Annotated in this window: 110 protein-coding genes, 4 tRNA genes, 1 pseudogene and 2 riboswitches (2 of these 117 running past the window's edge); of the genes and pseudogenes, 46 read left to right on the top strand and 69 right to left on the bottom strand. The window is 69.6% G+C overall.

Features of this window, described 5'->3' with window-relative positions; translation table 11 throughout:
• The 3 genes from ACFVXC_RS23630 to ACFVXC_RS23640 form a co-directional block, all read right to left on the bottom strand.
• On the bottom strand, window positions 1–76 hold the 5' end (the start) of the coding sequence (locus tag ACFVXC_RS23630; protein ID WP_389908163.1) for a chitinase. It extends 977 nt beyond the left edge of the window; 76 of the gene's 1053 nt are visible here — the first part of the coding sequence; the start codon lies at window positions 74–76; its stop codon lies beyond the left edge, outside the window.
• A gap of 285 nt (window positions 77–361) precedes the next feature.
• Window positions 362–1750, bottom strand: coding sequence for a sensor histidine kinase (locus ACFVXC_RS23635; RefSeq protein WP_389908165.1), 1389 nt, complete (start codon window positions 1748–1750; stop codon window positions 362–364).
• Window positions 1747–2436, bottom strand: coding sequence for a response regulator transcription factor (locus ACFVXC_RS23640; RefSeq protein ID WP_389908167.1), 690 nt, complete (start codon window positions 2434–2436; stop codon window positions 1747–1749). Before ACFVXC_RS23640 ends, ACFVXC_RS23635 begins: the two co-directional genes overlap by 4 nt.
• A 77-nt stretch (window positions 2437–2513) precedes the next feature.
• Between ACFVXC_RS23640 and ACFVXC_RS23645 the strand changes: the two genes are divergently transcribed.
• Window positions 2514–3056, top strand: coding sequence for a hypothetical protein (locus ACFVXC_RS23645; protein WP_389908169.1), 543 nt, complete (start codon window positions 2514–2516; stop codon window positions 3054–3056).
• Between the two features lie 82 nt (window positions 3057–3138).
• On the opposite strand, the gene ACFVXC_RS23650 is transcribed toward ACFVXC_RS23645, so the two are convergent.
• Both ACFVXC_RS23650 and ACFVXC_RS23655 read right to left on the bottom strand, forming a co-directional pair.
• Window positions 3139–3999, bottom strand: a complete 861-nt coding sequence (locus tag ACFVXC_RS23650) for a spermidine synthase (RefSeq protein WP_389908171.1) — start codon at window positions 3997–3999, stop codon at window positions 3139–3141.
• A 65-nt stretch (window positions 4000–4064) separates the two neighbouring features.
• On the bottom strand, window positions 4065–4574 hold the full coding sequence (locus ACFVXC_RS23655; RefSeq protein ID WP_389908173.1) for a hypothetical protein: 510 nt from the start codon (window positions 4572–4574) through the stop codon (window positions 4065–4067).
• Window positions 4575–4845: 271 nt separating this feature from the next.
• Here ACFVXC_RS23655 and ACFVXC_RS23660 point away from each other — a divergent pair, with 271 nt between their 5' ends.
• The gene (locus ACFVXC_RS23660; protein ID WP_389908175.1) at window positions 4846–6297 is read left to right on the top strand and encodes a tetratricopeptide repeat protein; all 1452 of its coding nucleotides are present in this window, start codon (window positions 4846–4848) and stop codon (window positions 6295–6297) included.
• A gap of 74 nt (window positions 6298–6371) precedes the next feature.
• Here the strand turns inward: ACFVXC_RS23660 and ACFVXC_RS23665 are convergent, their stop codons facing one another.
• Entirely contained in the window at window positions 6372–6971 is a 600-nt protein-coding gene (locus ACFVXC_RS23665) for a histidine phosphatase family protein (RefSeq protein WP_389908177.1), read from the bottom strand.
• Window positions 6972–7251: 280 nt separating this feature from the next.
• Between ACFVXC_RS23665 and ACFVXC_RS23670 the strand changes: the two genes are divergently transcribed.
• From ACFVXC_RS23670 to ACFVXC_RS23700, 7 genes are all read left to right on the top strand, one after another.
• Window positions 7252–8259 carry a phosphatase PAP2 family protein gene (locus ACFVXC_RS23670; protein ID WP_389908674.1) on the top strand — a complete coding sequence of 336 codons (1008 nt, stop codon included), beginning with the start codon at window positions 7252–7254 and terminating at the stop codon, window positions 8257–8259.
• A complete protein-coding gene (locus ACFVXC_RS23675; protein ID WP_389908677.1) occupies window positions 8210–9364 on the top strand; it encodes a hypothetical protein in 1155 nt (384 codons plus the stop codon). The genes ACFVXC_RS23670 and ACFVXC_RS23675 overlap by 50 nt, the downstream gene beginning before the upstream one ends.
• Before the next feature lie 484 nt (window positions 9365–9848).
• Window positions 9849–11435, top strand: coding sequence for a hypothetical protein (locus ACFVXC_RS23680; protein ID WP_389908179.1), 1587 nt, complete (start codon window positions 9849–9851; stop codon window positions 11433–11435).
• Window positions 11432–12796 (top strand): AAA domain-containing protein, encoded by a 1365-nt coding sequence (locus ACFVXC_RS23685; RefSeq protein ID WP_389908181.1) that lies wholly within the window; start codon window positions 11432–11434, stop codon window positions 12794–12796. Before ACFVXC_RS23680 ends, ACFVXC_RS23685 begins: the two co-directional genes overlap by 4 nt.
• Before the next feature lie 111 nt (window positions 12797–12907).
• A complete protein-coding gene (locus tag ACFVXC_RS23690; RefSeq protein ID WP_389908183.1) occupies window positions 12908–13273 on the top strand; it encodes a hypothetical protein in 366 nt (121 codons plus the stop codon).
• A gap of 463 nt (window positions 13274–13736) precedes the next feature.
• Window positions 13737–14369: a bifunctional DNA primase/polymerase gene (locus ACFVXC_RS23695; protein WP_389908185.1), complete on the top strand. Its 633-nt coding sequence runs from the start codon at window positions 13737–13739 to the stop codon at window positions 14367–14369.
• Window positions 14360–14433: transfer RNA gene (locus ACFVXC_RS23700), tRNA-Lys, on the top strand. Before ACFVXC_RS23695 ends, ACFVXC_RS23700 begins: the two co-directional genes overlap by 10 nt.
• Window positions 14434–14507: 74 nt before the next feature.
• Here the strand turns inward: ACFVXC_RS23700 and ACFVXC_RS23705 are convergent.
• Entirely contained in the window at window positions 14508–15788 is a 1281-nt protein-coding gene (locus tag ACFVXC_RS23705; RefSeq protein ID WP_389908187.1) for a M6 family metalloprotease domain-containing protein, read from the bottom strand.
• Between the two features lie 327 nt (window positions 15789–16115).
• On the opposite strand from ACFVXC_RS23705, the gene ACFVXC_RS23710 reads away from it, so the two are divergent.
• Window positions 16116–17936, top strand: coding sequence for a putative bifunctional diguanylate cyclase/phosphodiesterase (locus ACFVXC_RS23710; protein WP_389908189.1), 1821 nt, complete (start codon window positions 16116–16118; stop codon window positions 17934–17936).
• 3 nt (window positions 17937–17939) lie between these two features.
• On the opposite strand, the gene ACFVXC_RS23715 is transcribed toward ACFVXC_RS23710, so the two are convergent.
• The 3 genes from ACFVXC_RS23715 to ACFVXC_RS23725 form a co-directional block, all read right to left on the bottom strand.
• Entirely contained in the window at window positions 17940–19037 is a 1098-nt protein-coding gene (locus tag ACFVXC_RS23715; protein WP_389908191.1) for an LLM class flavin-dependent oxidoreductase, read from the bottom strand.
• A 124-nt stretch (window positions 19038–19161) separates the two neighbouring features.
• Window positions 19162–19899 (bottom strand): aspartate/glutamate racemase family protein, encoded by a 738-nt coding sequence (locus ACFVXC_RS23720; protein WP_389908193.1) that lies wholly within the window; start codon window positions 19897–19899, stop codon window positions 19162–19164.
• Between the two features lie 12 nt (window positions 19900–19911).
• Entirely contained in the window at window positions 19912–20748 is an 837-nt protein-coding gene (locus ACFVXC_RS23725; protein WP_389908195.1) for a decarboxylase, read from the bottom strand.
• A gap of 318 nt (window positions 20749–21066) precedes the next feature.
• Here ACFVXC_RS23725 and ACFVXC_RS23730 point away from each other — a divergent pair, with 318 nt between their 5' ends.
• Together ACFVXC_RS23730 and ACFVXC_RS23735 are read left to right on the top strand one after the other, a co-directional pair.
• Window positions 21067–22023: a D-2-hydroxyacid dehydrogenase gene (locus tag ACFVXC_RS23730; RefSeq protein WP_389908197.1), complete on the top strand. Its 957-nt coding sequence runs from the start codon at window positions 21067–21069 to the stop codon at window positions 22021–22023.
• A 98-nt stretch (window positions 22024–22121) separates the two neighbouring features.
• A complete protein-coding gene (locus ACFVXC_RS23735) occupies window positions 22122–23525 on the top strand; it encodes an amidase (protein ID WP_389908199.1) in 1404 nt (467 codons plus the stop codon).
• 69 nt (window positions 23526–23594) lie between these two features.
• Here ACFVXC_RS23735 and ACFVXC_RS23740 read toward each other — a convergent pair whose 3' ends face one another.
• On the bottom strand, window positions 23595–24095 hold the full coding sequence (locus tag ACFVXC_RS23740) for a DUF3830 family protein (protein ID WP_389908201.1): 501 nt from the start codon (window positions 24093–24095) through the stop codon (window positions 23595–23597).
• A gap of 97 nt (window positions 24096–24192) precedes the next feature.
• Here ACFVXC_RS23740 and ehuB point away from each other — a divergent pair, with 97 nt between their 5' ends.
• The 6 genes from ehuB to ACFVXC_RS23770 all read left to right on the top strand — a co-directional run bounded on the left by ehuB (window position 24193) and on the right by ACFVXC_RS23770 (window position 28493).
• The gene (gene ehuB / locus ACFVXC_RS23745; protein WP_389908203.1) at window positions 24193–25116 is read left to right on the top strand and encodes an ectoine/hydroxyectoine ABC transporter substrate-binding protein EhuB; all 924 of its coding nucleotides are present in this window, start codon (window positions 24193–24195) and stop codon (window positions 25114–25116) included.
• The gene (ehuC, locus tag ACFVXC_RS23750; protein WP_389908205.1) at window positions 25116–25850 is read left to right on the top strand and encodes an ectoine/hydroxyectoine ABC transporter permease subunit EhuC; all 735 of its coding nucleotides are present in this window, start codon (window positions 25116–25118) and stop codon (window positions 25848–25850) included. The genes ehuB and ehuC overlap by 1 nt, the downstream gene beginning before the upstream one ends.
• On the top strand, window positions 25847–26494 hold the full coding sequence (gene ehuD, locus ACFVXC_RS23755) for an ectoine/hydroxyectoine ABC transporter permease subunit EhuD (RefSeq protein WP_389908207.1): 648 nt from the start codon (window positions 25847–25849) through the stop codon (window positions 26492–26494). The genes ehuC and ehuD overlap by 4 nt, the downstream gene beginning before the upstream one ends.
• A 34-nt stretch (window positions 26495–26528) precedes the next feature.
• Window positions 26529–27299: an ectoine/hydroxyectoine ABC transporter ATP-binding protein EhuA gene (gene ehuA / locus ACFVXC_RS23760; protein WP_389908680.1), complete on the top strand. Its 771-nt coding sequence runs from the start codon at window positions 26529–26531 to the stop codon at window positions 27297–27299.
• A gap of 278 nt (window positions 27300–27577) precedes the next feature.
• Window positions 27578–28336: an IclR family transcriptional regulator gene (locus ACFVXC_RS23765; RefSeq protein ID WP_389908209.1), complete on the top strand. Its 759-nt coding sequence runs from the start codon at window positions 27578–27580 to the stop codon at window positions 28334–28336.
• Between the two features lie 83 nt (window positions 28337–28419).
• A tRNA-Lys gene (locus ACFVXC_RS23770) sits at window positions 28420–28493 on the top strand.
• Window positions 28494–28710: 217 nt separating this feature from the next.
• On the opposite strand, the gene ACFVXC_RS23775 is transcribed toward ACFVXC_RS23770, so the two are convergent.
• From ACFVXC_RS23775 to ACFVXC_RS23810, 8 genes and pseudogenes are all read right to left on the bottom strand, one after another.
• Window positions 28711–29016 (bottom strand): hypothetical protein, encoded by a 306-nt coding sequence (locus ACFVXC_RS23775; RefSeq protein WP_389908211.1) that lies wholly within the window; start codon window positions 29014–29016, stop codon window positions 28711–28713.
• Between the two features lie 93 nt (window positions 29017–29109).
• Window positions 29110–29199, bottom strand: a pseudogene (locus ACFVXC_RS23780) (LuxR C-terminal-related transcriptional regulator); the annotation flags it as partial.
• A gap of 67 nt (window positions 29200–29266) precedes the next feature.
• Window positions 29267–29440 carry a hypothetical protein gene (locus tag ACFVXC_RS23785; RefSeq protein ID WP_389908715.1) on the bottom strand — a complete coding sequence of 58 codons (174 nt, stop codon included), beginning with the start codon at window positions 29438–29440 and terminating at the stop codon, window positions 29267–29269.
• Window positions 29441–29620: 180 nt separating this feature from the next.
• Window positions 29621–31279 carry an AMP-binding protein gene (locus tag ACFVXC_RS23790; protein ID WP_389908213.1) on the bottom strand — a complete coding sequence of 553 codons (1659 nt, stop codon included), beginning with the start codon at window positions 31277–31279 and terminating at the stop codon, window positions 29621–29623.
• Between the two features lie 83 nt (window positions 31280–31362).
• Window positions 31363–31965, bottom strand: a complete 603-nt coding sequence (locus tag ACFVXC_RS23795) for a lytic polysaccharide monooxygenase (RefSeq protein WP_389908215.1) — start codon at window positions 31963–31965, stop codon at window positions 31363–31365.
• A 130-nt stretch (window positions 31966–32095) separates the two neighbouring features.
• Entirely contained in the window at window positions 32096–32833 is a 738-nt protein-coding gene (locus tag ACFVXC_RS23800) for a nucleoside/nucleotide kinase family protein (protein ID WP_389908217.1), read from the bottom strand.
• Window positions 32820–34058, bottom strand: a complete 1239-nt coding sequence (locus ACFVXC_RS23805) for an SPFH domain-containing protein (protein ID WP_389908219.1) — start codon at window positions 34056–34058, stop codon at window positions 32820–32822. The genes ACFVXC_RS23800 and ACFVXC_RS23805 overlap by 14 nt, the downstream gene beginning before the upstream one ends.
• A gap of 436 nt (window positions 34059–34494) precedes the next feature.
• Window positions 34495–35874, bottom strand: coding sequence for a peptidoglycan-binding protein (locus ACFVXC_RS23810; RefSeq protein WP_389908682.1), 1380 nt, complete (start codon window positions 35872–35874; stop codon window positions 34495–34497).
• 270 nt (window positions 35875–36144) lie between these two features.
• Here ACFVXC_RS23810 and ACFVXC_RS23815 point away from each other — a divergent pair.
• The 4 genes from ACFVXC_RS23815 to ACFVXC_RS23830 all read left to right on the top strand — a co-directional run bounded on the left by ACFVXC_RS23815 (window position 36145) and on the right by ACFVXC_RS23830 (window position 41285).
• Window positions 36145–36218 (top strand) — tRNA-Lys (locus tag ACFVXC_RS23815).
• An 89-nt stretch (window positions 36219–36307) separates the two neighbouring features.
• Window positions 36308–37024: a FadR/GntR family transcriptional regulator gene (locus tag ACFVXC_RS23820; protein WP_389908221.1), complete on the top strand. Its 717-nt coding sequence runs from the start codon at window positions 36308–36310 to the stop codon at window positions 37022–37024.
• A gap of 323 nt (window positions 37025–37347) precedes the next feature.
• On the top strand, window positions 37348–39348 hold the full coding sequence (locus ACFVXC_RS23825; protein ID WP_389908223.1) for a glycosyltransferase family 2 protein: 2001 nt from the start codon (window positions 37348–37350) through the stop codon (window positions 39346–39348).
• A complete protein-coding gene (locus ACFVXC_RS23830; protein ID WP_389908225.1) occupies window positions 39345–41285 on the top strand; it encodes a galactose oxidase-like domain-containing protein in 1941 nt (646 codons plus the stop codon). Before ACFVXC_RS23825 ends, ACFVXC_RS23830 begins: the two co-directional genes overlap by 4 nt.
• A 142-nt stretch (window positions 41286–41427) precedes the next feature.
• On the opposite strand, the gene ACFVXC_RS23835 is transcribed toward ACFVXC_RS23830, so the two are convergent.
• On the bottom strand, window positions 41428–42453 hold the full coding sequence (locus ACFVXC_RS23835) for a glycoside hydrolase family 6 protein (protein ID WP_389908227.1): 1026 nt from the start codon (window positions 42451–42453) through the stop codon (window positions 41428–41430).
• Between the two features lie 164 nt (window positions 42454–42617).
• Between ACFVXC_RS23835 and ACFVXC_RS23840 the strand changes: the two genes are divergently transcribed.
• Window positions 42618–43358 (top strand): GAF and ANTAR domain-containing protein, encoded by a 741-nt coding sequence (locus tag ACFVXC_RS23840; RefSeq protein ID WP_389908229.1) that lies wholly within the window; start codon window positions 42618–42620, stop codon window positions 43356–43358.
• 485 nt (window positions 43359–43843) lie between these two features.
• Here ACFVXC_RS23840 and ACFVXC_RS23845 read toward each other — a convergent pair whose 3' ends face one another.
• The 11 genes from ACFVXC_RS23845 to ACFVXC_RS23895 all read right to left on the bottom strand — a co-directional run bounded on the left by ACFVXC_RS23845 (window position 43844) and on the right by ACFVXC_RS23895 (window position 53825).
• The gene (locus tag ACFVXC_RS23845; RefSeq protein ID WP_389908231.1) at window positions 43844–44509 is read right to left on the bottom strand and encodes a class F sortase; all 666 of its coding nucleotides are present in this window, start codon (window positions 44507–44509) and stop codon (window positions 43844–43846) included.
• Window positions 44510–44524: 15 nt separating this feature from the next.
• A complete protein-coding gene (locus ACFVXC_RS23850) occupies window positions 44525–45073 on the bottom strand; it encodes a hypothetical protein (RefSeq protein WP_389908232.1) in 549 nt (182 codons plus the stop codon).
• Window positions 45074–45144: 71 nt separating this feature from the next.
• Window positions 45145–45924, bottom strand: coding sequence for an HAD-IIA family hydrolase (locus ACFVXC_RS23855; protein WP_389908233.1), 780 nt, complete (start codon window positions 45922–45924; stop codon window positions 45145–45147).
• 186 nt (window positions 45925–46110) lie between these two features.
• Complete coding sequence (locus tag ACFVXC_RS23860) at window positions 46111–47196, bottom strand: 2-aminoethylphosphonate ABC transporter substrate-binding protein (protein WP_389908235.1); 1086 nt, start codon at window positions 47194–47196, stop codon at window positions 46111–46113.
• A gap of 53 nt (window positions 47197–47249) precedes the next feature.
• A complete protein-coding gene (locus ACFVXC_RS23865) occupies window positions 47250–48047 on the bottom strand; it encodes an ABC transporter permease (RefSeq protein ID WP_389908237.1) in 798 nt (265 codons plus the stop codon).
• A complete protein-coding gene (locus ACFVXC_RS23870; protein ID WP_389908239.1) occupies window positions 48034–48840 on the bottom strand; it encodes a 2-aminoethylphosphonate ABC transporter permease subunit in 807 nt (268 codons plus the stop codon). The genes ACFVXC_RS23865 and ACFVXC_RS23870 overlap by 14 nt, the downstream gene beginning before the upstream one ends.
• A 133-nt stretch (window positions 48841–48973) precedes the next feature.
• Entirely contained in the window at window positions 48974–50032 is a 1059-nt protein-coding gene (locus ACFVXC_RS23875; protein WP_389908241.1) for an ABC transporter ATP-binding protein, read from the bottom strand.
• Between the two features lie 14 nt (window positions 50033–50046).
• A complete protein-coding gene (locus ACFVXC_RS23880) occupies window positions 50047–50748 on the bottom strand; it encodes a phosphonatase-like hydrolase (RefSeq protein ID WP_389908243.1) in 702 nt (233 codons plus the stop codon).
• A 5-nt stretch (window positions 50749–50753) separates the two neighbouring features.
• A complete protein-coding gene (locus ACFVXC_RS23885; RefSeq protein WP_389908245.1) occupies window positions 50754–51878 on the bottom strand; it encodes a TIGR03364 family FAD-dependent oxidoreductase in 1125 nt (374 codons plus the stop codon).
• A 132-nt stretch (window positions 51879–52010) separates the two neighbouring features.
• A complete protein-coding gene (locus ACFVXC_RS23890) occupies window positions 52011–52844 on the bottom strand; it encodes a GntR family transcriptional regulator (RefSeq protein WP_389908247.1) in 834 nt (277 codons plus the stop codon).
• A gap of 60 nt (window positions 52845–52904) precedes the next feature.
• Window positions 52905–53825: an SDR family oxidoreductase gene (locus tag ACFVXC_RS23895; RefSeq protein WP_389908249.1), complete on the bottom strand. Its 921-nt coding sequence runs from the start codon at window positions 53823–53825 to the stop codon at window positions 52905–52907.
• 54 nt (window positions 53826–53879) lie between these two features.
• On the opposite strand from ACFVXC_RS23895, the gene ACFVXC_RS23900 reads away from it, so the two are divergent.
• Both ACFVXC_RS23900 and ACFVXC_RS23905 read left to right on the top strand, forming a co-directional pair.
• Window positions 53880–54014, top strand: a complete 135-nt coding sequence (locus ACFVXC_RS23900; protein WP_389908251.1) for a hypothetical protein — start codon at window positions 53880–53882, stop codon at window positions 54012–54014.
• Between the two features lie 33 nt (window positions 54015–54047).
• Window positions 54048–54653: a TetR family transcriptional regulator gene (locus ACFVXC_RS23905; protein ID WP_389908253.1), complete on the top strand. Its 606-nt coding sequence runs from the start codon at window positions 54048–54050 to the stop codon at window positions 54651–54653.
• A gap of 128 nt (window positions 54654–54781) precedes the next feature.
• Here the strand turns inward: ACFVXC_RS23905 and ACFVXC_RS23910 are convergent, their stop codons facing one another.
• On the bottom strand, window positions 54782–55741 hold the full coding sequence (locus ACFVXC_RS23910) for a cell wall protein (RefSeq protein WP_389908255.1): 960 nt from the start codon (window positions 55739–55741) through the stop codon (window positions 54782–54784).
• Between the two features lie 877 nt (window positions 55742–56618).
• Window positions 56619–57854: an ROK family protein gene (locus ACFVXC_RS23915; protein ID WP_389908257.1), complete on the bottom strand. Its 1236-nt coding sequence runs from the start codon at window positions 57852–57854 to the stop codon at window positions 56619–56621.
• Between the two features lie 56 nt (window positions 57855–57910).
• Here ACFVXC_RS23915 and ACFVXC_RS23920 point away from each other — a divergent pair, with 56 nt between their 5' ends.
• Window positions 57911–59017, top strand: coding sequence for a Gfo/Idh/MocA family oxidoreductase (locus ACFVXC_RS23920; RefSeq protein WP_389908259.1), 1107 nt, complete (start codon window positions 57911–57913; stop codon window positions 59015–59017).
• Window positions 59014–59490, top strand: coding sequence for a heme-degrading domain-containing protein (locus tag ACFVXC_RS23925; protein WP_389908261.1), 477 nt, complete (start codon window positions 59014–59016; stop codon window positions 59488–59490). The genes ACFVXC_RS23920 and ACFVXC_RS23925 overlap by 4 nt, the downstream gene beginning before the upstream one ends.
• Before the next feature lie 101 nt (window positions 59491–59591).
• Here the strand turns inward: ACFVXC_RS23925 and ACFVXC_RS23930 are convergent, their stop codons facing one another.
• The 4 genes from ACFVXC_RS23930 to ACFVXC_RS23945 form a co-directional block, all read right to left on the bottom strand.
• A complete protein-coding gene (locus ACFVXC_RS23930; RefSeq protein WP_389908263.1) occupies window positions 59592–60449 on the bottom strand; it encodes a fumarylacetoacetate hydrolase family protein in 858 nt (285 codons plus the stop codon).
• 276 nt (window positions 60450–60725) lie between these two features.
• Window positions 60726–61511: a YidC/Oxa1 family membrane protein insertase gene (locus ACFVXC_RS23935; RefSeq protein WP_389908685.1), complete on the bottom strand. Its 786-nt coding sequence runs from the start codon at window positions 61509–61511 to the stop codon at window positions 60726–60728.
• A gap of 156 nt (window positions 61512–61667) precedes the next feature.
• Window positions 61668–61988 carry a DUF6412 domain-containing protein gene (locus tag ACFVXC_RS23940; RefSeq protein ID WP_389908265.1) on the bottom strand — a complete coding sequence of 107 codons (321 nt, stop codon included), beginning with the start codon at window positions 61986–61988 and terminating at the stop codon, window positions 61668–61670.
• A gap of 178 nt (window positions 61989–62166) precedes the next feature.
• Entirely contained in the window at window positions 62167–62940 is a 774-nt protein-coding gene (locus ACFVXC_RS23945) for a class E sortase (RefSeq protein ID WP_389908267.1), read from the bottom strand.
• Window positions 62941–63234: 294 nt separating this feature from the next.
• Here ACFVXC_RS23945 and ACFVXC_RS23950 point away from each other — a divergent pair, with 294 nt between their 5' ends.
• Entirely contained in the window at window positions 63235–64257 is a 1023-nt protein-coding gene (locus ACFVXC_RS23950) for an SEC-C metal-binding domain-containing protein (protein WP_389908269.1), read from the top strand.
• Window positions 64258–64304: 47 nt separating this feature from the next.
• Here ACFVXC_RS23950 and ACFVXC_RS23955 read toward each other — a convergent pair whose 3' ends face one another.
• A complete protein-coding gene (locus ACFVXC_RS23955; RefSeq protein WP_389908271.1) occupies window positions 64305–65096 on the bottom strand; it encodes a hypothetical protein in 792 nt (263 codons plus the stop codon).
• 131 nt (window positions 65097–65227) lie between these two features.
• Between ACFVXC_RS23955 and ACFVXC_RS23960 the strand changes: the two genes are divergently transcribed.
• The 4 genes from ACFVXC_RS23960 to ACFVXC_RS23975 all read left to right on the top strand — a co-directional run bounded on the left by ACFVXC_RS23960 (window position 65228) and on the right by ACFVXC_RS23975 (window position 69477).
• On the top strand, window positions 65228–66229 hold the full coding sequence (locus ACFVXC_RS23960) for a NaeI family type II restriction endonuclease (protein WP_389908272.1): 1002 nt from the start codon (window positions 65228–65230) through the stop codon (window positions 66227–66229).
• Between the two features lie 21 nt (window positions 66230–66250).
• Window positions 66251–66724, top strand: coding sequence for a very short patch repair endonuclease (locus ACFVXC_RS23965; protein ID WP_389908273.1), 474 nt, complete (start codon window positions 66251–66253; stop codon window positions 66722–66724).
• A 94-nt stretch (window positions 66725–66818) separates the two neighbouring features.
• The gene (locus ACFVXC_RS23970) at window positions 66819–68975 is read left to right on the top strand and encodes a hypothetical protein (protein ID WP_389908274.1); all 2157 of its coding nucleotides are present in this window, start codon (window positions 66819–66821) and stop codon (window positions 68973–68975) included.
• A 13-nt stretch (window positions 68976–68988) separates the two neighbouring features.
• Window positions 68989–69477 carry a hypothetical protein gene (locus tag ACFVXC_RS23975; protein WP_389908275.1) on the top strand — a complete coding sequence of 163 codons (489 nt, stop codon included), beginning with the start codon at window positions 68989–68991 and terminating at the stop codon, window positions 69475–69477.
• Between the two features lie 71 nt (window positions 69478–69548).
• On the opposite strand, the gene ACFVXC_RS23980 is transcribed toward ACFVXC_RS23975, so the two are convergent.
• Complete coding sequence (locus ACFVXC_RS23980) at window positions 69549–70634, bottom strand: DNA cytosine methyltransferase (RefSeq protein WP_389908276.1); 1086 nt, start codon at window positions 70632–70634, stop codon at window positions 69549–69551.
• Between the two features lie 161 nt (window positions 70635–70795).
• Here ACFVXC_RS23980 and ACFVXC_RS23985 point away from each other — a divergent pair, with 161 nt between their 5' ends.
• Window positions 70796–71569 carry an HNH endonuclease gene (locus tag ACFVXC_RS23985; protein WP_389908278.1) on the top strand — a complete coding sequence of 258 codons (774 nt, stop codon included), beginning with the start codon at window positions 70796–70798 and terminating at the stop codon, window positions 71567–71569.
• Here the strand turns inward: ACFVXC_RS23985 and ACFVXC_RS23990 are convergent.
• Window positions 71542–72171 (bottom strand): ATP-binding protein, encoded by a 630-nt coding sequence (locus tag ACFVXC_RS23990; RefSeq protein WP_389908280.1) that lies wholly within the window; start codon window positions 72169–72171, stop codon window positions 71542–71544. The genes ACFVXC_RS23985 and ACFVXC_RS23990 overlap by 28 nt on opposite strands.
• 219 nt (window positions 72172–72390) lie before the next feature.
• On the opposite strand from ACFVXC_RS23990, the gene ACFVXC_RS23995 reads away from it, so the two are divergent.
• Entirely contained in the window at window positions 72391–73239 is an 849-nt protein-coding gene (locus ACFVXC_RS23995; RefSeq protein WP_389908282.1) for a helix-turn-helix domain-containing protein, read from the top strand.
• A complete protein-coding gene (locus ACFVXC_RS24000; RefSeq protein ID WP_389908284.1) occupies window positions 73236–73454 on the top strand; it encodes a DUF397 domain-containing protein in 219 nt (72 codons plus the stop codon). The genes ACFVXC_RS23995 and ACFVXC_RS24000 overlap by 4 nt, the downstream gene beginning before the upstream one ends.
• Before the next feature lie 871 nt (window positions 73455–74325).
• Here the strand turns inward: ACFVXC_RS24000 and ACFVXC_RS24005 are convergent.
• The 5 genes from ACFVXC_RS24005 to ACFVXC_RS24025 form a co-directional block, all read right to left on the bottom strand.
• Window positions 74326–74640, bottom strand: coding sequence for a hypothetical protein (locus ACFVXC_RS24005; protein ID WP_389908286.1), 315 nt, complete (start codon window positions 74638–74640; stop codon window positions 74326–74328).
• Between the two features lie 125 nt (window positions 74641–74765).
• Window positions 74766–76022 carry an FAD-dependent oxidoreductase gene (locus tag ACFVXC_RS24010; protein WP_389908288.1) on the bottom strand — a complete coding sequence of 419 codons (1257 nt, stop codon included), beginning with the start codon at window positions 76020–76022 and terminating at the stop codon, window positions 74766–74768.
• A gap of 349 nt (window positions 76023–76371) precedes the next feature.
• On the bottom strand, window positions 76372–76806 hold the full coding sequence (locus ACFVXC_RS24015) for a hypothetical protein (RefSeq protein ID WP_389908290.1): 435 nt from the start codon (window positions 76804–76806) through the stop codon (window positions 76372–76374).
• 145 nt (window positions 76807–76951) lie between these two features.
• The gene (locus ACFVXC_RS24020; protein ID WP_389908687.1) at window positions 76952–77986 is read right to left on the bottom strand and encodes a GlxA family transcriptional regulator; all 1035 of its coding nucleotides are present in this window, start codon (window positions 77984–77986) and stop codon (window positions 76952–76954) included.
• A 199-nt stretch (window positions 77987–78185) separates the two neighbouring features.
• On the bottom strand, window positions 78186–79397 hold the full coding sequence (locus tag ACFVXC_RS24025; protein ID WP_389908690.1) for a DUF445 domain-containing protein: 1212 nt from the start codon (window positions 79395–79397) through the stop codon (window positions 78186–78188).
• A 412-nt stretch (window positions 79398–79809) separates the two neighbouring features.
• On the opposite strand from ACFVXC_RS24025, the gene ACFVXC_RS24030 reads away from it, so the two are divergent.
• Window positions 79810–81132: an SGNH/GDSL hydrolase family protein gene (locus ACFVXC_RS24030; protein WP_389908292.1), complete on the top strand. Its 1323-nt coding sequence runs from the start codon at window positions 79810–79812 to the stop codon at window positions 81130–81132.
• Between the two features lie 109 nt (window positions 81133–81241).
• Here ACFVXC_RS24030 and ACFVXC_RS24035 read toward each other — a convergent pair whose 3' ends face one another.
• Genes ACFVXC_RS24035 through ACFVXC_RS24050 form a run of 4 tightly spaced genes read right to left on the bottom strand, consistent with a single transcriptional unit; the run spans window position 81242 to window position 84629 of the window.
• Window positions 81242–81967 (bottom strand): DUF1707 domain-containing protein, encoded by a 726-nt coding sequence (locus ACFVXC_RS24035; RefSeq protein ID WP_389908294.1) that lies wholly within the window; start codon window positions 81965–81967, stop codon window positions 81242–81244.
• Between the two features lie 9 nt (window positions 81968–81976).
• Window positions 81977–82942: an ATP-binding cassette domain-containing protein gene (locus ACFVXC_RS24040; RefSeq protein WP_389908296.1), complete on the bottom strand. Its 966-nt coding sequence runs from the start codon at window positions 82940–82942 to the stop codon at window positions 81977–81979.
• A gap of 6 nt (window positions 82943–82948) precedes the next feature.
• Window positions 82949–83776 (bottom strand): ABC transporter permease, encoded by an 828-nt coding sequence (locus tag ACFVXC_RS24045; protein WP_389908693.1) that lies wholly within the window; start codon window positions 83774–83776, stop codon window positions 82949–82951.
• Window positions 83777–83807: 31 nt separating this feature from the next.
• Window positions 83808–84629, bottom strand: coding sequence for an ABC transporter permease (locus ACFVXC_RS24050; protein ID WP_389908298.1), 822 nt, complete (start codon window positions 84627–84629; stop codon window positions 83808–83810).
• A gap of 242 nt (window positions 84630–84871) precedes the next feature.
• On the opposite strand from ACFVXC_RS24050, the gene ACFVXC_RS24055 reads away from it, so the two are divergent.
• Window positions 84872–87439 carry a transglycosylase domain-containing protein gene (locus tag ACFVXC_RS24055; protein WP_389908299.1) on the top strand — a complete coding sequence of 856 codons (2568 nt, stop codon included), beginning with the start codon at window positions 84872–84874 and terminating at the stop codon, window positions 87437–87439.
• A 51-nt stretch (window positions 87440–87490) separates the two neighbouring features.
• On the opposite strand, the gene ACFVXC_RS24060 is transcribed toward ACFVXC_RS24055, so the two are convergent.
• From ACFVXC_RS24060 to ACFVXC_RS24070, 3 genes are all read right to left on the bottom strand, one after another.
• Window positions 87491–87811: a multidrug efflux SMR transporter gene (locus tag ACFVXC_RS24060; protein ID WP_160505255.1), complete on the bottom strand. Its 321-nt coding sequence runs from the start codon at window positions 87809–87811 to the stop codon at window positions 87491–87493.
• Window positions 87812–87860: 49 nt separating this feature from the next.
• Window positions 87861–87930, bottom strand: a riboswitch (guanidine-III (ykkC-III) riboswitch).
• A 54-nt stretch (window positions 87931–87984) separates the two neighbouring features.
• Window positions 87985–88287, bottom strand: a complete 303-nt coding sequence (locus ACFVXC_RS24065; protein WP_389908696.1) for a GroES family chaperonin — start codon at window positions 88285–88287, stop codon at window positions 87985–87987.
• A 143-nt stretch (window positions 88288–88430) separates the two neighbouring features.
• Window positions 88431–88760: a DUF3618 domain-containing protein gene (locus tag ACFVXC_RS24070; RefSeq protein ID WP_389908301.1), complete on the bottom strand. Its 330-nt coding sequence runs from the start codon at window positions 88758–88760 to the stop codon at window positions 88431–88433.
• Between the two features lie 190 nt (window positions 88761–88950).
• On the opposite strand from ACFVXC_RS24070, the gene bcp reads away from it, so the two are divergent.
• The 4 genes from bcp to ACFVXC_RS24090 all read left to right on the top strand — a co-directional run bounded on the left by bcp (window position 88951) and on the right by ACFVXC_RS24090 (window position 92395).
• Window positions 88951–89418, top strand: a complete 468-nt coding sequence (bcp, locus tag ACFVXC_RS24075) for a thioredoxin-dependent thiol peroxidase (RefSeq protein WP_389908303.1) — start codon at window positions 88951–88953, stop codon at window positions 89416–89418.
• A 199-nt stretch (window positions 89419–89617) separates the two neighbouring features.
• Window positions 89618–91114, top strand: coding sequence for a glycine betaine/L-proline transporter ProP (gene proP, locus ACFVXC_RS24080; protein ID WP_389908306.1), 1497 nt, complete (start codon window positions 89618–89620; stop codon window positions 91112–91114).
• A 143-nt stretch (window positions 91115–91257) separates the two neighbouring features.
• Window positions 91258–92256 carry an HNH endonuclease gene (locus tag ACFVXC_RS24085; protein WP_389908309.1) on the top strand — a complete coding sequence of 333 codons (999 nt, stop codon included), beginning with the start codon at window positions 91258–91260 and terminating at the stop codon, window positions 92254–92256.
• Between the two features lie 54 nt (window positions 92257–92310).
• A tRNA-Leu gene (locus tag ACFVXC_RS24090) sits at window positions 92311–92395 on the top strand.
• A gap of 56 nt (window positions 92396–92451) precedes the next feature.
• Here the strand turns inward: ACFVXC_RS24090 and rdgB are convergent.
• The 4 genes from rdgB to ACFVXC_RS24110 all read right to left on the bottom strand — a co-directional run bounded on the left by rdgB (window position 92452) and on the right by ACFVXC_RS24110 (window position 94835).
• The gene (gene rdgB / locus ACFVXC_RS24095; protein WP_389908312.1) at window positions 92452–93057 is read right to left on the bottom strand and encodes an RdgB/HAM1 family non-canonical purine NTP pyrophosphatase; all 606 of its coding nucleotides are present in this window, start codon (window positions 93055–93057) and stop codon (window positions 92452–92454) included.
• Window positions 93058–93084: 27 nt separating this feature from the next.
• Window positions 93085–93480, bottom strand: a complete 396-nt coding sequence (locus tag ACFVXC_RS24100) for a hypothetical protein (RefSeq protein ID WP_389908315.1) — start codon at window positions 93478–93480, stop codon at window positions 93085–93087.
• A gap of 124 nt (window positions 93481–93604) precedes the next feature.
• Window positions 93605–94345 carry a ribonuclease PH gene (gene rph / locus ACFVXC_RS24105; protein WP_389908318.1) on the bottom strand — a complete coding sequence of 247 codons (741 nt, stop codon included), beginning with the start codon at window positions 94343–94345 and terminating at the stop codon, window positions 93605–93607.
• Window positions 94346–94532: 187 nt separating this feature from the next.
• The gene (locus tag ACFVXC_RS24110) at window positions 94533–94835 is read right to left on the bottom strand and encodes a glucose PTS transporter subunit EIIB (protein ID WP_389908321.1); all 303 of its coding nucleotides are present in this window, start codon (window positions 94833–94835) and stop codon (window positions 94533–94535) included.
• Between the two features lie 166 nt (window positions 94836–95001).
• On the opposite strand from ACFVXC_RS24110, the gene ACFVXC_RS24115 reads away from it, so the two are divergent.
• Both ACFVXC_RS24115 and ACFVXC_RS24120 read left to right on the top strand, forming a co-directional pair.
• Window positions 95002–96327: a PTS transporter subunit EIIC gene (locus ACFVXC_RS24115; protein ID WP_389908324.1), complete on the top strand. Its 1326-nt coding sequence runs from the start codon at window positions 95002–95004 to the stop codon at window positions 96325–96327.
• A 268-nt stretch (window positions 96328–96595) separates the two neighbouring features.
• Window positions 96596–97861, top strand: a complete 1266-nt coding sequence (locus ACFVXC_RS24120; RefSeq protein ID WP_389908327.1) for a PTS transporter subunit EIIC — start codon at window positions 96596–96598, stop codon at window positions 97859–97861.
• Between the two features lie 91 nt (window positions 97862–97952).
• Here the strand turns inward: ACFVXC_RS24120 and ACFVXC_RS24125 are convergent, their stop codons facing one another.
• Window positions 97953–98705: an MBL fold metallo-hydrolase gene (locus ACFVXC_RS24125; RefSeq protein ID WP_389908330.1), complete on the bottom strand. Its 753-nt coding sequence runs from the start codon at window positions 98703–98705 to the stop codon at window positions 97953–97955.
• 224 nt (window positions 98706–98929) lie between these two features.
• On the opposite strand from ACFVXC_RS24125, the gene ACFVXC_RS24130 reads away from it, so the two are divergent.
• Window positions 98930–99391 (top strand): type II toxin-antitoxin system PemK/MazF family toxin, encoded by a 462-nt coding sequence (locus tag ACFVXC_RS24130; protein WP_389908332.1) that lies wholly within the window; start codon window positions 98930–98932, stop codon window positions 99389–99391.
• Window positions 99392–99519: 128 nt separating this feature from the next.
• Here the strand turns inward: ACFVXC_RS24130 and ACFVXC_RS24135 are convergent, their stop codons facing one another.
• The 10 genes from ACFVXC_RS24135 to clpS form a co-directional block, all read right to left on the bottom strand.
• Entirely contained in the window at window positions 99520–100473 is a 954-nt protein-coding gene (locus ACFVXC_RS24135) for a PLP-dependent cysteine synthase family protein (RefSeq protein WP_389908335.1), read from the bottom strand.
• 6 nt (window positions 100474–100479) lie between these two features.
• Complete coding sequence (locus tag ACFVXC_RS24140; protein ID WP_389908338.1) at window positions 100480–100758, bottom strand: MoaD/ThiS family protein; 279 nt, start codon at window positions 100756–100758, stop codon at window positions 100480–100482.
• A 133-nt stretch (window positions 100759–100891) separates the two neighbouring features.
• Window positions 100892–100993, bottom strand: coding sequence for a putative leader peptide (locus tag ACFVXC_RS24145; protein ID WP_336605789.1), 102 nt, complete (start codon window positions 100991–100993; stop codon window positions 100892–100894).
• 69 nt (window positions 100994–101062) lie between these two features.
• Entirely contained in the window at window positions 101063–101878 is an 816-nt protein-coding gene (locus ACFVXC_RS24150; protein ID WP_389908341.1) for an ABC transporter ATP-binding protein, read from the bottom strand.
• Entirely contained in the window at window positions 101875–102930 is a 1056-nt protein-coding gene (locus ACFVXC_RS24155) for a FecCD family ABC transporter permease (RefSeq protein WP_389908344.1), read from the bottom strand. The genes ACFVXC_RS24150 and ACFVXC_RS24155 overlap by 4 nt, the downstream gene beginning before the upstream one ends.
• A 59-nt stretch (window positions 102931–102989) precedes the next feature.
• Window positions 102990–103952, bottom strand: coding sequence for an ABC transporter substrate-binding protein (locus tag ACFVXC_RS24160; protein WP_389908347.1), 963 nt, complete (start codon window positions 103950–103952; stop codon window positions 102990–102992).
• A 42-nt stretch (window positions 103953–103994) separates the two neighbouring features.
• A riboswitch (cobalamin riboswitch) is annotated at window positions 103995–104151 on the bottom strand.
• Window positions 104115–104537, bottom strand: a complete 423-nt coding sequence (locus ACFVXC_RS24165; protein ID WP_389908350.1) for a Mov34/MPN/PAD-1 family protein — start codon at window positions 104535–104537, stop codon at window positions 104115–104117. Its footprint overlaps the riboswitch before it by 37 nt.
• 85 nt (window positions 104538–104622) lie before the next feature.
• A complete protein-coding gene (locus tag ACFVXC_RS24170) occupies window positions 104623–106092 on the bottom strand; it encodes an amino acid permease (protein WP_389908352.1) in 1470 nt (489 codons plus the stop codon).
• Between the two features lie 352 nt (window positions 106093–106444).
• A complete protein-coding gene (locus ACFVXC_RS24175) occupies window positions 106445–107041 on the bottom strand; it encodes a DUF2017 domain-containing protein (RefSeq protein ID WP_389908355.1) in 597 nt (198 codons plus the stop codon).
• Between the two features lie 11 nt (window positions 107042–107052).
• Window positions 107053–107367 (bottom strand): ATP-dependent Clp protease adapter ClpS, encoded by a 315-nt coding sequence (clpS, locus tag ACFVXC_RS24180; RefSeq protein ID WP_389908358.1) that lies wholly within the window; start codon window positions 107365–107367, stop codon window positions 107053–107055.
• Window positions 107368–107447: 80 nt separating this feature from the next.
• Here clpS and ACFVXC_RS24185 point away from each other — a divergent pair, with 80 nt between their 5' ends.
• Both ACFVXC_RS24185 and ACFVXC_RS24190 read left to right on the top strand, forming a co-directional pair.
• Window positions 107448–108776 (top strand): nicotinate phosphoribosyltransferase, encoded by a 1329-nt coding sequence (locus ACFVXC_RS24185; RefSeq protein WP_389908361.1) that lies wholly within the window; start codon window positions 107448–107450, stop codon window positions 108774–108776.
• Between the two features lie 211 nt (window positions 108777–108987).
• Window positions 108988–109572 carry a nicotinamidase gene (locus tag ACFVXC_RS24190; protein WP_389908364.1) on the top strand — a complete coding sequence of 195 codons (585 nt, stop codon included), beginning with the start codon at window positions 108988–108990 and terminating at the stop codon, window positions 109570–109572.
• A gap of 306 nt (window positions 109573–109878) precedes the next feature.
• Here the strand turns inward: ACFVXC_RS24190 and ACFVXC_RS24195 are convergent, their stop codons facing one another.
• Together ACFVXC_RS24195 and ACFVXC_RS24200 are read right to left on the bottom strand one after the other, a co-directional pair.
• Entirely contained in the window at window positions 109879–110217 is a 339-nt protein-coding gene (locus tag ACFVXC_RS24195) for a hypothetical protein (RefSeq protein WP_389908367.1), read from the bottom strand.
• Between the two features lie 147 nt (window positions 110218–110364).
• Window positions 110365–111027, bottom strand: the final stretch of a protein-coding gene (locus ACFVXC_RS24200; RefSeq protein WP_389908370.1) for an immune inhibitor A domain-containing protein. 1752 nt of this gene lie beyond the right edge of the window; only the last 663 of its 2415 coding nucleotides appear in the window; the start codon falls outside the window, past its right edge; its stop codon occupies window positions 110365–110367.

Genomic DNA, 111027 nt, shown 5'->3' on the forward strand with positions numbered 1-111027 from the left:
CGACGAGGGCGACGGCGGCGAGGCCGCCTATGACCTTGGACTTGGTGCTCACCGTGCGCCGATGCGTGCTGCTCATCGCGTGCCTGCCTTAGCTGTGCGGGGGTGGGGGTGCGTCAGCACGTTAGCCTCGCGGGGGCGCGACATCGCGGACAATTGGGGCTCTGCACTGGATCTTAGGGTGCGCTTAAGGGAGCGATCGGGGCCGGTTAAAGGTCGTCTCCCGAACACGCTTCTCCCGCGCTCCGCGCGGGTCTTCCCCCCGCCCGGCACCCCGGGTCGCCCCTCCCCCATGCGGTTTGGCCGCCCGCATGTCCATGTTCCACGCGGGGAGATCGGGTGGACCAACCGCCCAAAAAGAGAGCTACCGCACGCCAGGGGCGCGCTTTCGGCGACGTACGGACCCCCCGTGCCCCCGCCCCCCGGCGACAGGCCGACGCCCGTCCAGCTGGATCCAGATCCGGACCTCCGTGCCGCCGAGCACGGACCGCCCGATGCGGACATCCCCACCGGATGACTCCGCGAGCTGACGCACGATGTCGAGCCCCAGGCCGGTGGACCCGTCGGCCCCCGACCCCGCGCCCCGCGCCAACGCCGCCTCGGGATCGGCGATCCCCGCCCCCGCGTCCGAGACGAGCACGATCACCGCGTCCTCCCCGCTGTGCACGTCCACCGCGAACGCCGACCCCTCCCGCGTGTGCCGGAAGACGTTGCCCAGCAACGCGTCAAGGGAGGCGACGAGTTCGGGGCGGGACACCGGTATCCACACCGGGCGTTCCACCCCCGCGACCCGCACCTCACGCCCCTCGTCCTCCGCGAGCGCCGACCAGAAGGCCATGCGCTCCTGGATCACCTCGGATGCGTCGCAGCCGGCGCCGGGGCCGACCGCGACGGTCTGCGGCTTGGCGTCGCGGGCGGTGCGGATGATCGTGTCGACCTCGCGTTCCAGCTTCGCCACCGCGATACGGGTCTGCTCGGCCGCGGGACCGTCCCCAAGGGAGGCCGCGTTCAGCCGCAGCACTGTCAGTGGGGTGCGCAGGCGGTGGGAGAGGTCGGCCGCCAGTTCCCGCTCGTTCGCCAGGAGTTGCACCACCTGGTCCGCCATCGAGTTGAACGCCACCGCGGCCAGGCGCAGTTCCGTCGGGCCTTCCTCCGCGACCCTCGAACCCAGCTTCCCCTCCCCCAGGGACCGCGCCGCCCCCACGAGCCGCTTGGCGGGCTGCACCATACGTACGCCGAGCCGGTCCGCCACCGCCACGGACCCGATGATCAGCGCGACGCCGACACCCGCGAGCACCAGCCACGCCGTGGTCACCCCGTTGCTGACCGCGCCCTCGGGCACGAAGATCTCGACCACGGCGATCTGGGTGGAGCTCAGCGCCATCGGCTGGAGGAGAGCGAAGCCTCCGTCGACCGTCGCCGTCCGCGCCCGGCCCTCCTTGCGCGTGGTCTCCACCGCCTGCGCGTCCGCCCGCCGGTCGCCGATCTCCAGGGCGGGCGCCTTGTCGACGGCGGGCACGTACACCGCCATCCGCCCCTCGCCGCCCGCCTCGGACGTGGCGACGGCCCGCGTCAGCTGATCGCGGTCGGTGGTGATGGAGAGCGTGGGGCCCATGCCGGCCGCGTGCCGCTCGGCGTTGGAGAAGGCCCGGTCCCGCGCCATCTCCTGGATGACCAGGCCGAGCGGTACCGCGAAGGCCACCACGACCATCGTCGTGACGGCCAGGCACACCTTGACGAGTGCCCATCTCACAGCGGTGGCTCCAGCTTGACGCCGACACCCCGCAGCGTGTGCAGATAGCGCGGCCTGGCGGCCGTCTCCCCCAACTTCCTTCGCAGCCACGACAGATGTACGTCGATGGTCTGGTCGTCCCCGTAGCTCTGCTGCCACACCTCGGCGAGCAGCTCCTTGCGGGGTACGACGACACCGGGACGCCCGGCGAGGAAGGCGAGCAGGTCGAACTCGCGCCTCGTCAGATCGAGCCGCGCCCCATCCAGCTCCACCTGGCGCCGCAGCGGGTCTATGGCGAGCCCGCCGACCCGTATCTCCCGGCTCGGCGGCGCCTCGTCCGCCGCGGCGCGCGAGCGGCGCAGGACGGCGGCCATCCGGGCCGACAGGTGCTCGACGGAGAACGGCTTGGTCAGGTAGTCGTCGGCGCCGTCGTTCAGGAGCCTGACGATCTCGGTCTCGTCGTCACGCGCGGTGGCGATGATGACGGGGACGTCGGTGATCCCGCGCAGCATCTTCAGCGCCTCGGAGCCGTCGAGATCGGGCAGACCGAGGTCCAGGATCACCACGTCGAAACGGAAATGGGCCACTTCGCGCAGCGCCTCAAGGGCCGTGCCGACGCTGCGCACGGTGTGCGATGCCTCGGTCAGATGCCGGATGAGAGCGGAGCGTACGAACTGGTCATCCTCGACGACGAGCACACTTGCCATGGGCGGCACCGTACGCCATACGAGCGACCACGGTCGCGTGGGACAGCGGCGACCCCTGTGGTGCAGTATGGCTCGCGATGCGCAGAGGACTCATACACGCGATGGCTTGGTCGCTGGCCACGGGAGCGGCGGTCACGCTCTCCTGGTGGGGCGTCCACACGGTCATGGCGGGCACCGCGTACGACCCGCCGCGCGCCGTCCCGCTGGCCGCCGACGGCGACCGGGCAGAGCCGCTCTCCTCCTCCACGCACCGCCCGGACCCGACGCCGACCCCCTCCCTGTCGAAGTCGGGGCCAGAGTCGAAGGACCCCTCGAAGACTCCCGAGAGCAAGCCTTCCAAGAGCAGGACAGGCGAGGCGGGCAAGCCGAGCGCCCCCTCCACGCACGCTTCCGCACCCGGCGACGTGAAGAGCTACTCCACCGCCGGCGGCCGGGTCGTCTTCGATCTCGGCAAGGTCTCCGCGACGCTGGTCTCGGCGACCCCGGCGGCGGGCTGGTCGGTGCAGGTGTGGAAGCAGGACACCTGGATCCGGGTGGAGTTCACGTCGGGGACCGAGAAAGTCTCGGTGTTCTGCACGTGGCACGACCATGCCCCGGCGGTAGAAATCAACGAGTACTGACCGGTTGGTTCAGCGGAAGACCCAGAGTTGAGAAAACTCGGCTGAAAACCCCGGCGAAAGCTTCCTCACATCCGAAGCGTCCTCAGCGGAACACCGACGGCGGCGGCGCGGGCGACGCCACCGCGCTCGCGTCCGTGACCGCCGCCGCTCCCCCGCTGAAGTCGACGAGCGCCCGGCCGTGCTCGACCCGCGCCGGATGCGAGTCCCCCGCACTGCGCCGGGTCAGCTCGGCGATCGGCAGTGGCCGGGCGGAGCCGACGAGCACCGCGTTGCCGAATCGCTTGCCGCGCAGTACGGCCGGGTCGGCGATCAGCGCGAGCTCGGGGAAGAGCGTGGCGGCGGTGGCGAGCTGGCCGCGCAGATGCGCGAGCGGAGGACCGTCGGCGAGGTTCGCGGCGTAGTACCCGCCGGGCTTCAGAACCCTGCGTACGTCCCCGAGGAACTCGGCGCTCGTGAGGTGCGCGGGCGTACGGGCGCCGCTGAAGACGTCGGCGATGACGAGATCCGCCCAGCCGTCCGCGATCTTCGCCAGTCCTTCGCGGGCGTCGGTGCCACGCACGCGCACCCGCGCCTGCGGGTCCAATGGGAGCTCGCGGCGGACGAGTTGGATGAGTGACGTGTCGCGCTCGATGATCTGCTGGGTGGAGCGTGGGCGGGTCGCGGCTATGTAGCGGGCGAGGGTGAAGGCGCCGCCTCCGAGGTGCAGGGCCTGGATCGGCTTGCCGGGCGGCGCGACCAGGTCGGCGACGTGCCCGAGCCTGCGCTGGTACTCGAAATCGAGGTACGCCGGGTCGTCGAGGTCGACGTGTGACTGCGGGGCGCCGTCCACGAGCAGTGTCCACGCGCGCGGCCTGTCCCGGTCGGGCATCAGCTCGGCGAGCCCGCCGTCCACCTTCTCGACGACGGCTTGTGCCTCTTCCCGGGATCGCCTGTTCCTTGCCATCCGACCATTATCGGCGCACGCGGACGGCGCGGCCCGATGACCTTGGAGCATCCCCCGTCACGGGCTCAGCGGCAGTTGTCGGCGGCCTCGATCGTGCGGGCCGCCATGCCGAGCGCCGCGCGCAGGACGGCCGGATCGGTGACCGGGTCGGTCTCGTCGGGGGGAAGGAGCCACCCTGTCCCGGCGACCGGGGGCGGCGGGCGGACGGGCTCCGGCTCGGTGCGCGGGCGGGTGCCGCGGCCGAAGGTCTGCGTACACGCGCTGCCCGGCAGGTCCCAGGCGTCGGCGGTGCCGGGCGGCACCAGGAAACCGAGGGTGTCGCACCCCCCGTCGTGCAGGACGGGGCCGACGGCGTCACCCGCGCCGCGGCGCAGGATGTCGACCGCTTCGAGGCCCTGGCGGGCCGGGACGGTGACGAGATCGCAGAAGTCCGTGGACTCGGGGGGCTCGGGGGACTCGAAGGACTCCGTGGGGCAGACGCCCTGCTGTGGTGGTGCGCTGTGGTCCTGGGTCGGCAGGTGTCGTGCCGTCGTCAGCGATGCCCGCGATTCGCCGTTCTCCACGCCGATCTCCATCAAGGGGACCCCTCCTCGCAAGGGCGGAAGCCACGTCGCTCCCTCTCCACATGGTTCAACGCGGGACGGCGTCAATAGCTACGGCGTAATACCGCCGCAAAGGATGGCAGTTCATGGCAGATGAAGGGTGAGATATCCGGTTTGTAGCCAAACTCCGCATGCCGTCCCTATCGGACCGGGTACGTTCTTGCTTCGCCGGAACAGGGGGAAGCATCGCCGGATCCGCAGGATTCGTCGCACTCCGGCACGATCCGCACGAGAGGGTCAGGCCATGGCGTCGTCACCGATGGCATCGTCAAATCCGTCCCCACGGGCGAACGTTCGCTTCCGGCGACTGCGCGGTCAGCGCTCGCCGAGCGAGTTCGCAGCCGTGATCCGCAGAGCAGCTCGCGACATCGGGGAGCGCGTCAGCTGCGACGCCCGTTACGTCGGACGCGTCGAGGCAGGGGAGATCCGCTGCCCCAACTACGCGTACGAACGGGTCTTTCTGCATATGTTCCCCGGCCGGACGCTCACGGATCTGGGGTTCGCGCCCCGGTCCACAGTGCGCGGGCGGGGGGCGCGCGCCGAGTCCGAAGCGCCCGTGTCACACACCACGCTCCATCCGTACGAGTCCTCTCCGTCCGGCCTTTCCGGCCTCGAAGCACGCGAGTGCGACCCGTACGAAATCAGGAGCAGCGAGGAGAACGACGTGCGGCGCCGCGCATTCATGAGCGGCACGGCCACCGTGGCCGCCGTCTCTTTGGGGCCCTTCGGGCTCGCCGCCCAGAGTCCGGCCGAGGCCACCACGGGCACGGGGCGCGGCGGCCGGGTGGGCGAGGCCGAGGTGAGCGCGGTCGAGGCCGCCGTGCGAAAGATCCGGCTGCTCGACGACCGGCACGGCGCTGACGGCCTCTACCGCCGCGCCTCCGCCCCGCTGCGGACCGCGTACGCCCTGCTCGACGCGGGCACCACCCGCCAGTCGACGGCGGACCGGCTGCACGCGGGCGCCGGTGAACTGGCGATCTCGGTGGGCTGGCTCGCGCACGACTCGGGCCGGTTCGACGACGCGCGCTCGCACTACGCGGAGGCTCTCGCGACGGCCCGGATGTCCGCCGATCCGGCTCTCGAAGCACACGCCTTCTGCAATACGGCTTTCCTGGCCCGCGACGCCGGGCGGCCCCGCGAGGCGGTGCGGGCATCCCAGGCCGCGGCGCGCGCCGCCCGCCACCTCGCGTCGCCGCGGCTGCTCTCGCTCCTCGCGATGCGCGAGGCGGGAGGCTGGGCGGGGCTCGGCGACCGGCTGGGCTGCGAGCAGTCATTGACCCGCGCGCACATCCTCTTCGACCGCGGCCCCTCGGACACCGACCCGGAGTGGATGACCTTCTACGGCCCCGCCGAGCTTGAGGGCCTCGAGGCGCAGTGCTGGTCGGCGCTCGGCGAGTGGGACCGGGCGTCCCTGCACGCACGGCGCGCGGTGAGCGTGGCATCGGCGCAGACCCCGCAGTTCACCCGGAACATCGCCCTCTACACCGCCGAGCTCGCCGACGACCTGGCCCGCGCGGGCCGCCCTGACGAGGCGGCGACGGCGGGGCTGCGGGTGCTCGGGCTCCTCGACGAGGTGCGGTCGTCGCGCATCCAGTCGATGCTCGCCACGACGGCCCGGGTGCTGCTTCCGCACCGGCGGGCCTCGGGGGTGTGCGGCTTCCTGGAGCGGCACGCTTCGTTGCCGAGGGTCGTATAGACAGGCAGTCAGTACTGCCACGTGGACAACGGACAGCGGACAGCGGTCAGCGGACAGCGGACAGCGGACAGCGGTCAGTGCTGCGACAGGTGCCCCGTGTCGTTCCACGACTCGACGGCCGGTTCGCCGTAGGCCCAGCCGAGGGTGGAGATCGACGTCGGGTTGAGGCGGACGCGGGCGGCGAAGTCGATGCCGAGGCCGAGCCAGCGTGCGCCGATGGACCGCAGGATGTGCCCGTGCGCGAAGACCAGCACATCGCGGTCCGCGCTTCGCGCCCAGTCCACCACCTCGTCCGCGCGGGCGGTGACCTGCTCCAGGGTCTCGCCCCCGGGGACGCCGTCGCGCCAGATGAACCAGCCGGGGCGTACGTCCTGGATCTCGGCCGGGGTCATTCCCTCGTAGGAGCCGTAGTCCCACTCCATGAGCGTGTCCCAGACGGTGGCGCGGTCCCCGAAGCCGGCGATCTCGCAGGTCTCCCGGGCGCGGGAGAGGGGGCTTGTGCGCACCTCGACGTCCGGGAGGCCGTCGAAGGGGGCGCGGTGCAGGCGATCACCCAGTAGTTTCGCGCCGTCGCGGCCCTCTTCCAGGAGCGGGATGTCCGTCCTGCCGGTGTGCTTCCCGGACAGGGACCACTCGGTCTGTCCGTGCCGGGCCAGCAGGATGCGCGGTGCCATGTCGAGCCTTTCCGAACCGACGGCCATCGGTGGAGACCATCAGCTGTCATAGAGCCATTTCCGCGGACAGACAGCTGTCCGTACCCTCCATCATCACTCACGCGCGATGTCGCGATCATCCGTGCCCACAACGCGATCATCCGTGCCCACAAGGAGCAACCCGCTCGACGATCTCAGCGTCTAAGACGACCGGGGACCGCCTCAGGGCGGTTTCGCGTACGCCGTAAAGTGAGGCGGCGGCGAACACCGCATGACCAAGAACGGATGGGGGAACGACCGGATGCCGCAGAGGGACACGCCGGGCACCGGGGGCACCGGCGGGCTACGGCTTCGTTGGTGGACGGAGCTGCCGCTGATTCTGGTGGTGTACGCCCTCTACTCGGCCGGACGGCTGCTGGCGCGCGGCGACGTGTCCACCGCCGTCGACCACGGCGTGGGCATCCTCCGCGTGGAGAAGTTCCTGCGCCTCAACGCCGAGAGCCCGCTGAACCGTCTCTTCACCGAGCATGCCTGGATAGGCGTCCCCGCCGACTTCTGGTACGCGTCGCTGCACTATGTGGTGACGCCCCTGATCCTCGTCTGGGTCTTCCGCAGCCACGCGGTCCAGTTCCGTGCCGCACGCGCGTGGCTGATGAGCTCCACCCTGATCGGCCTGGTCGGCTTCACGCTCCTGCCGACCTGCCCGCCCCGCCTGTTGAGCGCGGGCCACGGATTCGTGGACACCATGGCGCAGTACAGCGACTACGGCTGGTGGGGCGGCGAGGCGAGTGCGCCGCGCGGGCTCGGCGGCATGACCAACCAGTACGCGGCGATGCCGAGCCTGCACGTGGGGTGGGCGCTGTGGTGCGGTGTGATGCTGTGGCGCCACGGGCGTTCGCCGCTGGCCAAGGTCGCGGCGGTGGGCTATCCGCTGATCACCACCATCGTCGTGATGGGCACCGCGAACCACTACTTCCTCGACGCGGTCGCGGGCGCCGTGGTGATGGGCGTCGGCCTGCTCCTCGTACAGCCCGTGCTGCGGCTCGCGGACCGGGTGAAGGCGAGGGTGCGGCTGCCGCTGGCGGTCGCGCGGCCTTCGGCGGGGGTGGTGGCCGGGTCGAACGCGGCGTCCGTCACGGGCTCGCCGTCGGCCTCGTCCGTCCCAGAGTCCTCAATTGTCAGTGCCGAGTGCCAGACTTCGACAGGTGAGCGAATTCCCCGGCCGCGCGAGCGGCCCGCCGAGCCACGCGCCGAGTCGAGTGCCCGATCCGCCGACGCGGGGGACAGCGCTGCGACAGCGTCTCGCTGAGCTGCGCGGTCCTGACGTCCCCGCTCAGCCGCTCGACGCACGCGCCCTCGCGGCTCTCGCCGCCAATCCCGGGTGCAACAGGCGCGCGCTGCTCGACGGCGCGGGCGTGGACAAGGCGACCCTCGCGCAGTCGCTCGGCTCCCCCGCCTCCTTCGGGCAGTCGCAGTTCGCGTTCATGCGGGGCAACGCCTTCGAGGCGAAGGTCAAGGCGGACGGCGGTGCGGAGCTGCTGCGTCTGGCGCACGGCAGGCTCGGGGGCGGTCCTGAGCCGGTGCCCGGTGAGTCGGCAGTGCCGGATCTCACCGCGGTGGGCCCCGAGGGCCGCGCGGCCCGCACCTCGCTCGCGCTGCGCGAGGCGGTGTCGACGGAGGGCTGGACCCTCCTCGACCACCCCATGCTGGCGCTCGACGTCGCCGGAACACCCGCCTTCCTCGAACCGGACGCGGTGGTGATCCACCCCGACGGCACCTGGACGGTCGTCGAGATCAAGTCCTTCCCGATGATCGACGGCTCGGCGGACGCGGCGAAGGTGGGCGCGGCGGCGCGCCAGGCCGCGGTGTACGCACTGGCGCTCGAACGGGTGGCGGCCCACCTGGATCCCGCGCCCCAGGTCCGGCACCACGTGCTCCTGGTCTGCCCCAAGGACTTCTCGAACCTCCCGACGGCGTCGGCCATCGACGTACGCAAACAAATCTCGGTGACCAGGCGCCAGTTGGCGCGCCTTACCCGCATCGAGGACATCGCGGCGGCGCTTCCCGAGGGCACCACCTTCGACGTGACCCGTCCCGCGGCCGACCTGACGGCAGCGGTCGAATCGGTCCCCGCGACATACGCCCCCGAGTGCCTCGCCGCCTGCGAACTGGCCTTCCACTGCCGCGAACGCTCCCGCGAACAGGACGCGGTGACGGCCCTGGGCCGCGCGCTGCGGGGCGAACTGGGCGGCCTGACGACGGTGACGGGCGTCCTCTCCGCGGCCAACGGCACATCGGGCGACGCGGCGGACCCGGCGGTGGCGGCGTTGCGGAGGGCGGCGGCACTGAGAACAGAGGCGTTGGCCGGCGTGGGCGCCTCGGGCGGGGGCACGGCGGGGGGCGCGCCGTGCTGAGCGCCGGAGTGACGCGACCAGTGCGCACGCTCCGACGCCCGCATCTCCGTCCGAAGGCGGCCCCCCTCTCCCCGCCCGCCCACCGGCTCCGGAGCTCCCCGCCGACCGCACACCGCTCCCCCGCTCACCCGCCCCAGAGCCCCTCGCCGACCGGCTGTCGCCGGGCGATCAGGTGGGCGGACGGGGCAGACGGGAAAACCCCGCCGCCAAGCGGCAAAGCAGCAGGCCACGGCCCGCGGACACCGACGCCGACGCCCCGCGCAGCCGAACCGCACCGCGCAACAGCCGTTCCCTTCCCGACCGCTCACCCGCCCCTGAACCCCTCGCCGACCGGCTGTCGCCGGGTAATCGAGTGGGCGGACGGGAAACCCCCACCGCCAAGCGGCGAAGCAGCAGACCATGGCTCGCGGACACCAGCACCGACGCCCCGCGCAGCCGAACAGGCGAGCCCAGCGGCCCCGCCGATCATGGAGGCCCCCCGACCGTGTCACTGATCGACAGCCTGGCCCGCCTGGAGGCGGTGGCCACCGGACGCGCTCAGCCGAGGGCGACGGCACGGCACCGGCACCTCTCCCAGCGCCCCCTCGTCCTCGTCCCCCTCATCACCGCGGGTGAGGCAGGTGCCCCGCTCGGCGCGCTCGTCGGGACGGAGCGGACATCGCCCCGCGTGCTCATCGTCCCCCAGCCCCGCGACCGCGACCTCCGCTTCACCTTCCTCGCCCAACTCGCGGACACCGTCCTGGAGTACGTCGACACGTTCGCGGACGACGTCGAAGCGGCGGAACGCAGCGAGAAGGACCCGGAGACCGGCAAGCGCGTCAAGGTGGAGGTCGAACTCTGCGCGGACGCACCGCAGCTGATCGTCCCGAGCCGCGCCGGCATCGACTTCGTACGGCTCATCGGCCGTTCCACCCGCTTCCGCCGCACCGCCGAGCAGGACCCTCAGACCCCGTATCCCGCCCCGCCCCGCGTCCCCCTGCTCGGCCGCTGGCTGACCCACTTCGGGGAGCGGGCCCGCGTCCCCGGCTCCTCCCTCCTCGTCGCCATGACCGAACTGCTCTCCCGGCACTGGGCCACCGGCCAGTCAAGTCTTGAGGACCAGCACCTGGGCGCCCTGCTCGCCTGGATCGAGGCCCCGGAAGGCACCTCCGGGGCCGACGCCGCGCTCCGCGCCGAGCTGGCCCGGGACAAGGACGGCCAGTTGCTCTGCCCGCCCGCGGGCCCCGCCACGGACCCGGCGTTCGACAACCGCCTCCTCGCCCCCGCCATCGAGCGCTACGACCGCGCGCGCGGCACCCTCGCCGCCGCCGAGGACGGCGTCGAGGCGGACACCCGCCTCGCCGAACTGGCCGCGGCCGAGCGGGAGATCCGCTCCCTGATCGAGAGCAGGACCCGCCCCACCTGGGACGCGGTGTGGCGTGGCCTCGACGCGCTCTGCACGCTCCCCGAGACCCCGCACGCCGCCGACCGCTGGATCCGCGACCGCTGGTCGTTCACCGGCCACCGGGACCGCGTGACGGCGGGCGAACCCCCGCAGCCCCGCATCGACGACGCGGTGACGGCGGCGAACAAGCTCGCCGCGCGCGAGCGCGAGCAGGCCAGGCTCGACGCCCAGGAAGCACTCGACGACCCCCTGGTGATGGCGGGCCGCCGGCTCGCGGGCGAGGCGTTCGCGGGCGAGGTGACCGAGGTGGTCATGGCGTACAGCGAGAGCAAGAGTCCAAGGCCGCGCCCCCTCGTCACGGTCCGCACGGACGACCACCCGCACCTGGCCGAGCGCGCGAAGGTGTACCGCTCGCTGCAGGGCAAGCCGCAGACGGCCGAGTTCGTCGCCCACGAAGGTGCGGGCACTGTCATCCTCCGCGTCACCGACAAGATGGGCCGCGGCAAGGAGCCCGAGCCAGGCTCTGTGCCGGAGAAGGGCGAGCGGATCTGCTGGACGCTCTTCGAGCACGAGCAGCGCGGCGGCCCCAAGCTCCCCGAACCCGATGAGACTCCCTGGACCCACGGCGGCCCGCCGGGCGACGCCGCCGAGCGCCCCGATCCCGTGACGCCGGAGGACACCCTGTGAGTCCCACCGCCCCCTTCGACCGTGCCTCCTTCGACCCCGGCGCGGCGGCCACCCGCGCCACGGACGCGATCCTGCACGACACGCTGCACGGCGCGCACCGCGGCGTCGTCGTCGACTCGCCGCCCGGCGCGGGCAAGTCGACCCTCGTCGTCCGGGCGGCCCGCGAACTGGCAGCGGCCGGACGCCCGTTGATGGTGATCGCGCAGACGAACGCCCAGGTCGACGACCTGGTCCTGCGTCTCGCCGAGAAGGACCCGGAGCTGCCGGTGGGCCGTCTGCACAGCAGCGACCCGGACGCGTACGACAAGGCCCTCGACGGCCTGCCCTTCGTCCGCACGTCCACGAAGGCCGCCGACCTCGCCGGGCTCGACGTCGTCGTGTCGACCGCCGCGAAGTGGGCGCACGTCGAGGTCGCCAAGCTCGACGCCCCCTGGGGGCACGCCATCGTCGACGAGGCGTATCAAATGCGCTCGGACGCTCTGCTCGCCGTTGCCGGGCTCTTCGAGCGGGCGCTGTTCGTGGGCGACCCCGGCCAGCTCGACCCGTTCTCGATCGTGGGCGCCGAGCAGTGGGCGGGCCTCGCGTACGACCCTTCGGCCAGCGCCGTGACGACGCTGCTCGCGCACAACCCCGAACTGCCCCAGCACCGCCTGCCGGTGTCCTGGCGGCTACCGGCGTCGGCGGCCCCGCTGGTCTCCGCCGCGTTCTATCCGTACACACCCTTCCGCAGCGGCACGGACCACGGCGACAGGACGCTCGACTTCGGCGTTCCGTCGGATGGTTCGGGTCCTGACCGGGTGATCGACGAGGCGGCGGAGTCGGGCTGGGGTCTGCTCGAACTGCCCGCGCGGAACACGCCGCGGACGGACCCCGAGGCCGTACGCGCGGTGGCCCAGGTCGTCAGGCGTCTCCTGGACCGCGGCGGCGCCGCCACTTCGGAACGCGACCCGGACCCCGCTCCCCTGACGGCCGACCGCATCGCCGTCGGCACCGCCCACCGCGACCAGGCGGCGGCGGTGCGCGCGTCCCTCGCGGCGCTCGGCGTCACGGACGTCACGGTGGACACCGCCAACCGGCTCCAGGGCCGCGAGTTCGACGTGACGGTGGTCCTTCACCCGCTCTCCGGCCGCCCGGACGCCACCGCGTTCCACCTGGAGACGGGCCGCCTCTGCGTCCTCGCCTCCCGCCACCGTCACGCCTGCATCGTGGTCTGCCGCGCGGGCGTCAGCGAACTGCTCGACGACCACCCGTCGACGGAACCGGTCCAGCTGGGCGTCACGGTGAAGTTCCCGGACGGCTGGGAGGCGATGATGTCCACGTGGGCGCAGTGGTCCGAACACCGCGTGGCCTGGCGGCCGTAGGCCCGAGAGTGCCGAAGCCCCCCGCAGCCCTGGGCACACGGCCCCCTTGCGCAGCAGGGGAGAATGGAAGACGGCCCCCCACGGCCGAGAACCGTACGAGGAGGAAGAACCATGGCGGAGCCCGATCGGTCCCGGACCGAGCAGCGCATGCGCCCCGCGCCCCTGCTCTTCGAGCCCGCGGAGGCCGTCGCCGACCCGGAGCACTTCTTCGACCTGGAGTCGATGGAGGACCCGCAGGAGCTCCTGTCCCGGGCCACCGAGCTGACCCACGCCTTCCGGGCCGCGACGGACCGGGCGGTCGAGTTCCAGGCGATCGCGGCCGCGCAGCTCGCCGACCCCCGGCGCTTCGACCGCCTCACGCCCGCCGTGATCGCCGAGCGCGCGCAGTGGACCGAGGACTACGCGAAGAAGATGGTCGAGTTCGGGCGGGATCTGCTGCGCGGGGCCGGTGCGGGCGGCGGCGGTCCGGAGGGCTGAGGGCCCGCCGAGGCGGGAGGTCCGAGGGACGCGAGGCAGGGGGAGCGCGAGGGCCCAGCGAAACACCCGTCAGGCACCCGTCAGTCTCCTGTCAGGCCCCGCGCGAAACACCACCGGGCCCCGCGCGGACTCTCGCTGACCCCTCGCAGAAACCACCGCAAGCCTCACCGCGGGCCCCCGCAGAGACCAACCACTGCGAGCCCTTACCGCGGACCTCCGCAGGACCCCTGAGCCCCGCCGCGGCCCCCCGCAGAGACGCCCTGCGCCTGCGCTGCGCCTTGCAGACCCCTCGCAAGCCCCCCGGGAAGGCCTCCTGGAAGCCCCCTACAGCCTCCTGACGAACCCCCAAAAAGATCAGGGGGCATATGCCGCGGAGGGCAAGGTACTCCTTCTCGCCTCCCGTTGTCCTGATTTCTGACAACTCTCAGAATCGGAACGCTCACCCCCGGTAGATGTATTCGCCATGAGCAGTACACGTCTCCACCCCGGCCCTGCCCCCGCCGGCGTCCAGAACATCTCTGACGTCACCACCGAGGGAGCCGCCTGGCTCGCCTCCGCCGAAACGTATCCACGCAGCGCCCTCATCCACTGGCGCAGCCGACCCACCGCCCCCGCCGTCCTCCCCTGCGGCTCCGTCTTCGACGTGGTGAGCGTCCCGGCCGTCTTCGGCCGCCGGATGCTCGGCTGCCTGTGGGAGGAAGGTCCGGGATCCGGCCCCGTCGCGGCGCACCGCGGCCGCATGCTCCTCTTCGCCGCCCCCGGCACCGCCCAGCGGCTGCCCTCGCTCCTTGAATGGGAGGAGTGGGGCCGCGCCGTGCCCGGCGTCCTGTGCCACGGCACGGGGGACGCGGTGACGGTGCCGCCGATCGTCGTGGACGACCGGGAGACGCTGCTGCCGGGGCGCCTCGAAGGGCACCTCGAATCGCGCTGGCTCGTGGCCCCCGACGCCCGGCATCCCTGGCTTCCGGGGCCCGAGGTAGCCCTCTGGGCCTGTGTCCGCGCGGCCCGTGCGGCGGCCGGTTCCGCGGTCCGGATTTCGATTTTTCCTGGTGGCGATCAGGGTGCTAAGGTCTACGACGTCAGCAGGCGCCGTTAGCTCAGTTGGTTAGAGCAGCTGACTCTTAATCAGCGGGTCCGGGGTTCGAGTCCCTGACGGCGCACAGACAGAATGAAGCCCCTCGCGCGAGCGGGGGGCTTCTTTCGTGCGCGCACGGAACGCTCCGGAGCGCCCGGCTCAGCCCGCCGACACCTTCACCGTCCACGCCCCCGTCGCCGTCCGCCCCTCGACCTCGATGCGTACGTCGTCGCCCGGCACCGTGAAGCTCTCCCCCGTGCCCACCGGCGCGTCCGCGAGCGGCGGGTACACCGATTCGCCCCAGCACGCGTCCGAGCCCGGGTGGGCGTCGACGACCTCGACCGGGCCGCCTCCGGAAGGCGCCTCGTTGCGTACGCGATAGGCGAGCACCCCCTCCCTGCACGTCGCGCGGTCGTTGCCCACCGCGCCGCGCGCCTCGATGGCGATCGCACTGTCGAGGCCGGTGCGGACGACCGCCAGCTTGGTGCCGCCGACGCCCCCGCGCGCGGGCCGTGCCGCCAGCGGCTCCAGGGTCAGCCGCCGCGCCCCGCCCTCCACGCACACCACCTGCCGCTGGTCCAGCCAGCCGAGCTTCCACTTGTGCCAGCCGAAGAGGTCGGGCGCGAGCCCGAACTGGCTGCCCATGACGTCCCAGTCGCCGACGTGCGTGTCCCAGTCGCCCTTGCCGTCCGTCGGCCGGTGATAGAGGTCGGGCAGGTCGAAGACGTGGCCGGTCTCGTGGGCGAGGACGTTGCGGTCCGGCGGATGCCGCTCGAAGACCGTAACGATGCGCTTGATGTCCACGCCGTCGGCCCTCATCGGCCGGTCGAAGTTGACGACCTTCGTGGCGTCGGAGTCGACACCGGGCGCGTCCGGGTCGGCGACGAAGTAGACGACGTCGTACCGCGAGAAGTCGACGTGCGGATCGGCCGCGGCCACCGCGTCCCGCAGATAGGCGCTGCGCCGGGCCGGGTTCCAGTCCCGCTGTATGGCGTAGGAGGTGGAGTAGTCCGGCATCTCGACCCACTGGCGCTGCGGGTGCGGGCGCAGCGCGAACTTGCCGTAGGAGGCGCGGTCGAAGAACTGGCTGGTGGCGGGGAAGTAGTCGCCCGCCAGGTCCTCGGGGGTGCTCCGGGGCGGGGAGTCGGGGAAGGAGAGGAAGACCATGGCCGCGTCCAGGGCCCGGTTCGGACGCGTGTAGGCGGCGTTCCAGGTGTCCAGGCCCTCCGAGTGATGCGCCGGTGTGCGCTGGAGCGCGCAGGGTACTGCCGAGGTCTGGGCGATCGCGGGGCCCGCGACGAGCCCCGTGGCGGCGAGCGCGGTCAAGGACGTGAGGGCGGCGGCCGTGCTGCGCAACCGGGATCTCTCCCCTCCACGGGTGAGTCCCCAGCGGGGTAGCTGACGCGGCACGACCACCTCCGGGCAGGGATTACGGGGCATCCCACCCACTTTGTGACGTTTTATTTAAATATGCCCTGTTTGTCTGACCCGATCGGGTGGCCGACGACCCGCCGGGCGTTCACCGAACGTCACAAGTGGTCGCCGAGCAGATTGAGGCGCAAGGGAAGCGCTACCGGGGTGAGCAGAAACGATCTGCCACCGGTTGGGTGCCAAACCCATGCCGGGCATGCGCCTGTCCTATGCCGAACGCGGCCGCCACGCGGTACCGCGCTGTGGCTGGATGCGCCGTCCGGCCAGCCCCTATGATCGGCACACCTTCCTGCGCGGGCCCGGCCTCGCCGAACAACTGCACTGAGGGGGCAAGTGGTGAACGGAACGTCTGAAGGCCAAGCGCCCACAGCTGTCACAGCGGTCACAGCACCCGAACTCGCCGAGGCGCCCACTACGGAGCGTCGCCATCCGGGGCAGCAACCCGATCACCGAGCCGCGTTCGCTGCCGCCCCTCTCGCCCTCGGCGTCGTGGACGGCGAGGGCCTCGTCATCGACGCCAACGACGCGCTCGCCGAGCTGCTCGGAGCGGCCCCGGACGATCTCACGGGGCGCCTCGCCGCCGATCTGGTGGACCTGGCGTCGGACACCCGCGTCTGGCACGCGTACCGCGAGGTGCTGCGCGGGCGCCAGGCGAAGCTGCGCTGCACCCGTCGCCTGAAACATCCCGACGGGCACTCGCTGTGGGTACAGATCACCGTCTCGCCGATGCCCGGCGGTCGTACGGTGCTGCTCGCCGCCACCGACATCAGCGCGCGCCGCGAGCTCCAGGACCGGCTGCGGCATCTGCAGATGCACGACCCGGTGACCCGGCTCGCCAACCGCAGCCTGTTCTTCGAACGCCTTGCCGCCGCACTCGAAGCGGGGGCGTACGACGACACGGGAACCGGCCGTATCGGCCTCTGCTATCTGGACCTCGACGGGTTCAAGGCGGTCAACGACACCCTCGGCCACCGGGTCGGCGACCGGCTGCTCGCGGCCGTCGCGGAGCGGCTCACACGGTGCGCCGACGAGGCCGCCCACGGCCAGGCGGCGGCGCCCCTGGTGGCGCGGCTCGGCGGCGACGAGTTCGCGCTGCTGGTGGAGGACTCGACGGGCACGGACCAGCTGGCCGACCTCGCCGACGCGGCGCTCAAGGCGCTGCAGGACCCCTTCGACCTGTCGGGCCAGCGGCTCTCCGTTTCGGCGTCGATCGGCGTCGTGGAGCGGCGCGCCGCCGGGACCACGACGACATGTCTCATGCAGGCCGCCGACACGACGCTCTACTGGGCGAAGTCGGACGGCAAGGCCCGCTGGACCCTCTTCGACCCCGAGCGCAACGCCCACCGCATGACACGGCAGGCGCTGTCGAGTTCACTGCGTCCGGCCGTCGACCGGGATGAATTCGTCCTCGACTACCAGCCGTTGGTGCGCCTGGAGGACGGCGGCGTGCGCGGGGTCGAGGCGCTGGTGCGGTGGCAGCATCCGCAGTTCGGGCTGCTGACGCCGAATCGGTTCATCGGCCTTGCCGAGGAGGACGGTTCGATCGTGCAGCTGGGCCGCTGGGTGCTGCGGACGGCGTGCCGCCAGGCCCGGCAGTGGCAGCTGGACCACCCGGAGCGGCCGCCGGTGTTCATGAGCGTCAACGTCGCGGTGCGGCAGGTGTGGGACTCGGACCTGGTCGCCGATGTCGCGGACATCCTCGCCGAGACGGGCCTCGCCCCCGAACTGCTCCAGCTCGAACTCACCGAGTCGGCCGTGATGGGCTCGGCGGGCCGCCCGTTGCAGGCCCTTCAGTCGCTGAGCGACATGGGGGTGCGGATCGCCATCGACGACTTCGGCACGGGGTACTCGAACCTTGCGTACCTGAGCCGGCTTCCGGTGTCCGTCCTGAAGCTGGACGGCTCGTTCGTACGAGGGTTCCAGTACGACGCGGAGGCGGGCGAGGCACACATCAACCCCGCCGACGAGGTCATCGTCGAGGCCCTGGTCCAGCTCGCGCACCGCCTCGGGCTCACGGTCACCGCGGAGTGCGTGGAGACCACGTCGCAGGCGGCGCGGCTGCGGCGGATCGGGTGCGACACCGGGCAGGGGTGGCTGTACTCCCGCCCGGTGGCGCCGGATCATATCTCCGCGCTGCTCGGCGCCGGTGCCGGTTGAGGGCTACGCGCCGGGCAGTCCGTACGCGTCCGCGATCAACTCGTACGAACGCAGCCGCACTTCGCCGCTGTGCGCGTTGGCCGTGATCATCAGCTCGTCGGCCCCGGTGCGCTTGGCGAGGTCGTCGAGGCCGGTGCGGACCTGGTCGGCGGTGCCGTAGATGACGTTGGAGTTCCAGCTGTTGACGAACTCCCGCTCCATCTCGCTGAATGCGTACGCCTCAGCCTCCTCGGGAGTCGGGACGAGCCCCGGCTTCCCGGTCCTGAGGCGGACCATGTTCAGGGCGGCGGCGAGCACCTGACGCCGGGCCTCGTCCTCCTCGTCGGTCGCGAGCGCCGATACGCCGATGAGGGCGTACGGCTCGTCGAGGACCGCGGACGGCTTGAACGACTCCCGGTAGAGGTCGAGCGCCGGGATCGTGTTCTGCGCGGAGAAGTGGTGCGCGAAGGCGAAGGGCAGGCCGAGGACTCCGGCCAGGCGGGCGCTGAAGCCGGACGAGCCGAGCAGCCACAGGGGCGGGCGGTGCGGGGACTGGACGCCGCCGGGCGAGGTGGCCTGGACGGGGCCCGGGACGGCGTGGATACGGCCGTACGGGTGTCCGTCGGGGAAGTCGTCGTCAAGGAACCGGGTCAGCTCGGCGAGCTGCTGCGGGAAGTCGTCGGCGCCTTCGTTGAGGCGCTCGGTCCTGCGCAGGGCGGCGGCGGTCGCGCCGTCCGTGCCCGGGGCGCGGCCAAGGCCCAGGTCGACGCGGCCCGGGGCCATCGCCTCCAGGGTGCCGAACTGCTCCGCGATGACGAGGGGGGCGTGGTTGGGCAGCATGACGCCGCCCGAGCCCAGCCGGATGCGGTCCGTGTGGGCGGCCAGGTGGGCGAGGATGACCGCCGGGGAGGATGAGGCCACGCCCGGCATGGAGTGGTGCTCGGCCACCCAGTAGCGGTGGTATCCGCGGCCCTCGGCCAGCTTGGCGATCTCCACGCTCTTGCGCAGGGCGTCGGTGGCTGTCCGGCCCGCTCCCACGGTCACCAGGTCCAGTACGGAGAGCGGGACCGGCGCGGTGCCGTACCGGTCGCCACGGATGTCGTCGCTCGGGTCCACTGTCACGGGGGCCTGCCTCCTGCTGCGCGTGCTTTTGCGGGTCTTCTTGCTCCGCAGGGGGCAACAGGAGGGTGGCTCCGTTTTATTCCCGGGGACGGTGGCGTTCCGCTCCGCGGGCGGGGGCGCCCGGCTACTGCCTGACCTGCACCACCGGCTCCTTCGTGAACAGAGTGCCCAGTGACGGCGCGTTCACCCTGCGCGCGGACAGGCGCAGCGCCTCCCAGACCGTCACCTGGTTCGCCGTCAGGACCGGTTTGCCGAGGTCCTGCTCCAGCGCCTGGACGTACGCCGCCGTGTGCAGTGCCGTGTCGGGGAGCAGGACCGCGTCGGCGTCCGGATGGTCGCCCGCGCGGGCCATGGCCCTGACCTCCTCCCAGCCCCACGTGCCCACCTCCGCCGCCGTGATGATGCCGCTCCCCTGTGTCGAGACGACCTCCGTGCCCGACGCCTTCAGGAACGAGGCGAAGAGCGCCGCCACGTCCTCCGGGTAGGTCGCGGCGACCGCGACCCTGCCCGCTCCCACCTCACGTGCCGCATGGGCGAACGCGAAGGACGTACTGGACGCCGGCAGGCCCGCCGCCCTGGCCAGGGCGCGGACCTGGTCGTGCGCGCCCTCCCAGCCGAAGACGAAGCTCGCGCTGGTGCAGGCCCACACCACCGCCTCCGCGCCGGCCATGCGCAGCTCCTCCACCCCGGCGGCGAGCCGGGCCGTCGAGCCCATCTCCAGGAGCGCGTCGACCCGGTGCGCGTCCTCGCCGATGTCGGTGTGGACAACCTGCAGCCGGACATCGCTCCCCAGCATCTGCTCCATACGGGGGTAGTCGTCCTCAGCCGAGTGACCCGGATAGAGGAATCCAAGTGCCGTCACTTCCAGCCTCCTTCAAGGCAGCGGTGGTGGTCCTTCGGGCAGTCCCTGGGGCGGATCGACCGGCACCACGCCGGGCAGCTCGCCCGGCCCCGCGACCGGGCCCGCGCCCGGCCTGGCACTCGGATTGATCAGCGCCTGGTACGGCCCTACGGCATGGGTACCCAGACGGCGCAGGGCAGACCACATCGTGACCTGGTTCGCTGAGATCACCGGCATCCGCAGCTCGGCCTCCAGCTGCGGAATGACGTCGTACGTCGCGAGATTGGTGCAGCTGATGAAGAGCGCGTCGGCGCCGTCGAGCACCGCCCTGCGCGCCATCTCGGCCACGTCCTTGTAGGGCACCTTCCAGATGTGCCGGGTCAGGCCCAGATAGGCGCGGCCGGTCACGGACACACCCGATTCGGCCAGGTAGTGCTCCAGGGACTGGGTCACCGACCAGGTGTAGGGCGTGACGAGCGCGATGCGCCGCGCGCCCAGATCGTCGAGCGCCTCAAGCAGCGCGCCCGATGTGGTGACGGCCGAGACCGCGCCTTCGCGGTTCATTGCCTCGCACATCGCGCGCTCGCCCGCGATGCCGCCGACGAAGCTGCCCGACGTGCAGGCATAGGCCAGGACTTCGGGTTCGGCGGCGCTCAGAGCGCGCACCGCCTCGCCCAGGGTTTCGTGTTCGCTGACGAGTCGTGCCAGGTCGAGGCTCACCTCGACGGGAACGTACGGGGTGCGTGTCAGGTGGAGGGAGACCTCGTCCGGCACCCAGCGCCAGAGCTCCCGGTCGAGTGCGAAGTCGAAGGGTGCGACGACACCTACACCGCGTTGAGGGTGTGGTCCGCCGAGGAAGGAGACGTCCATGAGCAGGCCCCAAGTTCGTGCGTGCGTGCATTTGAGGGACCGGCCGGGGGCCGGGAGATGCGGAACCGGCGACGCGCCGGGACGTCGGGATGGGGCAAAGGCGCGAAGAAAGCGCTACAGAGTGTGCTACGACCTCGCACGGAGCGTACTCAGTCGTGGGGTGCTTGTGATAGAGCACCTCTGTTGACGAAGGTAGTTTCAGGTGCGAGCGTGGTCAATCCGCGCATCTCAGACGGCTCTGGCCGACACGAAACTCAGGGAAGCGGACTCTCATTGCGAAACGGTTTCTCCCCGATGTCCGAATCAACCTCTGATCCGATGTCCGATACAACCGTTCTGGTCCTCGACGCCCCGTCCCCGGCCCCGCCGCCCCGTCTCGGCAGCCTCGCGGGGCGCGCCCGGATCCTGCACGCGGACGCGGACAGCCTGGCGGACCAACTCCCCGACGCCGATGTGCTCTTGGTGTGGAACTTCCTCTCGGACGCGGTGCGTCGGGCCTGGCCGGGCGAGGGGCGGCGGCCCCGCTGGGTGCACACCGCGAGCGCGGGCGTGGACCGTCTGATGTGCCCTGAACTCGCCGAGTCCGACACGCTGGTCACCAACGCCCGCGGGGTCTTCGACCAGCCGATCGCCGAGTACGTGGCCGCTCTCGTCCTCGCCATGGCCAAGGACCTGCCGCGCACCCTCGAGCTCCAGGACGAGCGGACCTGGCAGCACCGCGAGACCCAGCGAATTGCCCGCACACGCGCGTGTGTCGTGGGTTCGGGCCCGATCGGACACGCCATCGTCCGCATGCTGAAGGGGCTCGGGATCATCACCGCCCTCGTGGGCCGCAGCGCCCGAGGCGGCGTCCACGGCCCCGACGAACTCGATCGGCTCATGGCGCGGGCCGACTGGGTGATCTGCGCGGCGCCGCTCACGGACGACACGCGCGGCATGTTCGACGAGCGGCGCTTCGGCATGATGCAGCCGTCGGCGCGCTTCATCAACATCGGACGGGGCGCGCTCGTCGTGGAGGACGATCTCGCGGCCGCCCTGTCGAAGCGTTGGATCGCGGGGGCGGCGCTCGACGTCTTCGAGCACGAGCCCCTGCCGGACGACAGCCCGCTGTGGACGGCGCCGGGTCTCCTCGTGTCCCCGCACATGAGCGGGGACGTGGTCGGCTGGCGCGATGAACTGGGCTCGCAGTTCGTCGAGTTGTACGAGGAGTGGGCGGCCGGACGGCCCCTGTCCAACGTGGTCGACAAGAAACGTGGGTATGTACCGGGGAATTGATCATTCCCGGACATGCGGCCACTGATGCGGGCGCTGGTGCGGGCACTGATGCGGGCACTGATCATTTCCGAGCCACTTCCCTCCCCTGAGGAGCGTGCATGACCGAGCTCACGGATCTCACCGCGGTACAACTCGTCGATGCCTTTTCCAAGGGCGAAATCAGTCCGGTGGACGCGACACGAGCCGCTCTGCGCAGGGCGCGGGACGTGCAGCCGACGGTGAACGCGTTCGTGCGCATCGACTCCGACGAGGCGCTCGCCCAGGCCGAGGCGAGTACGGAGCGGTGGCGGCGCGGTGAGCCGCGGGGGCTCGTGGACGGGGTGCCGGTCTCGGTCAAGGACATCCTGCTGCAGCGCGGCGGGCCGACGCTGCGGGGCTCGAAGACCGTGAGTGCGGCGGGGGCCTGGGACGAGGACGCGCCGTCGGTGGCGCGGCTGCGCGAGCACGGCGCGGTGTTCATCGGCAAGACGACTACGCCCGAGTTCGGCTGGAAGGGCGTCACGGACAGCCCGCAGAGCGGGATCACCCGCAATCCGTACGACCCCGCGCGCACCGCGGGCGGTTCGAGCGGCGGCGGAGCGGCCGCCGTGGCACTCGGCGCGGCGCCGGTGTCGCTCGGCACGGACGGTGGCGGCTCGGTGCGGATCCCGGGCTCCTTCTGCGGCATCTTCGCGCTGAAGCCGACGTACGGAAGGGTGCCGCTGTATCCTGCGTCCGCGTTCGGCACGCTGGCGCACGTCGGCCCGATGACGCGGGACGCGGCGGACGCGGCGCTCCTGATGGATGTCATCAGCGGCCCGGACTGGCGCGACTGGTCACAGCTGGCGCCGGTGGAGGGCAGCTTCCGCGCGGGTATCGAAGGAGGCGTACGCGGTCTGCGCATCGCCTATTCGCCCTCGCTCGGCAACCAGGTGGCGGTGCGGCCCGTGGTCGCCGCCGCGGTGCGGCGGGCGGTGGAGTCCCTCGCGGCGCAGGGTGCGTACGTCGAGGAGGCCGACCCGGACTTCACGGATCCGGTGGAGGCCTTCCACACCCTGTGGTTCAGCGGCGCGGCGCGGGTGGTCCAACACCTGCCGCCCGACCGGCGCAAGCTGCTCGACGCGGGGCTGCAGGAGATCTGTGCGCAGGGCGCCCGGTCCAGTGCGCTCGACTACCTCGCCGCAGTCGACGTACGCATGGAGCTCGGCCGTCGCATGGGCCGCTTCCATGAGACGTACGACCTCCTGGTCACTCCGACGCTGCCGATCACCGCTTTCGAGGCGGGGGCGGAGGTTCCGAAGGGTTCCGGCCATCGCCGGTGGACGGGGTGGACCCCGTTCACGTACCCCTTCAACATGACGCAGCAGCCGGCCGCGACCGTTCCCTGCGGGGTGGACCGCGACGGGCTGCCCATCGGGGTGCAGATCGTGGCGGCGCGGCATGCCGACGCGCTCGTCCTGCGGGCCGCGCACGCGCTGTACGAAGCGGGCGGCGCGGAGATCGCGCCGCCCGCTGTCGGCTGACTACCTGACGCCCGACTGCCGCCTGCCGCCTGACACCTGACACCTGACACCTGACGCCGCGGGCGGGTTCTACGCTCTGCGGAAGTTCAGCGTCTCGCCCTGCGCGCCGCCGCGCCACAGGTCGTTGCAGGCCTCGGCCATCTCGTCGAGGCCGTCGACGACCTGCCCCCAGACGATGCCGGGGACCCAGCCCACGTCCCCGTTGAGCAGCAGGTTGTTGCGCTCGTAGAAGAGGGCGAGGTCCACGACCGTGGCGCCCGCCCGCACGTCCGCGGCCGGTTCGTATCCATAGGACTGCGTGCCCAGCTGTGTCCCGTTGAAGGAGAAATAGCAGAGGTCGCCGGGAATGGGGGTGACTGTCGGATTCTCCAAGGGCGGCTCGCGGTCCGCGAAAGCCGGAAAGAGGGCGTAGATCTCATTGCGGGCATACTTCGCGTGATAGACGTCCTCGCTGAGCGGAAGCGCCTCCCACACCGCCGCGCAGGTCACAGGGGCCCGCTCGTCGAGCAGCTTTGCCGTGCACTGAACTCCCCGCTTGGCGAGGGAGACTTCGATGAATCGGTCTGCCATGTGTCCCATGCTCCTCCCTGGGTCAAGACCACAACGATTGCATCAGGGGCCGAAATTGGCCCGCATATTTTGCTTCGAGTCGGGTAGCCGCGCGCCCATGGCTCCACCACATGAGAACAACGAGGGATTCACAGGCAGCAGGCTTCGCCGCCGCTCCCTGCTCGCAGGAGCAGCGGCGCTCGGAGCTATGGGGGCTGCGGGGTGCGTCAAGGTCCCGGAGGAGGGGAAGGTTGAGGGCGGGGATCTACTGAGTCGGCTCCGCGACGCGGGGACCGTGCGGATCGGCGTCGCGGGAGAACTCCCGTTCGGCTATATCGACAAGCAGGGCGAGGTCACCGGCGAGGCGCCGGAGATCGCCAAGGTGATCTTCCCGAGGCTCGGTGTGCCGCATGTGACGGCCGTACCGACCGAGTTCGGCGCGCTCATCCCGGGGCTCACCCAGGCGCAGCAGTTCGATGTCGTGTCCGCGGGCATGTACATCAACCCGGCCCGCTGCGCGCGGGTCCTGTTCTCCGACCCCGACTACCTGATGCTCGATGCCTTCATCGTGAAGAAGGGCAACCCGCACGGGATCAAGCGGTACGAGGACATCGTCAAGAAGAAGCTCAAACTGGCCAGCGGCACCGCGTACGCAGAGATCGCCTACGCGGAGGCGGCGGGAGTGAAGAACATCCTCATCCTGCCGGACCCGGTGGCGGGCCTCGCCGCGGTGGAGCAGGGCCGGGTCGACGCCTTCGCGGGCACCGCCATCACCACCCGTGACGTGGTGAAGGGCAGCAAGCGTGCCGAGGTGACCGAGGCCTTCCAGCCGAAGGTGGACGGCAAGCCCGCGTACGGCGCGGGCGGTTTCGCCTTCCGGCTCTCCGAGAAGAAGTTGCGCGACGCCTTCAACAAAGAGCTCCACAAGATGAAGAAGAGCGGCGAACTGCTGCGGGTCGTCGGCAAGTTCGGCTTCACCAAGGACGAGATGACCGATCTGACGCTCGACGATCTGTGCCCGCCGGTGAAGGGAGCCTCCTGATGATGACGGCGGACTTCATCTGGGCGTGGTTCCTGCCCGGTCTGTGGATCACCGTGCAGATCACGGTCTACAGCGCGGCCCTGGCCTTCGTGATCGCCTTCCCGATCGGCGTTCTGCGTACGTCGCCGCTCTGGATCGTGCGTTTCCTGGCCGGGATCTACTTCGAGATCTTCCGCGGCACGTCGGCCCTGGTCTTCATGTTCTGGATGGCCTTCACGGTGCCGATGCTGTTCGGCTTCAGCTTCATGCCGATGGCCGCCGGTGTGCTGGCACTCGGGATGACGTACGGGGCGTACGGCTCGGAGATCGTGCGCGGCGCTCTTGCCGCCGTACCGGTGGCTCAGCGCGAGGCGGGGGTTGCGCTGAACTTCACCAAGGGGCAGCGCCTGCGCAAGATCGAGATTCCGCAGGCCTGGCCGGAGATGCTTCCTCCGTTCAACAACCTGCTGATCGAGCTGCTCAAGGGCACCTCTCTGGTCTCGCTCATCGCGGTGGCCGACATGACCTTCGCGGGCAACCTGTGGCGGCTCGTCACCGCCGAGAGCGCCCCGGTCTACACGGTGCTCCTTGTGGTCTACTTCGTGCTCGCCTTCCTCCTGACGCGAGGGATGCGGCTCCTTGAGCGGCACGCGAAGTCCAAGGTCGGCCAGGCGCCCGAGAAGCTCGGCCTCTTCAGCGGGCTGCGCTCCAAATCGTCGATCGACGACCTGTCCGTTACCGGGGGTGCCAAGTGAGCTGGGACTGGTCCAACGTCGAAGACTTCATGCCGAAGTTCTGGGACGGGGTGCTCGTCACCCTCCAGGCTCTTGGCTGGGGCACCCTGATCGCGTTCTCCCTCGGCCTGCTCTGGGCGATCGCGCAACGTTCCGAGCAGGCATGGATCCGCTGGCCGGTGACGGCTGTCACCGAGTTCATCAGGAACACTCCGCTGCTGGTGCAGCTGTTCTTCCTGTTCACCGTCGTCCCCGAGTTCGGCCCCACGATGTCCCCGCTCACCACGGGCATCGTCGGCCTCGGCCTGCACTACTCGACGTACACCGCCGAGGTCTACCGAGCGGGTATCGAAGGCGTTCCCGTCGGCCAGTGGGAGGCGGCCACGGCGCTCAGCCTGCCCAAGCGCCGCACCTGGACCGCGATCATCCTCCCGCAGGCCATCCGCCGCGTGATCCCCGCCCTCGGCAACTACGTGGTGTCCATGCTCAAGGACTCCCCGCAGATCGCCGCCATCGGCGCCCTGGACATGCTGGGCGAGGCCAAGGGATTCACCCAGGCGACCTTCACCTACGAGGCGATCAGCATCGTCGGTGTCGCCTTCATCGTCATTGCCTACCCGGCTTCCGTCCTTCTGCGAGTCCTGGAGCGTCGCCTTGTCCGCTGACAGCAGCACCACGAACGAAACCGTCAATCCCACGGTGGACGGCAGCGAGCTGATCCGCTTCGACAAGGTCACCAAGCGCTTCGGCAGCCATGTCGTCCTGGACGAACTCGACTTCTCCGTCGCGTCGGGCAAACACGTCACGCTGATCGGCCCTTCCGGATCCGGCAAGACGACGATCCTGCGGCTCCTGATGACCTTGATGAAGCCCGAGGAGGGCACGATCAAGGTCGGCGGCGAGTACCTCACGCACGAGAGCAGGAACGGCAAGCTCGTGCCGGCGAGCGAGAAGTACATCCGCGAGGTCCGCAAGAACATCGGGATGGTCTTCCAGCAGTTCAACCTCTTCCCGAACATGAAGGTCCTGCGCAACATCACGGAGGCGCCGGTCCAGGTGCTCGGCCTCTCCAAGGACGAGGCGGAGCAGCGCGCCCGCGAGCTGCTCGACCTGGTCGGGCTCACCGAGCACATCGACAAGTACCCGAGTCAGCTCTCGGGCGGCCAGCAGCAGCGTGTCGCGATCGCGCGCGCCCTGGCGATGCGCCCGCAGGTGCTGCTCCTGGACGAGGTCACATCCGCGCTGGACCCCGAGCTGGTGGCAGGTGTCCTCGACGTCCTCAGAGACATCGCGCACACCACGGACATCACGATGCTCTGTGTGACCCACGAGATGAACTTCGCCCGGGACATCTCGGACCAGGTCCTGATGTTCGACTCGGGCCGGGTCATCGAATCCGGGACGCCGGAGAAGATCTTCACGGAGCCGGAGCACGAGCGGACCCGGGAGTTCCTCTCCGCGGTGCTGTAAGCCACGGGAAGTCAGACCCAGGCGGGACCGTGGCTCGGCGCCACGGTCCCGCCTCGTTCCTCCCGGCGATCGGTCCTGGCCGACCCGCTACGCCGGAGTAGGTTTTCTCCCGGCTTCAGCCCGGGGGCATGACTCTGGCATATGCCAGAGTGGCGCTTCGCTGCTGACAGGGCCGAGATGCGGCATCAATCTCGGCAACAGCCGCTCCATATCGACCTCTTGGCGGCTATCGTGGACGGAGCCCAACTGTCCGGAACCTTTCCACGCAGGGGGAAGTCGTGGCGCTGAAACACGAGCCGACCACGCCGCAGCACTCGGTGCAGAACGCTCTGCGAGTGCTCGAGATCGTCGCCAGGCACGACACCGGCGTCACCGACGCCGAGATCGCCCGGCAGACCAAGCTGCCCGCACTCCGCCTCACCACCCTGCTCCGCATGCTGCGCCGCGAGGCGTACGTCGAACAGAACGCCGACGGCGCGTACGTCACCGGCCCCTCCCTCACCCGCCTCGGCGCCGCCCAGCGCCGCGACCAGGTGCTGCGGGAAAAGCTCCAGGTGACCCTCGACGGCCTGCGCGACTCGATCGGCGCGGCCGTCTACATCAGCCGGTACGAGGACGGTGAAGTCAAGATCACCGACTGCGCGGACGGCCCCGGCACCCCGGCGGTCAACGAGTGGGTGGACTTCCGCTCCTCCGCGCACGCCAGCGCGGTCGGCAAGAGCCTGCTGACCCAGCTAGACCTGAACGGCCGCAGGGATCACCTCTCCCGCCACAAGATGGCCCGCCTCACCTCGCGGACGATCACGAACGAACGCGTCCTCCTGAACCGCCTCGCCGCCCAGCCCGCCACGGTCCCGGTCCTCGACCTCCAGGAGTACGCGGTCGGCACGGTCTGCGCCGCAGTCCCCATCACCGCGGGCTCCGCCGTCGGCTGCCTGGCCCTCTCCCTGCCGGTGGAGCACGCGCACCGGCTGCGGGAGGCTGCCGAGACGCTCAATCGCGGGGCCGCGCCGGTACTGCTCTCGCTGGCGATCTAGGGGCGCGGGCGGCGGTCCCGGGCGCCCGCCTGGCACCGGTCCTGAGCACCCTCCGGGACCAGGTATTATTTTCTTGTCACCAGGCGCCGTTAGCTCAGTTGGTTAGAGCAGCTGACTCTTAATCAGCGGGTCCGGGGTTCGAGTCCCTGACGGCGCACAGACAGTAAGAAGCCCCTCGCGCGAGCGAGGGGCTTCTTACGCGTTCCCCCGCCTCGCTTCGCATATCCCTCGCACCGCTGAGGACACCTCTCACCGATCCCGCAGATCGGGCTCGGTCTGACGCTCGCGGTGCTCATCGACGCGACCGCGGTCCGGATGTCTCCATCAGCGGTACGGGCTCCGCGAGGTCCCGTCGTCCGCCGGCCCCGAAACGGTCAGGCAAGCACCACCCAGTCCATGACGAGGGCGGCCACCAGGCCCGCGGCGAGGAGATAGCTGCCGAGCCTGGTCCGTCCGCGCCTGCTGAGTTCGATCACCAGGCCGCAGAGGACGAGCAGCAGCCCGTACACCCCCACGACCAGGACGGACGACCGGCTCGCCATGCGTACGGCGAGCACCACGGCCGCCGCGGCCATCAGCACCGAGGCCGCGGCTATCCGTATGCGCCGGGCCTGGCGCGGTGTGAAGCGCGGCGTGAAGCCCGGCGTGTCGCCTGCCTCTGTCTGGTCTGACGTGCTCATGGTTCAGGATCGTAATCGACCCGACCGATGGCCATTGCACGGATCGTCAGGTCGGTCTGTTCGGGGTGCCCGCGCCACTCAGGCCCGCAGGTACGCGACGACGAGTTCGGCGGCGATCGCGCCGTTCGACCTGCCCTCGGCCACCAGGCCGAGCACCTCGCGCTCGCGCGGCGTGAGCCGGTCGGGCCGCCGGGTGGGCTGGCGACCGTCAGTGTGCCATCGAGCACGGCGATCCGGTCCGCGAGGCCGGTCAGGCCGCTGCCCCGGGCGGGGTCCGCGCCTCCCTCCGGGCCAGCAGGAGGCGGGCGAGGGCGGCTCGGGCGGTGGCGTAGGCGCCGAGGGGGTAGAGGAGCGGGGCGAGCAGGGCAAGGCCACCCACAAGAACGAACACCCCGAGCACCACACCCCCGGCGAGGAAGACCACCGCCCTCCAGGGCGCACCGCTCCCCCAGATACGTACGCCGCCGAAGACCCGCCCAGACGCTCTCCCTGACCATGGGGCCCACGGTATGCAGAGGCGGTACGCGGAGGCGGTACGCGGAGGCGGTACGCCGAGGCGCGCGGGGGGAATCGCCCGCTGCTCACAGCGGCATCCTCCCACCCCTTACAGCAGTCCCTCCCGCCCCTGAACCCGGTACTGGTCGAGCAGCGCGGCCACGTCCGCCTCGTCAAAGCGGCGATAGCCGCCCGCCCCGGCCACGGGCCGCCACCACACAGGGTCCCCGCAACGAAACCCCTCCCCGCGCAGGACAGCCCGCGCCACTTTATTGGTGGCGGTAACCGGCATCCGCCCCACCACCCGCACGAAGCGAGGGGCCATCTTCGTGCCCAGGTCGGGCTGTGAGAGCAGGAACTCGGCGAAGGCCAGGGGGTCGAAGGAGACCCCCTCGCGCGGGGCGACCGCCGCCATCACCTGATCCCCCGCCACGGGGTCGGGCACCGCGTACACCGCCACCGCTGCCGCCTCCTCCCACCGCGTCAGAATGCTCTCGATCACCGCCGCCGCCAGATTCTCGCTGTCCACGCGGAGCCGGTCGTCCGTACGCCCGGCGAAGTAGAGAAACCCCTCCCCGTCCCGGTAGAAGAGATCCCCCGTCCAGTACCAGCCGTCCCGGAGCCGCGCCGCGTCCGCCTCCGTGTTGCGCCAGTACCCCTCGAAGGGCGTGCGCCCCTTGTTCACCAACTCCCCTATCGCCGCATCCCCGTTCAGCAGGCGCCCGTCCGCCGCGAAGGAAGCGGGCGGGCACTCCTCCCGCGTACCGGGATCCACCACCACGAGCTCGTCCCCCGGCGCCGCCCGCCCGATGGCCCCGGCGGGCGTCCCCGGCGTCCGCTGTATCGCGGCCCCGCCCTCCGAAGAGCCGTACCCCTCCACGAGCCGCACCCCGAACCGCTTCTCGAACCGCCCCGCGTCCACCGCCCCGGCCTCCGTGCCGAAGCCCGTCAGGAGGGGGTTCTCCGTGTCGTCGGGGCGCTCGGGCGTGGCCAGGACGTACTGCACCGCCCGGCCCACGTACGTGAAGTACGTCGCCCCATGGGCCCGTACGTCGTCCAGGAACGCGGAGGCCGAGAACCGGCGCCGCAGCGCCACCCCCGCCCCGGCCGCGAGGGCGGGCGCCCAGTCCGCGATCACCGCGTTGCCGTGGAACATGGGCATGCAGATGTAGTGGACGCCGTCCGGGCCGAGCCGGAAGTGACTGACCAGGGACTGACCCGCCGCGGCCAGGCGGCCCTGGCTGCAGATCGCGGCCTTGGGCGCCCCGGTCGAACCGGAGGTGAAGTAGAGGAGCATGCGGCTGGCCGGAGTCGCCGCGCTCGATATCTCCGGGCGTGCCCGCGCGTAGGGCGCGAGCAGTTCGGCGTAGGCGGCCGTATCCGTCACCAGGACGCGTACGCCCGGGAGTTCGAGGCCGTCGAGGAGCGCCAGGTGCGCCCGTTCCGTGACAAGGACGCGGCAGTCCGTGTGCACGATGTCGCGGGCCAGTTCCGCGCCCCGCCGCGTGGGGTTGATGCCCGCCACCGCCGCGCCCGCGAGCGCCGCCGCGCTCAGCCACAGGGGGTACTCGGGGGTGTTGTCGAGCAGCACCCCGACGTGCGGCTCGGCCCCTCTGGGCAGCAGGTCAGCGAGGAGCGCCGCCCTCGCCGCCGCGCCCGCCGCGACCTGGTGGTGGCTCAGCTCCTGCTGCTCGAAGCGCAGCCCGGGGCGGTGATCGCCCCAGCGAGCCTGTACGAGTTCCGCGACGGTACTCCCGGTGGCCTTCATGGCCGCGCACCATAATTGATGGACCGTCAGATGAGGAGAGGGCCTGCGCGATCCTCGCGCAGGCCCTCCCGTCAGGAGACCGCTCAGAACTTGACGTCGGAGCAGGCGTAGAAGGCGTTCGACGTGTCGTGGACCGTCCACACCGCGACGATCACGTGGTGTCCGCTTCTGCCACCGGGGATCGCCCCGGAGTGCGAGAGCGTGGCGGGCGGCTGCTGGCCGTTGTAGGGGACGGCGAGGAACGGGGTGGTGTCGAGAGCGGCCCGGGTCACCGGCTTGCTCTCGTCCCAGCCCTGCTTGGTTATGTAGTACTTGAAGTCGGTGGTGCGGTGGCGCGCCGTGAACTGCCAGCGGAAGGTGTAGTTCTGTCCGGCGCTGACACTGGTCGTCGGCCAGGCGCCGCCGCCCGGCGCCTTCGGCTGATTGAGCGCGTCGAAGCCGCTGACGCCCGCCGAGCAGATCTTGCCGTCGGCCGGACCCGCCGCAGGGAAGCCCTTGGGGCCCTCGACGCTCTGCGGCTCGTACTGGATGGAACCGCAGCCGCTCACCGTGCCGTTGGAACAGTTGATCTGACGGCTTGCGGGCAGATCGGTGTAACCGTGACCGCTCGCGCCACCGGACGAGAGCGCGAGCGCCCCGACGGTGGTCGCGCCGAGCATGGCCGCGTACATCTTCTTGTTTCGCATGCTGCCGCTCCAGGGGAAACGTGGGGATTCCGTGAGCCGTGCGCGCGCCGCGGCGCCGCATCACCACGGGTGCGGTGATGCGGTGAATGCGGTGAGTACTGCGGTAACTGCGGTCTAGACCAAGCCCAGATTATGGGCGGTAGTTGAACATGTCCATACCAATAGTGGAGACGATCCGATCGCAGCGTCGGCGCGACTTCTCCACCAGTTCACCGTTGGGGCCGTCGTTCGTCGCCACCCACGCGGCCGCCCCGTCGGCCGTCCTGCCACCCGCCAACTGACGCTCGACAAGACGCAGTTGACGTACCTCCGCAGGTGCCCGCACGTACCAGCACTCCCCCATGAGGCGCCGAGCCTCGCGCCAGCCCGGCAGATCGCAGGCCAGATAGTTCCCCTCGGTGACGACGAGCCGGGCGGTCGGCGGGACGCGATGCCGGGCGGCCACCGGCTCGTGGAGAGTGCGGTCGTAATCGGGTACGTAGATGTCGTGGCCGGTGTCCTCGATGACCCGGGTGAGGAGCGCGAGGTATCCCCGGACGTCGAAACTCGGCTCCGAGCCCTTGCGTGAGGTGAGGGAGAGGCGCTCCAGCTGGTCGTTCGAGAGATGGAACCCGTCGAGCGGCAGATACGCGGCGCCCTCGCCGACCGCCTCCACCAACGCCCGCGCGAACGTCGACTTGCCCGCGCCCGGCGGCCCCGCGATCCCCAGGAGGGTGCGGGGCCGGTCCGCTGTCAGCTTCCAGGCGTCCGCGGCGAGAGCCGCGAGGGTGGGGGCGCGGTGGTCGGGGGCGCGGTGGTCGGGGGCTCGGTGGCTGGAGGTGCGGTGGCCGGGGGCGCGGTGGCCGGGGGTGCTGTCATCGGTCTCCATGCCCCGTATAGAACGCCACCGTCAGGTCCTTGACCAACGCCTTGCGCTCGTAGTCGTCGAGCTCGACCAGGCCGCGGGTGGTCAGCCGGGTCACCGTGTCCTCGACGGAGTCCACCACCGAGGTGAGCACGCTGTCGCGGTGCCGCGCGTCCAGGGCGGCGACCCGGCGCAGACGCATGGTGTCGGCGATCTCGGGGGCGTATTCGATGCGGGTCGGCTGGGCCGAGAAGATCTCGATGCCGACCGGCTCCGCCTCGGCCGCGAGCATCCGGGTCAGCGCGTCGCCGACGGCGTCCGCGTCGCGCAGGGTCGGGGTGTCGTCGTGGAAGGCGTCGGCGGGCAGCCGGGACAGGACCCGTGCCGTCGCGGCCTCGACGCACTCGCGCAGATACTCCTGGTGGTCGGCGACCCCGAGCGTCGCCCGCGCCGCGTCCTTGACCCGCCAGACGACGAGGACGACGACCCGCAGCGCGACTCCGCCCCGGTCCACCGCGGGCATCGGCTCACTGCGCCAGTGCCGCAGGCGTACGTCGACGCGGCGGCGCAGGAGGAGCGGGTTGACCCACATCAGGCCGGTACGGCGGACGCTGCCGCGGTACCGCCCGAAGAGCGTGAGCACCCACGCCGTGCCGACCCGGCCCCGGGCCAGGCCCCCGAACCCGAACAGCGCGAGCGCGCCCGACCCCGCGAGCGAGGCCCACTGCCCCAGCCCGAGCCCGGCGTACGCGTCGTATACACCGGGCCCGCCGGTCCCACCGTGCGCGCCGTGCCCGTCCGGCCAGGGCAGCCCGGCCGCTTGCGCCACCGGCTCGGGCAGCAGCCCCGCCCACCAGAGCGCGGCAGCGCACCCGGCGACGCCCACGGCCCCGCCGAGCGCTCCGACGGCGCCTGGCAGCACGCGCGCGGGGCGCTCGCCGAGCCCCGGGTCTACCTCGGGCACGGGCCGGGCCGCGTACGCCGATGCCCTCACCGACGCCGGCGGCGCCGCGGGCCGCCGGGCGGTGCGCGGCTGCTCCCCCGTGCCCTGGCGGCGCCGCACCACGGCGGGCGCCAGCGGCACCCCGGGGTCAGCGGGGTCGTCGCGGAAGAGCAGGTGGATGGGGATCTCGGTGGTGGCCTCGCTCTGGATCAGACGCGGTGGGCGTGCGGTCGTGTCCGGTGCGCCGGTGAACTGCGGCTCCTCGGGCTGGGGGGTCTGTGACCGTGATGCCGCTGTCGCACTCATCCTTGCCTCCGCCTCATACGTGCCTCGATCTCATCCGCGACCTGGTCACAGGTGTGCCTCGGTCTGATTGGTGACCCGGTCACATCTGTCACCCGGTCCGACTCGCGCCCCGGCCGGACCCGTGACCAGGTCACATCCGCAACCCGGCCACACCCACACCCCGACCAGACTCGCGCCCCGGCCACATCTGTCACCCGGTCCGACTCGCGCCCCGGCCGGACCCGCGACCAGGTCACATCCGCAACCCGGCCACACCCACACCCCGACCAGACTCGTGCCCCGGCCACATCCGCAACCCGGCCACATTCGTGCCCATGTCTCATCCGCGCCGCTCCACTCCCACGACTCCCACGACTCCCAAGGCCCCCGTGACTCCTGTGGCTCCCGCGGCTCCCGCGGCTCCCGCAGCTCCCGCACCCCCTCTGACTCCCACGGCTCATGCGAACAACCGCCGCCAGGTCTCGGGCCCCGGATATCCGTCCGCCGCCGCCCCTCGCCAGCCCTGCGCCCGCTGGAACGCCTCGACGTTGCGCCGGTCGCTCTCGCTCCAGCGGGGGCCCGGCCCCTGGGCGTAGTGCTTGCCGAAGCCCTTCTTCACCAGTTGCCTGCCCAGCTTCTCGATGGACGGGCTGGACTGACCGGCACGGAACACTCCCCTGCCCGGGTACGCCGGTGCCTTGCCATGGCTGCCGCCCCCGCCCGCTCCCGCGCCCGCTCCGGCGCCCGGGATGTCGCGGCCCTTGCCCGTCATCAGGTACGACCAGGTCGTGCGACCCGGCAGACCGTCCGCGTCCCCGCCGGTCCAGCCCTGCGCCCGCTGGAACGCCTGCGTGGCCCGGCGGTCGGCGTCGCTCCAGCGCGGGCCCGGTCCTGACTTGTAGTAGCGGGCGCCGCCCCGGCCGACCAGGGCCTTGCCGAGCTGCGTCACGTATTTGTTGTCGGCCCCGGGGCCAAAGGACCCCGCACCCGGGTAGCGCGTCCCCGTACTCGGCCCCGCGCCGCCCGGAGCGCCACCGCTCACTCCCTTGTAGCGGTAGGCCAGATAGCGGCTCCCATTGCTCCAATAGGCATAGGGAGTCGTCTGCTTACGGGCGTGCGGGCGGGCCTGTTCGTACGCGGTGTATTGCGTGTGCGCCGCGTTCGCCCAGCCACCGAAAATCGTCACGTGCGACCCCTTCTCGGGGTTCGCGGGATTGTGGAAGAGAAGGATGTCGCCGGGCAGCAGCTGGCTCTTCGTAATGCGCGTCGCGTAGGAGGAGAGGCTCCCCGTCCATTCATTGCCGCCGAGATTCCAGGCCATCGAGACAAAGCCCGAGCAGTCCTGGCGGTATCCGTCGGCCCAGTACTTGCTCATGCTGTACGGCACCTTCGCCGTGACCCACTTCTGGGCGCGGGCCATGATCTCGGCCCGCGTCGTGGCCCGCGCCGCCGACGACACGGGACCCGGCGTACCCGGCGTACCCGGCGCTCCGTGCAGCGCACTCGTGCCGCCCTGCGGACTGTCCGGCCCCGGGCCCTCGTCGGACGGAACCCCCGGAACCCCTGGGGCCCCGGCGGGTACCGCCCCCGGTGGTCGCGCCGGATGGTGGCCGCCCGGCACGGCATCGGGGGCCGCCGCCGCCGGAAGCACCTGGCCGCCACCGAGCACCGTGCCCGCCGCCGCGGCGATGACGAGGGCGCGCCGCGCGCCGTGCGCCGCCGGGTGACCGCCCTCTCTTACGGGAAGCGCGTGGGCCATGGTCCGTCGCCAGTGAATGCATCCGGGACAGTCGCAGTCGCTCTCGGGATCGAATTCCTCGAATTCCGGAGCGCCCACCGGAGCACCCTCCATGCGATTCCCCTCACACTCCAGGAAAGAATGTCTGCGTCGCATCTGCACAGTCGTCAGCTTCTCAACTGTCGCGCGATATCGCATGTTGACGGTCCGAATGATGGAGCCGCCCCGCATTCACGCCCTCGCCGCTCACGGCAGCCACCCCCGCAATGCCCCCGGCGCCCTCCACGCGACCCCCGCGAAGGCGCGGGCGCGGACCCTCGATGGTCCGGAGCACCCGCCCGCGTCCGGTAGAGTTCTCCAGGTCAGCAGGCGCCGTTAGCTCAGTTGGTTAGAGCAGCTGACTCTTAATCAGCGGGTCCGGGGTTCGAGTCCCTGACGGCGCACAGACAGCGAAAGCCCTCCGTTCACGCGGGGGGCTTTCGTGGTTCCCGTACCGGGTCGACACCCGTCTCCGTACCGCTACCGTTGCGCCATGGCGCGCGACATACAGGAGCGGATCAAGAAGCTCATCATCGACCAGCGGCTGCCCTCCGGAGCCTCCCTGCCCACCGAGCCCGAACTGATGGAACGCCTCGGCGTCAGTCGGAACTCCGTGCGAGAGGCCCTCAAGGCGCTGCAGGCGATGGGCATCGTGGAAATCCGGCACGGTTTCGGCACATATGTCGGACCCATGTCGATGGCTCCCATGATCGAGGGCCTCACCTTCCGCACGGTGGCGGGCCACTACCGCGGCGAGGACAGCCTGCTTCAGCTCCTGGAGCTGAGGGAGGCCGTGGAGACCGGGCTCATCGCCCGCCTCGCGGGCCGTATCCCGGACGCGGATCTGGCCGAACTGGACGCCCTCGTCGACCGGATGGACACCGAGGTGGCGGCGGACGACGGCCGGATCGGTGAGTCGGGTGCGGTTCGCACCGAAACCGACCGCGCATTTCACGCCACTCTCTACCGCTGCCTGCGCAATCCGCTGCTCGGTGAGGTCCTCGAAGCGTTCTGGGACGCCTTCCACAAGGTGCGTACGGACCTGGTGGACGTGCCGCAGGACCCCAAGGTGACCTGCCGGCAGCACCGGGAGATCCTCGACGCGGTCCGGTCCGGCGATGTGCTCCGAGCCGAGCGGGCGATACGGGAACACTTCGGTAATATTCGAACGCGATTGAGTGCTCCTGCCCCAACAGGCAGCAACAGATAACCCAAATCGCTCGTATGACCGGTAAACACCTTGTTTCGCCCTTGCGATCATGGCTGGCGATGTAGAACCTGGTGCTGGAGCCATCGGCTCTCATGAGGCATGCGGTGCGGGGCAGTTGGGGGCCCGACCGCAGCCCGGCGGGGGAAGGGGCGGGGGCCCCGTTCACGAAAAGATGCCGAGGGGGGCATCATGCAACCGGAAGGTAGCCGTTCCATGTCTTAGGGGACGGTGGCCTCTCACTGATGCGTCCGTGAAGGTCGGGGGACCGGGCCGGACGGAAGGACCAACGAACACGCGGGCGACCGCGTGCGGGGGGATGACTCATGACGTCGACGCCGACGGGCGCCCGGCCGAACGATCCGTCAGAGACGACCCAACTGCGGGTGCCGTCGCACCGTACGGGCGGGTTCAGGCGTATCAAGAAGGCTCTGCCGAAGTACGACTACGAGCACTACAGCCGTCTCGCGGGGCCGCTCACGCAGCCTGATCCGACCAAGCCGTACAAGGTGCAGTACCGCTCCCTGCTCTCGCAGGAGCCGCACCGGATCAGAGCCGCGCTGATGCTGGGGGCCGCGCCGCTGCTCTCCCTGGTGCTGCTCGCCTGGCTGCTGCAGCCGACGCACTGGACGAAGCGCGACTACGTCTCGAACGACTGGCTGCCGACGCTTGACATAGTCATGCTCATATCCATCGGTCTGATCGAGTTCTTCCGGTGCATGAACGTGCTCTCGAACGCGCACGCCACGCTCGTCGCCCGTGACCCGATACCCGTGGTCCCCGAGACCGGCACCAAAGTCGCCTTCCTCACCTCCTTCGTGCCCGGCAAGGAGCCGCTGGAGATGGTGACGAAGACCCTGGAGGCCGCGGTCCGCATCCGGCACCGCGGCCTGATGCACGTCTGGCTCCTCGACGAGGGCGACGACCCCGCCGTCAAGGAGGTCTGCCTGCGGCTCGGCGTGCACCACTTCTCCCGCAAGGGCGTGGCGAAGTGGAACATGAGCAAGGGCCCGCACCGCGCCAAGACCAAGCACGGCAACTACAACGCCTGGCTCGACGCGCACGGCGACGACTACGACTTCTTCGCATCGGTCGACACCGACCACGTCCCGATGCCCAACTACCTGGAGCGGATGCTCGGCTTCTTCCGTGACGAGAACGTCGGCTTCGTCATCGGCCCGCAGGTCTACGGCAACTACGACAACTTCATCACCAAGGCCGCCGAGTCCCAGCAGTTCCTCTTCCACGCCCTGATCCAGCGCGCCGGCAACGCCTACGGCTCTCCGATGTTCGTCGGCACGAGCAACGCCGTCCGCATCAGCGCCCTGAAGCAGATCGGCGGTCTGTACGACTCGATCACCGAGGACATGGCGACGGGCTTCGAGATCCACCGCGCCACGAACCCGAGGACCGGCAAGAAGTGGAAGTCCGTCTACACGCCGGACGTGCTCGCGGTGGGTGAGGGACCCAACGCCTGGACGGACTTCTTCACGCAGCAGCTGCGGTGGTCGCGGGGAACGTACGAGACCATCCTCAAGCAGTTCTGGAAGGCGCCGTTCTCGCTCCCGCCCGGGCGGCTCTTCAACTACACGATGATGGTCATCTTCTACCCGATGTCCGCCATGAACTGGATCCTGGCCGCGCTCTCCTGCGCGCTGTTCCTCGGCATGGGCGCATCGGGCGTGAACATCGACCCGACGATCTGGCTCATGCTGTACGGCAACGCGTCGGCGCTGCAGATCGGCCTCTACATCTGGAACCGCCGCCACAACGTCTCGCCGCACGAGCCCGAGGGCTCCGGCGGTATCGCGGGCATGGTGATGTCGGCGCTCTCCGCGCCGGTCTACGCACGCTCCCTGATGGACGCCGTGCTGCGCCGCAAGAGCAAGTTCGTGGTGACTCCCAAGGGCGATTCGGCGAGTCCGGACACACTGTTCGGCACGTTCCGGATCCACCTGTTCTTCATCCTGGTCTTCTGCGGTTCGATGGCCGCCGCGTTCGTGTTCGGCCATGTCCACCCGGCGATGATCACCTGGGCCACGTTCGCCCTGCTGATCACGGCCGCGCCGATCTTCGCGTGGCGGTGGGGCATCCGGCAGGACAAGAAGAAGCGCAAGTCGCAGCACAGGGCAGGTCCTCCGGGTCCGCCGACCGGCCAACACGCGAAGGTTCCGCAGCAGCGCGACGGCCTCGACGCCACAGCGCAGCTGCCGCAGGCGCACGATGCCCCAGAGGCTCCGCAGGCGCCGCACGCCCCGCAGCACAAACCCAGCTGGGCGGCGAACGACCAGACCATGCAGATCGCCCTTGGGGGACGTAAGAAATGAAAGACCGCTCCAGCCGCCGCCGCGCCCGCCGCATCGCGATAGGCGCGGCGGTGGTCATAGCGCTGGCCGGGATGAACGGCCCGTGGCTGTGGCGCGTGGGTTCGGAGAAGTACCACGACTACAAGATCAACAAGCCGGAGTACAAGGCCGACAACGGCCACTGGCAGGTCGTGAACTTCCCCGAGGAGTACCGCCAGAACACGATCCACGCGGCGCTCCTGCACACCGGCAAGATCCTCCTGGTCGCCGGTTCCGGCAATAACCAGAAGAACTTCGACGCCAAGAAGTTCGACACCCGCCTGTGGGACCCGGTCAAGAACACGATCAAGAAGATCAAGACGCCCGTCGACCTCTTCTGCACCGGCCACACCCAGCTGGCCAACGGCAATCTCCTCATCGCGGGCGGCACCCAGCGCTACGAGAAGCTCAAGGGCGACACCACCAAGGCGGGGGGCCTGATGGTGGTGCACAACGAGGACCCGGACAATCCGATCACGCTGCCTTCGGGCACGAGGTTCACCGGCAAGAAGAACGGCAAGACGTTCGTCTCCAAGGACCCGGTCGTCGTCGAGCGCGCCAAGAAGGTCTTCGACAAGGCGACCGGCGCGTTCGTACGCAACGAACCGGGCCTCGGCCGGGTGTACGTGGAGGCGCAGAAGAGCGGCACCAAGCACGAGACGGGCACGCAGGACAACTACCGCGTGCAGGGCCTCAAGGGCGCCGCCACCCGCAACACGTACGGCATCGCGCAGAAGCTCGCCCTGGACAAGAAGGACTTCCAGGGGATCAAGGACGCCTTCGAGTTCGACCCGGTCGCCGAGAAGTACATCAAGGTCGACCCGATGAACGAGGCCCGCTGGTACCCCACGCTGACCACGCTCTCGGACGGCAAGGTGCTCAGCCTCTCCGGCCTCGACGAGATCGGCCAGCTGGTCCCGGGCAAGAACGAGGTGTACGACCCCAAGACCAAGAAGTGGACGTACACCAAGCAGGTCCGCCAGTTCCCCACGTACCCCGCCGTCTTCCAGCTGGAGAACGGCAGGCTCTTCTACTCGGGATCGAACGCGGGCTACGGCCCCGACGACGTCGGCCGCAAGCCCGGCACCTGGGACCTGGACGAGAAGGGCAGCTGGAAGGGGATTCCGGGGCTGAGCGACCCGAAGCTCCTTGAGACCTCCAACACGGTCGAACTGCCGCCCGCGCAGGACCAGAAGTACATGGTGGTCGGCGGCGGCGGTGTCGGCGAGTCCGACAAGTCCAGCAAGAAGACCCGCATCGTCGACCTCCTGGACGACAACCCGAAGTTCGAGGACGGCCCCGAGCTGGAGAAGGGCACCCGCTACCCGCAGGCATCGACCCTGCCCGACGACACGGTGCTCATATCCGGCGGCTCGGAGGACTACCGCGGCCGCGGTGACTCGAACATCAAGCAGGCCCGGATCTACGACGCCAGGACCGGCAACATGCGGCGGGTCGCGGACCCCGAGGTCGGCCGCAACTACCACTCGGGCTCGATCCTGCTGCCCGATGGCCGCGTGATGTTCTTCGGCTCCGACTCGCTCTACGCCGACAAGGCCAACACCAAGCCCGGCGAGTTCGAGCAGCGCATCGAGATCTACACCCCGCCGTATCTGTACCAGGGGTCGCAGCCGAGGCTCTCCGACGGGCCCAAGGAGATCCGGCGCGGCGGGTCCGGAACCTTCAGGACCCAGCACGCCTCGTCCATCAAGACGGCCCGCCTGATCAGGCCGAGCGCCTCGACGCACGTCACCGACATCGACCAGACGTCCGTCGCCCTCGACCTGAAGAAGTCCGCGGACGGCGTCACGGTGACGATTCCCAAGGAGCGGAGCCTGGTGGAGTCCGGCTGGTACATGCTCTTCGTCACGGATGATCAGGGCACCCCGAGCAAGGCTCAGTGGGTGCACGTGCCGTAGCTCGCGTGGGCGCGGTGCGGGTGACTGCGCGCGCAGCCCACGAAAAGCCGCAGTCGCATCTGCCCGGTTACTCGGTAGATGCGACTGCGGCTTTTCTGTGGTTGCTCGCGCAGTTCCCCGCGCGCCCGCTAAAGGGGCGCTGTTACTTCGCGGCCTCCGCCAGCTTCAGCGCGTACTGAGGCCACCAGGCCCCCGCCTTGGGCCCACCGCGGCAGGTGCCGTCGGACTCACCGGGCCGCTTGACCCAGAGATAGGCGTCGACCAGCGGATCGTCCGTCTTGGTGGTGGGCGCCTCGCCGAGCGCGCGGCCTGGCGGGTTGCACCAGGTGTCCTTGCCCTTGGTGTACGGTCCGTTGCCGTTGCGCGCGGTGTCGATGACGAACGGCTTGTTGCCGATCTTCGCCGAGAGCTTCTTGCCGAACTCCGTGCTGGCCTCGGTCGTCTGGAAGTTGGAGACGTTCACCGAGAAGCCGTCGGCCTGCTCGACGCCCGACCACTTCAGGGGCTCCCAGAGCGAGTCGGGGTTCTTCCAGCCCGCGTTGCCCGCGTCCAGGTACACCTTGGTGTTCTTCAGGGACTTGAGCTTCGCGATGGCGCCCTTGAGGAGGTCGTACCGCTCCTCGTGGAACTGCTCCGGTGTGCAGTTGTCGACCATGTGGAGCACCGCGTCCGGCTCCAGGATGACCGTGGCGCCGCGGTCGCCGATGCCCGCGGCGACCTGGTCGATGAACTTCCTGTACTCGTTGCCGTCGGCGGCGCCGCCGCCCGAGTACTGACCGCAGTCACGGTGCGGGATGTTGTAGAGGACCAACAGGGCGTCCCTGTCGACTTTCTGAGCGGCCTCGGTGAAGCCGCGCGCCTGGTCCTGCGCGTTCTCCGGGATGATCCATTCGGGAACCGGCTGCTCGGCGATCTTGCGGATCAGTTCGGCGTCGTCCTTCTTGCCGTCCTTCTCGTACGAGGCGACCTGCTTGGCGGCGTTGCCCTCGGGGTTGACCCAGTACGGGTCGGAGCCCTTCGGCTGCTGCTTGACCGGCTGCCCCGACGTGTCCTTGCCGTCATCGGAGGAGCACCCCGAAAGAAGCAGCGCCGCCCCCGCGAACACCGCCGCAGTCTTCACCCCCCGGCCCACGATCCGATGACCGGGGCCGGTGTTTTTGTGGTACATCCACTCCCCCTTGGGTGCACTGTCCGATTTCTCAATCCTGGCATACGCGCTCCCGGCCCACGAGGCCCGCCCGCCCGCGACGGATACCTGTTGGAGAGCTGTTACAGCACAGCGCCCGGGGGTAGTCGAGCAGAACGCGGGGTGGAGCTCATGGGGAGGAGACCATGCGGGATCACACCTCTGAATTACGACTGGCCCAGGTCCTGGTGGAGACCACGAACACCCTGGACGACGACTTCGACCCGGAGCGCTACCTGAGCCGGGTCGCGGGCCACTGCGTGGAGCTGCTCGACGCGTCCGCCGCCGGAGTCGTCCTCGAGGGCGAGGGCGTACCCGTGATCGCCGTCGGCGGGCACCCCAGGGAGCTGGCGCTCGCCCTGCTCGGGTCCCAACAGGGCGGCGGCCCGTGCGTGGAGAGCCTCGGCACGGGGCTCCCCGTGCCTCCGGTGCCGCTCGCGGCGGTCGAACCCGCGCAGCGCTGGCCGGAGTTCACCGCGCTCGCGCTGCGGCACGGAATCGGAATGACGTACGCGGTCCCGCTGCGACAGCGCGAGACCCTGCTCGGCGTGCTCAACGTCTTCATGCCCGAGGCCTCCCGGATACCGCACACCGACAGGGAGTTGAGCCTGGCTCAGGCGATCGCCGACGCGGCCGCGGTGGGTCTGCACAATCACCGCGCCTACACGGGGTACCGGACCCTGGCCACACAGCTCCAGGGCGCCCTGTCCAGCCGCGTACGCATTGAACAGGCCAAAGGCATACTCGCCGAGCGCTGGCACACTGGTGTGGATGAGGCCTTTGAGGCGCTGCGGCAGTACGCACGCAAGGAACGCCTGGTCATAGACCTGGTCGCCAAGGAGGTGATCAAGGGGACGCTCGACGACTCGGCATTGCGCGGGAGTTGATGCGAACCTCCCCGAAGGTCATTCCGGAACCGCCACCACCTGCGGTGATCACGGAGAGGAAGCGATCCACGACTTGGCGTCAATCGCCCCCTAGGCTCCAGCGCTCATCCGTTCTAGAGTCGTCTCAACGGCCCAAGCCCCCGGCCTGATTGATCGTCCATCCCGCATTGCGGGGTTGGCCACCGAACCTCCCGCGCCGACGCCGGGTTACTCCCGCAACTCGAGCGCGCGCGGTCGAGGACCAGCCCGGTCGGCGGCTCCGGGGGGAGCGGGCCGCCGACCGGGCCGGGTTGTCCTTACACAGGCAGACGCAGGCGTAGGCGGGCATAGACGCAGGCGGACACGTACACCGTTGACAGTGTCCATGAGCAACTGGGACTGTCCGGGACGACGCCAAGGGGCCGCCGGGGGTGCCCCGTGGGCGCGAGCGCGGCGGGAGTGCCCTCGCGCCCCGGCCCACCCCCGGCACCGACCCCGCACCGTCCCTACGGCCCCACGCCGGTGAGGTAGGCGGACACCACCACGTTCGCCGAGTACGTCTTGGTCGCCCGGTCGAACGTGCCGCCGCAGGTGATCAGACGGAGTTCGGCCCGGCCCTCCTGGTGGGGGCCGTACGCCTTCTTCGCGTCGAAGCGGTCCCGGCTGAGGACTTGCACGTCGTCCACGGTGAACTCCGCGACCGAGCCGTCGTCCCGGGTCACCCGGACCTTCTCACCCGGGCGTACCGCGCTGAGGTCGTAGAAGACCGCGGGGCGCGTCTCGGTGTCGACATGGCCCACGAAGAGGGAGGTGCCCGCCGCACCGGGGCGCGTACCGCCGCCGTACCAGCCGACGGAGCTCGCCTGGGTGAAGGGCGGCGGATCGATGGCGCCGTCCTGATCGAGCCCACGCGTGATCACGGGAGCCCGCACGTTCAGCGAGGGGACATCGACGCGCTGCGGCTTCGCGGCGCCCAACGGCTCGTGCGCGTGCGGGAGTTCGACACCGAACGGCCGGCCCACCGCGGCGACGTCTCCGTTCGTGGGCTCCGACACACCGCCGCGTACGTCGGTGATGTCACTGCCCCACAGCCAGAGCCCCACAAGGAGCAGCGCCCAGGCGACCCCGGTGAGGAATCGCCCGTGCCCAGCCGGTTTCTCATGGCCCGACATCTCGGTCGTCGCCCGTCACTCGGAGCGGCGCCGACGGACACTGCGGAACGCCACGGCCACGGCCGCCACCCCGGCGAGCACCAGGCCGATCACCGCGTGCCGGGTGCCGGGGCCCGCCTCCTGGGCGTGCGCGGCCAGCCGCGCGGCGCCGCCGCCGCCCGCGTGGACCGGCGAGACGGGGGTGGAGTGGTGCTGGGCGACCTCCACGGAGCCCGCGCGCTGGTGGGGGTGGCCGTCGCAGGTGATGGTGACCTCGTACGAGCCGGAGACGCCGTTCCTGATCCTGGCGGAGCCGTTCAGCGAGTACTTGTCGCCGTCCCTGCCGGTGAGCTGGGCGTCCCCCTCGAACGCCCCGGACCCCGCGGACCCGGTCGTGCCGTCGCAGCCCGTGACGCTGATCTCCACCTCGGCCCCGGCCGCGGCACTGGACGGGGAGATCGTGGCACGCACTTCGCCCTCGTCGTGGGCGTACGCCGGCACTGTGGCGGCGACGGGAAGCGTGGCGAGGACAGCCGCCCCGGCTATACCGGCGATGCCACGCAAGGTGAGTGAACCTCTACGCATCGTGAACCTCCTGTTCCGAGGTTCACGCGCGGCGGCACGTCACGCCTCCCGTGTGCGGCAAACGGGTGGTGTCACACGCGGTCGACGAGGTCCGCGATCGAGTCCACGACATTGGAGGGCCGGAAGGGGTACTGGTCGATGTCGTCCCGGGTGGTCAGGCCCGTGAGGACCAGGAAGGTCTCCATTCCGGCCTCCAGACCGGCGAGGACGTCCGTGTCCATGCGGTCGCCGATCATGGCGCTGGTCTCGGAGTGCGCCCCGATGGCGTTGAGCCCGGTCCGCATCATCAGGGGGTTCGGCTTGCCCGCGAAGTACGGGGTCCGCTTCGTGGCCTTGGTGATCAGCGCGGCGACGGCGCCGGTGGCGGGCAGCGGTCCCTCCGTGGAGGGCCCGGTCTCGTCCGGGTTCGTGCAGATGAAGCGGGCTCCGCCGTTGATGAGACGTACGGCCTTGGTCATCGCCTCGAAGGAGTACGTACGGGTCTCGCCGAGCACCACGTAGTCCGGGTCGTGGTCGGTCAGGACGTACCCGATGTCGTGCAGGGCGGTGGTGAGCCCCGCCTCGCCGATCACATACGCCGTGCCGCCCGGCCGCTGGTCGTCAAGGAACTTCGCGGTGGCGAGCGCCGAGGTCCAGATGTTCTCGACGGGCACTTCGAGGCCCATGCGGATGAGGCGGGCCTGGAGGTCGCGGGCGGTGTAGATCGAGTTGTTCGTCAGGACCAGGAAGGGCTTCCCGGACTCCCGGAGCGTCTTGATGAAGGCGTCGGCGCCGGGAATCGGCACGCCCTCGTGGATGAGCACGCCGTCCATGTCGGTGAGCCACGATTCGATGGGCTTGCGCTCTGCCATGGGGTGCACTCCTGCGGTCTTCGGTGAAGCGGGTGTGGGCTGAGAGGCGCCGGGACAGCTCTGTGCCGACGGCCCTCAGCCTAATCAGGATGCGGTGTTCGTGAACCCCTCGATCACCCTCGATCATCCCTCGACCACCCCTCGGTCGCCCCTCGGTCGCCCCTCGGTCCGCCCCTCGGTCGTCGGTCAGCTTCCCGTGGCCGACTTCCAGTCCTCCACGTACGTCTGGAGGTTCTTGGCTATGTCGGACCAGTCAGGCTCGAAGATCTCGACCCCGTCGATGATTCCGTCGAGCGCGACCGCGTTGGCGTCGGTGGCCTTGATGTCCTTGCGCGCCGCGAAGCCTCCGCCGATCTCGCTGACCTGCTGCTGGGCCTTCTGACCGAGCAGGTAGTCGAGGAACTTCTTGGCGTTGGCGGAGTGCGGGGCCTTGTTGACCAGGCCGGCCGCGTAGGGCAGGGCGAAGGTGGTGGGCTTGCCGCCCTCCTTGGCCGGGAACCAGATGCCGAGATTCGGCATGTCCTTGGACTGGGCGTGGTTCATCTGGACGTCGCCGTTGGCGGCGAGGAGTTCGCCCTTGTCGACCTTGGGCGCGAGCTTGCCGGTGGAGGCGGACGGGCCGACGTTGTTCGTCTGCAGCTTCTTCAGATAATCCATGGCGGGCTTCTCACCGCCGAAGTCGTGCATCGCCTTGATGAGCACGGCGGTGCCGTCGCCCGCGACGCCGGGCGTGGAGTACTGGACCTTGTCCTTGTACGAGGCGTCGGTGAGGTCCTCCCACGTCTTGGGCGCCTTGCCGCCGCTGAGCTCCTTCTTGTTGTAGATGAAGCCGAAGTAGTTGTTCACGACGGAGGTCCACTTGCCGTCGGTGGCCTTGTCGGCGCCGTCGACCTGGGCGGAACCCTCGGGCTTGTAGGCCTGGAGCAGTCCCTTCTCGTCGGCCTGCTGGATGAACGGCGGCAGGGTGATGATGACGTCGGCCTGCGTGTTGGACTTCTCGCGGACGGCACGCTGCACCATCTCGCCCGAGCCGCCCTCGACGTAGTTCACCTTGATGCCGGTCTTCTTCTCGAAGTCCTTGAAGACCCGGTCGTACCAGCCGTCGCCGTTCTCGCCCTTGAGGCCGTCGGCGCTGTAGACGGTGACTTCCTTCGCGTCGGACGCGGAGGAGTCGCCGCCGCACGCGGTGAGGGAGCCCGCGAGGACGAGGCCGCCGGAGAGGGCGGCGAGCGTGCGGGTGCGGGTGCGGGTGCGGGTGGAGCGAGAGGACATGACGTTCGTACTCCTTGGGGAAGTCGGAGGGAGACGGAGGAAGACGGAGGAGGTCAGCGGTAGGAGGCGCGGGTGCGGATGCGGGAGACGCCGAAGAGGACGAGCAGCGTCGCCGCCATCAGGACCACGGCGACGGCAGCACCGGTGAAGAGGGAGCCGCGGTCGGTGGCCGCGTAGATCCGCACGGGCAGCGGCATCCAGTCCGGCGGGTAGAGCATCATCGTGGCGCTCAACTCGCCCATGGAGAGCGCGAAGCAGAGGCCCGCGGCCGCGGTGAGCGACGGCAGCAGGAGCGGCAGCCTCACCTTCCACAGGACGTACGCGGGCCGGGCACCGAGCGACGCGGCGGCCTGTTCGTACGCCGGGTCGAGTCGGACGATGGCAGCCGAGACCGACTGGTAGGCGAACGCGGTGACAAGAATGGTGTGCGCGAGGATCACGATCCAGCGCGTGCCGTTGAGGATCATCGGCGGCTTGCTGAACGCGACGAGGATCGCGAGCCCGACGACGACGGACGGCACGGCCACCGGCAGCATGAAGAGGGTGTCGAGGACGCGTCTGCCTCCCCTCTTCAGCGAGGCGGCGGCGAGCGCGGCCCAGGACCCGACGGCCAGTGCGATCAGACTGGCGCTGACGGCGGTGACCAGGCTGGTGGTGAGCGCCTTGAGCGAATCCCCGCGGGTGGCGGACGCGTAGTGCTCCGGGGTGAATCCGGAGGGGAAGGCGCCGGACCACTGCGAGGAGAACGAGGCGGCCAGGATCACGAGGAGGGGAAGCGCGAAGAGAGGCAGGAAGAGGACGAGGAAGAGAACCCAGGTGGCCCACTTCCCCTTGCGGCTATGCACCAACACGACGGCTCACCACCCGGTAGAGGCTGTAAAGACCAACGGAAATCGCGATGTTGACCACGGCGACGACACAGGCGGCCGGATAGTCGGATTCGAGAATGGCCTTGCTGTATACGAGCATCGGGAGGGTCGTGACCCCTTTGGCGCCGGTGAAGAGGACGATCCCGAATTCGTTCAGACACATGACGAGTACGAGGCTGCCGCCCGCGGCGAGGGCGGGCAGCGCCTCGGGCAGGATGACCCGCCGGATGACGCGTCCTGGCCTCGCCCCGAGGCTCGACGCGACTTCCAGCTGCGCGGTGTCGATCTGCGAGAACGCGGCGAGCAGGGGGCGCATCACGAAGGGCGTGAAGTACGTGATCTCGGCGAGGAGTACGCCCCACGGGGTGGTGAGGAACTGGAACGGTCCGTCGGCGGCCCCGGTGGCGTCCGTCCACATCCCGTTGGCCATGCCCTTGGTGCCGTAGACGAACAGCAGGGCGAGGGTGATTAGGAAGGACGGAAAGGAGAGAAAGACGTCGATGAACCTGGCGACGGCTTTCCCGCCGGGGAACGGCACGAAGGCGATGACGAGCGCGAGCACGAACCCGAGCACGAGACACCCGGCCGTGGCACCGACGGCCAGCCACACGGTCGTCCCGAGCGCCTCCCGGAACGCTTCGGACGCGAAGACGTCGGAGTACGGCTGGAGGGAGGTCCCCCCGGTATCGGGCCGGACGGACTGCTGGACGACGAGGGCGAGGGGGTAGAGAAAGACGAGGGCGAGGGCCGCGACGGGGGGCAGGGCCCAGAGCATTGGGGGAACTCGAAGCCGCTTCCGCGCCAGGCTGTCACCGGTCCGCTCCTGCTGTGGGCAGGCGTCCCGCAGGGCGGGACGGGTGGGCACAGCCCCCGATGCCGGGTCACCTTTGACGAGGTGTTCGCGAGCGCTAGGCATCGGCCACTCCCGCAGCCAGCAGCACCGCATCCTCGGGTGCGAAATGCAGCGTGACCTCGTCACCGATACCCGGCGGAGTCCGCAGCTCCCGAAGGTCCGCCTTCACCCGCTGCCCGGCGACATCGACGTACAGCCGATGGGTGGACCCCCGCCACTGCACCTCGGCGACGCGACCGGAAAGGGCATTGGGGCCGTCCCCCAAACCAACCAGATGCGGCCTCACGCACAACGTGGCGGTGGCCCCCCGCGCCGCCTCCCCCGTGTCGACCTTCAGGTCGGTACCACCGAACGATACGGCGCCGGACCCCACCCGTACCGCGAGGAGATTCGCATTGCCCACGAACGAGGCCGTGAACTCGGTCCGAGGCGCCCGATAAAGCTCCTGCGGAGTCCCGCAGTCCCGCAACCGCGCCTTGTCCATGACGGCGATACGATCCGCCAGGGTCAGCGCCTCGACCTGGTCATGGGTGACGTACAGAATAGAGACGTCGGGCAACTCCCGGTGCAGCCGGGCGAGTTCCCCCAGCATCCCCGACCGCAGCTGCGCGTCCAACGCGGAAAGCGGCTCATCGAGCAGCAGCACCCCCGGCCGAATGGCCAACGCCCGCGCGATCGCGACCCGTTGCTGCTGCCCGCCGGAAAGCTCCCGGGGAAAGCGTCCGGCGTACGAGGCCATCCCCGTCATTTCCAGCGCCTCGGCGACCCGCCCCGGAATCTCGGCCTTGGGCACCCGCTGCGCCTTCATGCCGAAGGCGACGTTGTCCCAGACCCGCATGTGCGGGAAGAGCGCGTACTGCTGGACGACCATGCCGATCCCCCGCTGGTGCGGCGGAAGGCCGGTGACATCGCGATCCCCGATGAACACCCGCCCGGACGCGGGCCGCACGAACCCGGCGACGGCCCGCAGCGCGGTCGTCTTGCCCGAGCCCGATGGGCCGAGCAGGGCCATGACCTCGCCGGGCTCGACGGTCAGGTCGAACGCGTCCAGGACGGTGTTCTTGCCGTAGGCGACCGAGACGTCCTCGAAGCGAATACCGCTGCGGACGAGCACGGGGGCGGCGCCGCTCACTCGCCAACACCCCTGAGCAGGTGCGGCAGTTCAGCGACCGACCCGAGCACGTGGGTGGCCCCCGCCTCCCGCAGCGCCTCGGCGTCATGCGCCCCGGTGAGCACCCCGGCGACCACACCGGCCCCGGCCCGCACCCCGCTCCTCATGTCGTACGCCGTGTCGCCCACGACAGCGATCCGCCGGACGTCGTCCACCGCCCCCGTCCGCAGGAAGGCGCTGAGCACCATGTCCGGGTAGGGCCGTCCCCGGCCGCCCGCGTCGGCCGGGCACAGGGTCAGCTCCACGAGGTCCCGCCATCCCAGCGCGTCCAGGATGGCGTCCTGCGTGACGCGGGCGAACCCGGTGGTCAGCACCACGGTCAGGCCGGCGGACCTGAGCTCGTCGACTGCTTCGCGCGCACCGGGTACCGGCGCGATCAGACCGCCGTCGACGAGCTCCCCGTACGCCTTCTCGAAGGCCACGTTGGCCCGCTGGGCGAGCGCCTCGTCCCCGAACAGATGCCGGAAGACGGAGATCTTGGACTCGCCCATGGTGGCGCGTACGTAGTCCAGCTTCCCGGCGTGATCGGCGGAGTCCGGCTCGACGCCGAGTTCCCGCGCGGCGGCGGAGAAGGCCCGCTCCACGAGCCCGCCGTCCGCGACGGTGGTACCGGCCATGTCGAGGACGACAAGCCCGCACCGCGTGTCCAACTCCCGCATCTCCCTCACCATCCCAACTCGTCGGCGGTCTTCTCGGCGATCGCGGGCGAGCACGTCATGCCGCGCCCGCCGGGCCCGGTGACCAGCCACACGCCCTCGCGCACCTGCTGGCGGTGCACGACTCGGGCCGTGTCGACGCACTGCGCGTACACCCCGGCCCAGCGCCGCCTGATCTTCGGCAGCGGGCGCCCCAGGAAGCCCTCGACGACCTCGGTCAGATGGTCGTAGGGGTCTTCGAAGGTGTCGAAGGCGAAGGGGTGCTCGTACTCGTGGGTGTCACCGATGGTCAGGCCGCCGTCCGCGCGCTGGACCATGAGCAGCTGCATCTTGTGCGCGGCGGCGGCCGGCGCCTGCGCCTGCCCGGCGTTGAGCGCGTCGAGGGCGTCCGACCTGTACGCCGGGTAGTAGCGGAAGCTGTCCGCGTCGGCGACGGAGGTGGTGAGCGCCTCACCGAGGGGCTCGGTCTGCATCATCTGCAGGCGTACGCGGCGCACGGGCAGGTCGGGTCCGGCCAGCTCGCGGACGAGACCGCCGAGCCAGGCGCCGGTGGCGAGCACGACGACATCACCGGTGTGCACGTCGCCGTGGTCGTCCCGCACCGCGCTCTCACCGACGACTTCGCGCACTTCGCGTCCGGGCAGGAAGGTGTAGCGGGGCGACGCCAGCAAGGCCTCGCGCAACCTGAGTTGAGCGACGCGCGGCTCCACGGCCGCGTCCCGCTCGCACCACAGACCGGCGACGAAGTCACCGCGCAGCGCCGGGTTGAGGGCGCGCGCCTCGGCGGCGTCGAGCAGCTTGTAGCCGCGGGCCGCCGCGTCGGGGCGGGCGAGGGCGGCTTCGGCGACCGCGCGCTCGCGTTCGTTGCGTACGAGGGTGAGGGAGCCGTTGGCCCGGAAGCCGATGCCCTCCACCCTCGCGCCTATCTCCTCCCACAGTTCGCGGGCCCGCAGGGCGGTGTCCAGCTCCTCGCCCCCGGCGCGGCCACTCACCCATATCTGCCCGAAGTTGCGCAGCGAGGCTCCACGGGCCTCGCTCTCGCGCTCGATCTGTACGACCTCGTGGCCGCGTTCCACTGCGTGCCAGGCGTGCATGGTTCCCACCACGCCGGCTCCTACGACGATGACTCTCACGGCGGCAACGCTCCTGGGGGAGGGTGACCCGCCGCGGTCCTGTCGGCAACGGGACGGTGAACGGCCACCCAAGTTTGGCCTAGACCCGTTACGTTCTCGTTATCTTTCCGGGAGGGGGGCCGCTAGGAGAGTTCAGCCGTTGCCGCCATCGCCGCCGTTGCCGTCGTCGCCGCCGTTGCCGCCGTTGCCCAGGTGCGTGGTGAAGGAGAACCGGTCGCCCCGGTAGAGGGTGCGGACCCGCTCAAGGGGGTGGCCGGAGGTGTCGCGCGAGACGCGGTGGATCAGCAGCATGGGCAGCGCGGGCGGGGTGCCGATCAGCAGGGCCTCGCGGGGAGTGGCGAGGACGGTCTCGATGCGTTCGTCGGCGTCACCGAAGGAGATGCCGAGCCGGTCGCGCAGGTAGGCGTAGAAGGAGGAGTCGGGCTCGAAGTCCCGGTCGAGGGCGGGGGCGCGGGCCACGGAGACGTAGGTGCTTTCGAGTCCCACCCGCTCCTCATCGGCGAGCAGTACACGCTCCATGTGCCAGACGGGCTCGCCCTGTTCGACCCCGATCTCGGCGGCCAGGGCCTCGGGGGCGGGGAAGCGGTCGAGGGAGATGAGATGTCGACCCGGGGTACGCCCCTGTCGCCGTACGCCTTCCGTGTAGCTGGCGAGGGACAGCGGCTGCTCCAGCTTGGGGCCCGCGACGACCGTGCCCCGCCCCTGCCTGCGCAGCCGCCCTTCGAGCAGCAGATCGCGCAGCGCCTGCCGCACGGTCTCCCGCGCGACCTCGTACCGCACGGCGAGATCCCGCTCGGTGGGCAGCGTCTGCCCGTCCCCCAACTCCTCTATCAGGTCGGCGATTCTGGCCTTCACCGCGTAGTACTTCGGGATGCGGCCGTGCTCGGGGATGCCGGAGCGGATGGGGGCGCCGGGGACCTGGTCGAGCAGGTGCGCGGGAGGGTGCGGGGGGTTCGGGTTGTCCACCCGGGGATGTTCGCAGACGTACGTGAACCCTGGTCGGACGGCGCCCGACCAGGCCGTCGATCACGCGGACGGGCTGCCGAAGTAGTGCCCCTTGTCGAGATCCTCGATGAGCCCCGGCCGCGTCGGCCGCCACCCCATCAGCTCGCGGGTCAGCGCGCTGGAAGCGGGCTGGTCGGGCGCGAGGATGGCGGCAAGCCAGGAGAAGTGCGCCGCCGCGTCCTCGGGAGAGACGGAGACCACCGGCAGATCCAGATGGCGGCCGATGACCTCGGCGATGTCGCGGATCGGTACGCCCTCGTCGGCGACGGCGTGCAGCATCGACCCCGCGGGAGCCTTCTCCAGCGCGAGGCGGAACAGCTGCGCGGAATCAAGACGGTGCACGGCGGGCCAGCGGGCGGCCCCGTCGCCGATGTAGCCGGAGACGCCCTTGTCGCGGGCGATCTGGACCAGCATCGCGATGAAGCCAGTGTCCCCTTCCCCGTGGTTGGTCCGAGGGAGGCCGACGACGGAGGAACGGACGCCCCGGGAGGCGAGGGAGAGCACCCACGCGGCGGTGGCGAGCCTGGCCTGCAGTCCCTCGGCGGCCGGGTCGGGATCGAGCCCGTCCCGTTCCGTCGCCACGCGTCCGGGCACATGGGGCGTCCCGGAGGCGATGACGAACGGCCGGTCGGACCCCGCGAGCGCCTCACCCATGGCCTCGACGGCACGGCGGTCCGCACCGGTGGCGCCCTGGGGGTCCCCCGAGAAGGCGATGTCGTGCTTGAACGCGAGGTGGATCACGCCGTCCGCCCCGGCGGACGCAGCGCGCAGGGTGTCCAGATCGTCAAGGGTGCCGCGGACCACGTCGGCCCCGGCCTCGGTGAGAGCGGCGGCGGAGGCGTCCGAGCGGGCGAGGCCGACGACCTGATGACCCGCGTCGATGAGGTCCGGAACGACGGCGGAGCCGATCCAGCCGGAAGCGCCGGTGACGAAAACACGCATGGGAATCCTCCAAGTCGATTCGACACCGGCGAGCGATGCCGGTGTCCGACACCAGTGATCGATGTGGTGAGCGATGTGGTGAGCGATGTGGTGAGCGATGTGGTGAGCGATGTGGCGATCGATGTGGCGATCGATGTGGCGATCGATGTGGCGATCGATGACAGTGACTGTCATCGACAGTACACCTGATGTCAGTCACTGTCGTGCCGTAGGATCGTCGACATGGGTCGATGGGAGCCGAACGCGCGCGGGCGCCTCGAACAGGCAGCGCTGGAGCTCTACAGCGAGCGCGGGTTCGAACAGACCACGGTGAAGGAGATCGCCAAACTGGCGGGCCTCACGGAGCGCACGTTCTTCCGGCACTTCGCCGACAAGCGCGAGGTCCTGTTCCCGGAGTCGAACCCCCTGCGGGACGTCCTCGTCGACGCGCTCGACGGCGTCCCTGATTCCGTGCCGCCGATCGACGCCGTCGCCGCGGCTCTGGACACCGTCGGCGAGCTGATGAGTGAGCGCCGCGAGCTCGCCCGACAGCGTCAGGCCGTCATCGCGGCCAACGCGGAGCTCCAGGAACGCGAGCTGGTCAAACTCGCCTCGCTCTCATCGGCACTCACCGACGCCTTGCGCCGACGCGGGGTGGCGGACCCGGCGGCGGGTCTGGCAGCGGAGGCGGGGATCGCCGTCTTCAAGATCGCGTTCGAGCGTTGGATCAGCGAGACCGAACAGCGGAACCTGTCGCACCTGATCCGGGATTCGCTCGACGAGCTCAAGGCTGTGACGGCGGGCGGGGGTCGTGACTCGGGGCGGGCTGTGGGGGCGGGGAGGGTGTAGCTCCGGGCGGGCTGTGGGCGGGGAGGGCGTGACTCCCGGCGGGGAGGGTGTGACTCCCGGCGGGGAGGGTGTGACTCCCGGCGGGGAGGGTGTGACTCCCGGCGGGGAGGGTGTGACTCCCGGCGGGCTCAACGCCGCCGGGTCGCGGCCCTCAGGCGTCGGGCCCCCACGAAGAGACCCCACCCCCCGGCGAAGAGAATCCCGGCGACGGCCCCGACGCCGAGCAGGGCGCGGGGCCCTGTCGCGGCCAGTTCATCGGCGTACGAGGATCCCCCGGCGTCGGCGTCGTACCGCTCACGCCCTCCGCCTCCGCCACCGCCACCGTTGGCGCCGCTCTCTCCCACGCCCCGGCTGTCGCCCCCGCCCCCGTCCGCACCACCGTCCCCGCCCCCGTTGCCGCCTCCGCCGCTGTCACTGTGGTTGTCGCTGTCAACGTTGTTGTCGCTGTCGCTGTCGCTGTCGCTGTCGCTGTCGTTGTCGACGGCGAACGGATAGTCGTCGGACTCGCCCACCCAGTCGCCGTCGTCGTCACGGCGCTGGACGACGGCGGCGGAGATGACGGCACGTTCGGACCGGGCCTCGGAGGTGAAGGAGAGCCGCACCTTGACGGTGCGGGTCCTTCCGGCCTTGACCGTGAATCCGGGGAATCCGTCGTCGAATACGCCGACGTTCTCGTCCCGGTCGGTCCGCTCGATCCCCACGGGACGCCAGCGCGTGCCGTCGTGGAAGTCCAACTGGATCTGCCGGGGCCGCAGCTCGCGCTCCTTGTCGACGATGACGACGACGGGGTGGATGTTGCCGCAGCTGCCGCGGGTGGAGTTGGCCAACTTGAGGGACCATTTCCGGTAGCCGCCCCCGGCCTCGTAGGTGGCGGGCCCGCCCTTGATCCGCGTCCCGATGGGGAAACCTCCGCCGTTGGGGGCGGAACAGACGGGGGGCTGGGCTGCTCGGGGCCGCTGCACGGGCGCCGCCGGGCCGCTCTCCGGCACCCCGTACGCGGCAACCGCTGGCCCCACCCCGGTCACCCCGGAGGCGAGAGCGGCGGCAGCGGCGGTGACGCCGGAGGCGAGAGAGCGGCGAAGTCGCATGCGTTGCCTTTGCTGAGCGCGGGGCGGGAGGGCGAGAGGAAACGAGGGCGGGAGCGGGGGCGAGGGCCGGGCGGGGGCGAGGGCGGGGTGAGGGCGAGGGCGAGGGCGAGGGTCGGGGCGTATGACACTGGTCGGCCGCGACCTTGCCACGCCCGCACGAACTCACGGGGCCCGCCACAGCCCCGTACCGCCGACTGGACCGCACACGTCACTCCTATCAGCTGACTTTCCGTTAAATGCGGCTGGTGGGGCGGCTGATGCCTCGGGCCGCCGGGGTCGCGACCGGCTGGGGCTGCCGGGGCGGCTGATGACTAAGGCAGTCCGGGGTCACGGCAGCCGATTCCGGCTGCCGTGTCGCTGCCGGGGCGCTAGCTGGCACCGACCGCAAGGGCGGTCGGCGGTGGCGGTCAGCGGTCAGCGGTCAGCGGTCAGCGGTCAGCGGTCAGCGGTCAGCAGCCAACGGTCGGCGGTCGGCGGTCGGCGGACAACGGCCAGCGGTGGGCGGCCAGCAGCCAACGGTCGGCGGCCAGCAGCCAACGGCCAACGGTCAGCGGCCAAGAGCCAGCGGTCGGCGGTCGGCGGTCGGCAGCCAGCAGCCAAGAGCCAGCGGTCGGCGGCCAGCGGACAGCGGCGGCGGTCAAGAGCCAGCGGTCGGCGGCCAGCAGCCAGCGGCGGCGGCGGTGGCCGCCAACGACTGCCGAGGCAACCTCCGGCCCTGCTCAACCGCGAACACCACGAACGCTGCGAACACCGCGAACGCCACAACCGCCACAACCGCCACGACCACCACAACCGCCGCCAACCCCACACGGCAGCCGCCAGCACCTCCACCCCGCCCAGCAACCAGCCACCAGCCACCAGCCGCCAGCCCGCACCCCTACCCCCGCCCACCCCGAAACGCCACATCCGCCGCCCGCCCGAAAAGCGGCGCGAGTACCAGTTGCGCGGCGCCCTCCGCGACCCCCCGGTCGCCCCCGGACGCGACGGCGACCGGGACCTCCGTGCCTCCGCCGCCCCGCCGGGCGCGTTCGGTGACGACGGCGCCCACTCCTCGTACGAAGCGCTCCTCGTCGGCGAGTACGACCCGCCCGCCGAGCAGCACGAGGTCGATGTCGAGCAGGCTGACCAGGTTGCCCGCCCCCGCCCCCAGGACCCGCGCCGCCTCATCCAGATCCCCCCGCGCGACCGCCGCCAGGCACAGCGCCTCGATGCAGCCTCGGTCGCCGCACCCGCACTCCGGGCCGTCCAGCTGGATCACCTGGTGGCCGAACTCCCCCGCCCCGGTCCGCGCACCCCGGTAGAGACCGCCGCCGAGGACAAGGCCCGCGCCGAGCCCCGTACCGAGGTGCAGATACGCGAAGGACTCCGCCACGCCGCCCAGCGCGAGGCCAAGGGCGGCGGCGTTCGTGTCCTTGTCCACGACCACCGGCAGCCCGAGCCGCCCGGCGAACGCGTCCCGCAACGGGAAACCGTCCCACGCGGGGAACCCGGTCACACGGTGCAGAACCCCGTCGGAGTGGTCGAGCGGACCGGGCAGCGCGACCCCGATGCCGAGCAGCCCCGGCATCGCGCCATCCCCCCGGACGAGGCCCCCGGCCAGTGACCGCACCGCCCCCACCGCAACGTCGACCACGGCCTCGGCGCCATCGCCGAACGCCAGCGGCGCCCGGCGTTCCGCGACCACGTGGCCCGTCAGGTCGGCCAGGACCGCCGTCAGTTCGTCCCGGTCGAGGTGCAGGCCGACCGCGTGGCCCGCGTCCGGCACGAGCCGCAGCAGCGTGCGCGGCTTGCCGCCCGTGGACGCGCGGCGGCCCGCCTCCGCCGCCAGCCCCTCCGTACGCAGCCGCGCGGTGATCTTGCTGACGGCCTGCGGAGTGAGCCCGGTGCGCTCGGCCAGTTCGAGGCGGCTTATCCCGGCCTCGCCCGCCGTGCGCAGCAGGTCGAGCACCAGGGCGGCGTTGTGCCCGCGCAGCGCGAGCAGGTTCGCCCCGGCGCCGACCCTGCCACCGCTCGCCCTCCCACTCCCGCTCCGGCTCCCGCTCCGGCTCCCGCTCCCGCTCCGGCTCCCGCTCCCGCTCCCGCCGCCGTCGGCCCTCTCATCAGTCCTGTTCACCCCTCCATTGTCGCCCGCGCTTGCGCTTTGGCAACACCGTTGCTTAAGTGGAACGCATGACTGGTACAGGCTCAGGCGCCCCCGGACCTCACGGCTCCCCGCTACGCGTAGCCCTCATCGGATACGGCCTCGCGGGCTCCGTCTTCCACGCCCCGCTGATCGCCGCCACCGAGGGCCTCGTCCTCGACACGGTCGTCACGTCGAACCCCGAGCGGCAGGCGCAGGCCCGCGCAGAGTTCGGTGACGGGCTGCGCTTCGCCGCGTCGGCCGACGACCTCTGGGTCCGCGCGGACGAGCTCGACCTGGTGGTGATCGCGTCCCCGAACAAGACGCACGTCGCGCTCGCGACCGCCGCCCTCAAGGCGGGCCTCCCGGTCGTCGTGGACAAGCCGATCGCGGGCACGGCCGCCGAGGCCCGCGAGCTCGCCGCGCTCGCGGACGACCGCGGCCTTCTCCTCTCCGTCTTCCAGAACCGCCGCTGGGACAACGACTTCCGCACTCTCCAGAAGCTCATCGCGGACGGCGAGCTCGGCGACGTATGGCGCTTCGAGTCCCGCTTCGAGCGGTGGCGTCCGCAGCTCAAGGGCGGCTGGCGCGAGTCCGGGAACCCGGAAGAGATCGGAGGTCTCCTGTACGACCTCGGGGCTCACGTCGTCGATCAGGCGCTCGTACTCTTCGGCCCCGCCCAAACCGTGTACGCCGAGTCCGACGTCCGGCGCCCCGGCGCCGAGGCCGACGACGACACGTTCATCGCGATCACCCACCTGGGCGGCGTCCGCTCGCACCTGTACGTGAGCGCCACCACCGCCCAGCTCGGCCCGCGCTTCCGTGCCCTCGGCTCGGCGGCGGGCTATGTGAAGTACGGCCTCGACCCGCAGGAAGCCGCACTCCGCGACGGCAAGCGACCCGCGACCGAGGACAGTTGGGGCGAGGAGCTCGAATGCATGTGGGGCCGGGTCGGCTCCGGCGAGTCCCCGCTGACCGGCGGCGGCAACCCGATCCGGACACTGCCGGGCGACTACCCCGCGTACTACGCGGCGATCGCCGACGCCCTGCGCGGCACCGGCGAGAACCCGGTCTCCGCGTACGAGGCCGCGTCGGCCCTCGACGTCCTTGAGGCGGCACGCCGCTCGGCACGCGACGGTGTGACGGTGGTCGTATGACGACGCCCACCGCACCCACACTGGAAGAGCTCGAGACCCAGGAACTCCGCCTGGTCCTCCCCCACTTCACGTACGAGGACGCCTGGGCACTCGGCACGCTCCTGGTCGATCTCGCCCGCGAGCGCCAGGCCCCGGTCGCCATCGACATCACCCGCGGCGGCCAGCAGCTCTTCCACGCGGCCCTGCCGGGATCGACCCCGGACAACGACGCCTGGATCGCCCGCAAGCGCCGCGTCGTCGAACGCTACAGCTGCTCGTCGTTCCTGGTCGGCACGCGTTTCCGCGCCAAGGGCACGACGTTCGAGGACTCCTCGCGCCTGGACCCGGACGTGTACGCGGCGCACGGCGGCGCGTTCCCGATCGCGGTGCGCGGCGCGGGCGTGATCGGCACGGTGGTGGTCTCGGGCCTCCCGCAGGCGGCGGACCACGCACTGGTGGTGGAGGCACTGGAACGGCACATCGAGGGCCGATAGCGGCATCTCGGGCACGAGGTGCGGGGCACGAGGTGCGGGGCACGAGGCGCGGGCACGGGGTGCGGGGCGCGGTAGCGAACAGTCACCGCGCCCCGCGGGCGTCACGCGTCCTTCAGTTCCTGACGCTGCTTGCCGAGCCCCTCGATCTCCAGCTCCACCACATCACCGGCCCGCAGGTACGGCTTCGGCTCGGGGTGCCCCATGGCGACGCCCGCCGGCGTACCGGTGTTGATGACATCGCCCGGGTACAGCGTCATGAAGTGGCTTACGTAGCGCACCACTTCCGCCACCGGGAAGATCTGCTGGGCCGTGGTCCCGTCCTGCTTCAGCTCGCCGTTGACCCAGAGCTTCAGGGAAAGCTCCTGCGGGTCGGGGACCTCGTCCGTCGTCACGAGCCAGGGGCCGAGCGGATTGAACGTCTCGCAGTTCTTGCCCTTGTCCCAGGTGCCGCCGCGCTCGATCTGGAACTCGCGCTCCGAGACGTCGTGCGACACCGCGTACCCGGCGACGTGCGCGAGCGCCTCCTCGTGGGACTCCAGGTAGCGCGCGGTGCGCCCGATGACGATCGCGAGCTCGACCTCCCAGTCGGTCTTGACCGACTTGCGCGGTACGAGGACGGTGTCGTCGGGGCCGACCACCGTGTCCGCCGCCTTGAAGAAGATGACGGGCTCGGCGGGCGGCGTGGCCCCGGTCTCGGCCGCGTGGTCGTGGTAGTTGAGCCCGATACACACGACCTTGCCGATCCGGCCCACCGGCGGCCCGACCCGCAGACCTTGCGCGTCGAGCACGGGCAGCTCGCCCGAACCGGCGGCGGCCCTGATCCGGTCGAGCGCGGCCGTGTCGGCGAGCAGCGCCCCGTCGATGTCCGTGACGGCCGCCGACAGGTCCCGCAACGTGCCTTCGGCGTCGAGCAGCGCCGGGCGCTCGGCCCCCGCCGTTCCGACTCGCAGCAGCTTCATGGTCAATCTCCCTTGGTCGAGTCGCGCCCGCGTCCTGACCGCCGCGTGGCCCGCAGTGGGGCCTCCCCTGCCCGAACGGGGTCGAGAGCTCGGGAAGGGTCGCGGCCATCGGAGGTTTGGAAGATCCTCCAAGGTCACTGTCCATCCCGCAAGACCCTGTTCACAGACCGGACCATTACCGGGCGGTAGCCGCTGTCCCGCAGTAGCCGCTGTCCCGCGGTAGCCGTTGTCCGCGGTAGCCGTTGTCGCGGTAGCCGTTGTCCGGCAGCAGCCCCGCTATCCAGCGGCAGCAGCCAGCGCCCCGGCGCCGTACGGCATGTCGCGGTAGAGCACGGCGCGCTCGACCGCGCTCCAGGTCGTGCTGGTGACCACGTACAGCGCGGCGGCCAGCGGCACGAAGGCGACGGTGAACAGCGTCATGAAGGACATGAACGGCATGACCTTGGTCATCGCACCCATGCCGGGCATCTGCTGCGCGTCACCGGAGCCGCCGCCGGCGGCGGCGGCGGCAGGCGCGGCCATCGCCATCTGCTTCTTCGCGCGCCGGAAGTTGAAGGTCGCGACGGCGGCCACGATCACGAAGAGCCCGATGTAGACGAGCCCCTGCGCCCCGAAGACCCCGCCGTCGGAGAGCGCGTCCTTCCACCGCCCGCCGAGGGGCGCGGCGAAGAGCTTGTGACCGAGCAGCGCGTTGGCTTCCCCGCCGATGTTCGAGTTCGAGAAGAGGTGGTAGAGCAGGAAGAACGCCGGAAGCTGGAACAGGCTGGGCAGGCACCCGGAGAGCGGCGAGACCTTCTCCGCGCGGTGCAGTTCGAGTACCGCCTTCTGGAGCTTCTCGGGGTTCTTGGAGTGCTTCTTGCGCAACTCGGCGATCTGCGGCGACAGCTTGGCACGCGCCTTCTGGCCACGGGCCGAGGCCCGCGACAGGGGGTGGACGAGAAGTCGTACGCACGCGGTGAACAGCACGATGGCGGCGGCCGTCGCGGAGGCGTGGAAGACCGGTTCGAGCAGATCGGCGATGGAGCCGACCAGGTCGGCGAACAGGGACATGAAATCGGACAGGAAGCCGGGCATGGAGAAGCCCTCCGGAGGTCTCGTCGTACCGAGGAAGAGAGATGAGGAACTCGTGTCGGCGTGACGGCCCGCGAGGGGTCTCGAGCCCGCGAGGGCTCTCGATCTGTCGCTGTCGCTAGAGGTGCGGGAAGAGGCGCAGGTCCCCTACGCGGCCGTCATGACGAGACGGCCCGGTGCTCGGGGCCGCCTGCGCCCGGAGGCGTCGGGATCGCGCTGCGGCAGGAACGCCGTGCGCTTCTCGCGGTCGCGGATGGCCGTGCGCACCCGAGTGCGCGGCACGGCGGGAGCGCAGCGCGCGGCGAGCAGGGAGCAGACGGCGAGCGCGGAGCCCGCGGCGGCGGTCGCGGCGAGCGCGACGGCGGCGGTGAGGCTGCTCGCGTCGAGGAGGACGACCTCGACGAGGAGGAAGAGAAGAAGGCCGGTGGGACGGAGGGCGGCTTTCCAGCTGCGGATCATGTCCTGCATCGCTTCGAGCCCCCTCTCCGTGAATCTTCGAGCCTTCGAGTCTTCGAGACGTCAGGTCTTCGAGTCGTCGAGACTGCCGACCTGTACGACGTATCGCGTACTGCCGTTATACAGGATCCGTCTCGACGGCCGTAGGGGTCGCCCTCCCCGTAGGGGTCGCCTACCCGTAGGGATCGCCCTACCGGGGCCGCATGGACCGCAGCTTCCCCCACACGATGAGCCGGTACTTGGACGTGTACTCGGGGGTGCAGGTGGTGAGGGTGATGTAGTACCCCGGGGAGTCGTACCCGTGCCCGGCTTTCACAAGGCTGCGGGGCACGGCCCGGATGACGCCGCTGTCACGGGCGGAGGTCTGGGCGAGCGTCTTGTCGACGACGTACGTATAGACGGCCTTCCGGGTCTCGACGACGACCTCGTCACCGCCCCGGAGCCGATTGATGCGGCGGAAGGGCTCGCCGTGGGTGTTGCGATGCCCGGCGAGCGCGAAGTTCCCGCCCTGACCGGGCTGGGAGGTACGCGGATAATGCCCGACGTATCCCTTGTTGAGTACGGCGCTCTTGCTGACCCCCTCGGCCACGGGCACCCGTATCCCGATACGCGGAACGCGCAGGACGGCGTAGGCCTGGTCCCAGTCGGGGGTGGGGGCGGGGGCGGCGACGGCTTGCTGCCGCCGGGCGGGCTTCCGACCGGGGGTCTCATCGGCGCCTGAGTCGCGCGACTCGGGTCCGGCGCCGGGGGAATCGGCAGGAGCCGACTGGCTCCCACGCTCCTCATCCCCCTCCCCAGCCCCCTGCCCAGCCCCCTGCCCAGCCCCCTGCCACTCGCGCTCCAGGGCGTGGACCTTGCGCTCGGCGCCTTCGCGGGCCTGCCGATTGGTCCACCAGAGCTGATGGACGACGAGCAGCAACAACACAAGCCCGCAGGTGACGGCGGCCTCGGCGCCACCCCACACAAGGCGAGCACCTCTCCCCCGCGCCCGGCCCCGCCGCCCGCGAGGCCCATGCACAACAACAGGAATCCGCTCGGCCCGCTCCCGCACGTCGGCACCTCCCCTACCAAGAGGGCGGCAGATTAGGCCCAAGCCCGCGAACAATCCATGCCGCCCACATCCCGACCACATCCGGACCGCATCCGGCCCTCATGCCGACGACACCGCCGAAACCACAAAAAGTGCAGCTCCCTGATCTGCCCTGATCTGCACGGCAACCCTGCTGCAACGCCCCCACTCGGCAGTACGGTGTCCCGTATGCGCCCCGACACGCCTGCCGACCACATCGCCGAAGCCGAGCGCCTGGAGCGGACCGCCGGCTTGTACCCCGAGGACACCGAACACCTGCTGCTCCAAGCCGCGGCCCACCTGGAACTGGCGGGCGAACGCGACCGCGCGACCACGCTCTACGACCGCCTGCTGACCCCGGACGCCCCTCACCCGGCATCGGCCCCGACCCTCATCCGAGCCCTGAAGGCCTCGAACCTCTGGGAGTACGGCCACGAGGCGGAGGCAAGGGCGATCATCGACGGCGTACGGGCGGCGGCCCCGCGCGACCCGGCCCCGTGGGTGATCGCGGCGGAGTCCCTGGAATCGCACGACGAACTGAGTCAAGCGCAGGAAACGTTCACGCAGGCGCTCGAACTCCTCCTCCCCTCCATCTCCGGCGGCACCCCGTCCTACGAACAACGCCCGTTGCTGTTCGGCCGCCACCGGGTACGCCGCCTGCTGGGCGCGACCCACGACGATTGGGACGCGCTGGCGGACCAGATCTCGACGTCCCCAGTCCCCCTGGACGAACTGCACGACCCGAAGCGCATCTGGTCCCTGGGCTCGGACAACCCGGTGGAACTCCGCGCGGAGATCTCCCGCATCCAGGCGGAGTTGGGCTCGTACAGAGAGGCCCTGTCCCGCCCGTTCCCGGTGGCGGTCCTGCACTGGCCGTCGGCGGAACTGGAAGAACTCCTGACGGCGTACCCGCCCCTGGAATCCGAATACCCCTCGCACGAGGCGCACTTGTCGACCATAGAGTCCTCCCTGCGCGAACTCTCCGCCTCGGGCACCCCCAACTTGGGCATCGTCACAGGCACGGTCCCGTCCTACGAGGCATTCGCAGCCTCAGAGGGCGCCCAACCGACGGACGCCTCACTACTACCGCAGTACGCGACGACGCTGGCCGCGCGGGGGCGCGCAGTGGGGTGGCCGCCGGAGGCGGGGGCGGCTTGTTGGTGTGGGTCGGGTACCCCTTACGCCGAGTGTCATGGCTCGGGCCAAGCCTGACGCATCCCGCCCGCCGTTCAGACCGTCCGTCGCATTAGTGGAGGTCATCACAGGGATCCCAGCCGGGCTGCAGCGTGGTCGAGATGCAGCGCCGTTGGTATGTGCACCGCGCCAAATTCAGTAGCCGCTGCGAGTTCGATCGTGTCGAACTCCAGCGGCGGCTCCACATCGGCGAGTAACTGCTCCGCAGGTGTCTTCCGGCCCACGCTTGTCCCCTGCCGAAACTTCTTGTTGCCTACACGCAGGCTCAGCGCCCGTCGGCCAACCCACGCGTCCACACGGAACAAGGCATCCGCTAGCGGGTGGACACGCAGATCTATTCCACGCTGCCTCAGTTGCACGAGGGTGTAAGCCTCTCGCAAGAAGCCGTAGTACGCGTTCCCAACGCGCCAGCGCATCGCCGCCCGGGCGCGCCACTCTGGGTGTCCGTCGTCGACGAGGCTGCGGATCATCGCCCTGGCCGGATGGCCAAGCATCTCCTGTCCCGCAGCGTCATCGAGGGCGAACTCTCTGAACTGCTGGTAGGTAGGGATGGCCCCGATGCCCTCTATACAGATGTGGAACGTGTGCGTGAACGCGAAGTCTGGGTGCCAGTCGACAATTTCCTGAACGCTCTCCCCCACGCTGCGCCGCACCTCCCCCAAGGCATGCTCCGTGCTCTGGCAAACCACTTGGACGTCGTCCTCTGTGGAGCGATACAGCACACGCGTCCGGTGCGCCATCACCGCTGGCGTCACCGCTGCCCTGCGCGGATCTCGCTTCCAGCGCAGAAACCGTTCCTTGGTTCCCGCGGAAGTGCAGAACAATGCCAGCACGTCATCGGCCGTCGTCTCTAACACTCATCCCCCAGCCAAGGCGTCAAGTAAATGCCCTTACAAGGTAGTTGGCTGGACGATCCACGCACATGGTGTTCGTGTGATCAGTGATACTAGTGAGGCGTATGTCGTCTTTCTGAGTCAGGAGCCTGCCTGTGTCCCTCTTCGAGCACCCTGGTCCGGCACCTGGCGTCTACGACGACCCCGAGCTGATGCTCGTGCGCCAACACCTGCTCGCCCTCGACCCGGACGGCAAGCGCTTCGCAAGAATCCTGCGCGACACCATCGACCAGCTTCTCGACGGCGAGCACACTGGCCGCTTCGACTGGAACGAGCTGCACAAGACCGAAAAGACGCATGCTGGCACACTGGTGGAAATCAACCTGTTGCGAGAATTCGAACTCGCCAGCGGAACCGACCTTGATTACCTGATCGCGGGGATCGAGGTCGACTGCAAGTTCTCGCAGAAGCTATACGGGTGGATGATTCCGCCAGAGGCCCTGGATGAGATCTGCCTCGTGGTCTGGGCAGACGATCACCAGAGCTTGTGGAGCGCAGGCCTCCTGCGTGCCAGCCGTGCCAAGCTCACTACCAGCGGGACCATCACGAAGAAGGGCAACCGGGACGGAAAGTTCCGGCTGACGAAGGAGCACTACTCGCTGGTGACCTGGCTCTGGCACAAGGAGCCACTAGAGGAGAACCTGCTGCTGCACATAGACAAAACCACACAAGAGGCGATCCTGAATGCTGGAGCGGGGTCGGGGCGCAGCCCAGGGCAGGCAAAGCTCAACGAACTGTTCCGCCGAGTACAACGACGTCGGGTGAACCGTACGGTAGTGCGCACTCTTGCTCAGCAAAAGGACTACATGAAGCGCGTGCGGTACAACGGGGGGTCACGTAACAACCTTCGCGATGAAGGCATCCTCATCTGCGGCGACTACCCCAACCACCAGGTAGTTGCCAGCCAGCTAAAACTGCCCGTACCGCAAGAGGGTGAGAGCGTCAGCATCCGCGTTGCTGAGGCCAAGCCGCACCACGACGGGCAGCCTCGCATACTGCTTGAGGGCCGTTACTGGGTCGCTGCTGGCCCCCACGACCCGGTAGAGCGGGCTCCGCTTCTCCCCCAGACGAAGAAGAAGGCAAGCACTCCAGACTGATCCGTCCGGCTGGAAGAGGCCATGCAGGAAGAGAATTCAGAGGCAGGCAGCGAGGCTTGGGTTCCTCCCGAAGGTTCCTGGGCTTCCTCAGCGGCCAGACGTCGCAACATGCAAGCCATCCGCAGTCGCGACACCAAGCCCGAGCGGCTGATCCGCAGCCTGCTACACGCCCAAGGGCTGCGCTATCGAGTAGCAGCCAAGCCCCTTCCTGGTCTGCGCCGGACGGCTGACATCGTCTTCCGTCCGGCGAAACTGGCTGTCTTCATTGACGGCTGCTACTGGCATGGCTGCCCCGAGCACTACGTCTCACCGAAGACCAATCCCGGCTACTGGTCAGACAAGGTCGCCCGGAACATGGCTCGCGACCGCGACACGAATGAGCAACTCCGGTCGGCAGGCTGGACCGTGCTCCGATTCTGGGAGCACGAGCCAGCCGGGGACTGTGCCATCAAGATCGCAGCTACGGCCAGCCGCCTCCGGGCTGCCGAAAAATAGCAGGACTGCCTCTCCCATCTGCCCTTGCTCATACCTCACTGCCCCCTCTAGCCTCGTGCGTTCTGTCTATAACGCCTGATCAGCGGGGGCTTGTGTGTCGTTCATTATGGTTGCCGCCGCTTTGTATGGGGTGTTGCAGCTTGGGTTGCTGGCCTCGCCCGTGCGGTCACTGCGCCTTTCGACGGTCCTGTTGACCGTCGCAGTCGGCGCCTACGGCAGCGGAGTAGTCGCCACCCTCATCGAGCTCGGCTACGCACACGCCGCTGTTTCGCACGTGGGGCAGCCGCTTCGGGAGGCCATGGGGCAGGGCGCCTACACCGTAGTTCCTGCCGTCGAGGAACTCGCCAAGCTAGCGCCACTGCTGCTAGCAGGCCTGAACCTGAAGATCCGCTACCAGTTGGGCCTGGCCGACTATGTCGTCCTCGGAGCAGCGACAGGTGCCGGACTTGGGCTATTTGAAGTGATGCTCTCCCACCTCCTTGATGCCCAGCGAGCAAGCCCACTGCCGGACGGCGGATGGATGCTCTCCGGCGGCCTAGGCCTGGGAGGTTCCACGTACATTCCGGACTGGTCAACGGTCTTGACTGCTTGGCTGCCGGCCTCGCTGGGCAGTCTGGACATGAGCTTCACGGAAGCCAGCCTGGGCACTAGCCTCCACCTCGTCTGGGGCTCCGTGGGTGCACTTGGTGCAGCGCTGCTCTTGCGAGGCCCCGGGTGGCCTCGCCTGCTAGGTCTCTTGCCTATTGCCTACGCGATAGGCCACCACACGCTGGTTAACTACTCAGGACAGCGCGATGACCACCCGTCCGACTGGGCGGACTCGCTGCTCAAGGCCGCCGACGACATGGTGGGCTATGTCCCACTGATCTGCCTGGCGATCGCCATGGCTGTTGACTACCGCCAACTGCGCCGCAGCAAGCTAGCCATGCCTGGCGTGCTCCTGGACTCGGAGCGGACCGGTCGCACGGGTATGACAGCACTGACCGGTTTCGCGACCTGGTGCGTGCCATGGACGGTACTGATCGCGCTGCGCTTCGCACGCTTGCGAAGGGCTCTGCTCTATGCCGCTGGGCGGACCCGCCCCGAGAAGCTTGAGGCTCTGCACCAGGCAGTCGCTGACACCGCGGCGCGGATGAATGCCGCCAACCAGGACGGCGCGTGGGACTCAAGCCGAATACGCGCCCGCTTCAAAGCAGCCCGCCCCAAGCATCCTTGGCGCCGCCGATGGCCGCTCCTGGCGATCTCTCTCCTGCTGATGCTGCCGTCCCTGATCTTCCTGGGCCTCGGCTCGTTCACGGCGACCAAAGACCTGCAGAAGCACTTCACCACCGGCAACGGGCCCCGTCTCCTGATGTGGTTCGGGATAGCCGCTGTGGCATGGACTCTCGTCCAGCTCGTGCTCTTGCTCCGCGCCTGGCGCACCGCCGCAAGGCAACCCTTGGCTGAGCCTCAAGCGGTCCTGCGCCTACGTGTCTTCACCGCATTGGGCGCCGCCCTCGCCAGTAGTTTGCTGCTCATCAGCCACTACCGCGGCAGGCCACTCGACGGCGGTGTCACCGATCCCCTCGCCATGCTGCTCGCCGCACTGGAAAACCTCGAACTTTACGCGGGCATCGCTCTCACGATTCTGTCGCTCGCGGCCCTGATCATGCTGTTCCCGCCTGGCGGACTCGCGCTCGCCGGTGGTGGCGTCCTCGCAGGTGCTGCCACCGTGGAAGCCGCGCAGGCCGCCGCCCTGGGCGGGGCCGGCATCGCCCTCATGGTGCAGGGCTCCCAGAACAGCGGAAGCGATGGAACGCCATCGAAGGCGGGCGGCGGCAAGCGAGCAGACGTCCCCCAGTGGCTGCGGGACAAGTGGAACAAGGGAAACCAGTTCAACAAGGACAACTGGCACCGCTATCCGGCCAACGAGGTCACTCTTGAAAACGGCAAGCGCCTGGACTCGTACCGCCACGGAAAAGAAATTGTGTCACGCAAAGACACGCAGATATCGAAGATCTCCGAGAACACATTCAAGGGCTACGTGCGCGAGATAGGACAGAAGTATAAGGAAGGCACCAGAATCCCGGACACAGTCAAAGCACGCAAGGAATATCCGAAGCTCATCGGGAAAACCCTGAAGGGTAAGTACTACCTGGAAGTTCCCGTCCAGTCGCAGCCTGTGCCAAAATGGGCTCTCCAGGATGCAGCGAACAACGGCGTGATAATCCGGGACGTGCAGGGCTTCATCTACCGTCTACCGAAGGGCTAGGGCTGAAACGGTCATGATCTGGACCTACTGCGAGACGTGGAACAACCTCACTGAGGAACCCATGATCCCGCTGACCGCCGAGGAAGCCCACGCTAGACACGTCTCCGGGCAGCTCTACAACGCCATCGCATCCACACCGGGGCAGCCCTCGCCGCAGTTGCGCGTAGGCATCCGCCTGGAGACCGGCTACGCATCAGTAACTTTCATGGACGAATTCGGCAGGGACACCCTGTCCTACACATTCACACTCCTCAGCGGATGGCTCTTCCTCGAAACCGTGAACACATACGGATACGGAGACTTCGAGGAGCGCGGAGGGTACGCAGACGCTAACTATACGGAGTCGTACGAATTCACCCCCGATGGCGTGATGGAGCAGAACATCGAGCGTGATGGTGAAGAATTCCAGGAGAGTCGAAATGGGATTGACGTCACCAGCAACTGGGAACCAATTCCCGAATTCGGTCGCTACGATTCACTGATCCGCAGAGAGCGCGCCTGAGCTCTACGGAGAACGTAAGGAAGATGCCTGAGCTGGCCACCGATTGGCTACCAGCTCAGGCAGAAGGCGAACTACGTCGCCGCCTTTGTCGCAGCTTCGAACGCTGCGTAGATCTGTTCACCAACGGCCTGCGCAACCGGCGGGGGGAAAGCGTTTCCTACCTGCCGATACGCGGCTGTCTTCCGGCCGGAGAACTTCCACTCCTCCGGAAAACCCTGGATGATCGCGGCCTGCGACACGGTGAGCTTAGGGCCCAGCTTCTGGTCTGGCGGCTGTCCCACGACAGCAAAGAGGTCGCGGTCCCAAGTCTCCTTCTCCAGCATCACGTCGGGCTCATTGGCAACACCCAGCCCGCACACGCCGAGGTCCGCCCAGGCCCGCTTAGCCCGCGTCGGACCGAGGTCCGCACCACCATGCTTCTTGGAACCGCCGACGACCGTGGGCGCCACACCTTCAAGCGCCTTCTCGTACCAGTCCTTGAATACCTTCTCAGCCCGCGGATCGTCAGCGACGGCGTCGTACCGCGCCCGCATCGAATCATGGAGTGCCGCGCCGACAGTGAGCTCATCGCGCGCTTTCGGCTTCGCGTGCTGGAAGTGCCGGGCGTACTTTGGCTCCATCGCCACGAGGATGGCTCGGGGACGCAGTTGGGGGACTCCATACCTCCTCGCCTCCAGCACCTCCCAGTAGCACTCCTCGTACCCCATCGACTCCAGGCGCTTGATGATCTCCTGCCGATACTCGGCGAACTTGGGGTCAAGCAGCCCGCGCACATTCTCGATCATCACAGCCTTGGGCTTGAGCTCGCAGGTGAGTTCAAGCATCCGCGGGAAGAGGTCACGCTCGTCGTCGCGGCCGAGCTGCTTGCCAGCTGCCGAGAACGGCGGGCAGGGCACTCCGCCAGCCAGAAGATCAAGCTCTCCGGATTTCAGTCCCAAGCCAGCAGAGTCGAACTGTCTGAGATCCGCCTCGATGACCTTGCAGCCGGACCACTCGGAGTTCTGCTCGGTGTTGCCCCTCAGCGTCTGGCATGCGTCCTTGTCGATCTCGATCAGGGCCGCGTGCCTGAAACCCGCGTTGTGCAGACCGACAGCCTGCCCCCCAGCCCCAGCGCAGATCTCCACCGAGGTGTACTTGAGTTCGTTAGTGCGGGTCATGCCCCCTCCTTACGGTCGTGCAGCGGCGGACACTTCTTGCAATCCGCCATCACAGAGGGTGACAGACCCCACTGACATCGAGACTCGCCTAAGTGTGCAGTACTCCCCGCAGTTCGCTGAACCCACCCTCCGCCACACCGAACACTCATACGATATGCCTCATGACGCGTATCGACTGGACCCGGGATGAGCTGCTGCTGGCCTGCGCACTCGTCATGCAGAACGACTGGCACGAGCTGCGCCAAGGCGACGCAGATGTGCTCGAACTGTCCGACCTGCTTCGGTCTCTCCCGACCAACCAGGACTCCGCTGCCAGTGACCCCCGGTTCCGGTCGCCCAACAGCGTCAGCCGCAAGACCACCGACATTGCGACTGCCCACCCCAGCTACGCGGGTGCCGCCACGAGGGGCGGCCGACCGACACGAGCGGTCGTCAGTGACTTTCTGGCTCACCCGGCGGAGATGATGGCCACCGCCGAAGCGATCCGCCTGGGCATCGGATCCGGGGAGCTCCACCGAATACCGCCCCAGCCCGACGAAGCCGGCGATGACGAGGAGACAACGGCGCGCGAGGGGCGGCTCCTGGCTCGGTGGGCGCTGTATCGGGAGCGCGATCCCGGTCTCCGCAACCGCAAGATCCAGCAAGCCCGCCGTCGAGGTCAGGCCATCCAGTGCGCGGTCTGCTCCTTTGACTTCAAGCGTTTCTACGGCGCCGTGGGTGAGGATTACATCGAGGTTCACCACACCTTGCCTCTCCACGTTTCCGGGCCAACCCAGACCAAGCTCGACGACCTCGCCTTCCTGTGCGCCAACTGCCACCGCATGTGTCACAAGAGCTTCCGCGGAGAATCCTGGCGTACTCCCGACGCGCTGCGGGCGATGATCCGGGCATCCGAAGCTGACGCCCTTCACGCCGCCTCGACCTCCGACTCGTAACGGGTCTGCGCTCGATCAAGCACTTCATCCGGGTCGCTGCCCTGCACTGCGAGCCAGTGCAACAGGTCAGCAATGACATCAGTGACCGACGCCTCCAACACCGCGTATGCAGGGAAGGCCGCCGAACTGGCTCCGGAAAGCTTCCGGTACTCGTCAAGCACCGCCGTCGCCCGCTGGACTCTCACGCAGTGACGCGCAGGCTCCAACGAGATCTCGCACCACACCGCCTTTCCCGTGGCGGTGAGCAGGGTGCCCCAATCCAGACTCATCGCCGAGAGCAGATGCAGGCCTCGACCGCATTCCTCGTCGCAGCCCCCAACCCTCACCATCGGCACGGTGCGGCTCTTGTCGTGGAGCTCCACCCGGAGCAGGCCTTCCCTCGGCTCTAGGACGAGGGTCGCGGCCGCCCCCTCCCCCACGTGTTTAATGACGTTCGTCGCCAGCTCAGTAACAGCCAGCTCGACCTCGTCGGCGACGGCTCCAGCGCCCCACCGCCCGAGCATGCACCGGACCGTCTGCCGCAAGAGCGCCAGCTCCGTCGGCACAGCCTCGAACGGCAGCACACACCGCAGCTGACGCGCGTTCTCTTCATAGAAGGACATGGCGAGACTCCCTCTCTGGCCACGTCAGCGCTGCGCCCACCGCAACCGAGCGGCGACGCTGCGTAGCCTTCGTGGCTTGAGTATGGCAGTGAGAAGTCTCGCCATGTAACTTCTCACGAGAATCCATCGAGTGAATCTGGTGGAGCATCAACTTCCGGACTGCATAGCCTGATTGCGGCCAGCGAGCACGGCGCCCGCGCCGCCAAGGAGGTAACCGACGTGCCAGCGAGGGCCACCACCCGCCGCCGCCAGCTCGGCGCAACCCTGCGCAAGCTCCGAGTTCGCAAGGGGCTGACTCTGGAAGAGGCCGGCCTGCGCGTCGGGGTATCGAAGGCGACCGTCAGTCGGTACGAGACCCGCGAAGGCCCCGTCAAGTGGCTTGTCGTTGAAGCTCTTTGCCGTGAGTACGACGCCACCAGTGCTGAGCAGGATGCCCTCATTGGGCTGGCCAAAGATGCCAAGCAGCAGGGCTGGTGGAGGTCCTTCGCGGATTCCATCCCGGAGAGCATGAATCTGCTGCTCACCCTCGAAGACGAGGCCGTCCGCGAGGATCACTTCTCCTGCGTCTACGTTCCCGGGCTGCTCCAGACCCGCGCCTACTCCACTGCCCTGCAGCTGGCGAACGAGATAGAGCGCACCCCGGAGGACATCGAGCGTCTCGTCGACATCCGGATGAAGCGCCAGGAGATCCTCAAGCGGCCAAAGCCGCCACGCCTTTGGGCCATCCTCGATGAGTCCGTAATCCGTCGAGTCGTCGGCTCCCCCGACGTCATGCGCGACCAGTTGGACCAGTTGCTGCGAGCCAACGAATCTCCTCATGTCACGCTCCAGGTGCTCCCCTTCTCTCAGGGTGCGCACGGCGCCGCCCTCGGAAGCTTCGTGATCCTGGGTGGTCAGGAGACGACCCTCGACGTCGTCTATGTGGACCTCCACGTCGGATCGATCTTCATAGAGAAGGACGAGGAGCTGGACAGATACCGACTTGCGTTCGACTATCTCCGCGCACAAGCGTTGGACATGGGTGCGTCATCGGCCCTGATCCGCCGAGTTCGCGAGGAGATTCAATGACCAGCAGCAGTGCCGACCGCCGCATCTCAGATGACGTGGTGTGGTTCAAGTCGACCTACAGCGGCTCCAATGAGACTGAGTGTGTAGAGGTCGCTGTTAAGAACACCCAGGTCTTCATACGCGACTCAAAGCGGCCAACCGACAAGCAGTTCCGTGTTGATCCGGGCGCCTGGGCCGGATTCGTCGCGGCCATACGTGACATCCCGAGCTCCTAGCTCAGGCGATAGGTCCCCTCCACGACTGGACTCGTATCCGTCGCCTGGCGGCCTGCGCCTACAAGGAACGAGCAGTTCGTGCTTCGTGAGCCCGAGGACCCAGACCGTGCGGCATTTTGCTGGTCTGGCGTTCCGGCTCACAGCCAGCTTTGTCTGGTCCTCGCGCTGACTCGAAGTCTCGTCGGAGCAGAATGATGGCGTGCTTCCTCCCCGACTGCTGTGGTGCGATCCCCGCCCCATCCCCCCGTTCAACCGGCAGGAACCGGTGACAGTGATCGTCCGCGATCCCGCCTTCTATGAGCCAACCGATGAGGACGACTGCACGTCGTTCTCGTACTTCTGCCAGCCTCATGACCGTGCCTACCTTCACGAGGCTTGCGGAGAAGGCTCGCATCGTGTGGCTTTGCACTGTGAAGAGCACGGGCCCGAGAACATGTGGCCACAGCCGCTCATGCTGATGTTCCCGGCAGGCTTTGAGCCTCTGCTCAGCGAGGCCCAACTCGGCTGGTTGCGGGCGGAGGATGACGCTGTCTAAGCGCGGTCCGGGAGAGACGTCCCGGCCTCGGCCCGATGGTTTGCACGAAAGTCCCGCGACACGCCGTGCAGGGATGGGACTTCCCTGCATTACGGAAACCTGACCCCCTAGGCAGCGGCTCCGTGCGGCCCGTGGTGACCAGGTCCGGCGCGAGCGTGGCCGCCAGCAGGTCCGGTGCCAGGGTGCGGCCGTCCGCGAACGCCCCTCGGCCGGATGCGGGCAAGCCAGAAGAGGGCCCGCTCCTGGCGGGCCCTCTTCGCAGTGACGATCGGGGTCAAGGCCCCGGCATCCCCAGGCCCGCCCGAGAGGCGCAGCCCAGGAGCGCTGCGTCAGTAGTTACTCGCCGGGGTGGCCGTCGAAGCTGCCCTGGGCGTAGCCGGCGCCGTGGCTGATGCCGGCCGGGCCGCCGAGGTTCTCGAAGGCGAAGCCGGCCTTCCAGTCCCCGTCGTGGTCGTCGTGGCCGTCGTCGTCGTGGCCGCCTGCGAAGTGACCGGCGCCCTCCGTGATCCCGGCGGCGCCGCCGAGGTTCTCGAAGGCGACGCGGCCTTCCGAGCCCTGGTCGTAGTCGTCGTGGGCGAGGGCGGTGCCGCTGGCGCCCATCACGGCCGCGGCGGCGAGAGCGGTGGCAGCCAAGGCGGTACGAATACGCATGGGGTCCCTTTCAGGTATGTGTGATGATCATGGCGTTTGTCCAGGTTTTCCCCCTTTCCCGGACCGCACAGACCTGCCCCGCCGCATTTCACCCGGACAGCGGCCCCGCTGCCCGACCCGCTCGTCTACCCGACCCGCTCGTCCCAATCAATCCGGTGTTCGAACTGCCACGCCCCCCACACCGCGCCCTCGCCCACCTTCGTCACCATCGGCAGCACCGCGTCCCGCAAGGCGCGGCTCAGCGGGCCCGCCGGTTTCGGGGTTGCCGTGCGGGCCGCCGCGGAGGTCGCGGTGGGGGTTGCCGTGGCGTGCTTCAGGATGCGGTCCACTCGGGGGCGGCGCAGGGACTCGTACGCCTTGAAAGCCTTGCCGGGAGACAAGTCCCGTAGGCAGCGCGCCAGTTCTACCGCGCCCTCCGAAGCGAGCGACGCGCCCTGGCCCGATGCCGGGGGCGTCGCGTGGGCCGCGTCCCCGATCAGGATCATGCCGCCCCGGCTCCAGGCGCGGAGGGGAGGCATCGTTTCTGTAGGCCCTGTGATGACCAGGTCCGGTGGGAGCGTGGCCGCCAGCAGGTCCGAGGCCGGGGTTCGGTCGTCCGCGAATGCCTCCCTCAGGCGCTTCAGCCACTCCCCCGCGCCCACCGCCTGCGTCTCCGTCGACGTCATCGGCTCGCGGTGCGGCAGGTTCGCCGACCAGAGCGCCGAACCGTCGTCCAGGATCTGGTAGGCGAAGTACGCCTTCTTGCCGAAGCACATGTACAGCACCCCCTCCGTCGAGGGGAGGTCCGTCGGCTTCGGCACGCTTGCCGAGAAGGTGAGCATTCCGGCGTAGTGCGGCTTCGGGGCCGACGGGTCGATCAAGGAACGTACCGTCGAGTGCAGGCCGTCCGCGCCGATCAGGATGTCCGCCCTCGCCAGCGAACCGTCCGAGAAGCGGGCCGTCACTCCCGTGCCCGTGTCGGTCGCGTCCAGGAGGCGCTTGCCCCTGTGGAGCACTATCCCGCGGCGGGTCGCCTCCGCCACGAGCGCCTCTTGCAGCTCCGTGCGCCAGACGAAGCGGGTGGTGGGGAGGTCGGCGGGCGGGACGAGTTGAGCCAGGTGCCTGCCCGTCCAGCTGCGCAGGCCCAGGGCGGTCACCGGGGTGCCGATGGCACGCACCGCCTCCGCCGCGTCGATCGTCTCCAGCGCTTGCAGGCCGTTCGGGGCGACCGTCATGCCGCCGCCGAAGCGGGAACTCCGTTCCTTCGAAACGGAGTCGTCGTACGCCTCGTACACCGTCGCCTCAATGCCCGCCTTGTGCAGGGCCATCGCCGCCACCGGGCCTGCGATGCCACCCCCGATGACCAGGGCTGTTCGGGTGCGGGCAGTGGTTCGCGCGGTCATCTCTACTATCGGTCCCTCGTCGGCAGCGCCTTCGAGCGCGCCGCGGATGCGCAGCGCACACCCGCCCCAACCTACGTGGCACAGGCCCCCTCGCCGCAAGCCTTTGCTGGCGCGTCAGCCTCGGGCCGAAGGCGCATTGAGGGCGCATTGAGGGCGTATCGGTTGGAAGCGGAGGCGTAGGCCGACGGCTCCGTCCGACGACCCCACCGGCACCGTCCGACGACCCCACCGGCTCCGTCCGACGGCCCCACCGGCCCCACCGGCTCCACCGGCTCCACCGGCTCCATCCGACGGCCCCACCGGCTCGACCGGCTCCATCCGACGGCCCCCATCGGCTCCGCGCCTCGGTTCAGGCCTCGCTCTCGCTGTCCCTGAACAGGCGCGCGAATCCCGCCACCGCGAGGACCCCCGCCCCCATCACCAGGGCGAAGGCTCCCCACGCCAGCGGCCACACCGCCGCGTCCGGCTCCGGGTGGCTGTCGAACGAGACGTACATCAGCGTCGCCGGAGGGCCCGCCACAAGCAGCAGCGCCCAGCCCAGGCGGTCACGGAAGCCGATGTAGGCCGCCAGGGCCAGCATCGTGACGGCCAGGGCGGTGATGCCGAGCGCCGTCACCGGTGACGTCTCGTCGATCGCGCCGGGCGTCTCGGCTCGGTTGCGCAGGTCCCAGGGCAGACAGAGGAGGTACGCCGCTGCCGCCAGGCCCGCGCCGAGCGCGCGCGTCACCCAGCGCCCCAGGGGCGGGCTGTCGGGCAGGGACCACAGCAGGTTCCGCGGGTTCATGGGGCTCAGTTCATGGCGCGGGCTCATGCGCGGGTACCTGCGCGGGCTTATTCGCAGACTCGTGCGCGTGCTCATGTTCATCGACTTTGCCGTCATGTGTACGACCCTGTCGACTTCGCCGTGGGGCGCGACAGAGTACGCGTACTCAGACCACCCGGGCCGGCCGCGCGCTCCCCGTGCCCCTGAACGTCGTCCGGTACGACCCCGGCGACACCCCGAGCCCCGCCTGGAAGTGCTGCCGCAGCGACGCGCCCGTGCCGAAGCCCGCCTCCGCCGCGATGCGGTCGACCGTGCGGTCCGTCTCCTCAAGGAGCTCGCGGGCCCGGTCCACGCGGCGCTGGGTCAGCCACTGCATCGGCGTCAGGCCCGTCTCCTCGCGGAAGCGGCGGCTGAAGGTGCGCACGCTCATGGATTCCTGGGCGGCCATCTCCGCGAGCGTCAGGGGCTCGGACAGGCGCGTCCGGGCCCACTCGCGGGCCCGGCCCGTCGACGTCAGGCGTGGCTCCGCCACCGGGCGCCGGATGTACTGGGCCTGGCCGCCCTCGCGGTGCGGGGGTACGACGGTGCGGCGGGCCACGTCGGCTGCCACCGCCGAGCCGTGATCGCCCCGGATCATGTGCAGGCAGAGGTCGATGCCCGCGGCCTCGCCCGCGGAGGTGAGGACCGGGCCCTCGTCCACGTACAGGACGTCCGGGTCGACCGTCACCGCCGGGAACGTACGGGCGAAGAGGTCCGCCGAGAGCCAGTGCGTCGTCGCCCTGCGGCCGTCCAGGAGGCCCGCTGCCGCCAGGACGAAGGCGCCTGTGCAGATGGAGGCGGTACGGGCGCCGGCGTCTGTGGCTGACTTGAGCGTCTTCGCGAGGGCGGGCGGGAGGCCGCCGCCGCCCGGCGTCAGCGACTCGTCCTGTTCGTGCGAGGCCGGGATGATCACCGTTCCCGCGTCGGCCACCGCCTCGGGGCCGTGCTCGGCGTAGACGGGGAAGTCCGCGTCCGTGCGGATCATGCCGGGGGTGAGGGCGCAGGTGCGGAGGTCGTAGAGGGGCTCTCCGGTGGAGGGGGCGCGTGCGTTGCCGAACAGCTGGTGGACCAGGCCCAGCTCCATGGGGAGTACGCCGTCGCGGATCAGGACCGCGATCTTGTGGGGGCGGGTGGGGTGCTCGGCATCTGCGGTCCTGGTCATGGTCCTGGTCATGGGGGTGGTCATGGTCATGGGGGTGGTCCTCACAGCGATTTCCATTCCCCGATCCCGCCCCTTCCCGAAACTTCCGGCTCCGCCGGGCTGTGCGCACCGTCATCACCGGCTTCGCCGAGTTCGTCCTCAAACGCCGGACGGGCTGAAGGCCCCCGGACGGGCCGAAGACCCCCGGACGGGCTGAGAATCAGCCGCCCAGCGCGTGCGACACCGTATAGATCGCCAACCCCGCCAACGCCCCCACCACCGTGCCGTTGATCCGGATGAACTGCAGGTCCCGGCCGATGTGTGCCTCGATCTTCTTCGAGGTGTGCTCGGCGTCCCAGCCCGCGACCGTGTCGGTGATCAGGGAGGTGATCTCGTTCCGGTACGTCGTCACCACGTACACCGCGGCGCCCTCGACCCAGCCGTCCACCTTCTCCTGGAGCCGTCCGTCCGTCGCCATCCGCGAGCCCAGCGAGAGCAGCGCGGCCCGCACCCGCAGGCGCAGCTCGCTGCGCTCGTCCTCGGCGGCGGCCACGATCATCTGGCGTACGGCGGACCAGGCGGAGGCGATCAGGTCCTGCACCTCGCCGCGGCCCAGGACCTCCCGCTTGAGGCGCTCCACGCGCTCACGGGTGTCCGAGTCGGACTGGAGGTCGGCGGCGAAGTCGGCGAGGAAGCGGTCCACGGCACCGCGCGCGGGGTGCTCGGGCATGTCCCGCATCTCGGCGAGGAAGCGGAGCAGCTCCTTGTAGACGCGCTCGCCGACCTTCTTGTCGACGAACCGCGGGGTCCAGCCGGGGGCGCCGCCCTGCACGGCGTCCATGACCGACTCGTCGTGCGTCACCAGCCAGTCGTGGGCGCGCGTACAGACCAGGTCGACGACCCTCTTGTGGCCGCCGTCCGCGACGATCTTCTCCAGCATCTTCCCGATGCCCGGCGCGATCTCCTGGGCGTCGGCCCGGCGCGTGATGGCCTCGCCGACGACCGCCTGGACGTCCGAGTCGCGCAGGACCGTCAGGGCGCCGCGCAGCGCCGTCGCCAGTTCCGCCGTCACCCGTTCGGCGTGATCGGGGTCCGCGAGCCAGGTGCCGAGGCGGCTGCCGATACCCACGGCGCGCAGGCGGTCCCGTACGACATCGGACGAGAGGAAGTTCTCACCGACGAATTCACCCAGGGAGACGCCCAGCTGATCCTTCTTGTTCGGGATGATCGCCGTGTGCGGGATGGGCAGGCCCAGCGGGTGGCGGAAGAGCGCCGTCACCGCGAACCAGTCGGCGAGCGCGCCGACCATGCCCGCCTCGGCCGCCGCCGCCACATAGCCCGCCCAGGCGCCCGCGCCCGAGTTCTGCGCCCACTTGGCGAGCACGTAGACGAGAGCGACGAAGACGAGGAGGCCCGTCGCGGTGATCTTCATCCGGCGCACGCCGCGCCGCTTCTCCTCGTCGGCGGGGCTGTACGTGAAGCCGCCGCCGCCCGTGCCGGACGCCGGCTCCGTGTGAGCCGTGTCATGAACCGCGTCATGAACCGCGTCACGGGCCGCGCCCGCCGGAACTGATCGATTCCTACGTTCCACTCACTCCACCTGGCCCGTTAGCGTGATTCACGTCGCCCTCACCCCTATTGTCCCCGCCTCTCCGCTTCCCTTCCCGCTCCCTTCCCGCCCCCCTTTCTGTTCTCTTCCTGACCGACTCCTGGAACGGACCACAAGTTCCCGGCGTCTGAATGGTCGGAGGGGGGCAGTGTCGGCCGCCTCACGGCCCATGACGCATCATGGGGTGATCACATCGGAGCCTCGGGCTCCCCCTGCTCGAGGAGACACAGCCCGCATGACCAAGCGTCATGGTTATGCCCTGCTTGCCGCGGTGCTCGCGGTAATAGTGGTGATTTCCGCCGCCATATACCTCGGTGTGTCAGGCACCGACGACGGATCTCAGGACAACATCAGCGCGGGGCCACGCGGCCCGCGCAACTCCGCCGCGCCCGCGTCCTCCGGCACCTGGGTCGGCTCCTGGGCGGCATCCCCCGCGGCGGCCGAACCGAACACGCACCGCAACGGCTTCGCGGGCCGGTCCATCCGCAACGTCGTGCACACCAGCGTCGGCGGCGAGAGCACCCGCATCACCCTGTCGAACCTGTACGGCAAGCAGCCGCTGAGCATCACCCACGCCTCCATCGCCGTCGCCCTCGGGGCGAACAACCCGGCCGCGGCCCCCGGCACCCTGCGCCGCCTGAACTTCAACGGCAACACGTCCGTGGTGATCCCCGCGGGCCAGCAGGTGATGAGCGACGCGGTCCGGCTGCGCGTGCCGCACGACAGCGACCTCCTCGTCTCGACGTTCTCACCGACCGCGTCGGGTCCCGTCACCTTCCACCCGCACGCCCGCCAGGTCAGCTACGTCGCCGAGGGCGACCGTACGGAAGACCCGAACGGCACCGCGTACAACCAGCAGAGCACCGCCTGGCGCTATCTGTCGGCCGTGGACGTCCTGAGCCACGAGTCGGACGGCACCGTCGTCGTCTTCGGTGACTCGCTCACCGACGGCATCTCCTCCACCATGGGCGCCAACGCCCGCTGGACCGACGGCCTCGCCGCCCGCCTCCGCACCGATTCGGGCGCCCCGCGCTACGGCGTCGTGAACGAGGGCATCAGCGGCAACCGCGTCCTCTCGGACGGGAACGGGTCGCCCGCGGACAACCCGAGCGGGCTCTCCCGCTTCGACCGCGACGTCCTGGACCGGACCGGCGTCAAGGCCGTCGTCGTCGCGCTCGGCGTCAACGACATCCTGCGCAACCCGCACCAGAACAACCCCGACCGCATCGTCGAAGGACTGCGGGAGCTGACCCGGCAGGCGCACACGCGCGGGCTGCGGGTCGTCGGGGCGACCCTGATGCCGTTCGGTGGCCACCGGGGGTACGAGCCCTCGCTTGAGAACGTGCGCCAGGCCGTGAACGAGCAGATCCGCGGCGGCAAGGTCTTCGACGAGTTCGTCGACTTCGACAAGGCGCTGCGCGATCCGTACGACCCCCGCAAGCTGCGCGCCCAGTACGACTCGGGCGATCATCTGCACCCGAGCGACTCGGGCTACCTGAAGATGGCGGACACGTTCAACGTGACACAGCTGCGGGGCTCCGCCGCCGCCGAGCTGTAGGGGCGCTCAGAGCCCAGCCAGGGGGCTCCGTCTCCGGACCGAGCCCCCGAGCCCCCGAGCCTGCCCCGCGGTCAGCGGCCCGCCCAGCCCAGCCCAGCCCCCGAGAGCCTCAGCCCCGCTGCTCCCCGCGCCTGCGCATCTGCAGCTCGCGCCGCTCCTCGCGCCTCTCAAGACGCTCGCGGCGGCGCTCCTCCTTCAGGCGCAGCTTCTCGACCCTGCGGATCTTGCGGTCCACGCCGACGCCGCCCATCAGGGCGAAGCCCTTGACGACGACGCGGGGCGATCCTGGCGTTCCCTCGCCGGTCGCCTCGTCGTCGAAGCCGCCCATGAAGCCGAAGCCCTTGACCACGACGGTCATCTCGGGCGGCACGATGACCTGCATGCCTCCCATGAGGGTCCAACAGCGGATCTCCACGTCGCGCTCCGTGAACCGCGCCTCGCGCAGGTCGATCTCGCCGCCGCCCCACACCGCGACCCCGTCGAACTGCCGGCCGACCACCCAGCCGCCCTTGCGGCTGAAACCGCCCCAGAAGGCGAAGCCGAGCTTCGACGACGGTTCGCCGCCCACCATCCGCTCGGACCAGTCGATGGCGGCGGGGTCGTCGCTCACCGAGGCCTTCACCATGGAGATCTTGGCGCCCGCCTCCGGCAGATCCCGCGTGATCGGCTCCAACTCGCCGTACGTACGCGCCTTGTACGTCGCGTCCAGGCGCTCCTCGAACTCCTCCATGTCCAGGCGGCCCTCGGCCACCGCGTCACGGAGTCGTTCGGCTACGCGTTCGCGGTCGGCGTCGGCGGCCCGGAGATCGGGGAGATGAGGCTGCTCGTCGGTCATGTGAGCAGCCTACGAGGTCGCCTTGTCCGCGTACATCTTGGCGATGACCGCCTCGATGTCGGGTTCCCTGACCGAGAGATCGACCATCGGATACCGCTCCGCGACCCGGGCGACAAGCGGAGCTGCCGACTCCGCCGCCGGGAAGGCGAGCCACTGCCGCGGCCCCTCCACCTTCACCACCCGCGCCGACTCCACCTCGATGGGCGGGAGTTCACGCTCCAGGTCCACGACCAGGGTCCGCTCGCTCTCCCCCACCTCGTGCAGACCGGCAAGGGCACCGTCGTACATCAGACGCCCGTGGTCGATGACCATCACCCGCTTGCAGAGCTGCTCGATGTCGGTCAGGTCGTGCGTGGTGAGCAGGACCGTCGTGCCCGCATCGGCGTTCAAGTCCCGCAGGAATCCCCGGACTTTGGCCTTGCTGATCACGTCGAGGCCGATCGTCGGCTCGTCCAGGTAGAGCACCTCCGGGTCGTGCAGGAGCGCCGCCGCGATGTCCCCGCGCATCCGCTGGCCGAGCGAGAGCTGACGCACGGGGACATCCAACAGGTCAGCCAGCTCCAGGAGTTCGACGCACCGGTCGAGGTTCTCCTTGAAGCGGGCGTCCGGGATCCGGTACATGCGGTGCATCAGGCGGTACGAGTCGATCAGCGGCAGGTCCCACCACAGGGTGGTGCGCTGGCCGAAGACGACGCCGATGCGCCGCGCGAGGCGGGTGCGCTCGCGGGACGGGTCGATGCCCGCGACCCGCAACCGGCCGCCGCTCGGCGTCAGGATGCCCGTCAGCATCTTGATCGTCGTCGACTTGCCCGCGCCGTTCGGGCCGATGTAGCCGACCATCTCGCCGCGCGGCACGGTGAAGCTGATGCCGTCGACGGCACGCACCTCGTGCTTCTCGCGCCGCATGAAGCCGGTCTTCTTGCGTACGTCGAAGACCTTCTCGACGCCTTCGAGTTCGATGAGGTCTGTTCCCAAGGCAGTTCAGCTCCCTGTGCTGCGGTACGAACGGAGTCCCGTGCGCCAGGCGAGGCCCGCGAGCGCGAGAAGGGCGACGGCCACGAGGGGCGGCGTGAACGCCACCCACGTCGGCAGGTCGAGCGGATAGGGCCGCCCCAGGACGTACAGGGCCGGGATCCAGTTCACGAAGGCCAGCGGCAGGACGAAGGTGGCGCCGCGCACCAGGTCCTTGGCGAAGACGGTCGGCGGGAACTGGAGCAGCGTGGTGCCGCCGTACGTGAACGCGTTCTGCACCTCGGCGGCGTCCCGCGCCGCGAACTGGAAGGCGGCGCCCGCCACGAACACGGCCGCGAAGATGCCCGCGCCGCAGAGCAGCATCAGCGGGACCATCAGGACCTTCAGCGGTGTCCAGCCGATATCGAGGACCACGAGCGAGTACGCGAGGACCAGCGCGCCCTGCGTCACGCGCCCGAGCCGGTGCAGGCCGAAGCGGTCGGCGGCGACCTGCGCGATCACCGGGGCGGGCCGCACCAGGAGCGTGTCGAGCGTGCCGTCACGCACCCGCTTGCCGAGGCGGTCCATGGACCCCAGGGCGAGGTCGGCGAACCCGAACGACGTGCACGTGGCGCCGTAGAGGAAGGCGATCTCGGAGAGCGAGTAGCCGCCGAGCCGGTCCACCTGCGAGAACATCAGCAGGATCGCCACGAAGTCGAACGCCGTCACCGCGAGGTTGCCGACCGCGGTCATCACGAACGACAGGCGGTAGGCCATCAGGGAGCGGATCCACATCCCGGAGATCAGCCGGTAGGCCCGAAGGCCGTCCCGCACCTGCGCCAGACCGTGCCGCCGCACCTGCGCGAGGCCGTGCCGCGCCTCCTCGACGTCACCCACCCTGGACCACCACCCGTCGCGTGGCCACGGCCTGGAGCAGCCGCCCGGTCGTGAGCAGCGCCGCCGCCCAGCCGATCTGGAAGGCGTACGTCCACAGCAGGTCCACGCCCGTGTGCTTGCCGAGGAACACGTCGGCGGGCACCTGGAGCAGCGCCGACCAGGGCAGCGCGCGGGCGAGCTCGCCGAGCGCGCCCGGGAAGACGTTCAGCGGGAGCAGCATCCCGGAGAAGAAGGTGCCCGCGAGCATCGCCACCTGGGTGGTGCCCGCGCCGTCCATCAGCCAGAACGCGGAGAGCGCCACCAGGAAGCGGATCGCGAAGCTGACGAGCGCGCCGAGGAACACGGCGAGCAGGAACGCCAGCCAGCGCAGCGGTTCGGTGGGCAGGGCCAGGTCGAAGAGGAGAGCGCCGAACACCATCGGCACGACACCGCGCCCCAGGAGCTGGAACAGGGCCCTGCCCAGGTCGGTCGCCAGCCACCAGATCTGCAGGTCGGCGGGCCGGTACAGGTCGACGGCGATGTCCCCGGTGCGGATCCGCTCGATCAGCTCGCCCTCGAAGCCACCGCCCATCAAGGCCATCACCGTGAGCAGCGCCTGCCCCAGCCATACGAACGTCAGGGCCTGTGCCTGGTCGTAGCCGCCGAGCCCGGGACGCTCGTCCCAGAGCGCGATGTAGGTGTAGGCGAGGATCAGTCCGAAGACCGTGTTGGTGAACACCCCCGCCAGGGTGGCCGTCCGGTAGGTGGCGTACCGCCGGAAGCCTCCTCGGGCGACGGCCGCGTACAAGCGGAACCGTCCTGTACGCACACGCATCCCCTTTAACGAGAGCCTTTACGTTCTTTACGAGAGCCCTGACGTGAGCCTTGACGTGAGCCCTGATGTGAGCCGGGCCGGGTCCGGGCCAAAGAGACGGAGCCTAGTGGGGTCGTCATCGCTCGTGCCAGGCATTTTCCGCGCGCGGCGCGTGCCTGGTGGGGAACGCAGGAAGCGACAGTGTGCAATGGGTCGTACGAGGCGTACGTGACGTGCGACGCGAACCGGGAGTTCCACGAGACATGAGCAGCAGCGACGAGCCGCAGCAGCCGGGTGGCAAAGAGCCCGAGGGCTGGGCGCCCCGCGAACCCGTGGATCCCCCGGCCTCCCCACCGGCCTCCACACCGGCCGGCGCATCGGAGGGCGCATCGGCCGGCGCATCGGCGAACGCCGCCGACGCCCCGGGAGGCGCCGCGGGAGGCGCGACCGGTGCCGACGGCACCGACGGCACCGGTAAGAAGGGCAAGAAGAAGAAGCGCCCCAAGCGCAAGGGCTGGCGGCGGATCTTCCCCACCTGGCGCATGGTGCTCGGCGGATTCATCCTGCTGATCCTGCTCCTCGTCGGCGGCTTCGCCGCGGGCTACATGATCGTCGACATCCCCGCGGCCAACACGGCGGCCACCGCGCAGAGCAACGTCTACCTCTACGCCGACGGCACCCAGCTGGCCCGCGACGGCGAGGTCAACCGCGAGACCGTACCGCTGAGCCAGATCCCCAAGGAGGTCCAGCACGCGGCGCTCGCCGCCGAGGACCGGGACTTCTACAGCGAGTCCGCGGTCGACCCGAAGGCGATGATCCGCGCCGCCTACAACACCGTCACCGGCAAGGGAAAGCAGTCCGGTTCGACGATCACCCAGCAGTTCGTGAAGAACTACTACCTGGGCCAGGAGCAGACCGTCACCCGCAAGGCCAAGGAATTCTTCATCTCCATCAAGCTGGACCGCGAGGTGAGCAAGGACGACATCCTCGCCGGATATCTGAACACCAGCTACTTCGGGCGCAACGCGTACGGCGTGCAGGCTGCGGCCCAGGCGTACTTCGGCAAGGACGTCAAGAAGCTCACCACCGCGCAGAGCGCCTATCTGGCGACGCTCCTCAACTCCCCCAACGCGTACGACATCGCGACCCACCCGGAGAACAAGAAGCGCGCCGAGGGCCGCTGGAACTACGTCCTGGACGGCATGGTCAAGCAGAGGTGGCTCAGCGCCGCCGATCGGGCCAAGGCCACGTTCCCCGCGCCCAAGGAGGCCAAGGGCTCCTCCGGCCTCTCCGGGCAGCGCGGATACCTCGTACAGGCCGTCGAGGACTATCTGACGTCCAACAAGATCGTCGACGAGGACACCCTGGCCAAGGGCGGCTACCGCATCACCACCACCCTCCAGAAGGACCGTCAGGACGCCTTCAAGGAGGCCGTCGACGACCAGGTGATGTCCAAGGTCGACAAGGACGCCCGCAAGGTCGACCGCAACGTGCGGGCCGGCGGCGCCTCGATCGACCCGAAGACCGGCGAGGTCGTCGCCATGTACGGCGGCATCGACTACACCAAGCAGTACGTCAACAACGCCACGCGCCGCGACTACCAGGTGGGCTCCACCTTCAAGCCGTTCGTCTTCACCTCGGCCGTGGAGAACGGCTCGGTCACCCAGGACGGCCGCACGATCACCCCGAACACGATCTACGACGGCACCAACAAGCGCCCCGTGCAGGGCTGGGACGGCGGCACGTACGCCCCCGAGAACGAGGACGACGTCAACTACGGCAACATTCCCGTGAGCACCGCCACCGACAAGTCCGTCAACTCGGTCTACGCGCAGATGGCCGTCGACGTCGGCGCGGACAAGGTCAAGGACACGGCGGTATCCCTCGGCGTCCCGGAGGGCACCCCCGACCTGACCGCGTCCCCCTCCATCGCGCTCGGCCCGTCCACGGCCTCCGTCCTTGACATGACCCAGGCGTACGCGACGCTCGCCAACCACGGCAAGAAGCCGACGTACTCGATGGTCAAGAAGGTCACCAAGAGCGGCCAGGCGGTCGAACTGCCGGAGCCGACCACCGCGCAGGCCGTCAGCCGCGAGGCCGCCGACACCACCACGTCCGTCCTGCAGAGCGTCGTCGACGGCGGCACCGGCACGGCCGCGCAGGCCTCGGGCCGCCCGTCGGCGGGCAAGACCGGCACCGCGGAGGAGGACAAGGCGGCCTGGTTCGCGGGCTACACCCCCGAGCTCGCCACCGTCGTCTCCGTGATGGGCCAGAACCCGGACACCGGCGCGCACACCCCGCTGTACGGGGCGCTCGGCCAGCCCCGCATCAACGGCGGCGCCTACCCGGCGCAGATCTGGGCGCAGTTCACCAGGACGGCCCTGGAGGACGAGCCGATCACGGACTTCGACCTGGACGTGGAGCAGGGCTCCGACGTACCGGAGATCCCCGACCCCTCGGGCATCGAGGAGGACCCGGCGACCGGCGGAGCGGCCACCGGCGGCGGCGAGACGCCGGGCCAGAACCAGGGACAGACCCAGGGTCAGGACCAGGGCCAGACGCAGGGCGGCCAGGACCAAGGGCAGACCCAAGGCCAGGACCAGGGCCAGACACAAGGGCAGGACCAGGGGCAGACGCAGGGCCCGACGGACGGCGGTGCCACCGTCGACGGCGGAGCGACCGACGGTGGCACCCCCACCGACCCGGGCACCGCCCAGGGCGGCCAGACCGACGGCGCCACCGCCGACGGCGGAACGGGCGTCGCCGAGGGGGCCGTGGGCGGCCTGCCCGACAACTCGGCGGCCAGGAGGAAGGGCGAGGGCTTCGACTAGGGGTCTTCCGGTACTGGTGCCTACCGGTACCGGTAGGCACCAGTACCGGCACTAGTGCCCCGAGGTCGCCTTCAGGCCCACGACCGCGACGAGCAGCAGCACCACGAAGAAGATCCGGGCGGCGGTGGCGGGCTCACCGAGGACCATCATCCCGACCACCGCCGCACCGGCGGCGCCGATGCCGACCCACACGCCGTACGCCGTACCGATGGGCAGCGTCTTTGCGGCGTGCGAGAGCAGCATCATGCTCGCGACGATCCCGAGGCCGGTGAACACGCTCGGCCACAGCCGGGTGAACCCCTCGGTGAACTTCATCCCGATCGACCAGCCCACTTCGAGCAGACCGGCGACGATCAACAGAACCCAGGCCACGACGGCACCTCCGACACGTAGAGACGCGAGATCGCGTCACTTGAATGGGGGTGCGTCGTCTTTGCGGAAACCCGGTACGGCGCGTCTCGTCGGGGTCCTTGAAATGTAGCAAAGAACGCGCAAAAGGGGCTGGTGACGATGGTCACCAGCCCCTCACACGTGTTCTCGGCCCGCTACAGGTACAGGCCCGTCGAATCCTCGGAGCCCTCGAACCGGTCGGCGGCCACGGCATGCAGATCGCGCTCGCGCATCAGCACGTACGCCACGCCCCGCACCTCCACCTCGGCCCGGTCCTCCGGGTCGTACAGGACCCGGTCACCCGGTTCCACCGCCCGCACGTTCTGCCCGACGGCGACGACCTCGGCCCAGGCCAGACGCCTGCCGACGGCGGCGGTCGCGGGGATCAGGATGCCCCCGCCCGACCTGCGCTCACCCTCCGCGGTGTCCTGCCGCACGAGCACACGGTCGTGCAACATCCGGATGGGCAACTTGTCGTCGTGCGGGCTCTGTCCCTGGCTTTTGGCGCTCACGCCCCGAACCTACCCGCAGGCGGCACGCCCGTACGATGCCGGGGCAGCCCTTCGTGCACTGCCGGGCCGGTTCCTCGTACGCCGCCGGGTCAGTCCTTGCGGCGCCGCGAACCCACCGCGAGCAGCCCCACCAGGCCCACGGCGACCAGCGCCACCGGCACGATGCGCTCCAGACGCGGCGCACCCTCCTCGGTCACGAACTGGGCCCGCACGTCCGACACGACGCGGTTGGCACCGACGTACGCCCGGCCGAGGGTGTTGTCCACGCTCGCGGCGACCTTGGCCTTCGCGTCACCCACGATCGTCTTCGGGTGAACCCGCACCCCGATCTCGTCGAGCGTCTCGGCGAGCGTCTCGCGGCGGTGCTTGATGTCCGCCTCGATCTGCGCCGGGGTCCTGATATCCGACGTGTCCGACACCGCGCTGCCTCCGTGGTCGTGTCCGGCTGTGTGTTCTGCCTGTTCCTTCTGCACGTATCGCTGTACGTATCGCCGACAGTCTGTCAGCTCCACGCTCACCTCACCCCACGGCACCCCTATTACCCTCGACTCCGTCACCACACGTTTCACGGACACCCTGTGCGATACACCCCCTGCGAGGAGACCGAAGATGAGCGAGCGACTCACCCCCGGCGACACGGCCCCGGCCTTCACCCTGCCGGACGCGGACGGCAACGAGGTCTCCCTGGCCGGCCACAAGGGCCGCAAGGTCATCGTCTACTTCTACCCGGCCGCCCTCACCCCCGGCTGCACCAAGCAGGCCTGCGACTTCACGGACAACCTCGACGTCCTGGCGAGCGCCGGGTACGACGTCATCGGCGTGTCCCCGGACAAGCCGGAGAAGCTGGCCAAGTTCCGTGAGAAGGAGAACCTCAAGGTCACGCTGGTCGGCGACCCCTCCAAGGAGACCCTTGAGGCGTACGGCGCCTTCGGCGAGAAGAAGCTGTACGGCAAGACCGTGACCGGCGTCATCCGCTCCACGATCGTGGTCGACGAGACGGGGAAGGTCGAGCACGCCTTCTACAACGTCAAGGCGACCGGCCACGTAGCCAAGATCATCAAGGACCTGGGCATCTGACCGACCTGGACATCTGACCTGGGCATCTGTCTGACCTGGACATCTGACCTGGGCATCTGTCTGACCTGGGCATCTGGCCCGCCCCTCCCCCGCCGACTGTGACGAAGCCCCCTTCAAGTCCAAGGGGGCTTCCGTTTGCGTCGGCCAAGATCGAGCAAGTGATGCCAGGAGGATTGTTCGCAGAACGGAAGGACTACCCATGGCGGCCCACGACGAGGCAGAGGCCGATACAGAGGCTGTGAAGCGTCACCGCACCCTCTTCCGAGCCGTCAAACGCCGCAAGGATCCCCCGCTGCGCCGCACCGATATCACGGTGACGGACGAGGCCGCGGTCAAGCGGGCGGTCAAAGCGGCCTCGCTCGGAAATGCCATGGAGTGGTTCGACTTCGGCATCTACAGCTACCTGGCCGTCACCATCGGCCATGTCTTCTTCCCTTCCGGGAACGACACGGTCCAGCTGATCTCCTCGTTCGCCACGTTCGCGGTGTCGTTCCTGGTGCGCCCCATCGGCGGCATGGTGTTCGGCCCGATGGGTGACAAGGTCGGCCGCAAAAAGGTTCTTGCACTGACCATGATCATGATGGCCATCGGCACCCTGGCCATCGGACTCATCCCGTCCTACTCCACGATCGGCTTCTGGGCCCCGGTCCTGCTGATCTTCTTCCGCCTCGTGCAGGGCTTCTCGACGGGCGGTGAGTACGGCGGCGCCTCGACCTTCATCGCCGAGTACGCGCCCGACAAGCGCCGCGGTTACTACGGCAGCTTCCTGGAGATGGGCACCCTCGCCGGATACGTCGGCGCGGCGGGCCTCGTCCTCATCCTGAACACCGCGCTCGGCTCGGACGCCATGGAGTCGTGGGGCTGGCGCCTCCCGTTCCTCGTCGCGGGCCCGCTCGGTCTCGTCGGCCTCTACCTGCGGCTGAAGCTCGACGAGACGCCCGCGTTCCAGAAGATGGAGGACGCCACCTTCCACTCGGCCTCCGAGGGCGCCTCCAGCGTGGAGACCACCGCCAAGGGCGACCTGGCGAAGATCTTCACCAACTACTGGCCCACGCTGATCCTCTGCATCGCGCTGGTCGGCGCGTACAACATCACCGACTACATGCTCCTGTCGTACATGCCGACGTACCTCTCCGACGAACTCGGCTACGACGACTCGCACGGCCTGCTGATCCTCATCGGCACGATGATCATCCTGATGCTGATCATCAGCCAGGTGGGCAAGCTCTCCGACCGCTTCGGCCGCAAGCCGCTCCTGATGACGGGCATGGTCGGCTTCCTGGTCCTCTCGCTTCCGGCGTTCCTCCTGATCAAGCAGGGCAGCCTGGTCGCGGTCTCCGGCGGCATGCTCCTCCTCGGCCTCTCCCTGGTCTGCCTCCTGGGCACCATGTCGGCGACGCTCCCGGCGCTGTTCCCCACATCGGTCCGCTACGGCTCCCTGTCGGTCGGCTACAACCTCTCGGCGTCCCTCTTCGGCGGCACGGCCCCCTTGGTCATCACGTCCCTGATCAGCCTCACGGGAACGGACATGATCCCGGCCTACTACTCGATGGCGGCGGCCCTCGTAGGCGTCATCGCGGTGCTCTGCATGAAGGAAACCGCCCAGAAGCCGCTGTCGGGCTCGCCCCCGTCGGTGGAGACGAAGGAGGAGGCGGCGGAGATGGTGGAGGCGGCGGCTCCGACTCCGCGCTTCTGAGCCCCCGCTCCTCTCCGTCCGCGGAACGGCCCGCCCCACATGAAAGTGGGGCGGGCCGTTCCGCATTTCGGACGTGACGGTCCGATTGTCGGTTCGTTGGTCCGTACGAGGCTGCGACGGGCGGCCGGATACGGAGGGGATCCATGCCTGACCCGTACAGCAAGGAGCGGCTGATGCCGGTCGTCGCTGAGGCCCGCAACTGGACTGACCTGATGCGGCGCCTCGGTCTCGGGACGAGTGGCGGGCAGCGGCGCGTACTGCAGGGGAAGGTGGCTCGCCTCGGACTCGACACGAGCCACTTCGCCAGACGCAGCCCATGGCGCAAGTATCCGGACGACGCCATCGCCGTAGCTGCCGCGTCATCGTCCTCGCTACGCGAAGTAGCACTGAAGCTGGGCGCCACACCGGCCACAGGCACGCTCTCCCACATACGACGCCGCATCAGCGCGGCGGGGATCGACATCAGCCACTTCCCCGGCATCGATCGCCCCGAGCCGGACCTCCCCTTCACGGCCGAGGAGCTGCGGACAGCGGCTGCGGCAGCTACCAGCGTGCGCGGCGTCGCTCGCGCATTGGGTGTGCCGGACGACAGCCGCTCGCGCGCGATGCTGAGCCGCATGCTGCGTGCTCAGTGCATCGACACCGGGCACTTCTCCCACCAGCGCCTGCTGATCCCGGAGGGAGAGCTCCGGGTCCTTGTGCAGAGCTCCACGAGCTACGCCGATGTGATGCGCGGCCTCGGTATGGAGGTCAACGACACCAATCACCGGCGCATCCGGCGCGCGGCAGCCCGCCTCAGCCTCGATACCAGCCACTTCAAGCGCCGGACCTGGGGACAGCCGGAGCTTCCCGCGCCTCCTCCCATCGCTCACCGAGTGCTGATCGTCCTGCCGGACCATGCCGGGCGGACCAACAGGAGCCAGCTCCACCGGGCCCTGACCGAGATCGGCGTCCCCTATGTGTGTGCGGGGTGTGGCAGCACCGGCGAGTGGCTGGGTCACCCGATCACCCTGCAGATCGACCATGTCGACGGGGACTGGCGCGACAATCGGCGGGAGAATCTTCGGTATCTGTGCCCCAACTGCCATGCGCTGACGGAGACCTGGTGCCGCCGGAAGGGGAGGTCGCCTCTCGCCGGGTAGCGTGGCCTACCCGTACAATGAACGTCTCCGGTCAAGCACAATGACCGTTTTTGAGCGGCCGTGATGGAATTTGGCAGTCATGCTGGGTTTAGGTCCCAGTGGGTTCACACCCGTGTGGGTTCGAATCCCACCGGCCGCACTCTCAACAGGCTGTGGGGCCGGTCTCCAGTCGACCGGCCCCACAGTCCGTTCGCGTCAGGCCAACAGCTCCCGCACCACCGGCACCAGCGCCCGGAACGCCTTCCCCCGGTGGCTGATCGCGTTCTTCTCCGCGGCCGAGAGCTCAGCGCACGTGCGCTTCTCGCCCTCCGGCTGGAGGATCGGGTCGTAGCCGAAGCCGCCCGTGCCCGAGGGGGCGTGGCGCAGGACGCCTCGTAGTTGGCCCTCGACCACGCGTTCCGTGCCGTCCGGGAGGGCGAGGGCCGCGGCGCAGGCGAAGTGGGCCCCGCGGTGGGTGTCGGCGTCGATGTCGCCGAGTTGGGCCAGGAGCAGGTCCAGGTTCGCCTGGTCGTCTCCGTGGCGGCCCGCCCAGCGGGCGGAGAAGATTCCGGGGGCGCCGCCGAGGACGTCGACGCAGAGGCCGGAGTCGTCGGCGACCGCGGGGAGGCCGGTGGCCTTGGCCAGGGCGTGGGCTTTGAGGAGGGCGTTCTCGGCGAAGGTGACGCCGGTTTCCCTGACGTCGGGGATCTCGGGGTAGGCGTCCGCGCCGACGAGGTCGTGGGTGAGGCCTGCGTCGGCGAGGATCGCCTTGAGTTCCGTGATCTTGCCGGCGTTGCGGGTGGCGAGGATGAGGCGGGTCATGACGTCCAGTATCCAAGCCCGCGGATGTTACGGCGTGCAGACCTTCGTCAGTTCGCCCGCCGCGTCCGTGATCGGGCTGAGGTCGGGGGTCGCGTCGCCGTTGTCGACGGACTTGCGGACGTTGGCGACGGCCTCGTCGAGGCTGTCGACCGCCTTGTTCACATCGGTGTTGTCGGTCTTGTCGCCGATCTCGTCGATGTTCTTGTCGATGTCGTCGAGCGCCTTGTCGGCCTGCGTGGGGTCGTCGCCCGCCTTCTCGACGGCCTGCTGGAGGTCGGTGACGCTGTCGGCTATGGCGTCCGCGGTCTGAACGCAGTCGAGCGCCTTCTCGACTGCGCTGCAGCCGACAAGTCCGACGCCCGCCGGTACGGCGATCAGAACTGATGTGATGGCGATGGCGATACGGCGGTGGCGCGCGGCCATGCTTGGGTCCCTCCCCGAGTGCTGGTGCGGGCGCACGGCTTTGCCCGCGCGCCCGCACTCGTTAGAACGCTCGTGGAGGGTCGATGGTTGCCTGCCCGGGCTTCCGGTCGGCCGCCCGCGCCGCCTACTTGGTTGCTTCGAGCGCCTCGCGCTGGAACGCGGCCAGGTCCTCGCAGCCGCCGACCGCGAGGTCGAGCAGCGCGTTCAGTTCCTTGCGGTCGAACGGCTCGGCCTCGGCGGTGCCCTGGACCTCGACGAAGCGGCCGTCGCCGGTGCAGACGACGTTCATGTCGGTGTCGGCCTTCACGTCTTCCTCGTAGCGCAGGTCGAGGAGCGGTACGCCGCCGACGATGCCGACGGAGACGGCGGAGACGGTGTCGGTGAGGGGCTTGCGTCCGGCCTTGACGATCTTCTTGCCCTGGGCCCAGGCGACGGCGTCGGCGAGCGCCACGTACGCGCCGGTGATCGCCGCCGTGCGCGTGCCGCCGTCGGCCTGGAGGACGTCGCAGTCCAGGACGATGGTGTTCTCGCCGAGCGCCTTGTAGTCGATGACGGCGCGCAGGGAGCGGCCGATGAGGCGGGAGATCTCGTGGGTGCGGCCGCCGATCTTGCCGCGTACGGATTCGCGGTCGCCGCGGGTGTTGGTGGAGCGCGGCAGCATCGAGTACTCGGCGGTGACCCAGCCTTCGCCGCTGCCCTTGCGCCAGCGCGGGACGCCTTCGGTGACGGAGGCGGTGCAGAAGACTTTGGTGTCGCCGAACGAGATGAGGACGGATCCCTCGGCGTGCTTGCTCCAGCCGCGCTCGATGGTGATCGGGCGGAGCTGTTCGGGGGTGCGGCCGTCGATGCGGGGCGTGGAGGACATGCGGATGACCCTATCGGCAGATGGCCGAGCGGCCTTATTCGCGCGTGGCTGCCGTGCGGCTGTCCGCGGCTGCTCGCGGCTGCTCGCGGTCGTCGCGTGGATGTCGCGTGGATGTCACATGGCTGAGGGGCCCTTCCCGTTCCCCGGGAAGGGCCCCTCGGTGTCCGCGTTCAGCTGGGTGAGCCGCTCACATCAGGTCTTCGATGTCGGCGGCGATGGGGTCAGCGTCGGTGCCGATGACGACCTGGATCGCGGTGCCCATCTTGACGACGCCGTGCGCGCCGGCGGCCTTCAGCGCGGCGTCGTCGACGAGCTCCGGGTCGCGAACCTCGGTGCGGAGGCGGGTGATGCAGCCCTCGACCTCTTCGATGTTGTCGATGCCGCCGAGCCCGGCGACGATCTTCTCAGCCTTGGTGGCCATGGTGTTCTCCCTGTTCTTAAAGGACGCGGCCTCACCACACCGTAGGTCCGCTTTGTCACGGTAACGCACGGTTGGAGCATCTTCGCGGGCGGTTACGGCACTCGTACCCAATGATGGCGATCAAGGTGCGATCCCTCATGCCATTCCTGCCGGGACGGCACCGCACTCGTTCCGCAACTGGTCTACACCAGTTTTCAACGACCGCCAAACCTGGCTTGTTCCGGAGGGGACGCCGATGAGTACCGACGCAGCAGCGGTGCCGCAGAGGAAGCCGCGGAAGACGTGGTGGAACGGCCTCTTCCAGGGTCTTCAGAAGATGGGCCGCAGCCTCCAGCTCCCCATCGCCGTCCTGCCTGCCGCAGGCATCCTCAACCGCCTCGGCCAGCCGGACGTCTTCGGCACCGACGGTCTCGGCTGGGACAACGTGGCCAAGGTCTTCGCCGCGGCGGGCGGTTCGCTCCTGGACTCCACTCTCGGCCTGCCCCTGCTGTTCTGCATCGGTGTCGCGATCGGCATGGCCAAGAAGTCGGACGGCTCCACGGCTCTCGCGGCGGTCGCGGGCTTCCTCGTCTACTACGCCGTACTGCGCGCCTTCCCCGACAACTGCCCCGCCGACACCACGTTCGGCGGCGCGGGGATGTGGAGCGGCGTCTGCGTGGCGAAGGACGGAACGGTCGCGCAGGCGGCGTACCAGAACCCAGGGGTCTTCGGCGGCATCGTGATGGGCCTGCTCGCCGCGTGGTTCTGGCAGCGCTACCACCGCGTGAAGCTGGTCGACTGGCTCGGCTTCTTCAACGGCCGCCGCCTGGTGCCGATCATCATGGCCTTCGTCGGCCTGGTCTTCGCCGGTCTGTGCGTGTGGATCTGGCCGCCGATCGGTGACGCGCTGACCAGCTTCTCCAAGTGGCTCGTGGACCTGGGGTGGCTGGGCTCCGGGATCTTCGGTGTGGCCAACCGCGCGCTGCTCACGATCGGCCTGCACCAGTTCCTGAACACGTTCGTCTGGTTCCAGTTCGGCGACTTCACCAAGCCGGACGGCACGGTGGTCCACGGTGACATCAACCGGTTCCTCGCGGGCGACCCGACGGCCGGTCAGTTCACGTCGGGCTTCTTCCCGATCATGATGTTCGCGCTCCCGGCGGCGGCCCTCGCGATCACCCACGCGGCCCGCCCGGAGCGCCGCAAGATGGTCGGCGGCTTGATGCTCTCGGTCGGTCTGACGTCGTTCGTCACCGGCATCACCGAACCGATCGAGTACTCGTTCCTCTTCATCGCGCCTCTGCTGTACGGGATCCACGCGGTCCTCACCGGTGTCTCCATGGCGGTGACGTGGGCCCTGGGGGTCAAGGACGGATTCAGCTTCTCGGCGGGTCTGATCGACTACGTCATCAACTGGAGCCTGGCGACCAAACCCTGGCTGATCATCCCGATCGGCCTTGCCTTCGCCGTCGTGTACTACGTGCTGTTCAGCTTCGTGATCCGCAAGTTCGACCTGCATACCCCCGGGCGAGAGCCCGAGGAGGAAACGGAAGCCCAGGACGCGGAGCAGACCAAGGCTTAGCCGCCGTAGGAGATCGCCGCCGCTGACCGGCCCGCGGCTAACCGGAAGGCCCTCGGACGAAAGTGTCCGGGGGCCTTTCCCTGTCTATTTCACGTTATGGCGGACCCCACAAAACTCGTGGGTTCCTTACGTCACCTTCACCGTGCTACAACAGGTCTACACCACTTATTGGTGTAGACCACGCGGCCGTCCCGCCGCGGCCCCCGGAGACGCCGCCGTCACCCACTTCCATGTCCCCAGGCGGCGCCTTGCCCCACTGGAGGAAGTTGTGTCCACGGCCAGTGCCGCCCCCGCGGCCGACAAGAAGAAGGGCGCCGGCGTGATGGCTGTCATGCAGCGCATCGGCCGCAGCCTGATGCTGCCGGTCGCCGTGCTGCCCGCCGGAGCCCTGCTCGTCCGCCTCGGCAACCCCGACATGCTCGGCCGGGACTCCTTCCCGGCGTTCGTCACCAAGATCGCCTCCTTCATGGCCGCGGGCGGCAACGCGATCCTCGACAACATGGCGCTCCTGTTCGCCGTCGGCATCGCGATCGGCTTCGCCAAGAAGTCCGACGGTTCGACGGCGCTCGCGGCCGTCACCGGCTACCTCGTCTTCAAGAACGTCCTCGCCACGTTCACCGACCCGAACCTCGACAAGATCGCGACGGTCGTCGACGGCAAGATAGTCATGACGGAAGCGCCCGTGGACGCCAAGGTCCTCGGCGGTGTCGTGATGGGCATCGTCGTGGCCCTGCTGTACCAGAAGTTCTACCGGACCAAGCTGCCCGACTGGGCGGGCTTCTTCGGCGGCCGCCGTCTCGTCCCGATCCTCTCCGCCTTCGCGGGTCTGCTCCTCGGTATCGTCTTCGGCTACATCTGGCCGGTCCTCGGCGCGGGCCTGCACAACTTCGGTGAGTGGCTGGTCGGTTCGGGCGCCGTGGGCGCGGGCATCTTCGGTGTCGCCAACCGTGCGCTGATCCCGGTCGGCATGCACCACCTCCTCAACTCCTTCCCGTGGTTCCAGGCGGGCTCCTACGAGGGCAAGAGCGGCGACATCAACCGCTTCCTCGCCGGTGACCCGACCGCGGGCCAGTTCATGACCGGCTTCTTCCCGATCATGATGTTCGCCCTTCCCGCGGCCTGCCTCGCGATCGTCCACTGCGCCCGCCCCGAGCGCCGCAAGGTCGTCGGCGGCATGATGTTCTCGCTCGCGCTCACCGCGTTCGTGACCGGTGTGACCGAGCCGATCGAGTTCACGTTCATGTTCATCGCGCCGGTCCTGTACGCGATCCACGCGGTGCTCACCGGTGTCTCCATGGCGCTGACCTGGGCGCTCGGTATGAAGGACGGCTTCGGCTTCTCGGCGGGAGCGGTCGACTTCTTCCTCAACCTCGGCATCGCGAACAACCCGTGGGGCCTGGCCCTCGTGGGCCTCTGCTTCGCGGTCGTCTACTACGTGATCTTCCGCTTCGCGATCACCAGGTGGAACCTCCCGACGCCGGGCCGCGAGTCCGACGAGGAGCTCGCCGAGCTCCTGAAGGCCGAGTCGAAGTAGGTCTCAGCCTCACACGCGCACGTACCGAACAGAGCCCCGCACCGTCACGATCGACGGTGCGGGGCTCTGTCGTCGGGTGCCGGATCAGACGCTAGATCTCGTAGGACCGGCCCGACCTCGCCAGTTCGGCCGGGCCGTCGTACGCCGTCCGTGCGTCCGCCAGGTTCACCTGGGGGTCCGTCCACGGCGGGATGTGGGTCAGGAGGAGGCGTGCGGCCCTGGCGCGCTGGGCCGACTCGCCCGCCTCACGGCCGTTGAGGTGCAGGTCGGGGATGTTCTCCTTGCCGTGCGTGAAGGCCGCCTCGCAGAGGAACAGGTCGGTGTCGGCGGCCAGTTCGTCGAGCGCGCCGCACACACCTGTGTCTCCCGAGTACGTGAGGGACTTGCCCCCGTGCTCGATACGGATGCCGTACGCCTCGACGGGGTGGCACACCTTCTCCGTACGGACCGAGAAGGGGCCGATGTCGAACGAGGCCGGCTTGACGGTGTGGAAGTCGAAGACCTCGCTCATCGAGGAGGCCGAGGGGGTGTCGGCGTACGCGGTGGTCAGGCGCTGTTCCGTGCCCTCGGGTCCGTAGACCGGGATGGGGGCGCAGCGACCGCCTTCGTGCCGGTAGTAGCGCGCCACGAAATAGGCGCACATATCGATGCAGTGGTCGACGTGCAGATGGCTGAGGAAAATCGCGTCCAGGTCGTACAGACCGACATGGCGCTGCAACTCGCCCAGGGCACCATTGCCCATGTCGAGAAGCAGCCGGAAGCCGTCGGCCTCGACGAGGTAGCTCGAACAGGCCGAGTCCGCGGACGGAAACGACCCCGAGCAGCCGACGACGGTGAGCTTCATGGAGCGGAAACCTCCGGGGGCGAAACGGGGGTTGTGCGGGGGCCTTGCGGGGGCTCTCGAAGGGGCGTGCGAGCGGCTCTTCGAGGAGTTCTGCGGTCCGTCGAGCGTAAGGCGCAAAAGTGCCGGTAGCTCCTCCGCCGTGGGCCGTTGTGGGAGAACTCACCTGCTCTGTCACCGGTTCGGGGGGCGCGCGGGGCGGGGAGCGCGCCGGTACGGTCTGCGGTATGGATACGTCGTGGTGGCTCGCGCTGGCCGCTGTGGTGGTGCTCGCCGGGGTCGCCACGGTGATCGACGGCTGGGGCCGCGGCAGCCGCGGACCGCGTGGGCGGGCCACCCGGCCGCCGGGTCGGCCGCGCGGCCCGCGACGGCAACTGCCCGCGCCGAAACCCGCGGAGATCTGGTGGGCGCGGGTGCCGTACGAGGACGGCCCGGGTGACAAGGACCGGCCCTGTCTCGTCCTGTCCGTGCGGGGAGGGACCGCGGCCGTCGCGAAGATCACCAGCAAGTACCACGACGAGCGTCCCGGGGTGATTCCGCTGCCGCCCGGGTCGGTGGGGGACGCGCGGGGGCGGCCCAGCTTTCTGGAGACCGACGAGCTGCGGGACGTGCCGGTGTGGGAGTTCCGCAGGCGGGCGGGGATCGTGGATCCGGCGTTGTGGGATCAGGTGCGGCACTTGGCGCGGTGAGCGGCTGTACGTCAGAACGCCGGACGGGCTGAGTGTCTTCAGCCCGTCCGGCGTTCAATGATTTCAGCCGGTCCGGCGTTCGGGGACGAACTCGGCGGAGCCGGTGTCCATCCGGTGCTGCCGGGCGTCTAAGCCCACAGCTGGCCCTGCAGCGTCTCGATCGCTGCTTCCGTCGTCGTCGCCGTGTAGACGCCGGTCGACAGGTACTTCCAGCCGCCGTCGGCGACCACGAAGACGATGTCGGCGGACTCCCCCGCGGCCACCGCCTTCCTGCCCACGCCGATCGCCGCGTGCAGCGCGGCCCCGGTGGAGACGCCGGCGAAGATCCCCTCCTGTTGGAGAAGCTCACGGGTCCGCGTCACCGCGTCCGCCGAGCCGACCGAGAAGCGGGTCGTCAGGACCGACGCGTCGTACAGCTCCGGGACGAAGCCCTCGTCCAGGTTCCGCAGGCCGTACACGAGGTCGTCGTAGCGGGGTTCCGCCGCGACGATCTTGATGTCGGGCTTCTGCTCGCGCAGGAAGCGGCCCACGCCCATCAGCGTGCCCGTCGTGCCGAGGCCCGCTACGAAGTGGGTGACGGAGGGGAGGTCCGCGAGGATCTCCGGGCCGGTCGTCGCGTAGTGCGCGCCCGCGTTGTCCGGGTTCCCGTACTGGTAGAGCATCACCCAGTCCGGGTGCTCGGCCGCCAGCTCCTTGGCGACGCGTACCGCCGTGTTGGAGCCGCCCGCCGCCGGGGACGGGATGATCTCCGCGCCCCACATGGCGAGGAGCTCACGCCGCTCCTGCGAGGTGTTCTCCGGCATGACGCAGACGATGCGGTAGCCCTTGAGCTTGGCCGCCATCGCCAGGGAGATGCCCGTGTTGCCGGACGTCGGCTCCAGGATCGTGCAGCCGGGCGTCAACCGCCCGTCCTTCTCCGCCTGTTCGACCATGTGCAGTGCCGGGCGGTCCTTGATGGAACCGGTCGGGTTCCGGTCCTCCAGCTTCGCCCAGATGCGGACGTCGTCGGATGGGGAGAGGCGCGGCAGGCGGACGAGGGGGGTGTTGCCCACGGCCGCCAGCGGGGAGTCGTAGCGAGGCATCCGCGATCAGACCATGCCGCCGGCCACGGCCGGGAGGATCGTGATGCTGTCGCCGTCCGTGAGCTTGGTGGTGATGCCGTCCAGGAAGCGGACGTCCTCGTCGTTCAGGTACACGTTCACGAAGCGGCGCAGCTTGCCGTCGTCCACGATGCGCTCGGCGATGCCCGCGTGCCGCGAGTCGAGGTCGGTGAAGAGCTCGGCGAGGGTGTCCCCGCTGCCCTCGACGGCCTTGGCGCCGTCGGTGTAGGTGCGGAGGATGGTCGGGATGCGGACCTCGATGGCCATGGCTGGGGGCTCCTGTCGGAAGAAGTCACGTGGGTGGGCGCGCGGCGGCCCGGTCCTGCGAGTGCGTAAGTGCGGGTGCGTAGAGCGTTACGCGGGGGTGGCGCCGCGGCTCACGGCCGTACGGCGGCGGCTGTCAGCGCGAACAGATCGCACTGGAAAGCCTGCACAAATCGACGTGCAGACGCGCAACGAGCAGCATGCCCGGCATCTTGTCGCTCACGTCGTGGGGAACCATGCGGTCATCGTATCGATTCCCGGTCCGGGTTCTGGAATGTGATCTCGCATGGTGGACGGATTACGTCCATCACCTGGATGAGGGGAGATTCGAGGCGGCCGGGGGCAGGTAGGTGACCGTCGGGGCGCCCGTGGCCGGGTGCACCGCCACCTCCGCCGCCACTCCGTACACGTCGGCAAGGAGTTCGCTGGTCAGGACCTCTTTCGGCGGCCCTGCCGCGACCAGACGGCCGGCGTCGAGAACGTACAGACGATCGCAGTAGTACGCCGCCAGATTGAGGTCGTGCAGGGCCAGGAGATTCGTCGTGCCGAGGCCGCGGACCAGGGAGAGGATCTCCAGTTGGTAGCGGATGTCCAGGTGGTTGGTGGGCTCGTCGAGTACGAGGACCGCGGGCTCCTGCACCAGGGCCCGCGCCACGAGGGCGCGCTGGCGCTCGCCGCCGGAGAGCCCGGCGAAGGCGCGGTGCGCGAGGTCGGCCGCGCCGACCCGTTCCAGGGCGTCGCCGACCAGGACGGCGTCCCGCGCGGTGTCCGCCTCCCAGAAGCGCTTGTGCGGGGAGCGGCCCATGGCGACGATCTGCCGGACGGTGAGCTCGAAGCCGGTGTGGCCGTCCTGCGGGACGGTGGCGATACGGCGGGCGCGGTCCTTGGCGGAGCGGGCCGCGAGGTCGTCGCCGTCCAGGAGTACGCGGCCGGTGGTGGGGGCGAGGGTGCCGTAGACGCAGCGCAGGAGGGTGGTCTTGCCGCTGCCGTTGGGGCCCACGAGGCCGACGGTCTCGCCTTGGGGGGCGTGGAGGGTGACGTCGTCCACGAGGGTCTTGTCACCTACGCGGTAGGTGAGGGACTCGGTGCTCAGGGTCGCCGCGGGGCGGGTCGGGTGGCTCATGCTGTCGCCTCCGTACGGTTTCTGCGCAGCATCCACAGGAAGAACGGGCCGCCCGTCAGCGCCGTCAGGACGCCCACCGGGATGTCCTGCGGCGCCGCGACCGTGCGCGCGGCGAGGTCGGCGGTCACCAGGAACACCGCGCCCATCAGGGCCACCACCGGCAGGAGCGCCCGGTGCGCGGCGCCGACCAGCATCCGGGCCGCGTGCGGCACCATCAGGCCGACGAAGCCGATGGCTCCGCTGTAGGCGACGAGTACGCCGGTCAGGAGCGAGGCGAGGACGAAGACCGCGGCGCGGAAGCGGGCCGTGTCCAGGCCCAGGACGGTGGCGCCCTCCTCGCCGACCAGGAGCAGGTCAAGGGGGCGGGCCAGGGCCACGAGCAGCGCCGTGCCCGCGATCAGGGCGGCGCCGGGCAGGGCGAGCATGTCCCAGCGGGCGCTGCCGAGGCCGCCGAGCGTCCAGTACAGGACTTCCTTCAGGTGGTCCGCGCTGTCGGCCATGATCAGGATCAGGCTGGTCAGGGCGGAGAGGACGTAGGAGACGGCCACGCCCGCCAGGATCAGGCGGCCGGTGGCGAAGCCGCCGCCTCCCGACCTCGCCAGGGTGTAGACGACCAGCAGGGAGAGCAGGGCGCCCGCGAAGGCCGCGGCCGGGATGGTGACCGTGGTGGCCAGGCCCGCGCCCATGCCGAAGGCGCTGCCCAGGACGATGACGGCGACGGCTCCGGCGGAGGCGCCGGAGGAGACCCCGAGGAGGAAGGGGTCGGCCAGGAGGTTTCTCACCAGGGCCTGGAGGACTGTGCCGATGACCGCCAGACCCGCGCCCACGGCTGCGCCGAGCAGGACCCTGGGGAGTCTTACGTCCAGGACGATCGTGCGGAAGGGGGAGGGGTCCGCGCCGCCGGTGAGGATCGTCAGGACCTCTGACGCGGGGATTCGGACGGAGCCGAGGGCGAGTCCGGCCACGACCGCCGCGGCGAGGGCCGTCAGCAGCCCCGCGACGACCGTGCCGTAGCGGAGCCGCTGCCCCGTCCCGGACCGGCTGCCGTGCATCACCGGCCTCGCCGGGTCCGTCCTCGAACGCCGGACGGGCCGAGTTACGAAAGGCGCCTTCACAGCTGGTCCGCCAGCTTGCTCACCGCTCCCGGAGCCCGCACCCCCACCACCGCGTCCGAGAGGGGCAGTACCGCGAAGCTCTTGTTCTTGACCGCGGGGACATCGGACAGGACCGGGTCGTTAAGGAGGCGCTTCTTCTTCTGGGCGACGGTCGTGCCGCCGTAGTCGAGGATCACGATCGTCTCGGGCTTGCGGTCGACCACCGACTCCCAGGACGCGTCGCCGAAGGACTTGTCCAGGTCGGCGAAGACGTTGCGCCCGCCCGCCCGCTCGATGATGTCGTTGCCGATGCCCCGGCCGCCCGCCGTGAACGCGGTCTTGTCGCCGCTGTCGTAGACGAAGACCGGGACGGGCTCGCGGTCCTCCGTCTTCTTCGCCGCCTTCGCCAGTTCGCGTTCGGCGCCGCTCACCCACCCCTCGGCGCGCGCCCGTACCCCGAAGGTGGAGCCGACCTGCCGCACCTCGCGGTAGACGTCGCCCATGGTCACGGCCTTCTTCGCGCAGCCCTCGACGTTCAGGCGGCTCTCGATGCCGGACTTCGCCAGGGCCTGGCGGCCGCGGCCCTCGCCCGCCAGGAAGGCGCTCGCGTAGCCGCCGTAGACGAAGTCGGGGTTCGCGGCCAGGAGCTTCTCGTACGAGGGGTACTCCTTGGCGAGGACCGGGGTGTCCGCGTAGGCCTTCGCGTACTTCGGCAGGACCTTGTCGTCGAGGTACGCCGTCCCGGCCAGGTGGTCCTTCAGGCCCAGCTCCAGCATCACTTCCGTCGCGTGCTGGTTCATCGTCACGGCGCGCTTCGGGGGTGCTTCGTACGTCGTCCGCACGCCGCAGTTCGTGACCGTGTACGGGAAGCCGGCGGCCTTCGCGGCGGTCTTGTCCGAAGCGGGGTCCGCGGCGGACGAGCATGCGGCGAGCGGGGCCAGCAGGGCCGCGGCTACGAGCACGCGTATGGGGCGGGGCATGGCTGAGCGCCTCCTCCAGGGGATACCGCGTCCCCTGCGTCGTGGGAGAAGAAGGCGGCAGGTCAGTTCCTGACTGCCCCGCCCGCGGAGGGTGGGGTCACAGTGGCGGGACCGTGCCGGATTCGCACCGGCTTCCTGGGTCCTGCCGCCTCAAAGGTGAGCTCAGTATGCCTGGACGACCTTCACCTCTTCTTCGGTGACCTCGCCCTCCACGATCCGGAAGGAGCGGAACTGGAAGTCGCCCGCGCCGTCGGCGTCGGCCGTGGAGACGAGGACGTAGTGGGCGCCCGGCTCGTTCGCGTAACTGATGTCCGTGCGCGAGGGGTACGCCTCGGTCGCCGTGTGCGAGTGGTAGACGATCACCGGCTCCTCGTCGCGGTCGTCCATCTCGCGGTAGAGCTTGAGGAGGTCGGTCGAGTCGAACTCGTAGAACGTGGGCGAGCGGGCCGCGTTCAGCATCGGGATGAAGCGTTCCGGGCGGCCGGTGCCCTCCGGGCCCGCGACCACACCGCAGGCCTCGTCGGGGTGGTCCTGGCGCGCGTGCGCGACGATCTGGTCGTGGAGGGCCTGGGTCAGGGTCAGCATGGCAGCCAGGATAAGCAGAAGGGCCGGCCCGTACCGAAGAGTGGTACGGGCCGGCCCACATGCTGGGATCCAGCGGTTACCGCGCCTACTTCGCCGCGTCCTGCGACTCGGTCTTGCCGCCGCCGGACGACTGCGGGTCGCGCTTCTGCATGATCAGGTAGCCGACGCCCAGGATCAGGGCCCAGACGGGAGCCGCGTAGAGCGAGATCCGCGCGTCCTTGTCGATGCCCATCATCACGATCACCATCGCGATGAAGGCGAGGGCGAACCAGCTCGTGTACGGGGCGCCGGGCGCCCGGAAGGTGGACTGCGGCAGCTCGCCGCGGTCGGCCTTGCGGCGGTACTTGATCTGGCAGACCAGGATCATGATCCAGGCCCACATGCCGGAGATGGTCGCGAAGGAGACGACGTAGTTGAACGCCTCGCCCGGCCACTGGTAGTTGATCCAGACGCCGACCAGCATCAGCGCGGCGGAGAAGGTGGTGCCGACAAGGGGCAGGCCGTTCTTCGTGAGCTTGGTGAAGAACTTCGGGCCCTGGCCGTTCATCGCCAGGTCGCGCAGCATGCGGCCGGTGGAGTACATGCCGGAGTTGCAGGAGGAGAGCGCGGCCGTCAGGACGACGAAGTTGACGATCGCGGCGCCGACGCCGAGGCCCATCTTGTCGAAGGCGGCGACGAACGGCGAGACGCCCGGCACGAACTCCGTCCACGGCACGACCGAGAGGATCATGATGAGCGCGCCGACGTAGAAGACGGCGATGCGCCACGGCACGGTGTTGATGGCCTTGGGCAGGACGGTCTTCGGGTCCTTGGACTCGCCCGCGGTGACGCCGACGAGCTCGACGGCCAGGAAGGCGAACATCACGATCTGCAGCGTCATCAGCGTGGAGCCGATGCCGTTGGGGAAGAAGCCGCCCTGGTCCCACAGGTGGGACACGGAGGCGGTGTCACCGGCGTCGGAGAAGCCGATGGTGAGGATGCCGGCGCAGATCAGGATCATGCCGATGATCGCGGTGACCTTCACCATCGAGAACCAGAACTCCAGCTCACCGAAGAGCTTCACGGAGATCAGGTTGGCGCCGTAGAGGATGACCGTGAAGATCAGCGCGTATCCCCATTGAGGGATGGCGTCGTGTGTCCAGTACTGCATGTACTGGGCGGCCGCCGTGACTTCCGTGATGCCGGTGACGACCCAGAAGAGCCAGTACGTCCAGCCGGTCACGTACCCGAAGAACGGGCCGATGAATTCACGCGCGTACTCCGAGAAGGAGCCCGACACGGCGCGGTACATGAGCAGCTCGCCCAGGGCCCGCATGATGAAGAAGATGACGAGGCCCGCGATGGCGTACGCCAGGATGAGGCTCGGTCCGGCCTTGTGAATGGCCTTGCCCGCGCCGAGGAACAGGCCGGTGCCGATGGCACCGCCGATCGCGATCATCTGGATCTGCCGGGCGCCTAGCCCGCGCTGATATCCCTCGCCTGACGAGCCGGGCGCACCGCCCGTGCCGTCGGCCTCATTGCCGTCGTGATGCTCTTCGACCTGCGCTGAGGTCATGGTGACGCCTTTCTCCACGCTGATCCGTGCCCGCAGACTGCGTATGGCCACGGGTCAGGTCCTGATCCCCCCGGATATGGATGGAGTGCTACCGGCGGTCCGCCGGCCCGAGCGCCACCCCGTGACATGGGTGGCGTCACCGAGTGGTCGTGAAGATTTATCACGGGCGCAACAGTGATCGACGGGGCCACGTGTGGCCCACGTCACGAGAAGAAGCGGACAAAATTCCCCCGCCGCGCCAAAGGTGGCCGGCGGAGTGACGCGATCGTTATCCGGATTTGAGCGTCCGCTGAGCGAACGCAGGGTAACCGCTGCCCTATACACCGACTTTGCGGGAGTCGCGGTGTGACTTCTAACCGATGAGCGTGCCCACCAGCGTCTCCTGCAAGCCGCCGAGCCAGAGATACGCCATCACCATCGGCTTGCGCGGGTCGGAGTCCGGCAGCTGGAAGAGCAGGTCCGTGTCGTCCTCGTCGGTCACTTCGAGGCGGGCACCGATCGCCAGGCGCAGGTCGTTGAGCGCGCCGAGCCAGTGCCGCGACTCGTCGGTGGACAGCTTCAGGACGGCGCCGCCCTCGCCCTTCGACGTCATGGCGTCGAGGGAGCGGATCACCACCAGGGCGTCGTCGCGCTTCTTGGCCCGCAGGTCGTTCTCGGTGAAGCGCCTGAACTCCGACGAGTAGGCGCGCAGTTCGTCCTCGTCGGCCTTCTCACTGCCGGGGCCGCCGTACGCGTCCGGCAGGAGCCGCTGGAGGACCGGGTCGGCGGGCGGCTCGCTCGGGCCCTCCGCGAACAGCTCCGCGAGGGGGTCGTCGGAGGCGTCCTCGGCCGGTCCTGGGCCGATCAGCTCCAGGAGCTGCACGGCGAGGGACCGGATGATCGAGATCTCGACCTCGTCGAGCGCGACGGCCGCGCCGCCCCCGGGAATGGCTTCGAATTGTCCTGGCATCAGATACGTCGCTACTTCCGGTCCTGCTGGAGGGTGGCCCAGAGGCCGTAACCGTGCATGGCCTGTACGTCGCGCTCCATCTCCTCGCGGGAGCCGGTGGAGACGACGGCCCGGCCCTTCTGGTGCACGTCCATCATCAGCTTCGTGGCCTTCTCCTTCGAGTACCCGAAGTAGGACTGGAACACATAGGCCACGTAACTCATCAAGTTGACCGGGTCGTTGTGGACGAGCGTGATCCATGGGACATCCGGCTCCGGCACGGCGAAGGTCTCTTCGGCCGATTCGGGGCGGGTGATCTCTGCGGGAGCCGTACTCACTTGCCCCATGCTGCCACCCGCAGGGGGTGCTCGCACAAATGGACTCAGGAAATCGTCAGAGTGACGAGATGCGGGGTAGCATCCTTCGTATGAACACAGCGGACCTTGGGCTGCCGGTGGATGTTCCGTCGACCGCGCTCTTCACGGATCACTACGAGCTCACGATGCTGCAGGCCGCCCTGAAGGCCGGCACCGCCGATCGGCGCTCCGTCTTCGAGGCCTTCACGCGCAGACTGCCCGAGGGGCGCCGCTATGGAGTGGTGGCCGGAACCGGCCGGGTCCTCGACGCCGTCGAGAACTTCCGCTTCGACGCCGACGTCATCGGATTCCTGCGCGAGCGCCGTGTCGTGGACGAGGCGACCCTGGAGTGGCTCGCGGCGTACCGCTTCAGCGGCGACATCTGGGGATACCCGGAGGGCGAGGTCTACTTCCCGGGCTCGCCGATCCTGCGCGTCGAGGGCTCCTTCGCGGAGTGCGTGCTCCTGGAGACGGTGATCCTCTCCATCCTCAACCACGACTCGGCGATCGCCGCCGCCGCTTCCCGGATGGCATCGGCCGCCGGGGAGCGCCCGCTGATCGAGATGGGCGCCCGGCGCACGCACGAGCTGGCTGCCGTCGCCGCGTCGCGCGCCGCGTACGTCGGCGGCTTCGCCACCACGTCCGACCTGGCCGCCGGATTCCGCTACGACATCCCCACGGTCGGCACGTCGGCCCACGCCTTCACCCTCCTGCACGACAACGAACGCGACGCCTTCCAGGCCCAGGTCGACTCGCTCGGCCCCGGCACGACCCTGCTCGTCGACACGTACGACGTGACCCAGGCCGTCCGCACCGCCGTCGAGGTCGCCGGGCCCGAGCTGGGCGCCGTGCGCATCGACTCCGGTGACCTGCTCCTGGTCGCGCACCGGGTGCGTCAGCAGCTGGACGAGCTCGGCGCCACGAAGACGAAGATCGTCGTGACCTCCGACCTCGACGAGTACGCCATCGCCTCGCTCGCGGCGGCGCCCGTGGACGCGTACGGCGTGGGCACGCAGCTCGTCACCGGGTCCGGGCACCCGACCTGCTCGATGGTCTACAAGCTGGTGGCCCGCGCCCACTCGGCGGACCCGAAGGCTCCCCTTGAGCCGGTGGCCAAGAAGTCCCTCGGCGCCAAATCGTCCGTGGGCGGACGCAAGTGGGCCGCCCGGCGGCCCGACGAGCACGGGGTCGCCGAGGCCGAGGTGATCGGCACGGGCGCGGTGCCGGTGGAGCTCGCCGACCACCAGCTCCTCGTCGAGCTGGTCAAGGGCGGTGAGGTGGTGGCGCGCGAGCCGCTCGACACCGTGCGCGACCGGCACGCGGCGGCGCGGGAGCGGCTTCCGCTGTCGGCGACGCAGCTGTCCAAGGGCGACGCGGTCATCCCGACGGAGTACGTCTGACCTGGCGGAGTACGTCTGACCCGGCGGGGTACGTCTGACCTGGCGGAACACGCCTGCCCGCCGGGTTACGTCCGATTGTGCGCCGGAGCGCGGAGGAGGGCGCTCGAACGCCTACTCCCGCAACGCGTTCGAAGTCTCTACGCTCGGTTCATCCGGCCGAGCCCCTCACGCCTACGAGCCTACGAGTCGTTGCCGAACCGAAGGACACCCGATGCGCCGCGCCTTGATCGTCGTCGATGTGCAGAACGACTTCTGCGAGGGCGGCAGCCTCGCGGTCTCCGGGGGAGCCGATGTGGCCGCCGCGATCACCGAGCTGATCGGGCAGGCCCCCGCGGGCTACCGGCACGTGGTGGCCACCCGCGATCACCACATCGATCCGGGGGACCACTTCTCGGACCAGCCGGACTTCGTCCGCTCCTGGCCCCCGCACTGCGTGGCGGGCACGGAGGGGGGCGGGTTCCACCCGAACTTCGCGCCGGTCGTCGCGTCCGGGGCGATCGACGCGGTCTTCGACAAGGGGGCCCACTCGGCCGCCTACAGCGGTTTCGAGGGCGCCGACGAGAACGGCGTCACGCTGGCGGACTGGCTGCGGGACCGGAAGATCACCGAGGTGGACGTGGTGGGGATCGCCACGGACCACTGTGTGCGCGCCACGGCGCTCGACGCGGCGCGGGAGGGCTTCGGCACGACGGTCCTGCTCGACCTGACCGCGGGCGTCTCCAAGGAGACGACGGAGCGGACCCTGGAGGAGCTGCGGGCGGCCGGGGTGGAGCTGTCGGGCAAGCCGGTGGTCTAGAGCCTCGCAGGGGGCTTGGGGCTGTGCCCCGTCAGGGGGGGCGCTGGGCCGCCCTGCCCCGTCAGGGGGGGCGCGGGGCTGTACCCCGTCAGGGGACTCGGGGCTGTACCCCGTCAGGGGGCCCGGGGCTGTGCCCCGTCAGGGGGCGCGAGGCTGTGCCCCGTCAGGGGCGCGGGGAACTGCGCGACCAGCCCCCACCGGCCCGCAGGTCCATCACAGCGACGCACGGGGCCACACAGAGCCCGCAGAGCCACAGAGCCCGCAGAGCCACAGAGCCCGCAGAGCCGCAGAGCCGCAGAGCGACCCTCACACACCCGAAGGGCTGGCCTCCGGGTGGCCGGGTCTCTGGCGCTTCAGCGCTCTTATCGGGTGCCACAGCTCGTCCCTGCCGTCCGGCGCCGTACGCCATATCAGCCCGTCCGGGTGATGAAGGACCGCCGTGATCTCGTCCGGCGTCGGCGGCTCGGCGTTGCCCCGGAGATAGACGGCGCGCATGCCCAGATTCCGCAGGCGCGTCAGCGCCCTCGCACGGTTCACCGCGTGGACGATCATCCGGACATCGCCGCCGCCCATGACCGGGCTCGGCAGCGTCAAGGCCACCACCACACTGCCGTTCGGCAGCTTGCTGAAACCTCCTGCGGACATGGCTGATCACACCCCCGTGAGACGTCGCACGGGGCCCCTGGCCGGACCCCGTGTCAATAAGAAATCCACAGGACGCACCTAAACACGATCGGCCGTCGCCCGCTAGAGGGCGACGGCCGATCATGGCTTGACCTGCGAAAACGCTAATTACTTCTTGGAGGGGCCCACCTGGACCGTGATCGAAGAGCCATCCTTCGGCTGCTTGACGATCTTGATCTGGGTGTTGGTGTCAGCGACCTTGACACTTCCCGTGCCGTTCTCCTTGTACCAGTAGGTGCCCTTGTGATCGTCGAAGACCGGGACACCCTTCTGGGACTTGATCTTCAGCGCGACGTCCGCGTTGTGGAGCGTGAACTTGTCCGTCGCGTACTTGCTGAAGGGCGCGTCGAACGGCTGGATCTTGTTCCGCAGCAGGGTGCCGTCCGCCCACTTGAGCGGCTTGGCGTGCGCGTCCACCGGAAGGATCAGGCCCTGGCCGGGGTGCGCGCTGGTGTTGTTGTCCTTCTGCGAGGTGTCCCACTGCCAGACCATCAGGCCGGTCTGGTAGGCGTAGTGCTCGACCCAGTCCGGACGGGACTTGGAGAAGCCGAAGTTGTACGGGCCGTTCTCCAGGGTCTTGTCGTACGACACGTACTGCCGGTTCTCGGCGAGGTAGTACTGGTCGTACTTCTTGGTGAAGGACTCACCGATGCGCGAAAAGCCCTTCGCCGTCCAGCCGTTGTCGCCGCCCTCGGCGCCGTCCTCGAAGAGCTTGGCGCCGTCCGCGGTGACCGCGAGCGCGTCGGCCGCGAAGCCCTTGCCGCCCGCGCC

The sequence above is a fragment of the Streptomyces sp. NPDC058257 genome (assembly GCF_042881845.1).
In the GTDB taxonomy this organism is placed as follows: Bacteria; Actinomycetota; Actinomycetes; order Streptomycetales; family Streptomycetaceae; genus Streptomyces.

What these genes read in the sequence shown, in the direction of transcription:
- ehuB (WP_389908203.1), top strand. Translation starts at nt 24,193, where the DNA reads ATGGCTCCACCACATGAGAACAACGAGGGATTCACAGGCAGCAGGCTT.
- ACFVXC_RS24145 (WP_336605789.1), bottom strand. Translation starts at nt 100,993, where the DNA reads ATGGTTCCCCACGACGTGAGCGACAAGATGCCGGGCATGCTGCTCGTT.
- ACFVXC_RS24160 (WP_389908347.1), bottom strand. Translation starts at nt 103,952, where the DNA reads ATGCCCCGCCCCATACGCGTGCTCGTAGCCGCGGCCCTGCTGGCCCCG.
- ACFVXC_RS23925 (WP_389908261.1), top strand. Translation starts at nt 59,014, where the DNA reads ATGACGACGCCCACCGCACCCACACTGGAAGAGCTCGAGACCCAGGAA.
- ACFVXC_RS24195 (WP_389908367.1), bottom strand. Translation starts at nt 110,217, where the DNA reads ATGTCCGCAGGAGGTTTCAGCAAGCTGCCGAACGGCAGTGTGGTGGTG.
- ACFVXC_RS23645 (WP_389908169.1), top strand. Translation starts at nt 2,514, where the DNA reads ATGCGCAGAGGACTCATACACGCGATGGCTTGGTCGCTGGCCACGGGA.
- ACFVXC_RS24035 (WP_389908294.1), bottom strand. Translation starts at nt 81,967, where the DNA reads ATGACCGACGAGCAGCCTCATCTCCCCGATCTCCGGGCCGCCGACGCC.
- ACFVXC_RS23830 (WP_389908225.1), top strand. Translation starts at nt 39,345, where the DNA reads ATGAAAGACCGCTCCAGCCGCCGCCGCGCCCGCCGCATCGCGATAGGC.
- ACFVXC_RS24010 (WP_389908288.1), bottom strand. Translation starts at nt 76,022, where the DNA reads ATGACCGCGCGAACCACTGCCCGCACCCGAACAGCCCTGGTCATCGGG.
- proP (WP_389908306.1), top strand. Translation starts at nt 89,618, where the DNA reads ATGGCGGCCCACGACGAGGCAGAGGCCGATACAGAGGCTGTGAAGCGT.
- ACFVXC_RS23855 (WP_389908233.1), bottom strand. Translation starts at nt 45,924, where the DNA reads ATGGCAGAGCGCAAGCCCATCGAATCGTGGCTCACCGACATGGACGGC.
- ACFVXC_RS24125 (WP_389908330.1), bottom strand. Translation starts at nt 98,705, where the DNA reads ATGAAGCTCACCGTCGTCGGCTGCTCGGGGTCGTTTCCGTCCGCGGAC.
- rdgB (WP_389908312.1), bottom strand. Translation starts at nt 93,057, where the DNA reads ATGACCCGCCTCATCCTCGCCACCCGCAACGCCGGCAAGATCACGGAA.
- ACFVXC_RS24050 (WP_389908298.1), bottom strand. Translation starts at nt 84,629, where the DNA reads ATGCGTGTGCGTACAGGACGGTTCCGCTTGTACGCGGCCGTCGCCCGA.
- ACFVXC_RS23930 (WP_389908263.1), bottom strand. Translation starts at nt 60,449, where the DNA reads ATGAAGCTGCTGCGAGTCGGAACGGCGGGGGCCGAGCGCCCGGCGCTG.
- ACFVXC_RS23840 (WP_389908229.1), top strand. Translation starts at nt 42,618, where the DNA reads ATGCGGGATCACACCTCTGAATTACGACTGGCCCAGGTCCTGGTGGAG.
- ACFVXC_RS23805 (WP_389908219.1), bottom strand. Translation starts at nt 34,058, where the DNA reads ATGAGTGCGACAGCGGCATCACGGTCACAGACCCCCCAGCCCGAGGAG.
- ACFVXC_RS23695 (WP_389908185.1), top strand. Translation starts at nt 13,737, where the DNA reads ATGAGCAGTACACGTCTCCACCCCGGCCCTGCCCCCGCCGGCGTCCAG.
- ACFVXC_RS23910 (WP_389908255.1), bottom strand. Translation starts at nt 55,741, where the DNA reads ATGCGACTTCGCCGCTCTCTCGCCTCCGGCGTCACCGCCGCTGCCGCC.
- ACFVXC_RS23650 (WP_389908171.1), bottom strand. Translation starts at nt 3,999, where the DNA reads ATGGCAAGGAACAGGCGATCCCGGGAAGAGGCACAAGCCGTCGTCGAG.
- ACFVXC_RS23820 (WP_389908221.1), top strand. Translation starts at nt 36,308, where the DNA reads ATGGCGCGCGACATACAGGAGCGGATCAAGAAGCTCATCATCGACCAG.
- ACFVXC_RS24115 (WP_389908324.1), top strand. Translation starts at nt 95,002, where the DNA reads ATGAGTACCGACGCAGCAGCGGTGCCGCAGAGGAAGCCGCGGAAGACG.
- ACFVXC_RS23895 (WP_389908249.1), bottom strand. Translation starts at nt 53,825, where the DNA reads ATGCGTGTTTTCGTCACCGGCGCTTCCGGCTGGATCGGCTCCGCCGTC.
- ACFVXC_RS23940 (WP_389908265.1), bottom strand. Translation starts at nt 61,988, where the DNA reads ATGCAGGACATGATCCGCAGCTGGAAAGCCGCCCTCCGTCCCACCGGC.
- ACFVXC_RS23740 (WP_389908201.1), bottom strand. Translation starts at nt 24,095, where the DNA reads ATGGCAGACCGATTCATCGAAGTCTCCCTCGCCAAGCGGGGAGTTCAG.
- ACFVXC_RS23655 (WP_389908173.1), bottom strand. Translation starts at nt 4,574, where the DNA reads ATGGAGATCGGCGTGGAGAACGGCGAATCGCGGGCATCGCTGACGACG.
- ACFVXC_RS24165 (WP_389908350.1), bottom strand. Translation starts at nt 104,537, where the DNA reads ATGCTGACCCTGACCCAGGCCCTCCACGACCAGATCGTCGCGCACGCG.
- ACFVXC_RS24015 (WP_389908290.1), bottom strand. Translation starts at nt 76,806, where the DNA reads ATGAACCCGCGGAACCTGCTGTGGTCCCTGCCCGACAGCCCGCCCCTG.
- ACFVXC_RS24155 (WP_389908344.1), bottom strand. Translation starts at nt 102,930, where the DNA reads ATGCACGGCAGCCGGTCCGGGACGGGGCAGCGGCTCCGCTACGGCACG.
- ACFVXC_RS23975 (WP_389908275.1), top strand. Translation starts at nt 68,989, where the DNA reads ATGATCTGGACCTACTGCGAGACGTGGAACAACCTCACTGAGGAACCC.
- ACFVXC_RS24065 (WP_389908696.1), bottom strand. Translation starts at nt 88,287, where the DNA reads ATGTTGCACGACCGTGTGCTCGTGCGGCAGGACACCGCGGAGGGTGAG.
- ACFVXC_RS23725 (WP_389908195.1), bottom strand. Translation starts at nt 20,748, where the DNA reads ATGGACGTCTCCTTCCTCGGCGGACCACACCCTCAACGCGGTGTAGGT.
- ACFVXC_RS23660 (WP_389908175.1), top strand. Translation starts at nt 4,846, where the DNA reads ATGGCGTCGTCACCGATGGCATCGTCAAATCCGTCCCCACGGGCGAAC.
- ACFVXC_RS23800 (WP_389908217.1), bottom strand. Translation starts at nt 32,833, where the DNA reads ATGGAGACCGATGACAGCACCCCCGGCCACCGCGCCCCCGGCCACCGC.
- ACFVXC_RS23965 (WP_389908273.1), top strand. Translation starts at nt 66,251, where the DNA reads ATGCAGGAAGAGAATTCAGAGGCAGGCAGCGAGGCTTGGGTTCCTCCC.
- ACFVXC_RS23985 (WP_389908278.1), top strand. Translation starts at nt 70,796, where the DNA reads ATGACGCGTATCGACTGGACCCGGGATGAGCTGCTGCTGGCCTGCGCA.
- ACFVXC_RS23665 (WP_389908177.1), bottom strand. Translation starts at nt 6,971, where the DNA reads ATGGCACCGCGCATCCTGCTGGCCCGGCACGGACAGACCGAGTGGTCC.
- ehuC (WP_389908205.1), top strand. Translation starts at nt 25,116, where the DNA reads ATGATGACGGCGGACTTCATCTGGGCGTGGTTCCTGCCCGGTCTGTGG.
- ACFVXC_RS23825 (WP_389908223.1), top strand. Translation starts at nt 37,348, where the DNA reads ATGACGTCGACGCCGACGGGCGCCCGGCCGAACGATCCGTCAGAGACG.
- bcp (WP_389908303.1), top strand. Translation starts at nt 88,951, where the DNA reads ATGAGCGAGCGACTCACCCCCGGCGACACGGCCCCGGCCTTCACCCTG.
- ACFVXC_RS23870 (WP_389908239.1), bottom strand. Translation starts at nt 48,840, where the DNA reads ATGCTCTGGGCCCTGCCCCCCGTCGCGGCCCTCGCCCTCGTCTTTCTC.
- ACFVXC_RS24190 (WP_389908364.1), top strand. Translation starts at nt 108,988, where the DNA reads ATGCGCCGCGCCTTGATCGTCGTCGATGTGCAGAACGACTTCTGCGAG.
- ACFVXC_RS23990 (WP_389908280.1), bottom strand. Translation starts at nt 72,171, where the DNA reads ATGTCCTTCTATGAAGAGAACGCGCGTCAGCTGCGGTGTGTGCTGCCG.
- ACFVXC_RS24130 (WP_389908332.1), top strand. Translation starts at nt 98,930, where the DNA reads ATGGATACGTCGTGGTGGCTCGCGCTGGCCGCTGTGGTGGTGCTCGCC.
- ACFVXC_RS24020 (WP_389908687.1), bottom strand. Translation starts at nt 77,986, where the DNA reads ATGACCAGGACCGCAGATGCCGAGCACCCCACCCGCCCCCACAAGATC.
- clpS (WP_389908358.1), bottom strand. Translation starts at nt 107,367, where the DNA reads ATGGGGCAAGTGAGTACGGCTCCCGCAGAGATCACCCGCCCCGAATCG.
- ACFVXC_RS24135 (WP_389908335.1), bottom strand. Translation starts at nt 100,473, where the DNA reads ATGCCTCGCTACGACTCCCCGCTGGCGGCCGTGGGCAACACCCCCCTC.
- ACFVXC_RS23670 (WP_389908674.1), top strand. Translation starts at nt 7,252, where the DNA reads ATGCCGCAGAGGGACACGCCGGGCACCGGGGGCACCGGCGGGCTACGG.
- ACFVXC_RS24185 (WP_389908361.1), top strand. Translation starts at nt 107,448, where the DNA reads ATGAACACAGCGGACCTTGGGCTGCCGGTGGATGTTCCGTCGACCGCG.
- ACFVXC_RS23730 (WP_389908197.1), top strand. Translation starts at nt 21,067, where the DNA reads ATGTCCGATACAACCGTTCTGGTCCTCGACGCCCCGTCCCCGGCCCCG.
- ACFVXC_RS23790 (WP_389908213.1), bottom strand. Translation starts at nt 31,279, where the DNA reads ATGAAGGCCACCGGGAGTACCGTCGCGGAACTCGTACAGGCTCGCTGG.
- ACFVXC_RS23795 (WP_389908215.1), bottom strand. Translation starts at nt 31,965, where the DNA reads ATGCGAAACAAGAAGATGTACGCGGCCATGCTCGGCGCGACCACCGTC.
- ACFVXC_RS23920 (WP_389908259.1), top strand. Translation starts at nt 57,911, where the DNA reads ATGACTGGTACAGGCTCAGGCGCCCCCGGACCTCACGGCTCCCCGCTA.
- ACFVXC_RS23705 (WP_389908187.1), bottom strand. Translation starts at nt 15,788, where the DNA reads ATGCCCCGTAATCCCTGCCCGGAGGTGGTCGTGCCGCGTCAGCTACCC.
- ACFVXC_RS24150 (WP_389908341.1), bottom strand. Translation starts at nt 101,878, where the DNA reads ATGAGCCACCCGACCCGCCCCGCGGCGACCCTGAGCACCGAGTCCCTC.
- rph (WP_389908318.1), bottom strand. Translation starts at nt 94,345, where the DNA reads ATGTCCTCCACGCCCCGCATCGACGGCCGCACCCCCGAACAGCTCCGC.
- ACFVXC_RS23950 (WP_389908269.1), top strand. Translation starts at nt 63,235, where the DNA reads ATGCGCCCCGACACGCCTGCCGACCACATCGCCGAAGCCGAGCGCCTG.
- ACFVXC_RS24100 (WP_389908315.1), bottom strand. Translation starts at nt 93,480, where the DNA reads ATGGCCGCGCGCCACCGCCGTATCGCCATCGCCATCACATCAGTTCTG.
- ACFVXC_RS23735 (WP_389908199.1), top strand. Translation starts at nt 22,122, where the DNA reads ATGACCGAGCTCACGGATCTCACCGCGGTACAACTCGTCGATGCCTTT.
- ACFVXC_RS24025 (WP_389908690.1), bottom strand. Translation starts at nt 79,397, where the DNA reads ATGAAGATCACCGCGACGGGCCTCCTCGTCTTCGTCGCTCTCGTCTAC.
- ACFVXC_RS24085 (WP_389908309.1), top strand. Translation starts at nt 91,258, where the DNA reads ATGCCTGACCCGTACAGCAAGGAGCGGCTGATGCCGGTCGTCGCTGAG.
- ACFVXC_RS23850 (WP_389908232.1), bottom strand. Translation starts at nt 45,073, where the DNA reads ATGCGTAGAGGTTCACTCACCTTGCGTGGCATCGCCGGTATAGCCGGG.
- ACFVXC_RS23880 (WP_389908243.1), bottom strand. Translation starts at nt 50,748, where the DNA reads ATGCGGGAGTTGGACACGCGGTGCGGGCTTGTCGTCCTCGACATGGCC.
- ACFVXC_RS24175 (WP_389908355.1), bottom strand. Translation starts at nt 107,041, where the DNA reads ATGCCAGGACAATTCGAAGCCATTCCCGGGGGCGGCGCGGCCGTCGCG.
- ACFVXC_RS23860 (WP_389908235.1), bottom strand. Translation starts at nt 47,196, where the DNA reads ATGTCCTCTCGCTCCACCCGCACCCGCACCCGCACCCGCACGCTCGCC.
- ACFVXC_RS23905 (WP_389908253.1), top strand. Translation starts at nt 54,048, where the DNA reads ATGGGTCGATGGGAGCCGAACGCGCGCGGGCGCCTCGAACAGGCAGCG.
- ACFVXC_RS23835 (WP_389908227.1), bottom strand. Translation starts at nt 42,453, where the DNA reads ATGTACCACAAAAACACCGGCCCCGGTCATCGGATCGTGGGCCGGGGG.
- ACFVXC_RS24005 (WP_389908286.1), bottom strand. Translation starts at nt 74,640, where the DNA reads ATGCGTATTCGTACCGCCTTGGCTGCCACCGCTCTCGCCGCCGCGGCC.
- ACFVXC_RS23690 (WP_389908183.1), top strand. Translation starts at nt 12,908, where the DNA reads ATGGCGGAGCCCGATCGGTCCCGGACCGAGCAGCGCATGCGCCCCGCG.
- ACFVXC_RS24030 (WP_389908292.1), top strand. Translation starts at nt 79,810, where the DNA reads ATGACCAAGCGTCATGGTTATGCCCTGCTTGCCGCGGTGCTCGCGGTA.
- ACFVXC_RS23845 (WP_389908231.1), bottom strand. Translation starts at nt 44,509, where the DNA reads ATGTCGGGCCATGAGAAACCGGCTGGGCACGGGCGATTCCTCACCGGG.
- ACFVXC_RS24000 (WP_389908284.1), top strand. Translation starts at nt 73,236, where the DNA reads ATGACCAGCAGCAGTGCCGACCGCCGCATCTCAGATGACGTGGTGTGG.
- ACFVXC_RS24055 (WP_389908299.1), top strand. Translation starts at nt 84,872, where the DNA reads ATGAGCAGCAGCGACGAGCCGCAGCAGCCGGGTGGCAAAGAGCCCGAG.
- ACFVXC_RS23640 (WP_389908167.1), bottom strand. Translation starts at nt 2,436, where the DNA reads ATGGCAAGTGTGCTCGTCGTCGAGGATGACCAGTTCGTACGCTCCGCT.
- ACFVXC_RS23775 (WP_389908211.1), bottom strand. Translation starts at nt 29,016, where the DNA reads ATGAGCACGTCAGACCAGACAGAGGCAGGCGACACGCCGGGCTTCACG.
- ACFVXC_RS24170 (WP_389908352.1), bottom strand. Translation starts at nt 106,092, where the DNA reads ATGACCTCAGCGCAGGTCGAAGAGCATCACGACGGCAATGAGGCCGAC.
- ACFVXC_RS23980 (WP_389908276.1), bottom strand. Translation starts at nt 70,634, where the DNA reads ATGACCCGCACTAACGAACTCAAGTACACCTCGGTGGAGATCTGCGCT.
- ACFVXC_RS24140 (WP_389908338.1), bottom strand. Translation starts at nt 100,758, where the DNA reads ATGGCCATCGAGGTCCGCATCCCGACCATCCTCCGCACCTACACCGAC.